Source organism: Vibrio sp. OPT41 (assembly GCF_015163595.1).
Lineage (GTDB): Bacteria > Pseudomonadota > Gammaproteobacteria > Enterobacterales > Vibrionaceae > Vibrio > Vibrio alginolyticus.
Genome location: NZ_JADDYH010000015.1, coordinates 91,875 through 207,217, shown reverse-complemented (window position 1 = coordinate 207,217; position 115,343 = coordinate 91,875). Strand labels below are relative to the sequence as shown.

The following is a 115,343-nucleotide window of genomic DNA, read 5'->3' as shown; positions in this document are numbered from 1 at the left end:
GGAAGAGCTGCACACTATGTCTTTCTCCAGCTACGATGAATACAGTGAATTAACTCGCTATGTTCGCTCTCAACTCGAACTGAACAAAGTTGAACTTGTTCAACCATCATCGACGGTACCCAACCTTCATTTGACGGAAGCGACTATCGATGAGCGTACACTGTCTCTGTATCAAAATAGCCGTGCAGCAGAAAAAGAGCTGACATACGTAGTAAAATACCGTGTGACGATTCCTGGCTATGGCTCTAAAAACTTTACGACAACAGTAAACCGCAACTACCTAGACAACCCGTTGACGGCACTTGCAAAATCTGTTGAACGTGACGTAATTGAAGATGAGATGCGCTTGCAAGCTGCAAAACAGATGATGCGCCAGTTGGGCCGTATTCGTGCCGAATATGAAGCAGGACAAATCTCTGAGCCAGCGAACACAAACTCTTAATCACTATGCGAATTTATGCCGATAAATTAACGGATCATTTAACTAAACACGTTAAACAGGTTTACCTAATCTTTGGTAATGAGCCGTTACTGATTCAAGAGAGCCGCCAAGCAATCCAAAAGGCAGCGTTTCAACAAGGTTTTGAGGAAAAACACCGTTTTGCGGTAGACGCAAGCATCGACTGGAATCAAGTTTACGATTGCTTCCAAGCGATGAGCCTGTTCTCAAACCGTCAATTGATCGAGCTTGAAATTCCAGAGAGTGGCGTGACAACCGCCGTCAGCAAAGAGCTGCAAACACTGTGTGATATGCTGCATGATGACATCATGCTCGTCATTGTTGGTAGCAAACTGACCAAAGCCCAAGAAAATGCGAAATGGTTCAAAGCATTAAGCTCAAAAGGCGACTGGGTAAGCTGTTTGTCGCCAGAGCTACAACGCTTACCTATGTTCATTCAGGCACGTTGCCGCACGTTGGGCCTAAAACCCGATCAACAATCACTGCAAATGTTGGCTCAATGGCATGAAGGTAACCTATTTGCATTGACACAAAGCTTAGAGAAATTGGCCCTACTCTACCCGGATGGTGAGCTGACCATCATACGTTTAGAGGAAGCCCTAAGTCGCCATAACCACTTCACTACCTTTAACTGGATCGACGCCTTACTGGCAGGTAAAGCAAACCGTGCACAACGTATTCTTCGCCAACTTGAGGCGGAAGGGGTTGAGACCGTGATCTTGATTCGAAGTGTACAAAAAGAGTTGAGCCAACTTTTAAATATGCATCAAGACTTAACTCAAATGGGAATGAACCAGGTATTTGAGAAATATCGAGTTTGGCAAAACAAGCGTCCACTCTATAACGCAGCACTGGCCCGCTTATCAGCGAGTCGTATTTGTGCATTGCTCTCCTTGTTGGCTCAAGCCGAGATAAAAGCCAAAACTCAGTATGACGAGTCTGTATGGCCAACTATTCATCAGTTGAGCTTAGAAACCTGCTCTCCTGATATTAAGCTGGCAATTTAAAAATCAAAGCGTGATATAGTGCGCGACCTGTTTTGCAAGCAAGAATGTAAAACACTGTAGAGATAAGAGACAAACCGAGGAAAACCGAGTGCTTCGCGAAGAACTGAAAGACTTTTTAGCTGATAAAGCCGACGACATGAAAGCGGAAGACATTATCGTCCTAAATGTGGAAGATAAATCAAGCGTGACAGATTACATGATCATCTGTACTGGTACATCCAAACGCCACGTTTCATCCATCGCTGACCATGTTGCAACAGAGGTGAAAAAAGCCGGTCTTGAGCCACTAGGAATGGAAGGTGAAAACGAAGGTGAATGGGTAGTCCTTGATATGGGCGACGCCATGCTTCACGTGATGCAAGAAGAGCACCGCGAACTCTACCAGCTAGAAAAACTCTGGGGTTAATCTTTTGAAAATTCAACTAATTGCTGTTGGCACAAAAATGCCAAAATGGGTTGAGGAAGGCTTTCAAGAATATCGTCGCCGTTTCCCGCATGATATGCCGTTGGAGTTGATTGAAATCTCTGCTGGCAAGCGTGGTAAGAATGCCGATATCGCTCGCATCCTGCAAAAAGAAGGGGAAGCGATGCTCGCTGCGGTACCAAAAGGCAACCGTATCGTCACGTTAGATATCCCAGGTAAAAAATGGGACACTCCTCAACTCGCTGAGCAGTTAGAAGCTTGGAAATTAGATGGCCGTGATGTATCAATATTAATCGGCGGTCCTGAAGGACTCGCTCCTGCATGCAAAGCTGCAGCAGACCAAAGCTGGTCATTGTCTGCCTTAACGCTACCCCACCCTCTAGTGCGTATCGTAATGGCAGAAAGCTTGTACCGAGCGTGGAGCATCACCGCTAACCACCCTTATCATCGCGAATAATCGTTGTTTAACTTTAGAGCCAAGCGTTAATGATTCGTAAACGCCGCAGTCAAATCCGAGATTATCAAGCCGAAGCGCGTCTGTTTGCCAGCCGCGCTATTGTTGCTTTTATCGGCATTGTTGTCTTGATGGGAGCTCTGGTTGCCAACATGTACAACATTCAGGTGAACCAGTTTCAAGACTATCAAACCCGCTCGAACGATAACCGCATCAAAGTGGTGCCTATCGCGCCTAACCGAGGTCTAATTTATGACCGAAATGGCGTTTTACTGGCAGAGAACCGTCCCGTCTTTAACTTAGAACTGACCCCAGAAAAAATTAAAGACATTGATGCAACCATCCAAGAATTACAAACTATTCTGGAAATTACACCAGACCAGATTGAACGTTTCCACCACGAGCGTAAACGGACTCGTCGATTTAAATCGGTCCCACTGCTTACCCAACTGAACGAAAAACAAGTAGCGGTATTCTCCGTCAATCAGTACCGCTTTCCAGGTGTGGAAATAAGTGCGACCTTAAAGCGCTACTACCCTTTCAGCGAAGTCTTAACCCACGTGATTGGGTATGTTTCTCGAATTAATGATCGCGACATGCAACGCCTGATCCGAGAAGAAAAAGACGCAAACTATCAAGCCACTCGCGACATTGGTAAGCTGGGTATTGAAAAATACTACGAAGACCTCTTACACGGTACAGCCGGATATCAAGAAGTCGAGGTAAACAGCCGCGGCCGAGTAATTCGTACCTTAAAGTACGTTCCACCTGTACCCGGAAAAGACATCGTTTTAAACCTTGATATCAACTTGCAGTTGTACGTACACCAATTGTTGGACGGCCGCCGAGGCAGTGCTGTAGTAATCGATCCTAGAGACAACGGCGTACTGGCTATGGTTTCAAGCCCTAGCTACGATCCTAACTCGTTCGTGCACGGAATCTCAGGTAAAGATTATCGCGCCCTTTTGAACGATAAAAACCGTCCTTTGGTCAACCGCACTACACTTGGCATTTACCCTCCGGCCTCTACCATCAAACCATTTATGGCGGTAGCCGCGCTGCAAGAAGGTGTCGTCACACCTAACACCACACGAAATGATCCTGGTTATTGGCGCATACCAAACTCTAACACACGTCCGTTCCGGGACTGGTTGCGTTGGGGACACGGACGCGTCGATATCATTAAGTCGATCGAAGAGTCTGTTGATACCTTCTACTATCAAATCGCTTATGACATGGGCATTGACCGTATTTCGAATTGGATGATGATGTTCGGTTTTGGTGATTACACTGGCATTGATATCTACGAAGAAAGTAAGGCGAACATGCCGACTCGTGACTGGAAAATGTCTCGCCATAAAACCCCGTGGTATAAAGGTGATACGATCCCTGTAGGTATCGGCCAAGGATATTGGACAGCAACACCAATGCAAATCGCCAAAGCAACCTCCGTATTAGTAAACGAGGGAGAAGTGATCGCACCTCACTTGCTCAAAGCGACGATAGAAAATGGTAACGACTTCGAAGAGCAGCAAACGACAGAATACGTGACTTACCCACCAATCAAGAATGTGCCTAAAAAGTACTGGGATATGGCGAAAGAAGGCATGCGTCGGGTAAACCATGGCACGCGCGGAACAGCTCGTCGCTCATTCTACAAAATGAATTATGAAACAGCGGGTAAATCAGGTACTGCACAGGTCTTCGGTCTGGGTGAAAACGAAGAGTACAACGCCGATGAGATCGCCGAGCACTTACGTGACCATGCGTTATTTACTGGCTTTGCACCATTTGATGATCCTAAAGTGGTCGTCACTGTAGTACTAGAAAATGCCGGTGGTGGTTCTAGTAACGGTGCCCCAGTAGTAAGGAAAATTTTTGACCGAGTCGTTCTTGGTCCAGAAGAAATTGAGCCTGAAAACAATGCGAAGAAAGAGGTAAAACAGTAATGAAGATGGATCCCTCTACAGGTAAAAATCGCGCCCTGTTTGAACGCTTCCATATCGACTTACCACTCCTACTTGGCATACTGGCCCTGATGGGGTTTGGCCTGGTGATCATGTACAGCGCCAGTGGCCAAAGTTTACTGATGATGGATCGCCAAGCCATGCGAATGGTGCTTTCACTCGTTGTGATGCTCGTCCTTGCACAGCTTTCTCCACGAACTTACGAAAGCTTGGCACCTTTGATGTTCGTTGGTGGCGTTATACTGCTTTTCGGCGTGCTGTTTTTCGGTGAAGCATCGAAAGGCGCGCAGCGTTGGCTTAACCTCGGTTTTGTGCGCTTTCAACCGTCAGAGCTATTGAAGCTCGCGGTGCCATTAATGGTGGCTCGCTATGTTGGTAGACAGCCCCTCCCACCAACGCTAAGAACACTCATTGTTGCACTGATTATGGTCTGCTTACCAACCATTCTCATTGCAAAACAGCCTGACTTAGGTACCTCAATCCTGATCGCGGCTTCCGGTATTTTTGTTATCTTCCTCGCAGGCATTAGCTGGAAAATAATTGCTGGTGCTGCGATTGCATTAGGTGGTTTCATTCCAATTCTGTGGTTTTTCTTGATGCGAGAGTATCAAAAAGTGAGAGTTCGTACTCTATTTAACCCGGAGTCTGATCCGCTAGGAGCGGGCTACCACATTATTCAGAGTAAAATTGCGATTGGCTCCGGCGGTATTTCCGGCAAAGGTTGGTTGCAAGGTACGCAGTCACAACTAGAATTTCTTCCTGAACGACACACTGACTTTATCTTTGCAGTAATTGCTGAAGAATGGGGTATGATTGGCTTCCTTTGCCTTTTAGCCATCTATCTATTTATTATTGGACGAGGTTTATATCTCGCCAGCCAAGCGCAAACCGCATTTGGACGAATGATGGCAGGCAGTATTGTACTCAGCTTCTTCGTGTATATTTTTGTAAATATTGGCATGGTAAGTGGCATCCTACCTGTAGTAGGTGTACCGTTGCCACTCATCAGTTATGGCGGCACATCAATGGTAACCTTGATGGCTGGTTTTGGTATTCTAATGTCGATTCATACGCACCGAAAAGCATTCTCTAAGGCGACCTAGACATGCAAAAACGCGCTTTATATTCCTTGGTTTTCTCTGCTCTTATTTTGGCAGGCTGTTCATCAACTAGCCAAAAAGAACAAGAAGGCCGTTACGAACTCGAATCCGATGTTGCACCGGATACACCGCTTTCAGTCGAACACATCGAGGATGCGCATCCTAAATATGAACCGTACAGCCTAGGTGGGAACAAAGATTACCACTTGCGTGGCAAAGACTACAAAATAGTTCGCAATGCGAAAGGCTTTAAAGAAAAAGGCCGCGCATCTTGGTATGGGAAAAAATTCCAAGGTCATTTGACTTCTAATGGCGAAATCTATGACATGTACTCAATGACGGCAGCGCATAAAACGCTACCGTTACCAAGTTACGTAAAAGTTACCAATACTGACAACGGCAAAACCACCATAGTACGAGTTAATGACCGAGGTCCTTTTCACGATGGCCGTATCATTGATTTAAGCTATGCCGCCGCGCACAAGTTAGATGTCATAAAAACAGGCACCGCGAACGTGGAAATTGAAGTGATCAGTATCAATCAGCCCACGGACAAAAAGTCATTAGAAGCGCACCCTAGGTACGTTATTCAAGTGGCATCATCAAAAAATGAAGAGCGCGCGCGAACTTTAGGTACCGAGCTTGGTCAAAAATTGGATACAGAAACTTTCCTAGAGAGTGCGAAAGAGTCTTATCGCTTGTTGTTAGGGCCATTTACTGACTATTCCCTGACGCAAGCCACACTAGATAAAGTAAAGTTGCTCGGCTATTCGTCTGCATTTATTAAAAAACACAACACTGCCAAATGACCTCGTGTCATGAATTTCTCTTTGATCCCCCTCTTACATAACTAGGGATTCTGATAAGATGTCTGCAGTTAACCCAAAAATTTGAATTACCATGAATAAAAATAAGTTTGTGAAATCTATTCTCGTTTCTTCGGTTGCCCTTTCTGCAACTTTCGCTCAATCTGCTCTTGCATCACCTATCGTTGTTCCAGATGCCCCTCAAATCGCGGCGAAGGGCTACGTGCTGATGGATTACCATTCAGGTAAAGTACTGGCAGAGAAAGAGATGAACACAAAATTGTCTCCAGCTAGTCTGACTAAGATGATGACCAGCTATGTAATCGGCCAAGAGCTAGCGCGTGGTAATATCTCAGAAGATGATGATGTCACCATCAGTAAAAATGCGTGGGCGAAAAACTTCCCTGATTCATCAAAGATGTTCATTGAAGTAGGCACAACAGTTAAAGTACGTGACCTGAACCGAGGTATCATCGTCCAGTCAGGTAACGATGCCTGTGTTGCGATGGCAGAACATATTGCAGGTTCAGAAGATGCATTTGTTGACCTAATGAACGCTTGGGCCAACACATTGGGTATGACTAACTCGCACTTTGCCAACGTTCATGGCTTAGATAACGCAGAATTGTACTCAACACCATACGACATGGCACTGCTAGGTAAAGCACTTATCCGTGACGTACCAAATGAGTACCGAGTGTACTCAGAGAAGAAATTTACTTACAACGGCATCACCCAATACAACCGTAACGGTCTACTTTGGGATAAGAGCATGAACGTTGACGGCATCAAAACGGGTCACACAAGTAATGCGGGTTACAGCCTAGTAAGTTCAGCAACTGAAGGTCAAATGCGCTTGGTTGCGGTCGTTATGGGTACTAAAGATGCCAATGCTCGTAAGTCAGAAAGCAAAAAGCTGCTAAGCTACGGCTTCCGTTTCTTCGAAACAGTGGCACCGCACAAAGCAGGTGAAACGTTCGTAGAAGAAAAAGTGTGGATGGGTAACAAAGACACCGTAGCACTGGGTCTTGACCAAGATACTTACGTAACACTACCGCGTGGTGAAGCGAAAAACCTAAAAGCAAGCTTCGTCCTTGAAAAAGAGCTAGAAGCCCCAATTAATAAAGGTGATGTAGTTGGTAAGCTATACTATCAGATCGATGGTGAAGATATTGCCGAGTACCCACTAATGGCACTAGAAACCGTAGAGCAAGGTAGTCTATTTAGCCGCATGTGGGATTACATCGTATTGTTATTCAAGAGCTTCTTCTAAAAAGAACGTTAGAGTAGCAAACTTATTCGCAAAGCCGCCTGAATGGGCGGCTTTTTAAGTTTGAGCTCCTCGTCTTGAGTTCCCCCTAATTTGACTGTACTATTTCGCACCGCAACGAATATCTACTGGAGTTATCGATATGCTAACCATCAACTCTGATGCAAAATTAAAAGACCTGCTTGAGTTCCCTTGTTCATTTACTTACAAGGTAATGGGTCATGCAAAGCCTGAACTTCCAGAGCTTGTTCTTGAAGTTATTCAGCGCCATGCTCCAGGTGACTACAGCCCGACCGTTAAACCAAGTGCTAAGGGCAACTACCACTCTGTGTCAATCAACATTACTGCAACCTCTATCGAGCAGGTCGAGACACTGTACAAAGAGTTAGGTGAAATTGACATCGTACGCATGGTTCTATAATTTTTTGATAGATTAAATTTTTTTTGAAAGCAGCCTTGGCTGCTTTCTTTTTATTTATCAAATAGATAACGAGGCTTTACATCACTTTCAGTTAAAAATCTGTTACGCAGCGGTAGAGCATCAGGGTTATCCGGTTTATAATCCAAAAACTTTATATATTAGCAACAGGAATTCCCATGCAACACCAACTTGTTGTAAAACGACTTGGCCGCCAAGACTATGAGCCTGTATGGAAGGCGATGCATGAGTTCACCGACCAACGCACAGAAGAAACCCGTGATGAAGTCTGGTTGGTAGAACATAACCCAGTATTTACGCAAGGACAGGCAGGTAAAGCTGAGCACTTGATTAACACTGGCGATATTCCTGTTGTACAAAGTGATCGCGGAGGTCAGGTTACGTATCATGGCCCTGGTCAGTTGGTCGCCTACTTCTTGATCAACCTACGCCGCAAAAAATTAGGTGTACGAGATCTCGTTACCACAATCGAGAACCTCGTGATCAACACGCTAAAAGCATACAATATTGACTCAGCCGCGCGACCTGACGCACCAGGTGTCTACGTTGCCGGTAAGAAAATATGCTCTCTCGGTTTACGCATTCGTAAAGGATGCTCGTTTCATGGTTTAGCCTTGAACGTAAATATGGATTTAACACCGTTTCTGCGTATTAACCCTTGTGGTTATGAAGGTATGGAAATGGTTCAGGTCAGCCAATTTGGCGGCCCAGACAATGTAGAAGCCGTAGAAAAACAATTAATAGAAGAACTCGTTACTTTGCTCGATTATGAGCAAGTAGAATTCAGCACAGAAGCACCTTCTCAAGGTAATAAAGCATGAGCAAACCAATCCAGATGGAAAAAGGCGTTAAATATCGTGACGCCGATAAAATGGCATTGATTCCCGTAAAGAACATGCCTACAGAGCAGAAAGAAGTGCTACGTAAGCCTGATTGGATGAAGATCAAGCTACCAGCCGACAGCCAACGAATTCAAGACATCAAAGCGGCGATGCGTAAGAATAAACTTCACTCCGTATGTGAAGAAGCATCTTGCCCGAACCTAGCGGAATGTTTTAACCACGGTACAGCAACCTTCATGATCTTAGGTGCTATTTGTACTCGTCGTTGTCCTTTCTGTGACGTTGCTCATGGCCGCCCATTACCACCGGAAGCAGAAGAGCCTCAAAAACTGGCGAAAACCATTGCCGATATGAAGCTGAAATACGTAGTAATCACTTCTGTTGACCGTGACGATCTGCGTGACGGCGGTGCACAACACTTTGCCGATTGTAACCGCGAGATCCGTGCGTTAAACCCGCATATTAAGATTGAAACACTGGTTCCTGACTTCCGTGGTCGCATGGATGTAGCGCTTGATCTAATGAAAGACAATCCGCCAGATGTCTTCAACCACAACTTAGAAACAGCGCCACGTCTTTACCGTAAAGCTCGCCCAGGTGCGAACTATAAATGGTCACTTGAGCTTCTTAAGAAGTTCAAAGAGCAGCATCCCGATGTACCGACCAAGTCTGGTTTGATGATGGGCCTTGGTGAAACCAAAGAAGAAATCATCGAAGTACTGAAAGATCTACGCGCACACGGCGTAACGATGCTGACTCTAGGCCAGTACCTAGCGCCAAGCCGTCACCACTTGCCAGTAGAACGTTACGTTCCACCATCAGAGTTTGACGAGCTAAAAGAAGTTGCACTAGAACTTGGCTTCACGCATGCAGCGTGTGGTCCATTTGTGCGCTCTTCTTACCATGCCGATATGCAAGCTCAAGGTATCGAGATTAAATAAGCTCTCGCTTGTTTTGAAAAGCTTGTTTTGAAAAGAAAGGTTGGCTCAGTGCCAACCTTTTTTGTATCTGGAAAATGATGATAAAAAGCCATTCTACCACTGTCATTCTGAACAGCGAGGAACGAGCGTGATTCAGAATCAGTTTTCAGAATACTGATGATTTTTAGGGAAACTCTGAGTAAAAGAGTGTGCCTCAACAAGATTCCTGATCTCGCCTAGGCTCGTCGGAATGACGTGGTTTGGATATATTGAAAAGGGACAGTGTTGGTAGCCATCCCCTTATCACACTCTCTCGCTATATCTCATTCCAAACGCCAGACAAACAAAAAGGCCCTCAAATGAGGACCTTTCATCAATCAAATAATCAAACCGAATCGCAGAAATAGAACGAGTTCGCCTGAGTTATTTTCAAAAAATGTTAGGCGTAAACTGGTAGACGCTTACAAATTTCTAGCACTTTCTGTTTAGTCGCTTCGATAACTTCTTCGTTGCCGATGTTATCTAGAACGTCACACATCCAGTTTGCTAGCTCTTTTGCATCTTCTTCAGTGAAGCCACGGCGAGTGATCGCTGGCGTACCTACACGGATACCAGACGTTACGAATGGGCTGCGTGGGTCATTTGGTACTGAGTTCTTGTTTACAGTGATGTTTGCTGCACCTAGTGCCGCGTCTGCGTCTTTACCAGTGATATCTTTGTCGATTAGGTCAACAAGGAACAAGTGGTTTTCTGTACCGTTAGATACGATTTTGTAGCCACGCTCTTGGAACTGACCAACCATTGCTTTTGCGTTTTTCACTACGCGAGCTTGATAAGCTTTGAACTCTGGCTCCATCGCTTCTTTGAACGCTACTGCTTTACCAGCGATAACGTGCATTAGAGGGCCACCTTGACCACCAGGGAACACTGCTGAGTTCAATTTCTTGTACATATCTTCGCCAGCATTTGACAAGATAAGACCACCGCGAGGACCTGCTAGTGTTTTGTGCGTCGTTGTTGTTACCACGTGAGCATGCGGTACTGGTGTTGGGTATTCACCGGCAGCGATAAGACCAGCTACGTGCGCCATATCAACAAATAAGTAAGCACCTGCTTTGTCAGCGATTTCACGCATGCGTTTCCAATCAACGATTTGCGAGTAAGCAGAGAAACCACCGATGATCATCTTAGGTTTGTGTTCAAGTGCTAGCTGTTCCATCTCGTCGTAGTTGATTTGACCAGCTTCATCGATACCGTAAGGGATAACGTTGTAGTGCTTACCCGAGAAGTTTACTGGTGAACCGTGAGTTAGGTGACCACCGTGTGCTAGGCTCATGCCTAAAACTGTATCGCCAGGGTTAAGAAGCGCCATGTAAACTGCGCTGTTTGCTTGAGAACCTGAGTGAGGCTGTACGTTAGCGTACTCACAACCAAATAGTTGGCATGCACGCTCAATTGCTAGTGCTTCAGCTTTATCTACGTACTCACAACCGCCGTAGTAACGCTTACCTGGGTAGCCTTCAGCGTATTTGTTCGTTAGCTGAGAACCTTGCGCTTCCATTACACGTGGGCTTGTGTAGTTTTCAGAAGCGATAAGTTCAATGTGTTCTTCCTGGCGAAGAGTTTCTTCCTGGATAGCTGCGAACAGTTCCGCATCGTAATCTGCGATGTTCATATCACGCTTAAGCATCTGTATCTCCTGACTCAGATTAGTACTGAAAGTTGCAAAAAAACTGTTGAATGACCCGACGCAAACGTTTTCGTCACCCTAATGGCGCGCATTCTACATAATTTGATTTAGGTCATAAAGAGAAATTTACAATTTTTCTCATGCAGTTTTTTCATGATGACAAGCAATGTTTATCATGCCAGCATTGCAATCGCATAACGACAATCTATTGCCTGTCAAATTTGTGCTTTACACCCTGTAAAACAGCAATTACATAGGTTTACCGTAAATTTTACCCTCTAGCTACCGAAAAGATCATCTTTTTACTACTATGCACGCCTTATTTATCACTAATGACTGCAACATTGATGGAAAAACACTCATTAAAAGAAGACTGGATAGCGATTCTCACGGGTACCTTTTTAGTAGCTCAAGGCGTTTTCTTTCTCCAATCCGCTAACCTTCTAACGGGAGGCACGACTGGATTGGCTCTGCTTATTAGCCAATTTACACCTTTTACCTTTGGTGTGCTGTACTTTTTAGCAAACAGTCCTTTTTACTTACTAGCATGGAAACGCTTCGGCCGTCATTTCGCCATTAATAGTGCCATTTCTGGCGCGTTGGTTTCTATCTTTGCCGATCATCTTTATTTGCTAATCTCGCTCGAATCGGTAAATGAAGTTTATTGCGCCGTCGCAGGCGGGCTTTTAATGGGGCTCGGTATGCTGATCCTATTCCGACATCGCTCCAGCTTGGGTGGCTTTAACGTGCTGTGTTTGTTTATCCAAGACAAATTTGGCATTTCAGTTGGCAAAAGCCAAATGGCAATCGATGCATGTATCCTGTTTGCTTCATTCTTCTTTGTCACACCAGAAGTGATTGGCCTTTCAATTTTGGGGGCGTTTGCACTCAATCTCGTGTTAGCGATGAACCACAAACCGCACCGCTATTCCGTGACCTACGGTTCATAAATTTTTGATAATGATTGAAGTGCGATTTATAAGATTTCGCGCTCCCATCGCTATATAATACTTCGCGATTTCCAAATAGATCGGTACGGTATGCGCGACTTTCTGCAACAAGCTAAACAGACTCACAGTTGTATTGCGATTGGAGAGCTGATCTATAACCCGAAGACACAGACCCTTCATCAAGATGCTATCGCGATTGATCTTGAACCTCGCACCATTGAATTATTAGAACTGCTGCTAACAAGCGTGGGACATCCGCTCTCTGCCGATACCATTATCGAAACCATTTGGCAGAGCAAATTCATCTCTAAGAATGTACTCACTAACCGCATTAGCACCTTACGTGCGCTGCTACAACAGCATCTCCCCGAGTACGATGCGACTAAGCTCTTGGTCACTTATCCTCGCAAAGGTTACTTTCTAAACCCAGCGAATATCCGTTTAGTGCCACCAGAGAAAAACCATCGACGTGCTATTACAGCTCAAGTTGCGAACCGTAAAAACTTCAAGCTAATTTTTGCTTATAGCTTGTGTGCCATACTTGCGGTATGTAGCATGACACTCGCAAGCTTGTTATGGCAACGCCAAGAAATCTCAACACAGCAAACACGTCATCAACTACTGATTCCCAAAGTCGAGCTACTACTCAACCGTGTCGATTCAATCGGCTCTCAGGCGCGAAAATACCGCATACTGGTCAAAGCCATCTTGCTGCAACAACAGGTCGAATATCCATACACCGACATCGCCAACCAAGATGCTCCCAGTTACTTTCTTGATCCTATCGGTCATACGCCATATTTCCCTGGCGCACGAAACATGCAGACCAGCGACTACGAGCTCAATATCGAGTTAAAAGACGGCGCAGAGCAAGGCATCTTGAAAGCGCAGATGAACCTTATTTATCCTGCGACGGGCAAGCTGGCGTTTCGCAATGAGTACACACTGCGTTTATCTGACCTACAATCGGATATTTTCCAAATGCACTCGGATGTCGCGCAATACTTCAATCTGCCTGCACCTTCGGCAAGTACGTGGCAGCTTTCGGGTGTTCACAAAAAAATGTTATTCGAGAATGCCTTTTCTAGCCAACCTCTCCGACAATCTGATGAGTTTGCGGCTATCACAACGGCAAGACATCTCGCCTTATACGAGCACGAACATCAAAAGCTGGAAGCGTATTTAACTCAAGTACAATCGTCGTTTGATGTTTTGCCAGATGAGCTGAGCCTCTGGTTAGGTCTATTGCATTTCAAATTAGGTAACTTAGACAGGGCAAAAGCTCTGTTAACGACACCAGATGGCGACTCACGCATCCAAAACGCACTGATTTATACCTTTGTGTCTCACATTGCTTATAAGCAGAACAAACTTGAACAGTTCCGTCTCAACTACATGGAATCACTGGTGGCGCTGCTGCGCGTTTTACCTTCCGAAACCTTGTTTGAACGTCTTTCTCAATCTGAATCAAAAGAGACTTGCCTCCAACCGTGGAAAACGTTGCATGTTAGTGTGACCGATCAAGAAATCATAAGCCGATGGAAAGCGCTCATTAACGAGTATTGCACTAACGTAGCCAACGAAATAACCCCAAATAAAACAAAGACCTAAATATAAAATTAAGCTTTCATTAACCCCTGTTAGCTTTTGTTTTTTGCCCTTTTTCTCTCACTGAACTTAGCATGCTCGCATTCAAGCAACGGCCCAACATGAAACGGCCTTATCAATCAGGAATGTAAACCATGCTAAACAAAATGACGCTTATCGCAGCAGCAACTCTGGCTCTTTACGGCTGTGGCGGAGGTTCGTCTTCTGGCAGTGCGAATCCAAACAAAGTGCCTCAAGAAAGTTTCGACGTCTCGATTCACAACTCAATCTTCGCTCCCACGCCAAGCACACAGCTAAACTACGCATTTAGCTTGGATGGCCAACCAGAAGGCGACATGAAACTGAGCTTCCAAGCGATGGGTCGCGAGCAAATATTGGCAGCATTGGCACAAATCCCAAACAGCGAGGCAATGGTCCAGTTGGTTAATGACTTGGTGAACTACGGCGCCGAACAGTTCTACTATTCAGACGAGCAGTACAACGACGACGAAGAGAGCAATACGCTTTACTTTGCAGGATCAGATGGTGCACTCCATGAAATCACTGACGCTTATTTCATTGGTCATCAGTTTATTGCCATGCTTATGCACAGCAGTCCGATTTTCCGCCTAAACGGTGACGACGTAAAAGAGAAAAGCCCGAATATTGACATCGGTGAAGAAACTATGTCTCTGCAAACCACTCTTACAGGCTACGCAGTTCACAACCTTCTAGACCGTTTTGAAGATCATGAGTGGGTACAAAACCTTCCTATGACAGCATCTTGCCAAGTGGTTTGGCAACAGCAAATCCGAGAGACTGGTGTGCGTAAAGCGTTCTCGATCTCAGGCAAGAAAATTGAAGCGGCATACCTGATGGAAGAGAACATCTACAACCTAAACTGTGATGATATGGAATCAATGGAGTTCGCCACTTCGGCAGAACGTTGGTTTAATCCGAGCTTAGGTCTGATTGAACAAATTGAACTGCTGAAAGTACAACAAGTACAAATCAATGAAGAGAAAGTGCAGCTAACAGCGATTGAAACAAAATAAGCTAGGATATCTCAATAAAAGAAGGCTTTGGGGAGCACACCAAAGCCTTCATCTCGAACATCAACCTTAGGGGGTGATGACACCCGAGTTTATTCTTCTATCAATAAAATACGAGTTTCGTAAGGTCGTAACACTTGATGGTTTGACGCGACTGTGCTCGCTGAGTTTTGATAGTTAGATAGCAAGTTTTTCGCTTTACTCATATCAAAACGTTCTGGCAGAACGCATTCCACCTCTTCTGCGTAGTAGTTATTGATACACAGCAGCGTTTGCTTATCGTTCTGACGAGCGTAAGCGAAAATACGTTTGTGCTCTGGCAGCAGGTCCTCGTAACGGCCATCGGTGATAACTGGAACCTGTTTACGCAGTTCAATCAGACGCTTGTAAAAGTAGAACACCGAGTTCAAATCGGCAACCGCAGCTTCAGCATTGATTTCAGAGTAATTCTGCGCCACTTCAAGCCACGGCGTGCCCTCAGTAAAGCCCGCGTGTTTTGCACTGTTCCATTGCATTGGTGTACGTGAGTTATCACGCGACTTCTGTGCCAAGATCGCCATCATATCGTCATGAGATACACCATCACGGTTGACCATGATGTCGTACATGTTAGTACTTTCAACATCACGATATTGGCTGATTTCGGTATAACCCGGGTTGGTCATGCCGATCTCTTCCCCCTGGTAAACATAAGGTGTGCCTTGCATCATGTGCACTGATGCCGCAAGCATCTTGGCAGATTCAACACGGTATTGCTCGTCGTTACCTAATCGGCTCACAACGCGTGGCTGGTCGTGGTTACACCAGAACAGCGCCCCCCACCCTTTGCCATTTAAGCCCGTTTGCCAATGATTGAAGATCTGTTTTAACTGAATGAAATCAAACGGCGCTTTGGTCCATTTTTCACCATTTGGATAATCGACTTTCAGATGATGGAAGTTGAACACCATGGATAGCTCTTTGCCGTCTAGCGAAGAATATTGCTGGCAGTGATCTAGTGTGGTGGAAGACATTTCACCCACTGTTACGCTGCCGTATTTTTGAAACACAGATTCGCTAATCTCTTGAAGGTATTCGTGCACACGTGGACCATCCGTGTAGAAACGACGACCATCACCAATATCGTCACTTGGAAAATCTTGCTGCTTGGAAATCAGGTTGATAACGTCGAGACGGAAACCATCGACACCTTTGTCTGCCCAGAAGCTGATGACTTCTTTCACTTCTTCACGCACTACTGGGTTTTCCCAGTTTAAGTCCGCTTGCTCTTTAGCAAAAAGGTGCAAATAGTACTGGCCTGTTTTTTCATCCAGCGCCCAAGCGTTACCACCAAACTTAGATTGCCAGTTGTTTGGTTCTACACCATCTACCGGATCTTTCCAAATGTAGTAATCACGGTATGGGCTGTTTTTATCACCCAGTGCGGATTGGAACCACTTGTGTTCTGTCGACGTGTGGTTCACTACAATGTCCATGATAATACGAATGCCCAACTGATGCGCTTCTGCTAGCAAAGTATCGAAATCTTCCATAGTGCCGAACTCAGGGTTGATCGAGTAGTAATCGGATATGTCATAACCGTTGTCGATCATTGGTGATTGGTAAACCGGCGTCAGCCAAATCGCATCCACACCAAGATGCTTAAGATAATCCAGCTTAGAAATGATCCCTTTGATGTCGCCCGTGCCTTTACTGCCACTGTCACAAAAGCTTTTTGGGTAAATTTGATAGATGGTTGCGGTTTTCCACCAGCTCTCATCATGCTTGGTCATAGCCATTTCTAACACTCACTTACCAGTAATCGGAAACTTAAAATTTGAAAAGAAAAATAGGAGGAGGCAGCCAAGTCACTGCCTCAAATAGAATTACGCGTTTGCAGGCTCAAGCTCACCTTTGGCTTGTGCACGCTTATAAAGAATTAACGTTAATGCAGCAGGTACCAGCATTGCGACTAACATAGCCAAAGCAAAAATGCCCCAGAACTGCGGTTGGATAGATAAGATGCCCGGCAAACCGCCCACACCGATACCGTTCGCCATTACGCCCGCACTACCACAAATAGCAGCAGCACACGCACTACCGATCATCGCGCTCAGCATTGGGAACTTGTATTTCAAGTTGATGCCGTACATCGCCGGCTCGGTCACACCAAGGTAAGCAGAGATAGCCGCAGGTACTGAGATATCACGCTCGCCATGTTTTTTACTGATGATAATGATGCCGACGACCGCAGACGCTTGAGCAATATTTGAAAGCGCAATCAGAGGCCAAATTGGCGTGCCGCCTAGCTCTTGCATTAATTGAAGGTCAACCGCGTTGGTGGTGTGGTGAATACCAGTAATGACCAATGGCGCGTATAGGAAGCCGAAGATGGTTGAGCCAATCATTGCGAAGTCACCCGTCATGGCTGCTTTTGCTGCGAAAGCAACGCCGTCACCCAACATACGACCGAATGGACCAATGATAGAGTGCGCAAGAATCACAGACACAATGATTGAGACAAACGGCACGACCACTAGGTAAAGGTAAGACGGAATGATGCGTTTTAAGTTGGTTTCAATAAACGCCAGAGCCATACCAGCAAGCATTGCTGGAATCACTTGCGCCTGATAGCCCACTTTTTCGATGGCGAATAAGCCAAAATCCCACACTTCGGGTACTTGCTTACCAATCAGGTAGGCGTTCATCAACTGCGGCGAAACCAATGTTACACCAAGCGTGATACCCAGAATCGGAGTACCGCCGAGCTTTTTCACTGTCGACCAACACACGCCAACTGGTAGGAAGAAGAAGATCGCCTCACCAATCAGCCATAAGAAAGAGTGTACCGTTGCCCAAAACTGGCTGATTTCCGTTAGCGTTTGACCATCAAACATCTTGATGTCGCCAATCACGTTACGGAAACCAAGGATCAGACCACCGGTGATGATCGCTGGTAGCAGTGGTACAAAGATTTCTGCAAGGTGGGAAATACCACGCTCAACGATATTCATGTTTTGACGAGCAGCGTTCTTCGCTTCGTCTTTGCTGGCTTCACTTTTACCCGTCAGTCCGATCAGTACCTTGTAAACTTCATCCACTTCAGTACCGATAACCACTTGGAACTGGCCTGCGTTGGTAAAACAGCCCTTCACCATCGGTAATGTTTCTAACTGTTTCGTATCTGCTTTGTCCGTATCATTTAGAACAAAACGCAAGCGAGTTAAACAGTGACTTACACTGGCAATGTTGTCCGGCCCCCCGACCAGCTCAATAAGACGCTCCACGTCTTTACGCGCAATCTTACTCATAACTTTGTCCACCCTGTATTGGATACATTCGATTCATCATTTTGTTTTTATAAATGGGAACATTCCCATTTCTTAATTTTAATATTGCCATTCGAAGACAAAAAACAAAATGGGAACAGTCCCATTAATTGAGAGTGATCACAGTATAATTTTAGAGCAGATCGTTTTAGTGTGGGTCAATAAACGATAGGCTGTTGAGTAAAGTGAACCACTTCCTCATCGCCATTTAATTGATTGATCAGCATGTTAGCGGACTTCTCACCTGCAAGGGTATAACCGGGGTCGACACTAAATACTTTAGGGAAAAGGAAAGAGAGCAATTCATTACCACCAACACCTGTCACAACCACATCTTCACGGCCTAACTCTTGAAGACGCTTAATCACGCCCAACGCGATGGTGTCACTGGCGCACACGATGGCCTGAGTGTCAGATTGAAGGACTTTGTCTACCAACTGATAAGCACTTTCATGGCTCAACTTACCCGTCTGGAAACAAGGTGTAATTTGTTTGCGTTGACACCAAGCTTTATAAGCATTTAGACGAGCTAAGCCAGTGGTTTTGTCTTCAGGGTCAACACCAATATAAGCAATGCGAGATAAAGATTGCTGCTCAAGATGAGACAAAGCCATGTCTATCACACCTTGGTTGTCGTAGTTGATCGAAGAAACCATTTGCGTGTCCATCGCGATCACGACGATACGATTACCCCACTCCGCCAATGCTCGCTCATCACATCCAGTAAAACCAAACACGATCACCCCATCGACGTTGCGACGTCTAAGCACATCCAAATGCTCATTGGTTTTATCGCGATCGAATTGGCTCTCCATGATCACCGCATCATAACCAGCGGAATACAAAGCATTGAGCATGGTACCAACGGCGCGATTTTCTGATGGTGAGTCTAAACGGGAGATGATAACCCCAATGACTTTTTGGCTGCCACCACGCATCGACTGCGCCGACTTTGATGGGACGTAGCCTGATTCACGAATGATTTGCTCTACCTTCTCTCGCGTTTGGGGTTTCACTTTTGGATCGTTAGTAAGCACACGGCTTACTGTCGATTTGCCCACGCCTGCCAATTTTGCGATATCAAGAATGGTGAGTTTTTTGCTCATAAGTGTTCAGATTAAAAGAAGGAATCAAACAAAAGGGAAGCAGTGGCTTCCCTTATCTCAGTCAGTAATGAATATTACTTGTTTAAGTACGCAGGCACATCTGCAATGCTATCCAATACTACCGTTGCAATGGCTTCGCCCTGTTCCGTTACTGGCTTACCAGTGCGAACCAAAATCTTAGTGCCAACGCCTGCCGCTTCTGCTGCCATCATGTCTTCAGCTTTATCGCCGATCATCACAGATTTCTCCATGTCGATCTTCAAGAAGTCACGCGCAGAAATGAACATACCTGGTTTTGGCTTACGGCACTCACAATCTTGCTTGTACTCGCCAATGCCATGTTCTGGATGATGTGGACAGTAATAGATACCATCGAACTCAACACCATTATCAGCAAAGTTCCAATCCATCCATTGAGTCAGAGACAAGAAACGGTCTTCACTGAATTTACCGCGTGCGATGCCCGATTGATTCGTCACTAACACTAGAAGGTAGCCTTTATCTTTTAGCGCTTTCGTCGCTTCAAATACACCATCAATGTACTCAAAATCATGTTCGTCATGAACGTAGCCGTGGTCAACGTTTATCACGCCATCACGATCGATAAAAACAGCAGGTTTTGCCAAAACGTATTTCTCTATTAACTCGGTTTAATCAGATTATTACATACCTTATAAACTTCAACACTATCTAATTCATTCTAGGCCTCGACAAAACGGTTGATTTGTTGGGCAAGAATCGGTAAATCTGAGGGTGCCCTGCCGTCTACCTCCTCCTTTCTATCTATACATCTCCGTTTCGAAACAGAACATCCATACATTTAGACGTCTAGACGTAAAAATATCTATTGACTTCATTCTGCTTAACCCATAGCATCAACTGAAAATTGAGATAAAGCTCAACATTAAGTTCTGTCAAAGGCCGTTTTTGACAGCGAAGTTCCCCGTATCTTTGGGCAGGTTGAAACATGATAGAAATAAAAAACGTCAATAAAGTGTTCTACCAAGGCAGTAAGGAAATCCTTGCCCTGAAAGACATTAACCTACACATCGACAAAGGCACCATCTTTGGTGTTATCGGTTCATCAGGTGCTGGTAAAAGTACGCTGATTCGCTGCGTAAACATGTTAGAAGCGCCGACCTCTGGTTCCATCATCGTTGATGGTGTGGATCTAACCAAACTCAGCAAAAAACAACTAGTCGAAACACGCCGTAACATTGGCATGATCTTCCAGCACTTTAACCTGCTTTCGTCTCGTACTGTGTTTGATAATGTAGCACTGCCACTAGAACTGGCAGGTAAAGACAAATCGCAAATCACAACAAAAGTAACTGAGTTGCTAAAGCTTGTAGGCTTAGCCGACAAACACGAGAGCTACCCATCTAACTTAAGTGGCGGCCAAAAACAGCGTGTGGCAATTGCTCGTGCATTGGCATCCGATCCTAGCGTGCTGCTTTGTGATGAGGCCACTAGTGCGCTAGACCCGGCAACAACTCAATCTATCCTTGAGTTATTGAAAGAGATCAACCGCAAACTCAACATCACGATTTTACTTATCACTCACGAAATGGAAGTCGTAAAAAGTATCTGTCACGAAGTAGCAATCATCGGTGGTGGTGAGCTGGTGGAAAAAGGCACCGTTGGCGATATTTTTGCGCACCCTAAGACAGAGCTAGCGCACCAATTCATTCGCTCAACGCTGGATCTTTCCATTCCTGAAGATTACCAAGCTCGTCTGCAAGCAGAGCGTGTTGATGGCAGCTACCCGTTGGTTCGCTTAGAGTTTACTGGCGCAACCGTCGATGCACCGTTAATGTCGCAAATTTCTCGTAAATACAATATTGATGTGAGTATTTTGAGTTCCGACCTTGATTACGCTGGTGGCGTGAAATTCGGCATGATGGTCGCAGAGCTATTTGGTAACGAAGAAGATGACAACGCAGCTCTTGAATACCTGCGTAAGCACAACGTAAAAGTAGAGGTACTTGGTTATGTCCTTTAATACGATTTCTGAATGGCTGAGCTTAAACAGCAAACTACTTTTAGGTGCAACGTGGGAAACGCTTTACATGGTTGCGGTTGCCGGATTAGTCGGCTTTGCTGTGGGTATTCCATTAGGCGTAATCCTCCATATTACTAAGAAAGGCGGCCTACTTGAAAACACCAAACTAAATAGCGGCTTAGGCGCTATCGTTAACATTGGTCGTTCTGTGCCATTCCTCGTACTGATGGTTGCGATTATTCCAGTGACAAAAATGCTAGTTGGAACCTTTATCGGTACAACCGCAGCAATCGTCCCACTGACTATTGGCGCCATTCCTTTTGTCGCTCGTCTTATTGAAGGTGCTTTATTAGAAGTACCGACAGGCTTGGTGGAAGCAGCGCAGTCAATGGGGGCGACACCAACACAGATCATCACAAAAGTTCTACTACCTGAAGCAATGCCGACTATTGTTAACTCAGTAACGATTACCTTGGTCACTCTCGTTAGCTACTCAGCTATGGCGGGTACGGTAGGCGGCGGCGGCCTAGGTGACGTAGCCATTCGTTACGGTTTCCACCGCTACGATGTAACTATCATGGCCGTGACTGTCGTGATGTTGATTGTTCTAGTACAGATTATTCAGTCTATCGGTGACGCAGTGGTGCGCCGTGTAGACCACAGATAAGTATCAAAAATACAAATTATAAGGAGATAAAGATGAAATTTAGCCTTAAAGGTCTTTTGACTGTAGCAACGGCTGCCTCTGCTCTTGCTCTAGCGGGTTGCGGCGACAAAGAAGTAGACGTAAACAAAGTAAAAGTTGGCGTTATTGCTGGTGCTGAAGCACAAGTAGCCGAAGTTGCCGCTAAAGTAGCAAAAGAGAAATACAACCTAGACGTTGAGCTAGTAACATTTACCGATTACGTAACACCAAACGCCGCTCTGGATGATGGTTCAGTAGACGCGAATGCGTTCCAACACAAACCATACCTAGATCAACAAGTGAAAGACCGCGGCTACAAACTGGCTATCGCGGGTAACTCATTCGTTTACCCTATTGCTGGTTACTCAAAGCAAGTAAAATCAATTGATGAAATTCAAGATGGCGCACGCATCGCAGTACCAAACGACCCAACTAACCTAGGTCGCTCACTACTGCTTCTTGAGCAACAAGGTTTGATTACGCTACGTGATGGCGTTGGTCTACTCGCTACAGTACGTGACATCGTAGGCAACCCTAAAAATATCGAAATCATTGAACTAGAAGCCCCACAGCTTCCGCGTTCATTGGATGACGTAACGCTATCTATCATCAACACCACTTACGCAAGCTCTATCGACCTATCGCCAGAGCGTGACGGCGTGTTCGTTGAAGATAAAGACTCACCATACGTAAACCTAATTGTCGCTCGCGAAGAAAATGTTAATGCGCAAAACGTACAAAACTTCGTAAAAGCTTACCAAACGGAAGAAGTTTACGAAGCGGCAAAAGAACTGTTCAAAGGCGGTGTTGTGAAAGGTTGGTAATCCCACTTTTCAAAACATGACTGAAAACAACGTTCTAAACACAAAAGGGCTGATGTGAAAACATCAGCCCTTTCTATTTGTCTATCTACCCATTTAAGTAGCTTCAATTCGCTACTTAAGATGGTCCCAAGAGATATTCGACACGATTCGGCAGTCATCACACTTAAAATGAAATATGTCATGTAGTGGCTCATCGAGTAGCCACTCGCCATCGCATTTTGGACACTTGCGCGCTTTCTCGCTCTCCAGCGACTGACCACCGACACGATACTGGTAATAGTACGTAGGGATCTTCGTGATGTATTCGATACGGCCACGTAAGTCCCAACCTCGGCGAAACAGCACACTATCCACATCGCAAATTTCGTGCAGCGCCGCATGTTCCGCTCGGCAACCCCCTGCCATTTGGATTTCATCACACGCTTGCCACTCAGTCTGCCACTTAATGACGGCTTTATGGTCTCCATTAAGTGTTGGCTCATTACGATACAAAGGAATTGGCAACAGGGTTTCACCACTTCGCAAAGGCGAACACGTATGAACATAAGTCGTGTACAACACTTGCCAGCTAGGTGTCTCTTTTTCGGCTGCTTGTTCTGAATTCAAATCACGCCCCAGCATACGCATTTTCGGAGCAAGCAAAGACGCATCCGACAAACGGTTCATGCACACTTTGACGAAATCTGAGTGATAACGTGGATGCAAGCTGTCTTGTTCTGGGCAAACAACACGAACGAAAAATTCACCTTCTCCCATCACTATCGGAAATTCACGACCTAATACTTGGCCGTTGTAACGCAGAGCATCCATCAAGCCATTAATGGCTTTGTCTACCGCGCTGACGGTGGTGTTATCAAAACACTCAAACTGCAACTCAACAACATACATACTTAGACGGCAGCCTCTAACTTATTCAAGAACTCAACCAATGAATCTGCCAATACATCACGTTTAGAGGTACCCAAACGCTCTAGAATCACATTGCCAGTGAGGTTACAAATAGAAATCACATCCATTTCCTCATCTGTCGCTGCGATAAATACTGTTGGTTTAAGTTTCAAGCGGCGCTGCGTCACCAAATGACCAAGAATATTTTCTTGTAGACGCACGAAATCGTCATCGCTCCAGACTTGCAGCAGCGTCAACGAATTACCTTGCCAAGTTGCCTCCATATCGGCGCAGTATTGAGAACCATAAAAGGCTTTAACATCATCTTGCAGTGACAACTCAATCGCATTTTCCACATTGGTGAAATCGGCCATTTCATCACGTGCGACCGCTTTCCAAAGCACCTTTCCATCACGCTTCTCTTCGACACAAGGAGAAACAAGCTCTGCAAGCTCTTCACTGCTTGGCAACTCATTATATTTAGCTTGCCAAGCTTGTTGGTAGCGCAGGCTGAACTCTTGTAGCGCCTGAGTAACGTTTTGGGTCATGAAGGTCTCCTCATTCCTTATTTATCAGATAGCCGTGTTTGCCGGATGGCAATTGACCAGCGGATTCAGTAAAATTCTCGCCATTCTAATCGAAAACGACCACAAAGTATGAGCAAATATTCTGACGCTAAAGAGCTTGCTGGCCTAACACTAGGTAAAAAGACCGAGTATGCGAACCAGTATGACCCAAGCTTGCTGCAACCAGTCCCTCGCAGCCTGAACCGAGATGACCTTCAGTTAGGCGATACTCTGCCTTTCATGGGGCACGACATTTGGACGCTGTATGAACTGTCTTGGTTAAATAGTAAAGGTTTACCACAAGTGGCCGTTGGCGAAGTATACATTCCAGCCACCAGCGCAAACTTGATTGAATCGAAGTCTTTCAAACTGTACTTAAACAGCTATAACCAAACCCGCTTTGCAAGCTGGGAAGAAGTGACTGAGCGTTTAACACAAGACCTGTCTGAATGCGCAGGTGAAAAGGTGCTGGTTGAGGTGAATCCAGTGACCCACTATACCAATCAACCTATCGTAACAATGGACGGTGAATGTATTGATGACCAAGACATTAACATCACCAGTTACGATTTCGATGCCGATTTGCTTGAAGGTGCGGCAGGTGAAGTACAAGTTGAAGAGGTGCTACATAGCCACCTATTGAAATCAAACTGTTTGATCACCAACCAGCCAGACTGGGGCAGCGTAGAAATTCGCTACAAAGGCGCAAAAATAGATCGTGAGAAGCTGTTACGTTACTTAGTGTCTTTCCGCGAGCACAATGAGTTCCACGAACAGTGTGTAGAGCGTATTTTTACGGATCTAATGAAATACTGCCAACCAAGCAAACTGACCGTATTTGCCCGCTATACGCGTCGTGGTGGCTTGGATATCAACCCTTACCGCTCAACGGAACAAGATAAGCCAGCTCACAATCACCGTATGGCTCGTCAGTAAGCGCATAGGCAACAGAAATAAGTTCGGCAATCTAAAGGGTTGCCGGACGTTTTTATTGTCCAGGCATGTTACTATATCAAATGGCTTCAACCCGCATTTAAACGGCTAATTGAGGCTTTTCGCCGTTATCGCCATATCTAAAAACAGTTCGAGGGAACGAAAGGATGTTTTGGGACAGTTCGCGTCTATTCAAGTTGATTGGCTTTCTTTGCTTGCTGTTTGTACAGCCACTTCATGCAACCATTTTATCGTCCGCGTTACTCAACGAAGCACAACAATTGGCGGAAATAGAGCCATCACAAGCAAAACAAGCGGCAACCAACTATTTGTCACAGCGTGAACTAACAGAACGCAAAGAAAGTGACAGCCCTTCAGCCATGTCTCGCGACGAAACAGATCGTAGCGTTCGCACACCAAGCAGCACCATCGAAGCGCACAAGATTATCGCTCAGGCAGATTACGCCATGGGTAATGTTCGTTCGGCTATCGAGCACCTAAATAAAGCGGAACGCTTAGCGCAAGAATATCAATTGCCGTACATGGACTTAGATCTCCAGCTGATGCGCAACCAAATGATTTGGATGTACGACGAAAACTACTCAAAAGCGGAAGACACGCTTAACCAAATTGAACAACAGCTCGATGAAGCCGATGCCGTATTACAACGCACCGACAGCGTTCGCTACCGACTAGTGATGCAAAGAGCACTCCTCGCTTCACATAGTGGCGATATCATTAAAGCGGAAAACTTGTACTCTGAAGCAAAGACCATGCTTGACGATAGCCGCTCTGAGTTAGCCTTGATCGACTACTACACTGCCGTCGGCGAGTTTTACCTCAATAGCAAGAAGTACAATTTGGCTTTGTCAGAACTGCTATACGGTTATTGGCAATCTATTGAAAGTAACAGTGGTGCAAGATTAGCAAAAGTGAATCGCCTTTTGGCTAGGCTCTTCCAGGAGCGACGAGTGTACGACAAAGCGATCGAATACTTATCTCAAGCCGCAGATTTTTATGACTCTTACCCTAGCTCTCCGATCCTAGCGGACGTCCTAGAGCAAATGGGCGACATCTACTTTTATCAGGGTAAGTTTAACCTTGCATTAGTGCATTACTTCAACGTGCTTGACCATGAAAGTACCAGTAAGAACATCAATAGAATCATTAAAATTCGCTTAAGCTTGGCGGCTACCTACCTACAACTCTATAACTACGCGCTAGCAGAGCAGTACTTAGACCGCTCTAAAGAGCTTTTAGAATACACCAATATTCCTAAGCTTGAAGCAAAGGCTGCCCTGCTTCAGTCAGGTCTGGCTTATCATCAAAATGACAGTAAAGACGTCATTACTAATGCAAAGCTGGCGTTAGCGCTTGCTGAAAAGTCACCTGAAAATAACAACTTCATTAAGCAGCAGTCATACCGTTTACTTGGGTTGGGTTACGAGCAGGCAGGCGAATACAAACTTTCTCTGCAAGCTTATAAAAAATACACCAACCTCGTTCGTCTAGAACAAAAGCAGCTTAACCAAATCAGTGAAGATGCGTTCCGTCAGCAAAAAGAATTTGCCGAACAAACCATCCATTACATCGGTCAATCAGAACGCTTAGAGCAAGTGGAAAGAGAGCATCGTAAATTCCAGAAAATCTCATTTGCATTGTTTATTACTGTATTGGTCATGTTTTTGTTCATTATGCGCCGCGGTGTCATTATGCAGCGCCAAGCAAGTGAAATCGAAAAACTGCGTAACGACCTCTTCACCCACTCTCGCTCTCGTTTACGTAACTTGCGTATGCTGAACGTTAAGCTGTCTCGCTCATTGAAAAAGTCGAGCGAAACTTTCGAGCAATGGCAAATGGGTGAATTGATCCACGAACCACTTAATGATCGCCTACGCTTTGTTATGATCGATTTACCATTCTTGCGAAGCATGTACGTCCATAATGGTTATAAGGCAGGTCTAGAACTAGAACGTGCATTTGGCGATTTCCTTGCGGAAAAAATAGAAAAACCGTCGCGTCTTTACCATTTCTCAGATGCGAACTTACTCTATATAGAACCGAACGCTGACCGTGATGCTTCTGCCGAAGTCATGTTCGAAAAATTCCAGACTTGGGTGGATGAGTTCGCACAGCAGCACAACGTCAATCGTATTATTCGTATGGGCATCAGCGATTATCCGTTCTTACCCCGAGCCTACACTGCAATTAACGATGAGGAATTACTCGATCTGTTGTTGCTTGCGACTCACATCGCACGAGAAGTCAGCTTGAAGGATAAGCAAAGCCACTGGGTGTTCTTAAAAGCCATCGATAATGCGCCTGCTGCTAGCTTTGCAACAGGTAACATAAGAACTGCCTGTCAACATGCCATTAGCCAAGGCCTGATCAAGATCCATTCGTCCTACAAGAATGAGGACGACATCAAGAAAATATTAAAAAATGGATAATTAAACGCCTGTTGAACGTAATAACTAATGACGCTATAAAGTTTTTTGTTATTATCAGATAATTGTCAGTAGTACATGGACTTAACCGTAGTCACTTCATGGGAATCTTGGAATCCGATATTCAGTCGCAGCTGCATCAGCTGAGTTGTCAACTTGACCAACTCAGACTGACTCATCGTGATACTTCACTCAAATTCAAACGTGAACAACAAGTTCTTAAACGCGTTGTGGCATCATTGTCTTCAGCTTGCCAGGGTTCGAATACTCAGGTATCCAACTACCTATTTGAAATCCAACAAGAGCTGCAACATCAAAAAGATATCAGCACTCTTATCCCGCGTTTAGCGGTATTAGAGAGGATGCTCAAACAGCAGTCGAAGACGATGGATAAACAGAACGGTTACCTTGACGAACAAATCAAGCACAGTGGTGAAACACTGCAACGTGTCACGGGCTTACCTGCGCAGTTAAAACGTGAACTACGGAACCTGATGAGTTTCTCTGAAGTTCACGCCAGCAATAAAGCTGATCAAGCCACTAAGCTACTGAGTATTTACGAACGCGCTCTGAAAATCATCACGTCTAATTCACGTCTACATCTTAGTGAATTTGAAAACAATCCCGACAGATCTCAGCTTGAGTGCTTAGCCAGCGACCTCCAACATACTATTACAGAGCTGGATTTCGAGGGAGAATCAGGCGATAGATTGCTGGATATTCGCGCTAAGTTGCTCCTTGGCGTGAGTGCCGAGTCTCTCATTGAGCTTACGCTCTCAACGCTGAAATTGGTTGTCGAAGCAACAAAGTTCGAGCGCGAGGCGTCTAGCCAATTCCTTGATCAGCTGAACACTTCTCTCGCAAGTAACCTAAAAACCGTTCATCAGAACGTCGACCAGCATCATACCTACTTTGAACACCGCCAAGAGCTCAACACAGAAATGAACAGCTTGGTTGAATTAAGCCAAAAGTCACTTAATCAAGCTCAAGATATCGCGGTTGTGAAAAAAGAAATCACGCCTCTTCTCGAAAAAATGGCGTCGCTGACAGAGCGACTGAAAATGACGGAAGAGCGAGAGCAAGCGCTGCAAGAGCGGTTAAGTTACAGTAAGAACCAACTCGAAGCGGTATTTGAAACTACGCAAGATTATCGTCGACGCTTAGATGACCAAGCTCAGCGTATGTTGCTCGACCCGCTGACTAAAGTTTATAACCGCACTGCATTTAACGATCGACTAGAGCTAGAGTATCGCCGTTGGATTCGCTCTCAGCAAAACCTTCGTGTTGTGCTGTTTGATGTAGACAACTTCAAAGCGGTGAATGATAGCTATGGTTATACGGCTGGCGATAAAGCGCTGAAGATCATCGCTCGTACTATTAACAAGCGCGTATCAGAAACGGAAACAGTAGCTCGCTTTGGTGGCGAGGAGTTTATTCTACTCGTCCCGGAACAATCTGAAGAATACACACTGGATCTGATTAAGCATATCCAGCGTGATATTAGCCAATTACCCTTTAAGTTCCGTGAGCAAAATATCATGATTACCTTAGCTGCTGTATCGACGTCTTTCAAAGAGTCCGATACGCCAGAGTATGTGCTCGATCGTCTTGGCAAGATGCTTGCGGACGCTAAAAAACGTGGAACAAACCAGCTTAACTGGAGCTAATATTCGTACAAAAAGCGAGCAAACAAACCAAATTTGGTGCAATCTACGCTTTATAACCACCCATTTTCAACGAGTTATCACATTTCTTCCCTTTTAGTCTGCTAAGCTGTAAAAACCCAAGTCACTTCAAGATGATGTATTTATAAAAGGCAAATGTATCATCTTGAGGTTGCTTGGGAGTTGATAACCATAAAACCAAATCGGCCAACTACCTTTCATCAAACCATACGTATAACACCAAAAAGGTAAGTTGGTACTTTCCCTCAAATTAATGCAACACAAGGAGGCGTTATGATTACCCATATAAGCCCCGCTGGTAGCATGGACTTGCTATCTCAACTAGAAGTAGAGCGCTTAAAGAACACAGCCTCGAGTGAACTTTATCAGCTGTACCGTAATTGCACATTAGCGGTGTTGAACTCCGGTAGCCATACCGATAACTCGAAAGAACTGCTCGATAAATACCAATCGTTTGATGTCAACGTCGTGCGTCGTGAGCGTGGTATTAAGCTTGAGCTGACTAATCCGCCAGAGCACGCTTTTGTTGACGGCGAAATAATTAAAGGTATCCAAGAGCATCTGTTCTCCGTATTGCGTGATATCGTTTACGTAAACATGCATTTGGCAGACGCCCAGCGGCTCAACCTTACTAACCCAATTCACATTACGAACCTCGTGTTCGGCATTCTTCGTAATGCCAGAGCATTAACTCCAGGTATCGCACCGAATCTTGTCGTATGTTGGGGTGGTCACTCTATCAATGGAGTGGAGTATCAGTACACACGTGAAGTGGGTAACGAACTGGGCCTGCGTGAACTTAACATCTGCACAGGTTGCGGCCCTGGTGCAATGGAAGGGCCGATGAAAGGTGCAGCAATTGGGCACGCAAAGCAACGTTATACTCAGCAACGTTATCTTGGTTTAACCGAACCCTCGATTATTGCGGCCGAGCCACCAAACCCAATAGTAAATGAGCTGGTCATCATGCCCGACATCGAAAAGCGCTTGGAAGCTTTCGTCCGTATGGCTCATGGTATCGTTATTTTCCCAGGTGGCCCGGGCACAGCGGAAGAGCTACTGTACATTCTTGGCATCATGATGCACCCGGATAACGCCGATCAGCCAATGCCTATCGTATTAACAGGACCAAAAGAGAGTGAAGAGTACTTCCGCTCTATTGATGAGTTCATTCGCGACACACTTGGTGAGGAAGGGCAAAAGCACTACGAGATCATCATTGACGACCCGGCAGAAGTCGCTCGTATTATGAAACGCTCCATGGACTCGGTACGCCTTCACCGAAAAGAGAAAGGCGATGCGTACAGCTTTAACTGGTCATTGAAAATTGAGCCAAACTTCCAACTGCCATTTGAACCTACTCATGAGTCGATGGAACAATTGGATTTAAGCCTAGATCAAGAACCGCAAGTTTTAGCGGCCAACTTGCGTCAAGCCTTCTCTGGCATAGTGGCAGGTAACGTAAAGGCTGAAGGTATTCGAGAAATAGAACGTAGAGGGCCTTTCACCATTCATGGCGACGCAGTCCTCATGAAAAAACTCGATAAGTTGCTAAAAGACTTTGTCGAACAGCACCGAATGAAATTACCTGGCGGTTCAGACTACGAACCGTGTTATCGAATCGCTCACCCGGAAATTGGTGGTCGATAGTCAGGCTAGCATTCGTTACACTAGGGGCATTACGCCCCTTTTTTATTGCTAAGTCATTATGTCTATTCATCTTGTTATCATTGATGCCCTAAACCTGATCCGCCGAGTGCACTCAGCACAACCAGATCCAACCGACATAGCAAGAACCATAAGCACAACGCAAAGAACCCTAACTCGCATTATGTCAGAAGCCAACCCGACACACATCATCGCAGTTTTTGATCACCACGAACAAGACAGAGGTTGGCGCGCTGAAATTCTCCCTGACTATAAGCAAAACCGAAAACCAATGCCTCAGCCACTACTGCAAGGGTTAGATGCGATTCAACAAACGTGGTGGGAGCAAGGTATTGATTCATTGCTGTCTGAAGGCGATGAAGCAGATGATTTGGTTGCTACACTCGCAACGAAAGTGGCCAGCCATGGTGAAAAGGTCACCATCGTTTCGACTGACAAAGGTTACTGCCAGCTGCTTTCCCCTACCCTACAAATCCGTGATTATTTCCAACATCGTTGGTTAGATGAACCATTTATCGAAAAAGAGTTCGGCGTAAAACCAAGTCAACTAGCGGATTACTGGGGATTAACAGGGATAAGCTCTAGCCAGGTTCCGGGCGTACCTGGAATTGGCCCGAAAGCAGCGAAAGAGATTCTCACTCAGTTTGAGAGTATTGAAGCTGCCTACGCTAGTGAAGACCTCGTACCGAAATACCGTAAAAAATTGGACGAGCACATTGAGTCTGCTCGTTTATGTAAACGCGTCGCCGCTTTAAAGTGCGATATCGAACTAGGCTTTAACTTGCAAGATATTCGCTTTTTAGGGCCAAACAAAGCGAAGTAGTGCCCGATGGAAGTTTCACACCATGAAATCCGGCAGATATTAAAAAAGCGCCATTTGAAGGCGCTTTTTCTATTCTAATCACTATTCCCAAAAGACTCGGGGAATAAAGTTAGTAAGGTGAAATATTCGACAGACATTGGATATGAATCGTGATCTCTTCACGATCATGATACAAATGTTTAGCTTGTAGCTTGAACTTTACCTTATTATCAATGAGGAACTGCTTCAGATTTTCAAGGTCTTGCAGCACTTCGTCATAACGCCCTTTCATTGGCAGCTTAAGGTTAAAGATGGCCTCTTTTGCCCAACCTTTTAACAGCCACTGTCCCATCAGGTGAGCAACACGAGCTGGCTTTTCCACCATGTCACAAACAATCCATGTTACGTTCTTGCGGTCTGGTTCGAACTTAAAACCATCCACCATATGGTGCTTGATCTGGCCAGTTTCCATCAAACTGTCTGCCATCATGCCGTTATCTACGCAGTGAACGAACATTGAGCGCTTCACTAATTGGTACGTCCAACCGCCTGGACATGCACCTAAATCCACACCCCACATACCTGGTGCCAAACGCTCATCCCACTCTTCACGTGGAATAAAGACATGAAATGCTTCTTCCAGTTTAAGTGTTGAACGACTTGGAGCGTCTGCTGGGAATTTAAGGCGAGGGATACCCATGAAGAACTGTGAGTTGTTGTCAGTGTAAGAGTAACCAACGTAACAGTGGCCAGGCTCAACAAAGCAAATGTGCAGTACTGGTTTTTTCGCGTTATCTTTGTTCAGCATTAAGCCTTTGCCGCGCAACGCTTGACGCATTGGGACGGTAAACTTACGGCAGAATTTCAGTAGCTCTTTCGCTTCATTTGTATCTGGCGTTTCAATTCTCAAATCACCACAACGAGGGAATGCTTCAATGTCTGCTAGTTCATTCAAAATTGGACTAATGCGGTCATCACTTGGCAACGATTGAAACTCAGCTGCTACCGCAAACATTTGTCGAGCAAAAATTAAAGACTTAAAGTCTAAACCTCTCGCAAGTTTGTCGGCATCTCCATCTTGGTAACACTCGAAGACAACATAACCTGAGTTTCTCTTCACACGAGGGAAGCCATACACTTCCAACTGTGTCGCTTTGTCCTGAATTTCACCAGCACACTCTTTCTCAAAGCCAGAACGGCAATAGAGCATTAGTTGTTTCACTTGGAGACCTCTTTGATATTGAACGCAGCAAAAAAGAACAGACACCAACCAATCATGAACAGTAATCCTCCCACAGGAGTAATTGGCCCAAACCACTTAATGCCCGTCAGCGCCAGCGCGTAAAGACTGCCGCTAAAACAAAAGATGCCGATAATAAAGCAAATCGCCGCAATGAAAAAATATTTTTGTGCTTTTTGTCCCAAATTGAGCAGAAGCAGAATGGCACAAAACACAATCGCCAACGTGTGAATAAATTGATACAGAACTCCGGTCTCAAACACACCGAGCAAATAAGGGGCCAGTGTCGCTTTTAGCCCATGAGCAGCAAATGCTCCAAGAGCGACCGAAATCAGCCCAGACAGAGCAGAGAATGAGAGTAACCACTTACTTTTCACTGTACACCTCTTTTATAAACGCCGCTAACTGCTCTATCGCGAGTGCAATGTTACCCACTTCAGTATGACCTGAGATCTTGCGCGGTTTGAAGCTGTGGTCACCATCAGGTAAAAAGCTCACCGTTACTTGTGACGAAAGGACGAAATCATCGAATTCCTCACGCTTACCAAAGGTGTCTCGTTCCCCTTGCAGAATCAGCGTAGGTTTCTCAATGGTTGCTAAGTGTTCGCCTTTGTATTTCTCTGGCTTTCCCGGCGGGTGAAATGGAAACCCTAAACAGGCAATGCCCGCCACCAGCTCATTTTCAGCCAACAAGCTCGACATACGACCGCCCATTGACTTACCACCAATAACCACGGGAGAAGAAGTAAAGTGAGCGATCACTTCGCTGTATGCTTCGAGCAACTTTGGCGCGCGATCGGGCGGACGCTTTTTGCCATCTTCCGAACGTTTCACCATGTAAGGGAAATTAAAACGCACTACACGAATACCTTGCTCCACTAATCCTTTGGCGACAGCTGTCATGAAGTCATGCTCCATCCCCGCACCTGCGCCGTGAGCAAAAATAAACAGCGGTCCGTTTTCAGGTCCCTCAGCTATCCAGTGATTCATCCAATACTTCCTCTTGTTCTTTTCTCGCGGTTGCTAACATCCAGTCTCTAAACGTTGCGATTCGGCCCATATCTGCCTGCTGTTCATGACACACCACATAGAATGCATTCTTAGATATCAACACCTCGTCGAATGGTGCAATGAGTCGTCCGGCTTCCATTTCAGGTTTGGCGAGTACGTTGTTACCGAGCGCGACCCCCTGACCGTGCGCAGCAGCCTGTAGCACCATCGTTGAGTGACTAAAAATAGGACCGTGGTTTACGTTGATGCCTTCAATGTTGTAATGACGAGCAAACTGCTTCCAGTCTTTACGCGAAGTATCGTGTAACAAAGTATGTAATTTGAGGTCACTTAAAGATTCTAATGGTTTGTTACCCAAAAGTAATGAAGGTGAACAAAGTGGGATCAAAAACTCTTGGTACAATTTATCTGCTCGCAAACCTGGCCAGTTCCCACGGCCATAGTAGATCGCCACATCAACATCATCAGTCAGTGAGCCTTCATCCATATCTACGGCTTTAATACGTACATCGATATCGGGCTCTTGAGCATTAAAATCGGCCAAACGAGGTACAAGCCATTGGATAGCAAAACTCGGCGGTAGGCTAATCGTCAATGCCCCTTTTTCGCTACGTTCCAACACCTTATCTGTCGCTTCCGCAATCGAGGTGAAAATATCTTTGATATCGAGAAAGTAACTTTGGCCTTCTTCTGTTAACAACAAAGAACGATTACGTCGACGGAAGAGCTTCAATGATAAGAACTCTTCAAGCGCTTTAATCTGGTGACTGACCGCGGCTTGAGTAACAAATAACTCTTCTGCTGCTCGTGTAAAACTGAGATGACGAGCAGCCGCTTCGAAGACTCGAAGCGAATTTAATGGAGGCAATCTGCGAGACATATGGGACCTCTAATAGGATTAGTTTTTTTAATCTGAAACATTATAAAATGTCCGTTGTCGAACAGCCAGATAAATTCTATATTTCACCCCGCAACACGGGCCTGAACGGCTTGATTTCTTTGGAAATCAATTGGCTTCGTTGTTGCGATGTTGTGTTTGCAAACTCGTATTTCGAGTTAGGTAGATTTCTACCATAATGTTTTGTCCACACTCCCTGTGACAAAACATATACTTCCTGTATTTATTTTTGACCTGTCTGTCAAATTTGTTACACCGCCTAAATTAGGCGGTGTTTTTTTATCTATCAAAAATCTCATCCGCATATCTGGCAGCAATATCACTTTATTACTCTTCTTTCGGATTAATTATCGTTATATCAACACAAAGTGTATGGCTTTGCGATGAGCCTCAACATTATGCTAAGTAATGGTTGTCTGTAACGCGATCAAAAACAAAAAAGGCGCAAATTGATGTCTCAATTTGCGCCTTTTAACGTATTTTAACAGTCAGCTATGGACGGTAAACTTTTACGTTGCTGAAGCCTTGCTCTTGCAAGTAAAGCGCTTGCAGACGGCTCATCACACCGCGGTCACAGTAAAGTAGGTATGTCTTAGACTGGTCTAAGTCACCAAACTGTGTACCCAGCTTGTAGAAAGGGATATGTTTCACATCCACACCTTCGATTTCAAGTGGGTTATCGTCTTCCTCTTCAGGACTACGAATATCTAGCACAACCGCGTGCTCTTCTACCGCTTGAACTTGCTCTACTTCTGGTGCGGCTTGCTCAGACTCTTTCGCGATATCACGAATGTCCATCATGCGAGCTTCTTGAACCACTTGCTCAAGGATACTGAAGTCGAATTTCTCTTCTTCAGCTTCTAGCTTGCCTTTCACCGCTTTCACGGTTGGCTTCTTAGAGATAACACCACAGTATTCTGGCATTGTCTTTGCGAAATCTTCTGTGCCGATTTCACGTGCTAGATTGATGATGTCTTCTTTATCCCAGTTGATAAGCGGACGCAGAATCAGCGTGTCTGTTACGTTATCGATGTGGCGTAGATTGGTTAGCGTTTGGCTCGATACTTGACCTAGCGCTTCACCTGTTACCAATGCTTCGATCTTCATCTTCTGAGCGATCATGCCTGCTGCACGCATGAACATACGCTTCAAGATCACGCCCATTTGGCCGTCATCGACTTTCTCTAGGATTTCCGCAACCACAGGCTCGAAATCAACTGAGATAAAACGTACTTTTGCTGAAGAACCGTATTTGTTCCATAGGTAGTGAGAAACCTGCTTAACGCCGATTTCGTGTGCTGGACCACCCAAGTTAAAGAAGCAGTAATGTACTTTTGAACCACGCTTGATATGAAGATAGCTTGAAACACCAGAATCGAAACCACCCGAGATCAGGCTTAACACGTCTTCTTGCGTACCCAGAGGGAAACCACCTAGGCCTTTATGACGAGACAATACTTGGTTTAGCTTGTCGTTCGAGACTTCTACCTTGATCGTCACGTCTGGGTTTCGTAGCTTAACACTAGCGCTTTCAATCGCTTGATTTAAACCACCGCCTACATAACGCTCTAGTTCAATAGAGGTAAAGTCATGCTTGCCACGACGCTTCGCACGTACAACAAAGGTTTTATTTTCGAGTGCAGCACGGTTGAGTTCTAGCACTTGCTCGAAGATATCGTGCAAGTCTTTAAATTCAGTTTGCTTCACTTCCAGTACGTGGTGAATGCCTGGTGTATGAGTCAAAACCTCAAGAACTTCAGCGTGGAATTCGTTACTCTCAGAGGTCACTTCAATGTGATCACGACGGTTAAATACCGCGACAGACTCCGTGCGGCTCTTAATGATGTTACGAATGTTGCACTCTAAAATCTTTGTGAAGCGCTTACGCACAGATTCACTTTTTACAAAAATTTCTGGATGGGGCTTTACAATAAATTTCATAGTCTAATTCGCAGGTTAGTTTCGCAATCAACAAAGAGTGACACTCAACTTCAATACTTCATACGCAGTAAAACCGCGTTTCAGTCACAAAAAGTAGTCTGAGCTCACTTTTAAGGCGCAAGATTATACACCCAAGCGGATTGGAAAAACAAAAAAAGCGAGCAATCTGCTCGCTTTCTTGTCTCTTTACTGACTTAAAACTAAAGCCTAGTTATTGAATTACCGGCACTTCTTCACTGTAGAGAGGCTCGCCTTGCATAATGCTGATTTCAACCCGTCGGTTAAGTGCGCGATTGTCATCAGAATCATTCGGTAACAAGGGCTCCGTATCCGCCATGCCTCGTACTCTTAAACGTTGATGAGAGAAGCCTCTCACTTTCTCCATCTCTTGCGCGACTGATACTGCGCGCTGAGAAGAGAGATCCCAGTTAGAGCGATAAAGTTCCGAATCTAGCGGTCGATTGTCTGTATGGCCAGATACTCGAACAATGCCTGGCACATCTTTTACTAGCTCTGCAATCTGACGAACTAAAGGGCGAAACTTAGGCTGCAAGAAGGCCGAACCTTCTGGGAATGCACCTTTTTCACGCATACGTATAACAATCTGCTGACCGAGGTTTTCAACTTCAATGGCGCCTTGTTCAATCTCTCGCTCTAAGGCTTTCTTGATGCTTTCCATCAAGGTTTCCATCTCTTGCGACATCTCTTTAGATTGCTGTTGCTGCATGTCCGCTTCGGCAGATTCATTGTTTTGAGTTGACGTTTCTGGCGATTGCCCACCCGTTAACTTGCCTTCATCACGTTTTGTGCCACCAGCTCGATCAGACTCCCCTTCATGAAATTCGAGCGTCTGCTGAGTGATGTCCATGGTTTGCTGCATGATGACATCAATCGGAGTTGGTTCCGGCCGACCCGGTCGAAACTCTTGGGCAATAATGCTAGTACCTTTGGGAATGTCTTTCACTTCAAGCTGATTTTGCACACCGAAGGCAAATTTCATTGATCCTGCAATTTGTTTGAACTTCAGTACATCCATCTCAGAAAACGAGAGTAGAAGAACAAAGAAACACATCAGTAGCGACATTAAGTCCGCGAATGTCCCCATCCATAACGGGAGACCGGGTGGCGGACAATCGCATTTGTTATCTTCATCATCCATCACTACTCTCCAAGTTACTCGTCAATCTCAAGGGCACGTTTACCTTCATTGAGGTAGTTCTTCAAGTAACTATCGATCACTCGCGGGTTTTGGCCATCTTGAATCGCTAATACGCCATCCATGATCAAACGGCGATTTAGCGTTTCTTGGTCACGGCGAAGAGAAAGCTTATCCGCAATAGGGAAAAACACCATATTGGACAGGATCGCGCCATACAATGTGGTCAAGAGTGCAACGGCCATTGCTGGTCCAATCGCTTTAGGGTCATCCATGTTTGAAAGCATCGCAACAAGACCAACCAAGGTGCCAATCATTCCCATCGCAGGAGCAACGTCGCCAAAGGCGCGAAATACGCCAGTACCTTGCGTATGTCGTTCATCCGTAAGCGCGATGTCTTTTTTGAGTGCCGCTCTCACAACGTCGGCATCATGGCCATCAACCAGTAGATCAATGCCTTTCTGCATGAATGTGTTGTTTATTTCCATCTCTTCAAGAGCAAGAAAACCACCTTTACGCGCCGCATCGGCCATTTCCACAATTTTTGCGATCAGGTCTTCGGGTTCATCCGCTTTAAACATGAAGGCTTTGCCAGCAATCTTTGTCGCACCAAAAAACTGTCCCATTGTGAACTTCATCAACACGACGAATATTGAGCCGCCAACGACAATAAGGATCGACGTGACATCGACAAACATGCCGATGCTGCCACCAAGCACCATCGCCATAATGACGAATGCAAAACCACCAATCAAACCTAATAGGGTTGCTAAATCCACAAAGCACTCCTCACGCTATACTCAAATACTGCCATTGGGCGGATTATTACCTGTATCGACAACTCGCGCAGAATTTTTAGAAAAATCTTAGCTAATGGATCACAAATTACACTTAACAACCTCAACCAAAATATGGGGTTTCATCGCTTAGACTCGTTGAACGCTAATTTTGTGACAATTATATAAGGTTAAATTTGACCAAGTTACTAGGCTAAGGTAACTTTCGTGCATCTTACCCGAGGCTTGATTAAGGCAGAAAAAAGATGGCGGTCAAGAAACCAGAAAACATGACCTTTGAAGCAACCATTGAAGAGCTTGATAGCTTGGTTGATCAATTAGAAAATGGCGATCTTGCTCTAGATGATGCCCTGCGTAAGTTTGAACGAGGCATTGCCTTAGCTCGTGCAGGCCAAACTAAATTAAGCGACGCCGAACAGCGCGTGAGCATTCTTCTTAGTGAAGATGATGAAGCACCACTGAGTGACTTCAAACCAGATTCAGAATAACAATCAGTAGTGAGCAATGTGATGCAACAGACATTGACGTCTTTTCAACAAAGAAACAATCAGCAATTGAATTTGTGGCTCGATCAGCTTCCATATCAAGAGCAGCCATTGATTCAAGCAATGAAATACGGCCTTTTGCTAGGTGGGAAACGCGTTCGCCCTTTTCTTGTTTACATCACAGGTCAAATGCTCGGCTGTAAACCTGAAGACTTAGACACCCCCGCCGCTGCTATCGAATGTATACATGCCTACTCACTCATTCATGATGATCTGCCAGCCATGGACGATGATGAACTGCGTCGAGGTCAACCAACTTGTCATATTAAGTTTGATGAAGCAACCGCAATACTGACAGGTGATGCACTACAAACTCTTGCCTTCACTATTATTTCTGATGGTCAATTAAGCTCGGCGGCAGAAGCTCAACGCATCAATATGATCAAAGCCTTAGCGCATTCCTCTGGTGCCAGCGGCATGTGTGTAGGGCAAGCCTTAGATTTAGGCGCGGAAAATCGCCTAGTTTCTCTTGAAGAAATGGAAGAGATACACCGTAAAAAAACCGGAGCTCTGATTGATTGTGCGGTAAAATTAGGTGCATTAGCTGCTGGTGAGAAAGGTATCGAGGTTCTACCTCACTTGGAGCGCTACTCAAAAGCAATTGGTTTGGCGTTTCAGGTTCAAGACGATATTCTTGATATCATCAGTGACACAGAAACACTGGGTAAGCCTCAAGGTTCCGACCAAGGTCTGAATAAGAGCACTTATCCTTCCCTGCTGGGTTTAGAGGGAGCCATAGAGAAAGCTCACACTCTGTTACAGGAAGCACTTCAAGCATTGGAAGCTATCCCATACAATACTCAGTTACTCGAAGAGTTCGCCCGATATGTCATCGAGCGCAAAAATTAACACTATAAGCGCGCATTTATATGACTCTTGATATTTCAAAGTACCCAACACTGGCGTTAGCAAATACACCGGAAGAATTACGTCTTCTTCCGAAAGAAACATTACCAAATCTGTGTGATGAACTGCGAACGTATCTGCTAAATTCAGTGAGCCAATCTAGCGGACACTTAGCGTCTGGCTTAGGCACCGTGGAGCTAACTGTCGCTCTGCATTATGTTTACAACACCCCTATCGACAAATTGATCTGGGATGTTGGTCATCAGGCTTACCCGCATAAAATCCTCACCGGACGTCGCGATAAAATGCCAACAATTCGCCAAAAGGATGGTCTACACCCTTTCCCTTGGCGTGAAGAAAGTGAATATGACACCTTATCTGTCGGCCACTCTTCGACATCGATTAGTGCAGGTCTTGGCATGGCCATCAGCGCACAAAAAGAAGGTAAAGGTCGCAAAATCGTCAGTGTGATTGGTGATGGCGCAATTACAGCAGGCATGGCATTCGAAGCCATGAACCACGCTGGCGACGTTCATCCTGATATGTTGGTGATTTTGAACGACAACGAAATGTCGATTTCAGAAAACGTCGGCGCCCTGAATAACCACCTTGCGAAAGTACTTTCTGGCAGCTTGTACACTTCTATCCGTGAAGGCGGCAAGAAAGTGCTGTCTGGTGTCCCACCTATTAAAGAGTTGGTTCGCCGTACGGAAGAGCACCTAAAAGGCATGGTAGTGCCTGGTACTCTGTTCGAAGAGTTCGGCTTTAATTACATTGGCCCGATTGATGGACACGACGTCAATGAACTCGTCAAAACGCTGAAAAATATGCGTGAGCTCAAAGGTCCTCAGTTCCTACACATCATGACCAAGAAAGGCAAAGGTTATGAGCCTGCCGAGAAAGATCCTATCGGCTACCATGGTGTTCCTAAATTCGATCCAACGCATAATTGTCTGCCGAAGAGCAGTGGCGGTAAGCCAACTTACTCAAAGATCTTCGGTGACTTTTTATGTGACATGGCGGCCCAAGATCCTAAGCTAATGGCAATTACGCCAGCGATGCGCGAAGGCTCGGGTATGGTGCGTTTCTCAAAAGAGTACCCAGACCAATACTTTGATGTGGCGATTGCTGAGCAGCACGCTGTAACACTGGCAACAGGCATGGCAATTGCGGGCGATCATCCAATCGTTGCTATCTATTCGACTTTCTTGCAACGTGGTTATGACCAATTGATCCACGACATCGCGATCATGGACTTACCAGTGATGTTTGCGATCGACCGCGCAGGTCTCGTTGGCGCAGATGGTCAAACTCACCAAGGTGCGTTCGATTTGAGCTTTATGCGCTGTATTCCGAACATGGTGATCATGGCGCCAAGCGACGAAAACGAGTGCCGACAAATGCTTTACACTGGCCATAAGCATTCTGGCCCGAGTGCGGTTCGATACCCTCGTGGTAGCGGCATGGGCGTAGAAATCGAAACTGAGTTTACGGCGTTAGAAATCGGTAAAGGGCGCATGGTTCGCCAAGGTGAAAAAGTTGCTATTCTGAACTTTGGTACTTTCTTGGGCAACGCGCTAGAAGCGGCAGAATACCTTAACGCCACTGTTGCTGATATGCGCTTTGTGAAGCCGCTCGATGAGGCATTGATTCGTCAACTAGCCGCAGATCATGACGTGCTCGTGACGTTAGAAGAAAATGTTATCGCGGGTGGTGCTGGCGCTGGTGTCGTTGAGTTCATGATGAAAGATAAAATCATTAAACCTGTGTTGAACCTAGGTTTACCAGATGAGTTTATTCATCAGGGAACACAAGATGAACTGCATGAAGAGCTTGGTCTCGATGCAAAAGGAATTGAAAAATCCATCTTGGATTATTTAGCAAAATAGAATGTAAAAAGGGATGTTCATAGCATCCCTTTTTTACGTTCAGTGTTTAGTTCATCCAGCCCGCATATTTTGCGACTAGAAACAGGGCAACACCGGCCATAACTCCCGCCACGATATCATCAACCATAATACCCAGCCCACCGTGAACTCGCTTATCTAGCCACCCAATTGGCCAAGGTTTTACCATATCGAAAAAACGAAATAAGATGAAGCCAGTGATCAACCACTTCCATTCAGTGAGTGGAATATTCAGTGCAGGTACAATGCTCATCGTAATCCAAAAGCCTGCAAACTCATCCCATACGATTGAACCATGATCATGCACCTTCATGTCTGCAGACGTCACTTGGCATATTTGAATGCCGATCACACACGAAATCAGAACAACAATGACATACGCCGTAAATGGTAATTGTGCCAACAACAAAAAGAAAGGCACGGCCGCCAGTGTGCCCATTGTTCCAGGGATAAACGGGGATAATCCACTGCCAAAACCCGTCGCCAATAGATGCCACGGGTTCTTTAATGAAATCAGAGAAAGAGGGTTGGTCATATCCTTAAACCTATACTGCTAGTTTGGTTTCAATCGTCATGCCTGTGAGTTGCTCAATAGTAACAGGCTCTTGGCTAGAGCTTAGCTCAGATCATTTAAAGTGGTCGAAGCCACTTAAGTCCCAATCAAGTGGTTGATTGTTATCATGCAGCTCGAAGGTTCCATTTGGTCGGATTTGACCAATACATGTGACCTTACAGCCAGTATGAGATAAAGCGCTTTGTAACGAGCCTCGATTTTGCTCCGGCACGGTAAAACACAACTCGTATTCTTCGCCACTTGCTAAAGCATACTGCTGCGCGCTGATCTTATCATCTAAAAACTGGACTAATTCTGAAGAGATCGGTAGCTGAGAGACATCAATACTCACTCCAACCTGAGATCGCTGTAAAATGTGCTTAATATCAGAGATTAAACCATCTGAAATATCTATCGCCGAAGAGGCTAAGCCAACAAGAGCTTGTCCAGCAAGCACACGCGGAGAACTAAGGTAATGAGCTCGCTCTAGTGCTTCCGCGCCGGCTCTACTGCGCAGAGAGTCATCTAGAATCACATCCAAGCCAGCTTTTGCATCGCCAAGGTTTCCCGTTACGTATACCCAATCCCCAGGCTTGGCGCCGGATCGCGTGAGCGCTTTGTCTTCAGGTACAAAACCTTGCACCGTCAGTGTCAGACACAATGGGCCTTTGGTGGTATCACCGCCTATTAACTGAATACCATAGTAATCAGCCAGTTCGAAAAATGCATCACAGAAAGGTGCAAGCCATTCTTCATCTGGCTCAGGCATCGTTAATGCAAAGCTCACCCACGCAGGCGTTGCGCCCATCGCCGCCAAATCACTGATGTTAGAAGCCAATGCTTTGTGTGCGACCCATGCTGGGTTCGCGTCGGCTAAGAAATGCGTTCCAGCTACCAATGTATCCGTGCTAATCGCAATCTGAACATTAGCTGGCGCTTTGACCAAAGCGCAATCATCACCAGCGGCTAGATGGACATCTTTACGTTGGCTCTGACGACCGACGAAGTATTTGTCTATCAGATTAAATTCACCAGACATAATTCACTTACTTTTTGATGTAAAAGCTTTTGATACAAAAAAGGTCAGCATGTGCTGACCTTTTCATTGAAGAAATCGTTATTTCTTACGAATGTGAGGTGCTGCTTTATCAAGTACACCATTCACAAACTTGTGGCTATCTTCTGCTGCGAAAACTTTTGCAAGTTCAATCGCTTCATTGATAACAACTTTGTAAGGAACATCTTCGCGACGAGTCATCTCGTACATAGCAAGGCGAAGAAGAGCAAGTTCCATCATATCTAAATCCTGCATAGGACGAGAGATGTATGGACGAATTTTGCTATCTAGCTCAGCGTGGCTAAGTACAACACCGCTTAATAGTTCACGGAAGTAAGCTACGTCTGTCTCTGGAGCAGCAAGCGCTGGCTCAGATGCATGAAGTTCTTCTTCATCGTATTTGTCGCCAGACAAAAACTGTTCTTCAATCTTGGCAACATTCTCTTTAGTAATTTGCCATGAGTAGATCGCCTGTAGAGCGAATTGACGTGCGTTACGACGTGCGGCTGGTTTCACACTGGCCCCCATTAGGAATCAATTTCAGATAGTACATTAATCATTTCAAGTGCGCTTAGTGCAGCCTCTGCACCTTTATTACCAGCCTTGGTTCCTGCGCGTTCAATCGCTTGATCGATCGTATCAACAGTCAAAACACCAAATGCTACTGGAATGCTGAATTCCATAGACACTTGTGCTAGACCTTTGTTCATTTCACTACAAACATAGTCAAAGTGAGGCGTTCCACCGCGAATAACAGACCCTAGAGAAACAATAGCGTCGAATTTGCCAGTTTTAGCAACACGCTGAGCTACTAGAGGTAGTTCTACGGCACCTGGACAACGCACAACCGTGATGTTGTCTTCGCTTACTTGTCCGTGACGCTTTAGTGTATCGATCGCACCAGAAAGTAGGCTTTCGTTAATAAAACTGTTGAAACGAGAAATAACGATAGCAATTTTTGCATTTGGCGCTGGGAAGCCACCCTCGATCACTTTCATAAGCTTTCCTTTAACTCTATTTATAAGTGAAATATGTTCATCAAGTGAGAATCGCCGGATTCTAGCACAAATTTGTGAGCAATATCTAATGGAAATTGGAGGCAAATCACTGGCTCCTAGCCATTGACGAGTTAAGCACGTCAAAGACTAGGAACTTATTGTTCGGTTGTTACTCGCAGACGTACTCAACAACGTTCAGACCAAAACCACCTAACGCGTGGTACTTTTTGTTGGTCGATGACAGAAGACGCATATCATGTACACCGAGATCCGCAAGAATCTGTGAACCAACGCCAACACGGCGAGACGTGCCTTGTTTTTTAGCAAGCGTTGGTGCTTCACCTTTGTCTTGCGCTTCGAACATCTTCACGCGATGAATAAGTAGATCGGTCGATTCTTCATGGCCAAGAACAACCAGTACACCGCCCTCTTCACCAATGCGTTTCATTGCCTTATCTAGTGTCCAGCTGCGTTCTGCATTACGATCGCTACGTAGTAAGTCGGTAAAAACGTCTTGAAGATGAACGCGAACCAGTGGCGCTTTTTCTTTCAAATCGCCCTTGCACATTGCGTAGTGCACTTGGTTATCAATGGTGTCTTTGTACGTGACTAACGTGAACTCGCCAAACTCTGTCGGTAACTTGCACTCTGCCACACGTTCAATCGTTGTCTCAGTGTTATTGCGGTACTCAATTAGGTCGGCAATAGTGCCCAATTTAATACCGTGCTTCTCTGCAAAGATCTCTAGATCTGGGCGACGAGCCATCGTGCCGTCGTCATTTAAGATCTCAACAATCACCGATGCTGGCTCTAAACCAGCAAGACGAGCCAAATCACAGCCAGCTTCAGTGTGACCTGCGCGAGTCAGTACACCGCCGTCTTGAGCTGCGAGAGGGAAGATGTGACCAGGCTGCACCAAATCCGCAGCTTTAGCGTTTGGCGCGACTGCTGCTTGAACGGTACGTGCGCGATCTGCGGCTGAAATACCAGTCGTTACCCCTTCTGCTGCCTCAATCGAAACAGTAAAGTTGGTGGTGTATTGCGCATTATTGTCTTGCACCATTGGTGGCAGACCTAGACTTTCGCAACGATCTTTGGTCATGGTTAAACAAATCAGGCCACGGCCATAGGTTGCCATAAAGTTGATGGCTTCCGGCGTAATATGCTCGGCAGCCATGATCAAGTCACCTTCATTCTCGCGGTCTTCATCATCCATTAGGATGACCATTTTGCCTGCGCGAATATCATCAATAATTTCTTGTGGCGTACTGATTGGCATAGTCTGTTATCCCGTTATTCTAAATTTGTTATTGCGACAGCAATGAAAAATTACGTTGCAGTGAATGCTAGTTAGGTCAATAGTTTGAGCTTTGCATTAAGCAAGTCAATGAATCTCGCGGTGTTCTGTGAGTCTGCTCTTTATCGCATGCCTCACGCAGCCACTCCCAAGACTTATGCAAAACCGTTTTGCTGTAAAAAGTCCATCGTGATACGAGACTCGGCCTTATCTTCTTGTTGTCCTTGCAGTAAACGCTCCATATAACGCGCAAGTACATCAACTTCTAAGTTGACTTTGCGCCCCACTTGAAACTGGTCAATCGTAGTTTCTTCACTCGTATGAGGAACGATCGTCAGCTTAAAAGCATTTTTACGTAAGTCGTTGACGGTTAGGCTAATACCATCAACAGTAATCGAGCCTTTCTCTGCAACGTACTTGCTAATTTCCGCAGGCATTGCAACCCAAAACTCTATCGCACGGCCAACTGAATTGCGTTCGACAATTTCACCAACCCCATCGACATGGCCAGAAACGATATGTCCACCCAATCGCGTTGTTGGCAACATGGCTTTTTCTAGATTCACCTTATCGCCTACTTGGTAATCAGCAAACCCAGTTTTCTTCAAGGTTTCTAATGACAGATCAGCACTGTAATAGTGGCTTCCGAAGTCAACTACCGTTAAGCAAACACCATTGGTCGCAATGCTATCGCCTAACTTAACGTCTGACATATCAAGCGTACCCGTTTCAACCGTGACGGTGATGTCTTCGCCCTTCGGCGTAATCGCAGCTAACTTGCCCACTGCTTCTACTATTCCTGTAAACATACTATTTCTTATCTAATTTCATTACGTTTTATGGTGGCGGTGATGCGAATGTCTACCCCAACCATACGAACGTCTGTAATGTTTAAATCTATGACGTCAGCCATAGCGCTTAACCCTAAAGCACCGATAAGCCCCCGACCATCGCTGCCCATGAGTTTTGGCGCAAGGTAAACAATGAGCTCATCTACAAGATTAGCCTTTATCATCGCACTCACTAGCGTAGCTCCAGCTTCAACCCATAAGTGATTGATATGGTGCTCATCAGAGATACGTTTTAATGTCGTTGATAAGTCAATTTGGTCAGCGCTGTCCAATAGAGGGATACAGTCTCCATCAGAGCGAACAATAACTCGTTCTCCATCGGTATGGAACAGCTTGAGCGCATCAGTTAAATGGTTCTGACGGTCTAAGATTACACGTACTGGTTGACGAAGCTCTTCTTGTAAATACTGCGCTTGAACACTATTAGGTAAGTCATCCCAGCGCACATTGAGTGATGCATTATCATCAATCACCGTTTTGCTAGTAGAAAGAATGCCACCACTCATTGCTCGATAACGCTGCACATCTTGGCGGGCCGCTGGGGAGGTGATCCATTGGCTCTGACCATTATTGAGTGCGCTTTGCCCATCCAAACTGGCTGCCATTTTTAATTGAACAAACGGCATGCCTGTGCGCATGTACTTTATAAAACCAGGGTTAAGGGCAAGGGCATCTTGCTCTAACAAGCCGATTTGTACTTCAACTCCGGCATCACGCAACATCTGGATGCCGCGACCTGCAACTTTCGGGTTTGGGTCTACCATGGCGCAAACCACACGTGCCACTTTGGCTTTAATCAGCCCTTCGGCACATGGCGGTGTACGGCCGTAATGAGAGCAAGGTTCTAGCGTCACATAAGCGGTTGCACCAACCGCTTTTTCACCCGCCATGCGCATCGCGTGCACTTCGGCATGCGGCTCACCAGCACGATGGTGATAGCCTTCACCGACAATTTCTTCATCACGAACGATGACACACCCTACATTTGGATTAGGGGCGGTGGTATAAATGCCACGTTTCGCTAACTTAATAGCTCGTGACATCATGGCGAAATCTAAATCAGAAAACGCTCTTTCAGGAGTGTGTTGAGTCATGAGCTACTCAGTCTTCTAGGCGGGCAATCTCTTCGCCAAACTCGCGAATATCTTCAAAGCTTCGGTAAACGGAAGCGAAACGAATGTAAGCCACCTTATCGAGCTCTTTGAGCTGGTCCATGACTAAATTACCAATCATTTCACTCGGAACCTCTCGCTCACCCGTCGCACGCAGTTGTGATTTGATCATACTGATCGCTAACTCTATAGAATCGGCACTCACTGGGCGTTTCTCTAAAGCGCGTTGAATACCGCCAACCATTTTATCTTCATCAAATGGTTCACGGTTGCCATTCGATTTGATCACTTTAGGCATCACTAACTCTGCGCTTTCAAACGTAGTGAAACGCTCGCTACACGCCAAGCACTGACGGCGACGTCGAACTTGATGGCCATCAGCCACTAAGCGGGAATCAATAACTTTGGTATCGTTCTCGGAACAAAAAGGACAATGCATATCACCTCCATATCTATACCAAAATAACCTCATGAGCAATCACGGATAACCACGCGTTCATGGTTATACGGACTCTATTAAAGCTATTTGGGTATAACGCTTTCAAACCGAAATAAAAGCTCATGTAGTGTAGCGGAATTGGTATGTTAGACAAAACAAAAAGGGGCGCAAAGGCCCCTTTTTCACTCAAGATCTCGTCGAATGTGTTAACTGCGTGCTAAGTAGTTCGCTTTACCAACCCACTTGTAACTAGTTAGCTCTTCTAAGCCCATCGGACCGCGTGCATGTAGCTTTTGCGTAGATACTGCGACTTCTGCGCCAAGGCCAAATTGCGCACCGTCTGTAAAGCGCGTTGAAGCATTCACATAAACCGCCGCCGAACCGACAGAATTGATGAACAGTTCTGAGTTTTCCAAACTATTGGTCATGATCGCATCTGAGTGGCTCGCGTTATGGACACGCATATGATCAATGGCATCTTTCACATCAGACACAACTTTTACACCAAGAGTGTAGCTCAACCATTCCGTATCAAAGTCACCTTCAACAGCATCGCGAATTTGTGTTGCTTGAGCCATCAGTGCTTTTGCCTTAGGCTCTGTCACGAAGGTCACTTTATCGTTCATGCGCTCTACGATCATTGGTAGGAATTGCGCTGCAATTTTTTCATGCACGAGCAGCGTATCTAATGAGTTACACGCAGATGGACGTTGAACTTTAGAGTTCTCAACCACATTCAGGGATTTCTCTAGATCAGCGGATTCGTCGACAAAGATATGGCTGATACCAAAGCCACCAATAATCACCGGAATCGTGCTGTTTTCTTTACACATTTTGTGTAGGCCAGCACCACCGCGTGGAATGATCATGTCGACGTAATCGTCCAACTTAAGCAATTGAGAAACAAGCTCACGATCTGGTTTTTCAATGTACTGCACAGAAGCGGCTGGAAGGTTCGCCTTTGCGAGCGCAGACTGAATAACCTTCACTAATTCCATATTCGAGAAAAATGTCTCTTTGCCACCACGTAAAATGCTTGCGTTGCCGGTTTTCAAGCACAACGCTGCAATATCAATGGTTACGTTTGGACGCGCTTCATAAATTACGCCTACGACACCAAGCGGCACACGACGACGAGACAGTGACATCCCATTTTCCAGTACCTTACTGTCTATTTCGCTGCCTACAGGATCGTTCAAGCTAATGACGTTGCGAACATCATTCGCAATTGCAGTCAATCGTTCTTCATTAAGCAAAAGGCGATCGAGCAGCGCATCGGTTAAACCCGCTTCACGGCCAAGTTCGATGTCTTTAGCGTTTGCCGCCAAAATAGCAGCGGAGTTTGCTTCTAGCTCATCAGCGATGATGGCTAATGCTTGGTTCTTTTGCGCAGTTGACGCTGTCGCTAATTCGAAAGCTGCATCTTTAGCAGCTTTACCCATATTCGTTAAATCCACTTTGCTTCCCTCTAATTCTATTCCTGAATGACGACCAAATCATCGCGGTGAATCACCTCAGAGCCATAATCATGCCCCAAAATAGAGATGATATCTTTACTGTGTTTGCCCGTAATTTTAGTTAGGTCATCACTTGAGTAGGCGCTGATGCCACGAGCCACCAACTTACCGTGAGCGTTTGTTACACGCGCCACTTCGCCTCGTGCGAAGTCACCACTAACTTTGATGACCCCTTTAGCAAGTAGGCTACTCCCCTTGCCGACCACAGCATTGACTGCACCATCATCAATAACGATGTCGCCCGATGCCGCAGGTCCCGCTAGAATCCAGCGTTTACGGTTCTCTAAGGCTTCAGCGCAAGGTAGGAAGCGCGTGCCCTGAGGTTCAGCACTTAGAGAGTCAAAGATAACATTCGGCGCACTACCAGCAGCAATAATAACCTCGATACCTGCGCGGCGAGCGATGTCTGCGGCTTGCAGCTTCGTTGCCATACCACCAGTACCCAATGTTGTACCGCTTCCACCTGCGATTTTACGCAGCGTGTCGTCGATGGTTTTTACTTCCTTGATAAGCTCTGCGTTCGGATCTTTACGAGGGTCAGCAGTAAACAGACCTTTTTGGTCCGTTAAAAGCAAGAGCTTATCTGCACCACATAAAATGCCTACCAAAGCGGAAAGGTTGTCGTTATCGCCAACTTTAATCTCGCTAGTCGCAACGGCATCATTTTCGTTTACGATAGGAACAATATCGTTCGCGACGAGCGCATTAATAGTGTCACGCGCGTTAAGGAATCGCTCACGATCTTCTAAATCGGCACGGGTTAGTAACATTTGGCCGATCTTGATACCATAAATACCAAACAAAGACTCCCATGTTTGAATCAAGCGGCTCTGCCCCACCGCGGCAAGTAACTGCTTACTCGCCATCTCGTTGGGCAATGCGGGGTAACCAAGATGCTCACGGCCTGCTGCAATCGCACCAGACGAAACCATTACGATTGAATGGCCTTGTTTTTTAAGCTCAGCACACTGGCGTGCTAACTCAACCATGTGTGCACGGTCGAGTGCCAGAGTGCCGCCTGTCAGCACACTTGTACCCAGTTTCACAACGACAGTTTGTGGTTGTGAAACAACTGCATTTTGTTGATTCGTTGTCATGATGTCTTCTGAAGTGAAAAACAAATAAAGAGAGGATGTTTTAACAATCAAATAGGGAATTAACAAGAGAAAAGGTGCGTTTTCGCACCTTTTTGTTTGGTATTAAATGAAAACAACCAAATTAAGCGAAATCGAAAGACTCCGTGTGATATTCGACTTCTAATTTGAAGTGTTCTTCTAAAGTATCAACCAGCTTTTGATGGAATGTGCTCTGCGTGAGATACACTTCCTCTACCACTTTTTTGGGAAGGGCTTCAGATACCCATTGCCCTTCTTTGTTGTACTTGCCAATATGATATTTAGCAGTAAAGCCTCCCTCGATGGATTCCAAATCCATCCACCAGCCCCAAAATTCACGCTTCTCAGGCGATTTTTTGTCGTCTACACATACAGATAAACAATCAAAATAATAGCGCCCTTCTTGCGATTGTGGTTCGCGCAGGTAAGGCCCTATCGCCTTCAACTTTGACATCAAGCGAAAGTGAGTCGGGCCCTGAGTCGTCTCTGACATATGAATCTCCGTTTTCATAGTTAAAAGTAAACACCCAAGAATGATTATTATTTTTAATTATCATGAGCTTATTTTTTGCTCAGATATATCACTCTTAACTAATTTAGGAGAATTGTCACCCTAATAATTCATCTTCTAGCCACTTTATGGCTAAATCGAGGGATTGCTCATATCCTTTTGTAATTGTTTTGGAACTGATTTTTTTCGCTCTACCATACTGGCTAAATAGAGCAACAAGTTGATTATCACTGTGTGGCGACACTGGATCGCCTTCAAGACTCAAAGCCAAAATAGGCACTTTGGTTTTTCGACTGCTCAGGAAGCCCTGAACCTTCAATGACCACGCCATCATCTGACCTGCCATGCTATTAATATCAACCGCATTTTTCCCCAAACGGGAAGCCAAAAGATCTAAGTACATCTTCGGCATTTTTTGTAACTTCTGAGGGGAAGTAAAAATATCATGTACGGGTGCGCCTAGAGCGACACAAGCTTTGATCTTTTCCTGCTCGACAAAAGAGAGTCTGATCATGGCATTACCACCAAAACGAAACCCAACTAACCCCACTTTGTGATGATCAACCCAAGGTAGCGAGTAAAGCTCATTCAATACCGCTTGGTGTAGGCAACTTGAATTCTCGGTCAAGGGCCAATGAGAGCTATGCCCTACCGAAGGCATATCCACGGTTAACATTGCAATATCTCGCGGTGCAAGACGATTACGGAACAAACGCCACATGTCGGTTTGTAGAGTATCCAAACCAGCGCTCACCATGACCACAGGCAACTGTTTATCCGTTCTTGGTAAATGGAGGTTCGCGATGATTTTGCGATTTTGGTAAGGCACTTCAATTTGCTTGATGGTGTACTTAGTTTTTTCTGCGCCGTCAGAATACGCTTTGTTTGCCAGTACTTGAGCCTGCGATGCCAAGTTATCATTTTTTAAATGTGGGTAGCCTGCAATACTAAAACACAAAGAAGCAGTGAAGAGTTCATCCGCTGCCTCTTCTCCTTGCATTTCATTTGCTCGCTTCTGATGATCCATACCAAGCTTGATCCACTCAAATGTCCAGTTACCACTGTGATAACCCATTACAGTGTCTAACCAATCATCATTGGTTCGCGAGTGAGAAGATGAAGCAATTTTGGACAGTACGCCTTCCATTTCGATCGGAGACAATCCTTGCCAAGCCCATTGCAAGCGACGCAAATGACGATACCAAGCACGATCACCCTGCGCTTCTCGTTCATCAAGTATTTTTTTACTGGTCGGCATGTACTGGGTAAGCGCGGAGGTTTCTTTTGCTTGCTTATGTTTCACGAACAAAGTTTCGGAAAGATTTTTACTGACGTCTTCAGACATAGGAAGAACCCTAGGCTATTAGCATGATTTAATATCATAATAAAAAAAATGCCCCTATAAAGGGGCATTTCTCAATATTCTTTAACCGCGCTTATTTTTGCTTGCGGTTTACTGGCTCAGCATACTGGATTGACATATCCCAAGGCTGCTCGATCCAAGTGTCTTGAGCAATATCTACAACGTAATCATCCAGCAGCTCTTTGCCTGATGGTTTCGCACACACAGCGATCATTTTCGCTTTTGGATACATCTCACGTAGTTTGCGCGCTGTATCACCACTGTCTACTAGGTCTTCAACGATTAGGTAACCTTCGCCATCACCTTCAGGTGCTTTTAGTACCGTCATATCGCGCTGATGATCATGGTCGTAGCTTGAAATACAGATTGTATCAACATAACGAATACCAAGTTCACGAGCCAAAATAGCGCCAGGAACCAAACCGCCGCGGCTTACCGCCCAAATTCCTTTCCATTGCTCAGCTGGCATTTGTTTTTCAGCCAGTTCACGGCAGTAAGTCTGCATTGCATCCCAAGTGATAATGAATTTTTTACTCATTGTAATAACCTAATAATTTGAAAATATGCATCCTCAAAATCTAGCGAAGTCACTCAAAAGCGGAATGCTCACTAACTTCTCCAAAATGTTTGGAGACGAGGATTTCAAGCTGCGCAAACGATTATTCTACCGAAACACACCGCTAATACCAACGGTGATATCAAAATTCTCTGCCTATTCCGCAGAAAAACCGTCTTCTGTGAACAACGTAAAAAAGAAAAAGCCAGCGTGAATAAATCCACACTGGCTTTTTGCTCGAGAAATTAACCGACGAGGTATTTAACGATGAAGATGGCTGACATCACCCATACACTCATCGACACTTCACGGCCCTTGCCGCTAAATAATTTGATCGCCGCGTATGCGATAAAGCCTAACGTGATACCTTCTGCAATCGAGAATGTTAGCGGCATCACCAAACAAGTCACAACAACTGGCGACGCTTCAGTTAAGTCACGCCAATCAATGCTTACTAGCCCAGACAGCATCAAGATCGCCACATAGAATAGCGCACCTGACGTTGCATAAGCAGGGATCATACCCGCAAGTGGTGAGAACAATAGAGCAAGTAGGAAGAGTACACCAACAACCACGGCTGTTAGACCAGTACGCCCACCCGCAGCTACACCAGAAACGCTTTCAATATAAGATGTCGTGTTAGAGGTACCAAGTAATGCACCTACTGACGTTGCTGTTGAGTCTGCAAGTAACGCTTTGTTTAAACGAGGGATGTTGCCATTCTCATCAGTTAGACCAGCTTTTTGAGAAACGCCAACGAGCGTACCTGCGGTGTCAAATAAATCGACAAATAGGAAAGCAAATACGACGGAAATCATGCCTACTTCAAACAAACCAGAGAAATCCAGTTGCATGAAAGTTGGCGCAATGCTTGGTGGCGTTGACATAATACCGCCCCACTGCACATCACCAAATAGAAGACCAAGCGCTGTAACGCCAAGAATGGCGATCATCACCGCACCTTTCACACCACGGTGAACCAGTGCAATCGTAAGAAAGAAGCCAATCGCGGCCAATACAGATGGCAATGATGTGATCTCTCCCATAGAAACTAATGTCGCTGGGTTATCAACGACGATACCTGCATTTTTTAATGCGATAAACGCTAAGAAAAGACCAATACCAGCTGAAATACCTGTTCGTAGAGAATGCGGGATCGAGTTAATAATCCACTCACGGATCTTAAATACGCTTAAAAGAATGAACAGAAGGCCAGAAACAAATACAGCCGCCAACGCAACTTGCCACGTATAACCCATTCCCAATACAACAGAGTAAGTAAAAAATGCGTTCAGGCCCATTCCTGGTGCCTGTGCGATTGGGTAATTGGCAACAAATCCCATGATAAAACAGCCGATTGCGGCAGCAAGACAAGTCGCGACAAAAATGGCGCCACGGTCCATACCGGTATCCGACAGGATCGCTGGGTTTACAAAAATAATGTAAGCCATAGTTAGGAAGGTCGTAACACCTGCAATGATCTCAGTGCGCACATTTGTGCCATTTTCACTGAGTTTAAAAAGCCTCTCGAGCATGATCGAATCCTGTAAAGGTAAAAAAGTAAACGGTTGCGTAATCGATTGGCGGGAATTATAAAGTTATCAAATAGCAAATTCTAGATAGAATCTTCACTCTAATGCGTTTTTTTTCTTTGGATATGAAACACATTCTCTAACCTATCAAAGTAGGCAAAGGAATATATTCTTACAAAACAATAGGTAACCTAGATAACACAGTTCCCTAAAAGAGAATAAAAACTGAGCAATGTACTAAACTTTCAGATGAAAAAGGCCCATTTTTAACATGGTATCTAACAGATTTGGTGGAAAAGTCGATAAAACCGAAGAATGGGGAATAGAAGAAGGCTTTGATGACAATAAGTGAGTCAGGAAGAGAAAATAGAGATAAAAAAACGCCACCCAATTTGGGTGGCGGTGAATCATGTCAGCACTATCACTGAAAAAAAATTCCAATTTATAGGGGTGAACAAACTGTTCGAGTCACATGCGTTGACTTCACTTAGTAGCCAAAGCTTGTTGGGTATACAAAGTTACCGGTGTAAACAGACTTGCTATTCCAGAACATTGTACTTGGTAAACCTTTCATAACTATCACCTTTTAAATCAATTAAACATTCGTTGATTTCTCGGTTCCTTGGAGGCGATAAAACGGACTCATCCTTTGAGCATTTCATTCTTCTCTCAGAAGCTGGTTACAAATATACCACCAAGAAATTTAATTACAAGCATTTTAGTGATTGGAATCACAAAAAATACATAAATTGACCTTTATCAAAGTTTATATGTAATTAAATTACAATTTTATGAATTAAAAAATAAAGCCACTTTCAGAATGTATGATAGAGAACACATAGTGCTTGTTATTGTATTCACAAACTGTGACAGTTCTGAGAGAAATCCTTGTGATCGCGACTACTCGTACTCCTTATCTGGTGGTATGCTAACGGCAATTTGAAGGCCAAATCGTCTAGCATTTAATGCTACCTTGACAATATTTTTACGGTATATATTTGGCAAAGCACATCAAAAGGAGTCCTCCGTGTCTGAGTTCCATTCTGAGATCAGTACCTTATCACCTGCTCCACTTTGGCAGTTTTTCGATAAGATTTGTTCTATCCCTCATCCATCGAAACATGAAGAAGCATTAGCACAGTACATTATCAACTGGGCAACAGAGCAAGGCTTTGACGTTCGCCGTGATCCAACCGGTAACGTGTTCATCAAAAAGCCCGCGACACCAGGAATGGAAAATAAGAAGGCTGTTGTACTTCAAGCACACATCGACATGGTGCCGCAGAAAAACGAAGACACTGAACACGACTTCACCAAAGATCCAATCCAACCTTACATAGATGGCGAATGGGTAACTGCGAAAGGCACAACGCTTGGTGCAGATAACGGTATTGGTATGGCTTCTTGCCTTGCTGTATTGGCATCTAAAGATATTAAGCACGGTCCACTCGAAGTTCTGCTGACGATTGATGAAGAAGCAGGCATGACTGGCGCATTTGGCCTTGAAGCTGGTTGGTTAGAGGGTGAGATTCTTCTAAATACAGACTCTGAGCAAGAAGGCGAAGTCTACATGGGTTGTGCAGGTGGCGTTGATGGCACCATGACTTTCGATATTTCTCGAGAATCAACGCCTGCAGGTTTTGTAACACGCCAACTGACGCTGAAAGGCCTAAAAGGTGGTCACTCAGGTTGTGACATTCACACAGGTCGCGGTAATGCCAACAAATTACTTGGTCGTTTCCTTGCCGGTCATGCTCAAGAGCTTGATTTACGTTTAGTCGAATTCCGTGGCGGTAGCTTACGTAATGCAATCCCTCGCGAAGCGTTTGTTACTGTCGCGCTTCCTGTCGAAAACCAAGACAAGCTTGCTGAGCTGTTCAACCACTACACTGAGCTGCTTAAAACTGAATTGGGTAAAATCGAAACAGGTATCGTAACCTTTAATGAAGCGATCACGACTGACGCGCAAGTATTTTCAATCGCCGATCAGCAACGATTCATTGCGGCACTTAACGCTTGTCCAAACGGCGTAATCCGTATGAGTGATGAGGTGGAAGGCGTTGTTGAAACTTCTCTAAACGTTGGTGTGATCAGCACAGAAGAAAATAAAGTCACCGTGCTTTGCTTGATTCGTTCTCTCATTGACTCTGGCCGTAGCCAAGTGGAAAGCATGCTGCGCTCGATTACTGAGCTAGCAGGCGCACAAATTCAGTTCTCAGGCGCTTACCCTGGCTGGAAGCCAGATGCAGATTCCGAGATCATGGCAATTTTCCGTGATATGTATGAAGGCATTTACGGTCATAAGCCGAACATCATGGTCATCCATGCTGGTCTTGAGTGTGGCCTATTTAAAGAACCATACCCACACATGGATATGGTTTCTTTCGGTCCAACAATAAAATTCCCTCACTCTCCAGATGAGAAAGTGAAGATTGATACTGTTCAGTTGTACTGGGAACAGATGGTCGCGCTTTTAGAAGCGATTCCAGAGAAAGCATAATTCAATCACGAAAAATGACAAAGGGTGCCATACGGCACCCTTTTTTTGGTTTAGTTGAACCCAACTACACACGGTTTTGCGCGTAAGCGGCTAATTCATCCATTGAGGTTTGTGCAGCAACTTCACCATCAATGTAGTAAGTAACAAACTCACCATCGCGTACACCCATGAGTGTCGCCTTTTCACCGTTACTGTAAGTAATATCCATTTGAACAGTGTTCTCATCGATTTGCTGCATTCGCCCCTGCTCAATGACACGGTTATCCGCTAATGGTGCGATTGGTGCCGTCGTTAACGACTTATCTAACTGGTGATTGACATCAATGTAAGTATCTACCTTTGTATCGAAGATATGTGGCTTACCATTTAACGGGTTCTTACCCGTCCAAAATTCTAGAGAGTTAAACACGATATAATCCGCTGCGATCGCGACACCATAAACAGGCGCTAAAAGCATATTTAGGCCACCTCGAGCGTAACGGTTGTCAACAGCTTTCAAGTTAAACCCCATGACATAACCTGTCACGGCATTACTACCTACGCAACCTGAAAGTGAAACTGCTACCGCAGTCAATGCACCAATTTTAGCAATTGCCTTTTTCATCAAAACCTCTAGTTAGAAAGTGTGAAACCTCAAATTCGGCGCGGATATTATCGGATAAAAAGTAGGGTTAAAAGTCCGTTTTTTTGTCCTCCATGAACAGTATTATTTTTAATACAGTCACATTTTTTAAGGCTATTATTGCGCTCTCTTCTCTATGGCTTGTTATGTATTAAACTGATAGAAAAGATCATATTGAAAACAAAAACTTCACACATACCAAAATTTCACGCATGACGATTAAAGTAATTTGTCGTGTCCTTAATGAGAATGATTAGTGCGATTTTGCAGCAATTGTTACATTGCTGATGACGCATTTGACAGAGATGGTTTATGGCCAGAAGTAAAAAAAGCAAAGTGTTTGAGCTCTTAGGACATCAAATACAACCAGGACAACGATTAGAGATCGAATTTGAAGCAGCGAAGCTATATACACATTCGCCTTTATCTATTCCTGTGGAAATCATCCATGGGAAACAAGAAGGACCAGTGTTAATGGTGAATGCCGCTATCCATGGTGATGAGCTTAATGGCGTAGAAATCGTTCGTCAGATCATTAACCAACTGGATCCACAAAAACTGAAAGGCACTGTCATTGCAGTACCTATCGTTAACGTTTTTGGTTTCATCCATAAATCTCGTTACTTGCCCGACCGACGAGATCTCAACCGTTGCTTTCCTGGCAGTGAAAAAGGCGCACTTGCATCTCGTATGGCACACGGGTTCTTTAACAACATTGCCAAGCGTTGTGACTACATTTTGGATCTACACACAGGGGCCATTCATCGCACGAACTTGCCACAGATCCGCGCAAACTTAAGCAACCCAGAAACTCTGCGTATTGCTCAAGCATTTGCAACGCCAGTGATTGTTGATTCAGCATTGCGTGATGGCTCTTTACGCAGTGAAGCAGAAAAATGTGATATTCCAGTGCTCACCTACGAGGCTGGCGAAGCATTGCGCTTTGATCCACTTTCGATCAGCGCTGGTGTGTTCGGGGTTCGGCGCGTAATGCAAGCCATTGGTATGTTGCGTGCGAGCAGGAAAAAGCTGCCTGAGCCTATCATAGCGAAGTCCACCAGCTGGGTTCGCGCGTCAGGTAACGGCATTTTGCGTACTGTCGTTAATCTGGGAGACAAAGTAGAACAGGGGGAAACGCTCGCTTATATTAGCTCTCCTCTTGGTCATGATGAGATAGAACTAAAAGCCCCGAAGCGTGGTTTGGTTATCGGTCAACAAACATTACCATTGGTGAACGAAGGCGATGCAATTTTCCACCTTGCCTATTTTAACCAAGGTGATAATGCTTTAGAGCAAGCAGTCGAAAGCTATATTGAAGGCCTCACTGAATTCGATGCCGAGCCGCTGACAACCGGACAGATACCGTTAGAAACTCAGTAATTCCTATCAAGTAGGCGCCTGATTAGCTCAAAAGGAGCAACAGTGTTCGCACTATCTTGTTTAAAGCCAATAAGCTCAGCGTCCATGATGCTGGGCTTTTTGTTTTATGTAAGCTAACGATACTCATCGCAGTTTCCACGAATGGATAAAAAACTTTACAATCCGTCGCAAAAACACATTTGATAATTAATCTCATTATCATTTATTAATCGCAATAATGTTCTTATAATCCGAGCTTCATAAAAACACTATAAATCATCAATATGAAACGATTAAAAAGTCATCCATTCAAAGTAAATCTCATTTCACTGGCTTTGCTCTTCCCTCTTTATTCATATGCCGAGACAGCGCCAAATGAAGAGCTTGAAGTCATAGGCGTTCGTTATGCCAAACCTATTACCATTGCTGAGCCTGCGCAAACCACCATTAATTGGTCAGAGATTGAAGAGCAACAGTACTCTAATTTTGCCTCAATGATCGATGCCGTTCCCGGTGCATCAATAGATGGTGGCGGTCGTTCTGGTGGCGAACGTATTAACATTCGTGGTTTTGATGATCCAAGCGATATCGCCGTCTTTGTCGATGGCGCTCCAATTGGCTTTCAACAATACCGCTACGGTACCTTCTTTTTTGATCCGTTCTTAATTGGCGAAGCAGAAATTATCAAGGGCGCGCACGACTATCGAGCACTCAACGGGAAGTTTGGTGGCTCCATTCGCATTAAAACCAAAAGTGTCGATGATCTCCTTTACGGCGACAGAAACTTTGGTGCTCGCATCTCAAGTGCATACAACACTAACGGTGATGAGAACGCCTACACGCTAACACTCTATGGTAAAAACGATACTGGTTTTTATTTTCTAGCGAATGGCTCGGTAAAAGATTCTGATGACATTAAAGTCGGAGGTGGTGAAACGTTGGATTACTCAGGTTATGAGCAAGAAAACATGCTCGTAAAGGTCGGTTATGAAAACAACGATCACGAGTTTGAAATTAGCCACACTCGCTACAAAGATGAAGGTCGTAAACCTTGGGCTAACCGCCGCGGAAAAATGCCTAACATCACCGAATACAATATCAAGAAATACGGCTCATTAGAAAAAGCCCAATACGCTTACACCGTCGATAACAAATACACGGACAACACCACAACCATCTCTTACCACTACATGCCGACTAACCCGTATATTGATTTCAATATCAAAATGGCACGTTCCGAAAACGATCGTCATTGGGTTCGCCCTGACGTAGCATTCGAGAAAATGTTCGTTTCTGTTGGCAGTTACGGTCATGAGTCATGGCTGAGTTACGAGCGTGACTACGTTGATGTGTTTAACCAAGCACAATTCGGAGACCACACTCTAGTCACTGGGCTTCAATATCAAAAAACCGATAGAGACTCGTTAGTATTCAACGCATCATACGACAGTAATGAAGCGAAAAACTACGGTTGGTACACCCCTTACTACGAACCATCTGGCACGCAGTCAATTTATGCCGCTTACATTGCTGATCACTATCAAGCAACAGACCGCCTAACAATCACACCTTCTCTGCGTTACGAATACATCAAGAGTGAAGGAAAAGGGAACGCAGCGCCGGATTATAATGATCCAGCTGCCGGACATGACTATGGTGAAACGACGCATAAAGGCTTTAGCCCACGTTTGGATATCGACTTTGATGCGAGCAATAATACGCGTTTAAACGCCTCCTACGCCTACGCTTTAAAAGCACCAACCGTTGATAACATCTACTCAGTGCAATATGCGCGAGCTACCGCTACGGCTACTGCTTTGAATCTGGACGTGTCTCGTATCCATGCTTATCAAGCAAGCGTTATCAACTTAACGGAAGGGCTGGTGAACTCTCGCGATAACCTCGCAACAGAGTTAACTATGTTCTATAACGATGTTAGCGACACAGTTGATATACGAACGGGCGAAAACCTCGACAAAAATACTACTGAGTTACAAAGCTGGAATACAAACCTAGATGGCTTTAAAAACTATGGCTTTGAGCTAATTTCACAATACCGGATTGAAGATTTCTACAGTAATTTCTCAGCAAGTTACATTCGCGGCAAAAACAAAGGTAGCCTATCTGACTCTACAGGTTCAGATGATGATCATCCTGATGTACCGCCATTAAACATTAATCTGGGTTTAGGTTACGAATGGATTCCTGGTTTACGTACGGGCTGGGAAGTCCGCTGGTATGATGCGCAAACCAAAACCAAGGCAAGCGGTAATAATTTAAAAGTGAAATCGCCAAGTGAGCAATACACGCTACAAAACGCTTACGTGGTTTGGGAAATACAACAAGTCGAAGGCTTGAGCGTTGGCGCGGTTGTGAAAAACTTAACCGATCGTTACTACGAAGCATACCTATCTAATGGCGTGCCTTCGCCTGGTCGCGAAGTCAAACTGCACCTCACTTATCAATACTAACCATACCTAAAAGATGCAGGGCAGACATTAACTGCCCTGTTATATCGTATCCAATGGCCATAATTGCACGCCGTTTTATTTATCAGTATTATCATTTCCTTTTGCTTGCATACACATTATGAACAATCTAAAAACACGGCTTCTTCTGATTTGCTTCTTCCCTGTAGGTAGCCTAGCGCAAGCTTCTGAGAACATTGCAGACTACTTACAAGAACAAAGCAAGCACCAAGTTTCAGAAGATTTTTACGCACAGCCAACAGCAAATAACCTGAATCTAGATGCAAAAACTAACTCTTTAACTTGGCACGAAGATGGTAAGCCGGATCACTGTCGTTACGCCAAGCAGCCCAAAGACGTCGCAACACATTTCGACTACGGTGAAGCAAACGATCTATCTGACGGCTTACAACACTTTGATTTACCGGAAAGACATTCTGCAAAGGTCAAATCGACACATCGCACTTATGCTAATAACCCTCACCTTCTTCCTGGCAATAAACAATTTGCAGCCCCTGAAGACGGCACGTTTAGCTTGTCCGTATCGTCGGATTGTTTTTAGCCGATATAAATAAAAAATGCCCTGAGACAAAACTCAGGGCATTTTCACTATTTGTTTGATGGGTAACGTCACCATCTCACCGATTTAAACTTATTCTTCGTCAGTGTCTACTTCGATTTCACGTGCTTTGCGGGCTTCTTCTTTACGAACTTTTGCCGCTAGTTGTTCTGCTTCACGCTCTTGACGTTGCGCGGCTTTACGCTCGTTACGAACCACTTGGTTTTGGATAAATCCAGCCAGTTCTTGTTCAGCCCAAGCTTGTGCTTTCTCTTCGCTGTCAAAGCCTGTTTCACGCTTTGATACTACAGTCTTACGAGATGTCACTTGGCGAGTGATTTCTGCGCTCCAGCCGTTACGTTTTTCAGTGACGCGGATAGCAAATTTTGGATTCTTAGACATTTCTTTCATTTCCTAAGGGATTTAGGGATCAATCAGGGATTCGGTCAACTTGATAACTCCATCTAAGCTGAGCTGTTTAACACCATCCCTCGGTAAGCGCGGTATTAGAGCATAAAAGTAATCTAAACGCTGCAAGTTTTTTACGCTAGATAATAGATGACAAAGAAGAGGCAGAACAAAGCAACGTTTCGCCAAGTCACTAGAAAGAGCGACGAAGAAAAAAGAGTGATAAGAAAAAAGAAAGCGCTGGTCTCTCAACCAACGCTTTACTTAAGCTAGATTAACCTTTGGTTAATTAACCGATATTCTTACGGGCATTTTGGAACATACGCATCCAAGCGCCATTTTCACCCCAACCTTCCGGAGCCCAAGAATTTGCAACTGTGCGGAATACGCGCTCTGGGTGAGGCATCATGATAGTTACGCGACCGTCTGTTGTTGTTAAACCGGTAATCGCGTTTGGCGAACCATTCGGGTTGTTCGGGTATTGTTGTGTTGGGTTACCGAGGTTATCCACGTAACGAACCGCAACCGTACCTGATGCTTCAATCGCTGCTAGGTGCTCTGCATCACGTACTTCTACACGCCCTTCACCGTGGGAAACCGCGATTGGCATGCGCGAACCAGCCATTCCGTCGAAGAATACAGAATCAGATTTCTGAACTTCAACTAGACTAAAGCGCGCTTCAAAACGCTCAGATTCGTTGCGCACAAAACGTGGCCACAAGTCTGCACCTGGGATCAGCTCTTTCAGGTTTGATAGCATCTGACAACCGTTACATACACCTAAAGAGAACGTCTCTTCACGGTTGAAGAAGGCTTGGAACTGTTCACGAGCTTGTGCGTTAAACAGGATAGACTTAGCCCAACCTTCACCCGCACCTAGTACGTCGCCGTAAGAGAAGCCACCACAAGCTACTAGGCCATGGTATTCATCCAGTACCGCTTGGCCCGTTAGGATATCGCTCATATGGATGTCGGTTGCTTCAAAACCAGCTCTGTCAAACGCTGCTGCCATTTCGACGTGGGAGTTAACGCCCTGCTCACGTAGAATTGCCATCTTAGGTTTAGCACCTTTCGCAATGTACGGTGCTGCAACGTCTTCATTTACGTCGAAGCTGAGCTTAACGTTTAGACCAGGGTCAGAGTTGTCTTTCTTAGCTTCGTGCTCTTGGTCTGCACACGCTGGGTTATCACGTAGACCTTGCATCTTATGCGTTGTTTCAGCCCAGATAACGCGTAGTTCGGTACGTGAACGTTCAAGTACAACTGCATCACCAGAAGTGATAACAAAGTCGTCTGAAGCTTCAACAGAACCAATCACATGTGAGCATGCCTCTAAGCCGTTTGCCGCCAGAGTAGATAGAACTGAATCTAGATCATCATTCTTAACTTGAACAACCGCACCTAGCTCTTCGTTAAATAGAACGGCTAGCGCATCATCACCCAGCTCTGCGATGTTCGCTTTTACGCCACAGTGGCCCGCGAATGCCATCTCAGCCAGTGTAACAAAAAGACCGCCGTCGCCTTTATCGTGGTAAGCCACTAGCTTGTCATCACGTACTAACGCTTGCATTGCATCAAAGAAGCCTTTTAGCTGCTCTGCATTATCTACGTCAGCAGGTTTGTCACCCAGCTGTTTGTATACTTGTGCCAATGCTGTCGCACCTAAGCGGTTTTTGCCGTTACCCAAGTCAACAAGAACTAGAGAAGTCTTTCCGTTGTCAGTGCGTAGTTGTGGAGTCACGGTCTTACGTACGTCTTCCACACGACCAAATGCCGTGATAACTAACGACAGTGGAGAAGTGACTTCTTTGCTCTCGCCGTTTTCTTCCCACTTGGTTTTCATCGACATGGAGTCTTTACCTACTGGGATAGTCAAACCTAACGCAGGACACAATTCTTCACCAACTGCTTTCACTGCTTCGTAAAGACCCGCATCTTCACCTGGGTGACCCGCTGGAGACATCCAGTTCGCAGACAGTTTAATGTGTTTAATATCACCGATGTCTGTTGCCGCAATGTTCGTTAGTGACTCACCAACGGCTAGGCGAGCCGATGCTCCAAAGTCTAGTAATGCCACTGGCGTGCGCTCACCCATCGACATTGCTTCGCCATGGTAAGTGTCGTAGCTTGCCGCTGTTACTGCGCAGTTTGCTACTGGTACCTGCCAAGGACCAACCATTTGATCACGAGCAACCAGACCCGTTACTGTTCGGTCACCGATAGTAATTAGGAATGTTTTTTCTGCAACAGCAGGAAGACGAAGTACGCGATCCACCGCTTCATTAAGCTCAATACCATCACGAACAATGGCAGGGCTTTCCACTTTTAGTGTGGTTGCGTCGCGGTGCATCTTCGGTGGCTTACCAAGCAGGATATCCATTGGCATATCGATTGGCGTATTGTCGAAGTGAGAATCTTCTAGCGTTAGATGACGCTCTTCTGTCGCCACACCCACCACTGCATACGGTGCGCGTTCACGCTTACAGATGGCGTCGAATGCTTCCATGTTTTCTGGCGCTACCGCTAGAACGTAACGTTCCTGTGATTCGTTACACCAGATTTCCAGTGGGCTCATGCCCGGCTCATCGTTTGGTACATCGCGTAATTGGAACTTACCGCCACGCTCACCGTCGTCGACAAGTTCAGGCAATGCGTTAGAGATACCGCCTGCACCCACATCATGGATAAATGCGATTGGGTTGTCGTCGCCTAACTGCCAACAACGGTCGATCACTTCCTGACAGCGACGTTCCATCTCTGGGTTTTCACGCTGTACTGAAGCGAAGTCCAGATCTTCTGCTGACTGACCAGATGCCATGGAAGATGCCGCACCACCACCAAGACCGATGTTCATTGCCGGACCACCAAGTACGATTAGGCTCGCACCCACTGGAATCTCTTTCTTCTGTACGTGTTCATCGCGGATGTTACCCATACCACCAGCAATCATGATTGGTTTGTGGTAACCACGAATTTCTTCACCCGCATGAGAAGTGACTTTTTCTTCGTAAGTACGGAAGTAACCCAATAGATTTGGACGACCAAATTCGTTGTTGAATGCCGCGCCGCCAAGAGGGCCTTCAAGCATGATGTCTAACGCATTCACAATACGACCCGGCTTGCCGAAGTCGGTTTCCCATGGCTGTTCAAAACCAGGAATACGTAAGTTAGAGGTTGTAAAACCAACCAGACCCGCTTTTGGCTTACCGCCGATACCCGTCGCGCCTTCGTCACGGATTTCACCGCCTGAGCCAGTCGATGCGCCCGGCCATGGAGAGATTGCCGTTGGGTGGTTGTGCGTTTCTACCTTCATCAAGATGTGCGTATCTTCATGGTGGTACGTGTATTGACGAGATTTAGGGTCAGGGAAGAAACGCCCCGCTTTAGAACCTGTCATAACGGCTGCGTTGTCTTTGTATGCAGACAGCACATAGTCAGGTGTCGTTTCAAAAGTGTTTTTGATCATTTTGAACAAAGACTTAGGTTGATCTACCCCGTCGATAGTCCAATCTGCGTTAAAAATTTTGTGGCGACAATGCTCTGAGTTCGCCTGAGCAAACATCATCAATTCAATGTCGTTTGGGTTACGCCCAAGCTTAGTAAAGTTCTCTACCAAGTAATCAATTTCATCTTCTGCGAGTGCCAAGCCAAGGGAAACGTTTGCCTCTTCAAGCGCAAGACGACCGCCAGCTAAGATATCAACATGTGCGACAGGCTTAGGCTCTGCAACAGTAAATAATGCTGATGCGGCTTCAAATTCTGTGAATACTGTTTCCATCATGCGGTCGTGAATTAACGCTTTAACAGCGTCAGCTTGAGCTTCTGAGAGAACAACTGAAGATTCGACATAATAAGCCGTACCACGCTCTAGACGTTTCACTTTCTCCAGACCACAGTTAACAGCGATATCGGTAGATTTAGAAGACCAAGGCGAGATAGTGCCAGGACGAGGCGTGACAAGAAGTAGAAGACCTTCAGGCTCATGCTCTTCGATGGTTGGGCCGTAAGTTAGTAACTTTTCAAGTTTTTCTAACTCTTGGTCATCAAGGTCTGACTTTAGATCGGCAAAGTGCATAAACTCGGCATAAATGCCAGTTACAGGCAGATCTTGTTCACGACAAAGTTCCAGTAGTTTATTAACACGAAACTCAGAAAGAGCTGGGGAGCCACGCAAAATTCTCATGTGCTTAGGTCTCTTATGCAATTGATTAAGGTGATATTGGAATAAATTCAGACACTTAAAATAAGCCCTGTCGAACCTATGCCGATTCCACCTCGTCATTGCGAGCGCATTATATAGTAATTGTTTTTGTGATGTAACACCAAAAGCAACCGTTTGCGTCATTTTTTTTGTCAAATTTGAATTACAACTAAAATGTCGATAAAACACACAATGTCACGTTATAAGTGTGTGATTCACTTTGCCCCATGAGCTCGCTTTGATATAAAGGCAAATAGAAATTTTCCAAGATGTACCTATCAATGCAAATAAGTCACTTCAACCGGCTCAAGCGCAGTGCTCTAATTTTAGTTTCTGTTCTTTTACTCTCTGCTTGCCAGATTGAGTCGGAGCCCAAAAGTGAATTTGAAAAAATTCAAGAACGTGGTGTGCTTCGTGTTGGCACGCTAAACAATCAGCTTTCCTACTACATAGGTCCCGATGGTCCCGCAGGGTTGGATTACGAATTGGCGCGTCAGTTTGCGGAGCAGCTCGGCGTCAAACTCGAGATTAAACCAGCCTTTCGCCAAGCTGAGCTTTTTCCTGCTCTTAAGAAAGGAGATATCGATATCATCGCTACGGGTTTAAATCAAACGTCACAAGCAGTCAAACGATTTAGACCAGGCCCTGCCTATTATTATGTAAGCCAACAAGTGGTATATAAAAAAGGGCAACTTCGACCACGTGATATCGAACAACTCATTGAATACCAAGCCTCGAAAGACGACGAGTCCGACGAAGATACAAATGCAGGCGCTCAAACATTAAAGATCGTTGAACAATCGCAATATGTTCCGACCCTAACAGCGTTAAAGAAGCAGTATCCAGAACTTCAGTTTGAAATTGTTGGTGATGCTGACACGAGAGACTTACTCAAATACGTATCGAAGGGTGAGTTACGTTTTACTGTGACTGATTCGGTGGAACTTTCCCTAGCTCAACGCCTTTACCCCGATCTTGCGCTCGCGTTCGAACTTACAGAAGATCAACCTGTGTCTTGGTTTACTCGACGTTCTGAAGACGAAAGCTTGTATGCAATGCTGATAGAGTTTTTCGGTAACATCAAACAATCAGGAGAACTGTCCACCCTCGAAGAAAAGTACATTGGTCATATTGAAGCATTTGACTACGTTGATACTCGCGCATTCATTCGAGCTCTGGATGACAAATTGCCTAAATGGGCACCTTTATTCCAAAAATACAGCGAAGAGTTCGACTGGCGATTAATTGCAGCATTGGCTTATCAAGAGTCACATTGGAAACCAACAGCAAAATCGCCAACGGGTGTTAGGGGGATGATGATGCTTACTCTGCCAACAGCGAAAAGCGTCGGGGTAACAAACCGTTTAGACCCTGAGCAATCTGTTCGTGGTGGTGTCGAGTACTTACGTCGCATTGTAGGTCGCGTGCCTGATAGCATCAACGAGCATGAAAAAATATGGTTTGCGTTAGCTTCATACAATATTGGTTACGGCCACATGATGGACGCACGACGACTCACCAAAGCACAAGGTGGCGATCCGAACGCTTGGGCCGATGTAAAAGATAGGCTGCCTTTACTGCGTCAGAAGCGCTATTACAGCCAAACTCGCTATGGGTACGCCAGAGGCGATGAAGCGCGTAATTACGTAGAAAATATTCGACGTTACTACCAATCCATCATTGGTCATGTCAGCCAACAGCCAGCGATTGATGAGAATAGCGATGACTTGCAAGTGATTCCGCCGCTCAACCCCGACATTTTGATATCGGGCGCAGTAGAGACCGTCGTAGAACAAGTCTCTGGCGCTTCTGACGTCACGGTTGAAGAAGACACCGAACAAGAAAGCATTGAAGAATAAACCCGCGGTAAACTAGAAAATGACGAGCCTATGAAGCTCGTCATTTTTGTTGAGTCCTAACGAAAACTTATCTAGACTCCAATATTCTGAGTGACACCAACCACACTCAACCATTCCTTTGGTTGGTCGCCTTTTCTTCATCGTTAGTAAAACTGATTGCTTTGTAACAGATTACTTTACAACCACATGGTTTAGCTCACTTGATGAAGCGGCGCTTTCGGCTACACTCTGCCGAAATAACGTCACTCCTATTATTAAGCATCGTATTGAAATTGTTTGCTGGCTCTGTGCAATGCAGAAGTCAAATGAAGAACGTTTAAACCATACAATGTTTAGTGCGATTATCGAGCCTATTGCCAAGCATCGATGAGCCGCGCTTTACTGGTATAAGTCTTGTCTGCAGGAGGTTTTGAATATGAGAAGACGTAGAGTGCAGTCAAAGCGTTTAAATAACACAGTAGCTGCTATCCGACGTAAACGTAAACTGACATGTATGAAAAAGAAAGTAAGTTCACGTAATCGTGTTTTTGTACATTTAGTCAATCACTAGTGCGTCCAAACAAACATCTACCACGTTGTAGGTGTTTGCTAGCCCTCACTACTCCCACTACCTTGCTCGCTCTCTCGATTTTCTAATGCTTTTTGTGCTTGCTTCTTCGCTTTAATTTCCTTTCGGCGACGCTTAAAAAACGCTTGTAGCTGAGTGCGGCACTCATCTTCTAGCAGCCCCTTTTCAACTAAGGCGTAATGGTAAGCGGCTTGGCTTTCAAACAAATTAAGCACTGTTCCTGCAGCTCCAGCTTTTAAATCTGGCGCTCCAAAAACAACCCGCTTAACGCGGCTATGCAATAAGGCTCCGGCACACATTGGGCATGGCTCAAGTGTTACATATAACGTCGTATCCAGAAGGCGGTAATTTTCTAGCTTTTGGCCTGCTTTACGCAGCGTTTGGATCTCAGCATGTGCGGTAGCGTCATTAGTACCAATAGAGCGATTCCACCCCTCAGCGATAATTTCACCATCTTTGACAAGCACTGCGCCAACAGGTACTTCCCCCTCAGCTTCTGCTTGCTCAGCAAGCTCCATCGCTCTGCGCATAAACAATTCATCTTGAGGGGTAAACGGATGGTTAGACAAAGGAGGCTCCAAAGAAACAAAAATGATTGAAGTCGGGAATTTTATCACCAACTTCGGCTTCACTACAGCGACACATCACGGGACAAAGTCTGCAACTCCAAAAAACTAGTTACAAGACCTATCGATGTTCGTTTTACGAGAACAAAAAAGCGCAGATCGAAGACCTGCGCTTTTTGGCTGCCAATTAGCGGCTTTCACACCCTAAACGTTTTTACATTGTGTAAGTGTAAGGAGCTTGAATGCCTAGCGGGATACCTACCATCCAATAAGCAACTAGGAAGATAGACCAACCGATCAGCATTGCGATCGAGAATGGCATCATTAGTGACGCAAGCGTACCGATACCAGCCGACTTCACATAACGCTGACAGTAAACCACTACAAGAGGGAAAAATACCATTAGAGGCGAAATGATGTTCGATACAGAGTCACCCACACGGTAAGCCGCTTGAGACAGCTCAGGCGAGATACCAACCGCCATTAGCATTGGCACTAAGATTGGACCAATTAAAGCCCATTTTGCCGATGCCGAACCAATAAGTAGGTTTACAGACGCGGTTAGAAGGATCATACCGATGATGGTCACTTCACCTGGTAGGTTCATCGCTTTTAAGCCTTCTGCGCCATACAACGCTAGCATCGTACCGATGTTTGACTGAGCAAATGCAGATAGGAACTGAGCACAGAAGAACGACATAACAATGTATGCGCCCATGGTTGACATAGTATCAGCCATCGCTTTGATAATGTCGTTGCTGGTCTTGAACGTTCCAGACACTTTACCGTAAACGTAACCAGGAATGATAAACAGAATAAAGATCAACGGCACGATAGACTTCATTATCGGTGCTGAGAAGGCAGTAATTTCACCTTCAGGCGAGCGAAGTGCTGATGTTTCTGGAATTAACGCTGCAACAAGTAAAGCAATACCCGCCATCATTGCCCAACCTGCATAACGGAATGCTTTTGATTCCAGTTCAGTAAATGAACCTAGGTTTGGCGCGGTTTCCGCATCATCATCAATTGGCATTTTTGATAAACGAGGCTCGATGATTTTCTCTGTCACGTACCAACCAATCCCCACAATAATGATAGAGGATAGGCCAGTGAAGAAGATGTTCGCTAATGGGTTAACCACATATTCAGGATCAAGAACCTGCGCCGCAGTTTGCGTAAAGCCAGCCAATAGCGGATCGATACCTGAAGGGATAAAGTTTGCAGAGAAGCCACCAGATACACCTGCAAATGCTGCCGCAATACCTGCTAAAGGGTGACGACCTGCCGCATGGAAGATAATACCGCCAAGAGGAATAACCAGAACATAGCCTGCATCTGCCGCAGTATGCGACACAATAGCAACCAAAATCAGCATTGGAGTAAGAAGCTTAGCTGGCGTGAAGTTCAGCATCTTCTTAAGACCCGTCGTAATAAAACCCGAAGAATCTGCAACACCCACACCTAGCATTGCGACAAGTACGATACCCAGTGGCGCAAAGCCAGTAAACGTCGTCACCATGTTAGCAAGGAAACTTGCTAGCGCTTCGCCCGTAAGTAAGTTGGTGATAGTAAGAGCTTCGCCCGTTCGAGGGTTTGGAAGATCGAATGATACATTCGACAAAAGTGCTGACGCCGCCCAAGTAATGATCAATGCCCAGAAGAACAAAATCGCAGGATCAGGGATTTTGTTACCTGTCCTCTCGATAAAGTTTAAAAAGCGCTCCATCCCGCTCGGCTTCGATGATGGTGCTTTATTTACAGCTTGGTTACTCATGGTAACTCCATAGTGAATGATGTTGGTGCCAAGGCCTATTTGAATAATTATAACGGCCTACTATCCAACGAGTATTCTAGTAAACACTAATGGAGAAAGCACAAGGTTCTAGATTTTTTTTCATAATTGGAGACATATTTTGCAAAAAAACAAAACCAAAGATACAAGCCTGAAACATTATGGAAAAATCAACATATACATTTAGTAAACGAGCTGGCAAAAACAGAGGTTGCATAGAGCGATGAATAGATAGTTTTAAGAAAAGAAACTATACGTGATGAGAAGCAAGAAATAATTCTCTTCAATATAAAAAGGGCAACGCGGACAGTGAACACCTTATCCAGAACTCCAATCGGTTTTGATTGAATCGGCGTAAAACAGGAACCTAGACTATTTAATCAAATTCGCTATGTTTAGAGATCATGGTTTTCAGCTCTACCGATTGTATTTTACCGTGGCGATCTTGCCATAGAGCTTCCATATGTATCGTTTTAAGTGCGCCCGACAGAGTTGCCGTTGGCACAGACCAAGATAAAGTATACAAGGGGTGCGTAGTATCTTCCCCAGAGACAATATTTGTATCAAAATTAGCGGCGGGCATCGAGGGGACTGCAGAAATAGCCCCACGCGTACGAAACCACTCTAATTTCTGCTCAGCAAGATTTAGCGCTTCAATGCTATGCATCGCGTAATCTGCCCGCAGCTCAATGTAAGCTTGCAACTTAACCAATCCAAGAGCACCGACACCAATTAAAATAAAAGAAATCATTATTTCAATTAAACTAAAACCATGTTGTTTACTTGGCATTCCAACTTCCCTCTTGCCAACGAACATCATTTCTCCTTGTTGTAGGTCTTTTGCTGGAATCAAATAGTAACTCCATTGAGCCCGCAATTGAGGTTTTTAACCCATCAGTATCAAAACCATAACCACCCGTTGCGTGAAATGCCCCTGCATCAACATAAACAGTTTGTGTAAGATCAGTATATTGTTTACCAATGGTAAAATTAGTCGGTGAGCCATCAGCATTCGAGAACAAACTTTCCCAATAGCTTTTTAACTCATCAGGAGCAAACTGTGGTTTAGTTTTATCGACTAAATGAAAAAGCGAACCCTGAAATGTTGTTGAACCAGTATTGATAAAAATACCATCTTGAATAACTAACGTATATTTCTCATGGTTGCCTTGAAGTGCTAAATTCCCGTGAATGGCGCAGTCACCAGTAATCCAAACCTTATCTACTTCCTTAAAAGCATTTTCGATAGCTGATTTACACTGTGTCGCATTTGACAAATTGATTTTCCCAGCTTTCGGAAATGAAGCTTTGACTTTATCAATGTTTTCCGGTGTTTTTTTGTAATCAAAAAAGGTTTGGAATGGATCGACTTCAGAGTCATAAACAAAATCGCCTTTTAGCTGCGGATCAGAAGTTTCAGGTTTATTAGTTTTCGTAATTGCATTCCCAGCTTTTACTGTAACATTGGTTGTCGTTGCAGCGGTACACCCTCCAGCAGGAGAACCATCATATAAGCTATTCGCTCTTATTGATGCAGTGTTATATTTTGATCCTGTGCTTCCGCCTTCCATGGTATAACTATACCGATAAGTCAGTGATATGCATTCATACAGATTGTCAGAATTAAGATCACCTTTCGCATCTGGATGAACCTTTAAATCACCATAAGTAGTTAACTTGGATGTGGTTTGTATCGCTCCTTTTCCACGATTACTTAGTGTACTGAAAGTTTTATTGAGCTGGGCCCAACCATTGTGAGATATAGAATTAATACGATAGACTCCTGCCCCTATATCAGTAACGTTCAGCTGGCTAAGGTTTAATTCCCTCTTACATAAGGTATTTAAATTATTGTGATTAATTGGGATGAGCTCGTTCACTATGGATACATCATCTGTGACATAAGCAAATAGACACTCAAGCCCCCCTTCCGCTTCCCAGTGCTGTTGCCGAGAACTAACTTCATTCTGCGCACGCTTAATTTGATAAAATAGATTCTTATATGACCCTAACGTCACAACCAAAGCGACAGAGAGCAGTATGGAAGTAATAAGTAACGTGGCCACTCCTTGTTGATGCTTACGTATCATTGCCAATTCCTTTGCTGAACTTGTAATAAAATGGCGTGAGAAATTGCCGGATCATTTTTTAATTCAGCGGCCATTGAAATAGAAATAAACGCACTCTCTATTGACGAACCTGATAGTAATGTTCGACTAACACCAAATTGAGTTACTTTAATTTGCTTAGGATCAAAAAGATCAAAACATCCACTAGCAGCAGACACGACACTTAAAGGTGATGGTGAATCATCCTGGCAATATTCCAACATATTATCCTTTAACCGATATATCGTATTACTCACAGAGCTTGCTGTGTTTCGATAAACATAACCGATTTTTTCGGATTGTTGATATAGAACGCTAGGAGAACCGGAAAGCATCATTGATTTTGTCGTAATACCATCAAACCCTGCTCGCTGAATATCCTCTTTCACTTGTTGAATTACACTACTCATCTGCTGAAGTAGCATTATTTCCTTGCTTCGCTGCACAGCTGTTTTTTGGTTAGAAAGAAACACTGCGCCAACAATGCCCAAAGCGACAAGTCCTAACAACGCAGCAATCATAAACTCAACAAGTGTACTACCCTGCTGTTTAGCATTGTTCAAAGCCATATTTTGCCTTATTCATAGCGCACACTTTTACTCGCCCTGCTCCGTTATGAACAGTTACTTTTATCGGACTGGTATCCGCTTGAGATTTCTTCAGGTGAATACTTCCCGCATTTTTGGGATTCCCCATAACACGATCAAACTTGACGCTAGTTATATTACTCGACACCACCAGACCCCGATATAGATGACCTTGCAGCTCAGCAACAGTATTCATTGAAGTAATGTCAGTGACATTCGATACACTCGAGAGTGTGAGCTTCCAGCTTCCGGTGGATGAAGGCAAGCCTTGAATATGAACCCAAAAATCTTGATTTCTCATCACCGATTCCGATTTCGCTTGGATCAAAAAACCCTGTAATTCGTTGGCTAAATTCACTATTTTCATGTGTTGGCTAACTTTTGAAAAACTTGGGGCGACAAAAAGTAGTAGTACTGACAAGACAGCAACAGTAATAAGAAGCTCCAACAACGTAAACCCGCGAGGCATTTCCCAAATTCCTATGTAAACGGCAAAAGGGCCGTAATTCATCTTGCACAGATGCTATCACCTGCCAAAAATAGGCGGAAAAGTGAAAAGGAAACTACTCGTGATGATTCGAATTTCTCGTTGTAACGGCTACAAAAAAGGATTGAGAGGGATGACATTGATCGAATTACTGGTAGCTGTAGTGATTGTCGGGATCATTGCGGCTGTCGCCTACCCTTCTTACACCAATCATGTGCTCAAGTCTCATAGGACGGTTGCCTTGAGCGATCTTAGTCGAATTCAGCTAGAGCTAGAGACATCTTATGATGGTGGGTACGACTGGAGTCATATTATCTCTGGAGGCACATGCACTCTATGTGACTCAGACAAAAATAGATTTTCTTTCAATATTGCGAGCTCTGCAAGTACGGCCTATACCATTACAGCAACAGCAAAATCGGCTCTGGGACAAGACGACGACGAGTGTTTGACTGGCGCTAAAACGATTACTTTAACGTCAACAAATGTCGAAGAACCAAGTGATTGCTGGAATTAGAAGAACACCGAGATGCAAAAAGGCCTGCATTTTAGCAGGCCTTTGTATTTGTGCTTTTCACTAAAGTCTTAGCTGGTTAAATCATCAAAGAACTTTTTCACACCGTTGAAAAAGCCTTCTGATTTAGGCTTGTGCTTTGTCGCCGCTTCACCACCACAAGATTCTTCAAACTCTTTGAGCAGTTCTTTTTGGCGTGAGCTTAGATTTACTGGTGTTTCGACAACCAACTTAACAATCAAGTCACCGATACCGCCACCGCGAACGCCTTTCACACCTTTACCACGCATGCGGAACATACGACCTGTTTGCGTTTCTGAAGGTACTTTTAGGCTTACGCGACCATCTAGAGTTGGTACTTCAACTTCACCACCTAGAGCTGCCATCGCAAAGCTTACTGGCACTTCACAGTATAGGTTGTTGCCATCACGCTCGAAGATATGGTGCTCTTTCACGTGCACTTGTACATACAAGTCGCCAGCAGGCGCCCCCATTTCTCCCGCTTCACCTTCGCCAGATAGGCGAATACGATCGCCAGTATCAACACCTGCCGGGATCTTAACGTTAAGTGTTTTTGTTTTCTGCTTACGACCTTGACCATGACACTCATTACAAGGGTCTTTAATGATTTTACCTTTGCCGTGACAGGTAGGACAGGTTTGTTGCACTGCGAAGAAGCCCTGGCGCATCTGTACTTGACCATGACCATGACAGGTACCACATGTTTCAGCAGATGAACCTTTCTTCGCGCCACTACCATCACAGGTATCACAGTGTACTAGTGTCGGTACTTCGATCTCTTTCGTTACACCACGAACCGCTTCTTCTAGCGTCAATTCCATGTTGTAACGTAGGTCAGCACCTCGCTGGGCACGGTGGCCACCACCGCCACGACGACCACCACCAAAGATGTCACCGAATACATCGCCAAAGATGTCGCCGAAATCAGCACCGCCGCCGCCAAAGCCGCCGCCACCGAAACCACCGCCGCCTTGTTCAAAAGCTGCATGACCGTATTGGTCGTACGCCGCTTTCTTTTGAGGGTCGGTCAGAACTTCGTACGCTTCTTTTACTTCTTTAAACTTGTCCGCCGCAGAATCATCACCCTGGTTTCGGTCTGGGTGGAATTTCATCGCTAGACGCTTATACGCCTTTTTGATATCGCGCTCTGAGGCATCACGGCTTACGCCTAATACTTCGTAAAAATCACGTTTTGACATGTTCTTCGTCACCAGTTAATTACTACAAACGGCATCGATTCACCGCTTGGTGTTTGTATCGTTCTAGGTAAGTGCACTTGTCTGCAACATACTTAACTAGAAAGACAGCGTTTACAAACAGACGGGCGTAAGAGTTGCCCCAAACGCCCGCACACGAAGTCTTATCGACCCCAGATGGCTATGCAGCCATCTGGTTAAGAAATATTATTTCTTGTCGTCTTTAACTTCTTCGAACTCAGCATCTACAACGTCGTCTTCTTTAGACTGTGCACCTGCGTCAGCACCTTGTGCTTGCTGCGCTTGAGCTTGTTGTTGAGCGATTTCCATCAGCTTTTGAGAAGCGGTCATTAGTGCTTGAACTTTAGCATCGATAGCTTCTTTGTCTTCGCCTTTACGTGCTGTTTCTAGCTCAGAAATTGCTGCTTCAATCTTCTCTTTCTCTTCTGCAGGTAGCGCTTCACCAGCTTCTTCTACTTGCTTACGAGTACCGTGAATCATTTGGTCAGCTTGGTTACGTGCAGTCGCTAGCTCTTCGAACTTCTTGTCCGCTTCTTTGTTAGCTTCTGCTTCTTGAACCATTTTCTCGATGTCTTCATCGCTTAGACCGCCAGAAGCTTGGATAGTGATCTTCTGCTCTTTACCAGTCTGCTTGTCTTTCGCAGACACGTGTAGGATACCATCCGCATCAAGGTCAAACGTAACCTCGATTTGTGGCATACCACGTGGTGCAGGCTGGATGCCTTCTAGGTTAAATTGGCCTAGAGACTTGTTGTACATCGCTTGCTTACGCTCACCTTGTAGAACGTGGATAGTTACCGCGCTCTGGTTGTCTTCCGCTGTAGAGAAAACTTGGTTCGCTTTAGTTGGGATAGTTGTGTTCTTCTCAACTAACTTAGTCATCACGCCACCCATTGTCTCGATACCTAGAGACAGTGGAGTTACGTCTAGTAGTAGTACGTCTTTAACGTCACCAGCAAGTACACCACCTTGAACTGCAGCACCCATTGCTACTGCTTCGTCAGGGTTTACGTCACGGCGCGCTTCTTTACCAAAGAACTCAGCAACTTTCGCTTGAACCATTGGCATACGAGTCTGACCACCAACTAGGATTACGTCAGTGATGTCGTTTACTGATAGGTCAGCATCAGCTAAAGCTACTTTTAATGGCTCAAGAGAGCGTTGTACTAGGTCTTCAACTAGAGATTCTAGTTTTGCACGAGTCACTTTAATGTTCATGTGCTTAGGACCAGTTGCATCTGCAGTAACGTAAGGTAGGTTTACGTCTGTTTGAGAAGTAGAAGAAAGCTCGATTTTCGCTTTCTCTGCTGCTTCTTTAACACGCTGCATTGCTAGTGGGTCGTTCTTAAGGTTGATGCCTTGCTCTTTGTTGAACTCATCAACCAAGTAGTTGATTAGACGGTTATCAAAGTCTTCACCACCTAGGTGAGTATCACCGTTAGTTGCTAAAACTTCGAATGTTTTCTCGCCTTCAACTTCATCAATTTCGATGATTGAAATATCGAATGTACCACCACCAAGGTCGTATACCGCGATAGTGCGATCGCCGCCTTTCTTATCTAGACCGTAAGCTAGTGCAGCTGCCGTTGGTTCGTTGATGATACGTTTAACTTCTAGACCTGCGATACGGCCAGCATCTTTTGTCGCTTGACGCTGAGCATCGTTAAAGTAAGCAGGTACTGTGATAACTGCGCCAGTTACTTCCTCACCAAGGAAGTCTTCAGCAGTTTTCTTCATTTTCTTAAGAACTTCAGCAGAAACCTGAGGAGCTGCCATTTTTTGGCCTTTCGCTTCTACCCAAGCATCACCGTTGTCAGCCTTAACGATTTTGTAAGGCATGATTTCGATGTCACGCTGAACTTCTTCGTCTTCAAAACGACGACCGATTAGACGCTTAATTGCAAATAGCGTGTTTTCTGGGTTAGTTACTGCTTGACGTTTCGCTGGTTGACCTACTAGCGTCTCACCGTCAGTGTAAGCAATAACCGATGCAGTAGTACGTTCGCCCTCTGCGTTTTCAATTACACGTGGTTTGTCGCCGTCTAATACAGCAACACATGAGTTAGTAGTACCTAAGTCAATACCAATGATTTTACCCATCTGGCTATCTCCGAATAAATTCTATTTTCGTTTGGTTATAACCCCAATGTGGGGGGAGGAGAATCGGGTTTCAACCCTTGCTCACAAACAAAAATAATCAATGTTTGCTTCTCTATGCCACATAGATAAGGGCGGCAAAATGCTTTTCAAGGGCAGAATTAAAAAAAAGCGTCTTTTTTCGAAATTTATGTGTTTCTTTCTGATTAGTTGGGAACTCGTCACACTGCTGTAGCGCAACAAAACGTCATTTCCCAGATAAATTTATTTATGTCCGACTCTTCCTAAATAAAAAACGAGCTCATAAGAGCTCGCTTCAATATTAGGGTTAAAATAAATTATTCAAGGTATTAGGCGTTCGCTTGAGCAGGCTCAGCATCAACACCTTCTTCTTTACCTATCTCACCTTCTGTTTTTGCAACAATGGTGTTCACTGCCGTGTCGCCGACAACGTTAGATGATGTACAGAACATATCATTTATACGGTCGACCGCTGCAATGATTGCTAAACCTTCAGGTGGTAAACCTAGTTGGTGAAGCAAAACGCCTACCATTACCACGCCGCCCCCAGGAACGCCGCCAGCACCAATAGATAACAGAAGAATAGTTAAGCCAAGTGTGAAGATGTCTGCGGTGTTAATTGGCTGGCCAAAAGCGTTCGCAACAAACATCGTTGCTAGAGCAATATAGATAGACACACCAGACATATTCATCGTTGCGCCCAGTGGTACACCGAAGCCAGCAACCGATTTAGAGACCTGAAGCTTTTCTGTCAGTGTGCGCATCGTTACCGGGATAGTCGCGTTTGAGCTCGCGGTAGATAGAGAGAAAAGAATCTGCTCACGAGTTGCACGTAGGAAAGTCTTTGGAGAAGTTCCTGTCGCAATACTCACTGCCATTGGGTAGAAGAAGAAGATCCAGAACACCAACATCGCAACCACCAAAGCCACGTAACCGGCAACGGACATTAATGTATTGGCGTTTAGCGTTGCACCTAGTTGAATCATTAGTGCGAACACACCATATGGTGCAAGACTCATCACTAATCCAACCAATTTCATCATGATTTCATTTGCCATTTTGAATGTGCGAATAGCTGGGCCACCACGAGAATCCAAAGCTTGAATTGCAAGCCCCGTCAAAATTGCCATAAAGATGATTTGCAGCATGTCGCCGCTAGCAAACGCTTGTACAGGATTGCTAGGAACAATGTTAACAACTAAAGAGAAAATGTCCGGCGTCTCTGTCGTTGTCAGCTGTACAGCCTCAGATACCGTTCCTGCTAGATTAGCGCCCGCTCCTGGCTGGAAGATCAAGCCGACAGTCAAAGCCGCCGTAATCGCAATTATGGTGTTAAGAATGTAAAGGGTAAAAGTTTTTCCACCAAGACGACCAAATGCACTGATGTCTTTCAAGTCAACAATGCCGCATACGATTGAAACGTAAACTAAAGGAACAACAAGCAATTTGATCAGTGAGACGAACATGCCGCCAACACCTTCTGCTGCTCCAAGTAGGTATGTATCAAAAATCGCAATACCGCTAAATAAGTACTGAATTGCTGTCCCCAGCACAAGGCCGGCAAACAAGCCTATAAAAATCTTACTAGAAAGCGATTTATCCATTATAAATCTCCGATATGTTGTGTTTACTATTTACATTTTTGTAGTTATATATGCTTACTTTTAAAGCATTAGTCGCAAATCATACACACCGAAGTTACAAAATAAAGTGATAATTTACATTTTTGTTAACGACATTGTTTTAGAAAAAATGACTATATTTACATTCCTATGCAGAACAAATATTCACACAACGAATGATTACAATCACTTATAGCCCTTTCCGTTAATAAACACGCAGCGAGATGAGAGAAAATCTCCTATAGGAAAATAATTAACCAATAGGAAAAAATATGAAGGGGATCAAATTTTCATTTATCGATATACAACGAAGTTCGATGCAGTCATTTATGTTTAAAACAAAAAAGCGCCCATCAAAAATGATGGGCGCTTTTATATTTAAAAAACAGGTAGTTAAAGTTACTTAGCAACCATTACCATTGCCGGACGAATCACACGGCCGTTTAGTTCGTAACCTTTTTGCATAACAAACATAACAGTGTTTGATTCATGATCAGGGCTCTCCTGAATCGACATCGCTTGATGGAACTCTGGATTGAATGCTTCACCTTCAGGGTTGATTGCTTTCAAGCCAAATTTCGCTACAACGTCTACAAACGTTTTATGTGTTAGTTCAACGCCTTCTAGGAACGGCTTCACAGTTTCATTCTCTGTATCTGCCGCTTGAATTGCACGCTCTAGGTTATCAATAACAGGAAGCAGCTCTTCTGCAAACTTGTTCAACGCAAACTTACGTGCTTTATCGATCTCTTGCTCAGTGCGACGACGCATGTTTTCTACTTCAGCTTTAGAACGCAACACCGCATCTTGTTGCTCTTTTACTTTTGCCTCGCTAGACAATAGTGCCGCTTCTAGTTGAGCAATCTTAGCGTCTGTCTCATCACCAAGCTCTTCAAGCTCAGCTTCAACTTCTTGTGCTTCAGCTTCTACTTTTTCAGCCTCTTCGATGATTTGATCAAGCTCTTCTTCTGTAACTTTGTTTTCTTCGTTGCTCATGATATCTCCAGAATTCAACATAATGCCCTTAAAGCCATGCGCGTTTTTGCGGGCTTTAACCACATAAAAATTCGCATATTTAGGTGACTTGCCATTATTATGGGGATGAAGATTCCTGATTCAAGCCTCTTTAATGCGGAAATGCTATGAAAAATCCATGTAACGTGATCGCGATTATCGGAAAACCAAGAGATCAACAAGCAATTCAAACTCATAAAGAGTTGTACCAATGGTTGACCTCTGAGGGCTATAAAGTATTCATTGACGATCGCCTTGCCGCAATACTGGATGATATCCCACAGAGTCAGTTTGCTAGCTTAGTTGAACTAGGAAAAAATGCCGATCTAGCCATTGTGGTTGGTGGCGATGGCAACATGCTAGGTGCAGCAAGAATTTTATCCCGATTTGATGTACCAGTTATAGGCGTGAACCGTGGAAATCTGGGCTTCTTAACTGACTTGAACCCAGACGACTTCCAAGCGTCTCTGCAAGCGGTACTCGACGGTGAGTATATTGAAGAGGAGCGTTTTCTTTTAGAGGCGGAAGTACACCGCCACGGACAAATAAAGAGTCATAACGCTGCGCTAAACGAAGCCGTACTTCACCCAGGGCAAATTGCCCATATGATTGAATTTGAAGTGTACATAGATGAAAGCTTCGCCTTCTCTTTACGGGCCGACGGTTTGATTGTCTCCACTCCGACTGGCTCGACGGCATATTCACTTTCTGGCGGCGGCCCAATTCTTTCTCCTAGCTTGAATGCCATTTCACTCGTGCCAATGTTCCCGCATACATTGTCGAGTCGACCTTTGGTGGTTGATGGAAAACGTCGAATTAAATTGGTGGTATCACCAGAAAACCGTGGAACACAAGAAGTTAGCTGTGATGGACAAGTCTCACTTCCAGTTACCCCTGGCGACGAAATTCACATCTATCAAAGTCCAAATGTACTAAAGCTCATCCATCCAAAAGACTACAGCTACTATCACGTCTTACGGAATAAGCTTGGCTGGTCTAGTAAATTGTTCTAACACTTGTTACTCAGGGTAATAACTTCAATAAAAAAGCCAGCAGCTCAATTGCTACTGGCTTTTGGCTTTCTTAGACAAGAAATAGACACAAAGTAGTGAGGCGACACGATATTTGTCATCATTAAAGAGAAGCTTATAAATTTTGATCCTGTGGGCAAACTTTACACAAAAGATAGAAAAGCAAATTCAATGATCTATGTCCGGTGATATTCTCACCATGAATAGAGTATTAACTCTATTTCATACAATCAATAAAGGACATATTATGAAGAAAACCATCATTCTGTCTGTTCTCAGTACATTAGCACTTATTGGCTGCCAATCAGAGGAAACGCAAGTCAACAGTGTGTCCAATGCAAAAGCGGAAGATATCACTAAGACGAAACGGGCCCTAGCTCAACAATTGAGTGAGAATTATGCTGCCATTGAACCCATGCTGAGAAGAGATATTACTCCGCAACAGACTAACGTGTCTGTATCAGCATTTGTTAAGCAAAACCCTAACTCAGAGTTCAGCCGCCAGCTTGTACAAGCTGACACTCAAATTCGTAGCTGGAAAGGTATTTCTGAATACTCTGATCAGTTGTTAGAAGTTCGCTTGGCAAATGAAGCCATGATAACAGCATGGCAAAGTGGCGAGGTCGAGCCATTATTTGCATTTGAACCAAGTGGTGATGATGAGAATTGGCAATACATCGAAGCATTTGATGTTTATGGCAACATCCATCAACTCGATGTTTACCAGCTCCCTGAGGTACCTGTACTTGTCGTTGATAACAATAGCTCTGCAGAGCTAAAAGCAGGCTTGCAAGCTATGCAAGCTGAGATGAAAAAACTCGGTCAACCAGCTTTAGTTCAACCATATATTGCTGATGAACAACGCCAAAATACACCGCTATTGTCAAGTAGCGCAGTGGGCGAAGCGGCTCCAATTCAAACCACGCAGTTGAAAAAGATCCGTCTAGCCGATGACAAAGAACCTTGGATCTCTGGCAAGGCAGAAATCTACGCTATCGTAACGGGCGTCAATCCAAGTCGTGATGAACCTACTCTCGATTTGGTGGAGCTTCCATACTTAGACTACGATAACCAAGATTACTATCCAAATCAGATCATTATTCACTGGTCTCGTTACCGCTGGGGTGCGGCAGACATTGTGCTCATGGAGCAAGATGACGGCACAGACTATAAACAATTGGCAAAACTCCTTGTTCAAGTTGCCGAAGAAGTATTGAAAGCGATTCCAGATCCAGAAGTTCAGGCTTACGCGATTATTCCGCAAATCACGAACAAGATCATCGACACTATCCCCGATGGTGTACTCACGAATGATGATGACTTCGTCGACGTTTACTACACTCTAATGCAAGATACTTCATACGTAGATCACCCAGGTGCAGGTGTGAATGCAGTCGTCACACTAGAACCACTAACGATTAACCCAACTCGTCCGTAACCTGTTCAATTTTAATGAGTCGTTGTAATCACATCGGCTCATTTTTCCCACTTCATCACAAAAAAACAGCCTACAAAGAAAATTTTCCCTACCTGACTTTACTGTATAAAGAAACAGTATATACTGTTCCCTTATACAGTATTGTTCAGTTATACAGGTAAATAAAATGCTGGCTCATCTAAGTGTTAATAATTTTGCGATTGTTAAGTCTTTACAACTCGAGCTTTCTAAGGGCATGACCACCATTACAGGTGAAACAGGCGCGGGTAAATCCATTGCTATCGATGCTTTAGGGCTCTGCTTAGGCGGACGAGCCGATGCCGGCATGGTGCGACAAGGTGAAGAGAAAACCGAAGTTAGCGCCGCTTTTTTATTGGACAACAACTTACATGCAACACGTTGGTTAGAAGATAACGATCTGCTAGATGGCAGTGAGTGTATTTTGCGTCGTATTATCACAAAAGAAGGCCGCTCAAGAGCCTTCATTAATGGCAGCCCTGTTCCACTATCACAACTCAAATCTCTAGGGCAGCTACTTATCAATATCCATGGGCAGCACGCTCATCATCAATTGATGAAAAGTGAGCACCAAATGGCCATGCTCGACCAATATGCTGGGCATTTAAACCTACTAAAAAGCACACGAAGTGCTTACCAGCATTGGCGTCAGGCGGATAATAACCTCAAGCAGCTAAAAGAAAATAGCCAGCAAAACCAGGCGCAAAAACAGTTGCTTGAATACCAAATCAAAGAACTGAATGAGTTATCGCTAGGTGAAGAAGAATTTGCAGAGCTCGAGCAAGAGCATAAACGACTATCCAACAGTGGTGAACTCGCCACTACCTGTCAGCAAGCCATCGAACTTATTTACGAAGGTGAAGAAGTCAATGCGCTTGGTATTTTGCAATCGGCCAATCACTCCCTAATTCAATTAGCCGAATTAGATGAAAAGCTATCTGAGCTACCTAACATGCTGTCAGAAGCGATGATTCAACTTGAAGAAACGAAGAATGAATTACGCAGCTACTTAGATGGCATCGATGTTGATCCAGCTCGTATGGCTTATGTAGAAGAACGTTTTTCTAAAGTGATGTCTGTAGCTCGTAAACACCACGTAATGCCAGAAGAACTCTACCAGCATCATCAAGATCTTCTGGCCCAAGTAGAAGCGTTAGATTGCTCCGATGAACGTTTAGATGAACTTGCTCAAGAAGTAGAACACAAGTACCAAAGCTTTCTAACACAAGCAGAAAAACTGCACAAATCACGCAGCCGTTACGCAAAAGAACTGAACAAACTGATCACACAAAGCATGCACGAATTGAGCATGGAGAAAGCAGTATTCAGTATCGAAGTTAGCAATGACAACACGCACCCATCGCCGCTTGGCATGGACAGCGTGTGCTTCTTAGTATCGACCAACCCGGGACAACCATTGCAACCTATAGCAAAAGTTGCGTCAGGCGGTGAGCTATCACGTATCTCTCTAGCTATCCAAGTGATCACCGCTCAGAAAGTAGATACACCAAGTTTAATCTTCGATGAAGTGGACGTAGGTATTAGTGGCCCAACAGCTGCCGTAGTGGGCAAAATGCTACGCAAGCTTGGCGAATCTACTCAAGTATTGTGTGTCACTCACCTCCCTCAAGTTGCCGGATGCGGCCATCAACAAATGTTTGTTGCTAAGCAAACCAAAGCAGGCCAAACCGAAACCCAAATGCACGCATTAGATGAACAACAACGTGTGGCAGAATTAGCTCGCTTACTTGGTGGTAGTCAAATAACCGACTCAACGTTGGCAAACGCAAAAGAACTGCTTATCGCCGCTTAATAAATCGACAAGGGATGAGATATGGATATCAGAGCAATACACAAAACCAACTGCTTAGATCTCATCCCTATTTTTATTGAGTTAGAACATTACTACTTCAAAGAAAAAGCTTCATCAAAACACGATCTGGTCCATTATCTAAAGAGCCAAGTCTTCTCTGAACATTCTGGTGTTAATATCATTGCGGTTTACGATAATGATGACGTCGTAGGCTTTGCATCTTATACCGTCATGTTCCCTGCCCCAAAACTCTCAGGGCAGATGTACTTAAAAGATCTGTTCGTATCTTCGAAGGTTCGAGGAAAAGGGGTTGGTCTCAAGTTAATGAAGTATCTGGCATCTTTGGCGATCAAGTGTGGATGCCAAAGGTTGGACTGGACAGCTGAAAGTAGTAACCCTACCGCAGGTCAGTTTTACCGCTCAATTGGTGCAACACTAATTCATGAAAAAGAGTATTATCGTTTTTCAGGTGATGCATTACGCGAATTCGCCAAAACCGACTAACGAGTCACTAGGCTTTGCTCACCGCTGAAAGCGTCCATCACCCTACTTCCGATTGAAATTTGCTCTTCGTCACCTAACTAATACGTCATGTGGTGACATTTACCGCCTAATATCGGTGAATAAATGCAACTCAACTCAAAATTCGTTGTCAGATTGTCTACCATACGACGCATAGCTTTTTACATCTGCGTCGAGCTTGTTTATTATCAGCGCAGTATTTTAAAGGTTACTAAGAAATTATTATGCAATTAAAGAAGTGGTTAGTTGCCGTACCATTAGCAATGACATTGCTGACAGGATGTTCGGTATTGGAAAGACTGGTTTATCGTATTGATATCAACCAAGGCAACTATGTAGAACAAAGTGCGGTTGATAAATTAAAGTTTGGGATGACTAAAGCACAGGTTCGCTTCGTATTAGGGTCGCCAATGCTTATTGAAAACGGCTATCCAAACACTTGGTATTACATCTATCATCATACTCCTGGCCATGGCGAACCAGTACAGAAAGATCTGATTGTAAACTTTAATGACCAAGGCACACTCGCAGACATCAGTGGTGACTTTCCAAAAAGTGACGCATTTTACGAGCAAATTCAGTAAACTGACTTTTGCAAAAAAACCTCCCGTTTGGGAGGTTTTTTATTATATAGAAATCACGTTAGTCAAACTTTGAGTAACTCACATGAGCTATTGGGTTTATATTAATCCTGCTTATTTTTACGTACAGAACTAGGCTTGCCACCGGTGACTGGGTCTGCACTCCCCTCGGCTTTAGCCTGCTCCGCCCGTTTACGGCGAATCTCTTTCGGATCGGCGAGTAACGGACGATAAATCTCTATTCGATCTCGATCTCGAACGGTCGCATCTAACTTCACGTTACGACTAAACACACCCACTTTGTTCTTGGACAAATCAATTTCAGGGTACAACTCCAATACACCGGATTGTCGAATGATCTCTTCTACCGTTGCGTGATTATTTACCACTAAGTTAAATACACGCTGTTCATGAGGAAGAGCATAGACAACCTCAACGTGAATCATATCTGACTCAATACTCATAACACTCGTAGACCTGTTTTGCGCGTTTAGTAAATGCATTTACCATATTACTAGTAAGCTCGTTAAAAATCTTACCGAAGGCCATCTCAATCATTTTACTTGAGAATTCAAACTCAAGCTTTAGTTCAACCTTGCAAGCTTGTTCATCTAGCGCGGTAAAAATCCAACCACCACGCAACGTCTTAAACGGGCCATCCACCAAGTTCATCATAATTGCCTGACCGGGGATCAACTCATTTGAAGTCGTAAACGTTTTGCTGATTCCAGCCTTCGCCACATCGACAGAAGCCACCATACCATTCCCCGAAGACTCAATGATTCTAGAGCCCGAGCAACCAGGCAGAAATTCAGGGTATTTAGCAACATCATTAACCAGATTGAACATCTGTTCGGCGCTAAAAGACACAAGCGCAGAACGGCTGACTTGCTTCATACATACTCCTATCGATACATGTACAGATTTAAAGCTACTCGCCAATTTTACTTTTATTCCACGATTGCGCAAATAAAAGGATTTCCTATCCGATATCCAACCCGTATAATGACGCTATTATGGCAAAGAAAAAAACGAAACAAAAAGCGGGTAGCAATACTATCGCGCTGAATAAAAAAGCTCGCCACGAGTATTTCATCGATGATGAAATCGAAGCTGGCTTGGAGCTCCAAGGTTGGGAAGTGAAAGCCCTTCGCCAAGGTAAAGCCAATATTTCTGAAAGTTACGTATTTATGCGTGACGGTGAAGCCTTTGTGAGTGGCATGACAATCACTCCTTTAAATCAGGCATCGACACACGTTGTGGCGAACCCTACACGTGTGCGTAAACTACTAATGAGTCGTCGTGAGCTGGATAACCTATTCGGACGTGTAAACCGTGAAGGTATGACATTAACGGCCCTCTCACTGTACTGGTCTCGCTCTTGGGTGAAACTAAAAATTGGCGTAGCAAAAGGTAAAAAGCTGCACGATAAACGTACGGATCTAAAAGAAAAAGACTGGGCAAGAGAAAAAGCACGCGTAATGAAGAGCGCGCTGCGTTAATCTTGACCACTTAAACGCATAGTACTGGACAGCCAATGCTTTTCTGTTACTATGCGAATATTACCTGGGGCTGATTTAGGATTCGACGGGAATTCAGAAGTCTGAGGTGCATGCCGAGGTGCGGTAGGCCTCGTTAACAAACCGCAAAAAAATAGTCGCAAACGACGAAAACTACGCACTAGCAGCTTAATAACCTGCTAAGAGCTCTCTCGCCCTAGCTTCCGCACGTAAGACGGGGATCAACGAGGGATCAAACCCAAACGCGCTAGCCCGGATTCTCCCGCCTGAGAGATGAACGGCGAATTTTAATTCAGGCTAGTCATTCATTAGCGTGTCGGTTCGCAGGTGGGTGGCGAAATTAAAGATCGACTAAGCATGTAGTACCAATGATGAACGGTTTTCGGACGCGGGTTCAACTCCCGCCAGCTCCACCAATTATCATATTAAAGACGTCCTAGGGCGTCTTTTTTATTACCTGTCATAAATAAAAATCAATAACTTAGCATCTTTTGGTGTCTAATGACGTTCTACTACTTCTTTGCTTTATGGGTACACAGAAAGGTACACTAGATTCGGTTCCTTAATTTGATGTACCTATAATGGCAAAAACAACAACACGTCTATCCGATAAAGAAATCAAAGCCGCGAAGCCTAGCGAAAAAGAATACAACCTTTTCGATGGTGATGGACTCCGTTTAAGAATTAAGCCTAATGGCTCAAAACTATGGGTAGTGAATTACTACAGACCGATCACTCGAAAACGAGCTAATCTAAGTTTGGGCAAGTATCCCGATCTTTCTCTGTCAAACGCTCGAAAAGCAACTCTAGAAGCCAAAGAGTTACTCGCACAAGGTATTGACCCTCACGAGGCTAGAAAACGCCAGCAAAAAGAGCATCAGGCTGTCCACCAGCATACTTTTATTAATGTATCTAAAGAATGGTTCGAAATTAAAAAAGATGACGTTACACCAGACTACGCAGTTGATATCTGGCGCTCACTTGAACTACACATCTTTCCTAGTTTATCCAAAATACCAGTTAAGCAAATTACCGCCCCTCAGGTAATAGAACTACTAAAACCTATCGAAGCTAAAGGCAGTTTAGAAACCGTCAAGCGCTTATCTCAACGGCTCAATGAGATTATGAACTTCGCCACTAACTGTGGATTAGTCCCAGCCAATCCCCTTACAGGCATTCGAGCTGCATTTAAGAAGCCAAAGAAAGAAAACATGGCGGCACTCAAGCCAGCAGAGCTGCCTGAGCTAATGGGTGCAATTGCTAACGCAAGTATTAAGCGTACAACTCGCTGTCTAATTGAATGGCAATTACATACCATGACACGCCCTAGCGAAGCCTCTGGCGCAAGGTGGGAGGAGATCGACTTAGACGATAAGATATGGACAATCCCAGCAGAAAGGATGAAGAAGCGTAGAGAGCACCGTATTCCACTAACTGAACAGATGATTGAATTACTCGAAGTTATAAAACCAATTAGCGGACACCGTGAGTACGTATTCCCTTCTGACAGAGACCCTAAAAAACCATGTAATAGTCAAACAGCAAATATGGCGCTCAAACGTATGGGATTTGCGGGTAGATTGGTTAGTCATGGTCTTCGCTCATTGGCGAGTACTACGTTAAACGAGCAAGGTTTTGATAGGGATCTAATTGAAGCAGCTCTAGCTCATGTCGATGATAACCAAGTAAGAAGTGCTTACAACCGAACTGACTACCTAGAACGTCGACGTCCAATGATGTGCTGGTGGAGTGATTATATAGAAGAAGCCGCCAAAGGCAGCCTTTCGGTTACAGGAACTAAGCAATTGAAAGTCATCTAAACGTCAGCACCTTAGGCTCTATTTATGCCTGAGGTGCTTCATTGAATATCGACCAGCTAAATAATTAGCCCAAACAAGTCTACAGGACTTCCATCAAAGATAAGCACATCACCCTTTCCCAGTGATTCACGAACGGCGATGCATCAATCGTACGTTGAAATATGATGCTTTTACTCGTCGCGGCATCTATTGGAACGTCCAACAAAGCTTGATATTGCGCCAGCAAGGTAACAAGTCTTGGCCCTGCTTCCTTTGAAAACCTCAAGGATAAATCGAAATCCTTAAAATGTTTTTCAACTCGTTGCTTCTGTGCATCCTCCCAATGTTCAGGAGGAGAAACAAAGTATTCAATAACGCCTGGCTCATCATCGTTACCTGGTAGGTATCGAGCAAACAACCATTGCTCATTGAAGTAGCGAACATCATCTAAATAAGGCTGTATCACCTGCTCAGCTTCAGTTGCTGCAAAATCCTCGCCTTTACCATCCATATTGCAATCTCGACACGAAGGTACCAAGTTTACAGGTACTATCGAAAACTGAGGAAAGTGTGCCTTAGGCAAGTAATGATCTAGATTTCGAGGGCGACCAATTCCACCACAAAATGGGCACTTCTCATCAGCGGCGATCATCAAAGAGTCATAAACTGCTCGAGCTGGCTTCTTTTTCCCAACTACGTAATTTCCGTACAACTTGATCAAGTCGGATTTCTTTAACTGCCCTAAGACTATAGGGTCATCACCTTCTTGGTTTTGTAGCGGCTGGATAGTATATAGTTCGCCTGTTGCTCCTGAAGCCTCATAAGCTTGTGCTTGTATTTGCAATTCAGTAGTTGCATTATTGACGTTCTGGAGCAAGCCTTTATTCCCTGTGATCCCATCACGACAAAGGGCTAACGCGTCTGGATACGAGTAGACAGGTAATTTAAGTTTCAACATCAACCTTCCCCCCGATCTCGATGTACAACAAGAGCCTTCAATAGCGCTCTCGCTTCAACGCCAAGTTGATCACGATAGCCACCCACTATTTCCTCATAGGTATCGCCGGAAGCAACGGATTTAGCTAACAAATCGTGGAAGCCAGATTTAACAACCTCAAGGCCAAAAACTTCTCTTGTCAAAATACCCACGTTCTCCCCAAATGTCTCAATGGCGGGCCTACGAGGTTCTGTCACCAATCGACAACGATTTATTTTCCAGACACAGCATCGAGGAACCTCTTGAAGCACTACTGGTGAATGTGTAGCGATAATAGAAACACCATTTCTATCAAGAAGTAAGTCAGACAACGCTCGAATAAAAGCAGACAATAATGGTGGATGAAGATGGCTTTCAGGCTCATCAATTAGTACTAGAGTTTTTTCTTCCACCGTAGCAACCAATCGCGTGATGGTTAACAACACCACTGCATGCCCAGAACTCATTTTCTTAATGCGTTTCCGAGCCTTGCTTGTGAGCACTTCACCCGAGTATTCAACTAGTTCTTTTAGCCCCATACCCGCAAAGTTTTCATCAGACTCCAACGTATCAATCGCTTTCAACCACCTGTCTCGCTTTGGTGTTTGGCTTAAACAGGACTTCAGTGCCTGAAGAAAGTCTTCGTGTATATCGTTTAACCCTTTAAGAGAATCATCTCCTTTTTTTAAACCGATGTAGAAATAACATGTCCCTTTAGAGGGATCAGGTTGCTCAGTTGGAGGGGAGAAGGGGTCGAAAGCACTAAACGACACCGACACTAAGCTACTAAAATAGTCCTTACTGATAGGAGCTTCTCTCCAACCTTCTATGTCATAGAACATTACGCCCGGCTGCCCCTTTCCTGTGACAGCTTCAATCATTCCATTGAGCAGCGTAGTTTTTCCAACACCGTTACGGCCGATAATCGCATGAATATTACTGCTCGGTTTATCTTCTACTTTCACTTTAAATGTCAATTCAATACCAGACATTTTAGCTTGATCAGGTCTAACAAACTTAAACTCAAAATTGGTTAGCGGTTTTTTTCCCTCAAGTACTCTAGTGAACTGCCCTTTAATAACAGACAAGCTAACATCTCTAAGTAAAGACGTTCGAAAAACATCCTCATCCTGAGCAATTTCTATAAGCGCTGGCGCATGAGCTATATCCTTGAGAGCCTTAAGTAACGAGACTTTAACTGGTTCTGATAAATTCGAAATTTTTTGATAGTAGTCGACATCCTGACCAACTGAAAAGTATCCCTCTGGTAGGAAATCAAACACACCTCCTAAAGTGGAGTAGGTCGATTTTTCAATTGATTGTCCCTGAAAGCCAATCTTAACGTTTCCAATTTCGTGAAGTTCGCCCTTTTGATCATACAGTGACAAGTAAAACATCGTGACGAATGAAAAGTCATTCCAATGGTCGACAATTAGATAAGCAGTATTAACCCCAGATGAAGGAATGCGCTGATTTCTAGATAAAATAACAATTTTCATATTATTCTCCGACACTAGCTCTGATACTCAATACAAAGTTGTGTCAAAAGTAAGGTCAGTATAAGTTGATAAAGTGGATGGACTAAAGAGTATGGAAAAGTCAATCAGTGAGCAATACAATGCATACAAATCTAAAGCTACTACCGAACTTACTACTGATGGGTTATTGATTATTAGATAAGAACTCTGCTCTGGATACCAGTTTTCTCCAAGTTAGTAGCAGTCGCTATTCACATACTTTTTTGTTTTTTCCCCACAACTACCTTCATTTTCTATTGGTACTTCTCAATATTGGCTTCTTATCACGAAGTAATGATTCAATTCGTGATATACAACTATATTATATTCAACCAATCTAACCCATAAGAATGTCCATAGTCTTCACTGAGCTTCCCTTAGCACCATGGCCTGTTTTACAGGAAGGCATCCACAAACTAAGCCTTGAAGAGTTTCGAGAAGTGTTTGTGTTTAATCCACATAGAAGAAAGCAGTTTGATGGCTTAATTGATGCGATGAAAGCGCTTAAGCAAGCAGGTTGCTCTAAAATCTATATTGATGGTAGCTACGTAACTAAGAAGCCAACTCCAGGAGATTACGATGCATGTTGGGATGCTGGAAATGTAGATCCAAGTAAACTTGATGCAGTCTTTTTGGATTTCTCTGACGGAAGGGCATCACAGAAGGCTAAATATGAAGGTGAGTTTTTCCCAGCTCACTGCTTTGCCGACAATAAACAAACCCCCTATACGGAATTTTTTCAACAAGAAAAGCATTCTGGTTGCCGCAAGGGAATTGTCCTTCTTGAACTAAGCGATGAATTAGATAGTTAGGATATATGCGATGATACTTAACGACTCAGAATTGAAGTTTACTGAAGAGTCTCTTTCAAAACTTAAAGAGGCACTAGGGTTCCTAAATAACGATTCATCATGGCTAGCTGAAGTCCAGAAGGACTCTATTCACAGTCAAATACTAGAACTAGAAGAAGAAATTAGAAGTTATCAGCGCCTAAAAGGTGGTCTTCTAGATGAATTATCTACTTTAAATGTTAACGCTTTAGCTAATTACCTTATTAGTGCTCGTATTGCTAAAGGAATCAGCCAAGAGCAATTAGCGAAGTATTTAAACATTCCTGAAGTTAGATTTAAAGCATTAGAGTCAAGTAATTACTCTGGCGTGAGCTTATCGAGAGCTTTAAAAGTAGCAGAATACATTGGGCTGGATATTCAAAAAATTGTTGATGATTGTGGAGATACGATCTTTGAATCTGATGAAGGCACTGACTTTCAGTGGGATACCCTCCCAATCAAAGAAATGCTAAAGCGCGGATGGATTTCAGCAGGAAGCAATATAGTTGAAGAGGCTAAAAGCTTTATCCAAGGCGCATTTGGCTATGGGCTACAACCTGCACTACATCGAAAAACTAGCTATGCAGGAAAGCCTGCCCATAAGACATCATTGATAGCATGGCAAGCTAAGGTCTTATCAAGTGCAGAACATTTGATTAAATCAAAGGAAATACCTACTTTCGAACTTAATGACTCTTGGCTCCCTGAACTTGTTACTCTTAGTAAAGAAGACAGTGGACCTCTAATCGCTCGTTCTTTTCTTGAAAGCAAAGGCATTATTTTGGTTTTTGAACCACACCTAGAGGGGACGTTTTTAGATGGGGCGGCAATGTTATCCGAGGAAGGGAACCCCATTGTTGGTATGACGTTACGTTACGATAGGGTCGATAATTTTTGGTTTGTGTTGATGCATGAACTTGGGCATGTCTTTTTACATCTGTCCAAGTTTGGACACGAGTTTGTTGATGAAAATGTTGGTGAAATCGTTGATGGTCTAGAAGGGCAAGCTGATAAATTTGCTTTAGATAACTTGATTCCTCCAAACACATGGAAAACAGCTGTATCGAGAGTTATACCAACTAATGCAGCAATAATTGGTGACGCAAAGAGAATCGGTGTTCATCCAGCGATAATCGCCGGGAGGTTACGCCGGGAGAAAAATGACTACACAAAATTTAATGACTTGGTCGGTTATGGAAAAGTGAGAGGACTGTTTGAATGATTGATGAGTTAGGTTCCTATAAAAAGTACCTTCCAATACTGAAATGGAGACAAGGTGAATACCAAGCTTTACTTCGGTTAGATCAAACAGTGAAAAAGAACTTATACCCGCTCTTTGTCATACCTCCAGTAGAGTTTGACTTTGAAGAACAGAAACCCAAAAAAACAGCAGAGCAACATGTAGAAAAATTAGCGAAACGTTACAAAGAAAAGTGGGGAGAGCTACCATCATTAGTTGATATAGACTCTAGTCTACATTTAGATAATGTAAAAGATGGACGCACAATCCCCGAGTTCATCTTTGATGAACTAAAGTCAGTAAATGGTCACTTTTCACCAGTAATTCAATTGGGCTACGACGGTAGTTATGTTAATGCAGTAAAAAAAAGTTGGTTTGAATGCTCTCACGGGGTTGGTTTTAGAGTGTCCTTAGATGAACTAGCTGACCCGACTAGTCATACTCAAATACAACAATTGCTGTTAAAGATTGATTGCACACCGCCAAACACAGATCTGATTGTTGATTTTAGAAAAGGTGCGGAATACCAACCTACAGAAGATGCTGTTTTCATGCTTTCTGTTTTACTTGGACAACTACCCGATATATCGGAATTCCGGTCAATATACGTGGTCGGAACTTCACTCGAACTAGATCTTGTGAAAAAACCTGGAGCAGAACAAAAGCGAAGTGATTGGATATTTTATAAATCACTACACACAGCAATAAAAGCGGATTTTCCTAATTTGGGTTTTGGTGATTACACCATTGAAACTCCAGAATTTAGCTCTATCGACATGCGAATGATGAAACCTGCCGCTAAACTCGTGTATTCCTATGAAGATAAATGGATTATCTACAAAGGAGGGGCCTTTAGAGATGCCCCCTCACAAATGAAAGATCTTTGTGCTCAATTGGTTAAAGATCCACAGGGATATTTCTACGGTGAGAATTATTCTAAAGGGGATAAAAAAATCTATGATTGCTCGCAGGGTAAATGCGGCACTGGCAACTTGAGTACTTGGAAAGAGGCTGCAGTTAGCCATCACCTTACGCTAGCTGTGTATCAGAGCGCCAATTTGAACGGTTTTCAAACGTTAACTTAATATTCTTAACCAATTCATCTATGTTAATTTGGTTAACAAGAACCTTATATAGATCGAGCCTTGTTCCTCTTCGAATGTTAGATGGAACTCCTAGCTTTTCTAGTAGAGCTTGAGTTTCATCTTTCCAAAGAAGATGGGCTACATTTATAGCTTCTACATTAGGGTTCTTCTTTGTTTTTCTTATAGTTTTGAAGTGTATCGCGCCTTTGCTTCCTTTTTCCGCAACGATAACCCCAACCCACTCCGGAGCCATATCAAAGATTTCATTCAAATGATTTGGCGCAACAACTACGGTCAGTTTTTGCAAGGTTTTTAAGTAAGTATCTAACTGATCACTAAAACGAATAAGAGTGTCTTTTGAGCTTTTTATTTCATAACCATGAATACATCCGTTAACAACAGCTATATCGACTCTGTTTGAACCATGCATAAGGCCTAATTCGTCGATTACGAGAGTCTGCTTGTCTGCATGCTGGTGCTTTAGCTTTTTCTTATGAAAAGCTTTTCTTATCTCCAAATCGTTAGTGGCAAACATCTTTCTTTATCTCAACTGAGTATTACAACTTATAATCGCTTCTAATATCTATTCTACATTAATTTCATTGAATCTAGCAGTCTGATACTGTTACGTCAGCTCTAAGCTCCAACATTTACCATCCAAGTACACGGTAAACTTGCTAGGGGTGAAATATAGCATGTTACAACAATACTCAAATGCATTAACAACCAGATTTAGTAGAGTTAGTTATCTATAACTTCTTTGTTCCAATGCCTTTTTACTGTAGCTATTCCCAATTCCAACTCATGAGATGTTTTAGATTGTGATAAACCTTCAGCTTTTTTTGCTTGAACCAAGCGAGTAGTACTATAGGCCTTTGGTCTACCTAGTTTTTTTCCTTGGGCTTTTGCTCGTTCTATCCCTTCCTTTGTACGCTCTCGAATCCGATTGCGCTCAAACTCTGCAAACGCGGAAAACATCTGTAGCATCAACTTCCCTTCAGCACTTGATAAATCCGCAACTGGCAGGTCTAAGCAAACAACCGTTACACCTTTTTCAGTGAGCAGGTTAATAGTGTTTTGGACGTCAATATTATCTCGCCCCAAACGGTCTAGCTTTAAGACCACCAGCATATCTCCGTTTTCCATTTGATGGTTGATTAACAGCTTAAACTTCTCTCGTTTCATCGCCTCGACCGAACCGGAAACCGTTTCGCTAATAACACGTGAATCACTCACTTCATACCCTTTCTGACGAATAGCAATGATTTGGTTTTCTGTAGATTGTTCGGTTGTAGAAACACGACAATAAGCAAATATACGCATTGGTTACTCATTCTTAGTTTTGGTATCAAATACTGGGGCATCATATACCTTTGGTATCATAAATCAACAACCCTATTTTAATGATACCTACAAAGTAAAATAAAAGCTGGTATCAACATACGAATGTTTTTTGATACCAGCTTGGTCAGAACAATTTGATGGGTATTACTTGTTTCCCATCATTTGTTGAAACTGCATAAATTGCTTGAACTGCTCTTCCATATCTGGAGCAGTGTTTTCAGCTGGCTTAGCTAGCTTTCGCAATAACTCTGCTTGCTTGTAATCAGGCACATCACCATAGCTGTAAAAACTAGTCAGCACACTTTCATGCCCTAAGTTTTGGCTCCATGCCTTGAACTCTTCAGGTGTTCGGCAAAGCCGCTCGCCCAATCGCACCAAAGTGTTCCGGAAACTGTGAGGATTAAAGTAAGGCAACCCAGCAGCTTCAAAGGCTTGTGCAAAAGATTTGCGGATTGGGTTCGCGTTGCTCCAATGCTCTTCAAGTAAACCAATAACCTCAAACTGCTGGTTAGCGTTATGTGCCAACTTAGTTTTAGGAAACAACGGCGAGTTTTGCTTGAAACCTAGCTCCTGAACCAAATAATCAATCCATTCACTCAAAATCTTTAGTGGCAGCTCGCCGACAGGAAAAAAGTATGTTGTGAATGTTTTGCTGAACTTTGTATTCACATCCCTTGCGTCCTGATAAAAGCTTTGTTCAACAAGGTCAATATGTTTTATCTTTGCTGAAGCAACCGCTCCGTCCCTTGCTCCTGTTAAGATAACGAATGCCATTAAAGCTCTATCACGCATTTCAATGACCGTCGAGCAAGGCATAAGCTCCAAGGTTTGCTTGATCTGTTCTATCGTGGCCACATTTCTCTTACGCTTTGCGTTAGCGATACGCGTATCTTTTTCCGATAAGTTGAAATATTCAATATCACTGTAATTGATTTTTGATCTATACCCTTTTTGCGTAACCAGATATTGGAAGAACGACTTCAAGTGACGAGTTGCTGTCAGCACAGTTGCTTTACTTAATGTCTCACCTGTAGAAATGGACTTTTTGCTGAGAAGGTGCTTCTTAAACCCAATAGCGTGCTTCGCCCTAAACTTCTTAAAATCAACATAACCAGTATATTCCTCAAAGCGATTAACTGACTTAAGAACGCCATCAATAGTTGAGTCATCTAAGCGCTTAGCTTCCTTTAAATACTTGGTAAATTCATAGATAATTCGTGCATTATTTGTACTATTACTTTTCATCACTAAAAACTCCATTGAAAGGACAATTTAAGAGGTTTTGTCCTCTTAGGATTAAGTGTTTTTCAGCTATCGGTAATTTACCCTCAAGTTCGAGCCAAATATCATTCACTTTTCGCCACGAAACATACTTGTTCATTCGACATCCACACTCTTCACACAAGCCTGTCATGTGAGCCATTCCTGCGGGTTTAGCAATGAAAAACACTGACTCAATGCTTGGTTTCATTGGTTGTTTACATCGAAAACAGCACATCTCATGCTCTTCGCAGTCGAACATAATTGCTTTGCGCTTTTGTTTAAAGTGAACCTTCAAATCGGCACCATTTATTAATAGTGGGCGTTTTTTATCGACTACAGGTAAACCAACACGAATCCAATTACGCACTGTTTTAGGGTGAACCCCTAACGTTTCACTGATATCAATAACGGTATAGTTGCGATTGCTTTTTATGCAATTAGGTGAATTTCGTTTAGTCATTATCAACCGCCTTAGATGCAGAAACGCAAGCATCGAGCCATTTTTCAATATCGACTTTTAGCCATCCAACTGCACGTTCTCCTAGTGAAATAGATAGCGGAAAACTTCCCTGAGACATGCGCAAATAGATAGTACTGCGAGATAGACCTGTCATATCGATAACTTCAGGTAAACGAATGATTTTATGAGACATAAAAAAACCTCTTGGTTGTTCATAGGACAGCCGAGAGGTTATTGAAATGAAGCTTGGTAAATCCGAATTCGGAAAACAAAATTCCTAATTAGAGTATGCTCATTAGGTCATTTTTGTCTTTTTTCTATCGCTTCATCTACTTGGTTCAATATGTTACGAATAGAGTCATCAGAAACAGGGGCACCTATCTGTTCTGTCATAAGTTTCACAGACGAAGTAACTCCTCGAGCTCCGGGATCAATTTTCAACTGCTTACAAAGTGCCCCGATGAGAACAAGCAATGTATTACGCTCTCTCGAGTGAAGTGTTTTTTCCACTTTAGGCTTCTTTGACTTGTCTTCTGTTTGTTTCCCTAAACCCTCTTCACTTTGTGATTCAACAAACCTCAAAAGCTCAGTTTTTTTGATAACCAGTTGATGCTCATACTCACCAAGCTCATGGCTATCCTCAAAAACATAATCAAGACTTGGCTGACTTTTAAACCTTTCCAGTGCTGCCGCTGACTCAGCTTTCTCAGCCTTAAAAATCATTTCTTTTATCTCATGATCTCTACTAAAGATTAGATCCATGAGAGTAATACCTTCGTAGCACAAGGGCGGAAATATCATAGCTAAGAAAGAATGTTTCTTCTTATCGCCGGGAAGTGGTTTTAACACTGTTTGAAGCTTATATACTTGATCACCTTGAGCTAAAAAGACCCCATTGGTGTCCCCTCCGTCAAATGCAGGTTGACTTGAGGAGTTTTGGAATTGCTTCAAAACAGATGATGACTCCATGCCTATCATGGGCAAATCCCAAACACCACCAATGACCTGAACCTTCTCATCAAAAGCTATCCATTTACTTGTATCAGTTTTAAATGAGATATCAGAACTTCGCTCATTGCCCATAAGAGTACATCGCCCCGCGAGGGCATAAGCTTGGTTTATCAATCGAACCGATATAGTTAAATGCCCATCTAGAGCTAACTGACATATATCCGTCAAGACAACAGACTCCCCTAGCAAATCTGTTACGAATTTTGCTGACTCTTCTAGTGTGAAGAGTTCTCTTAGATTTAATAACTTGCTCATTTGACGCTTGTTTCGACCTTGCATAGCCCCTACATAAAGGGATGGATGATACAACATTGTCTTATGCTAAGTAGAACTAACGTAAATAGGAGGAAATATACGGAAATTGAAACAATTTTTAGGGGATGGTCAAGAAATGGGTACACCACAAGGTACACCAACAAAAATCAAACCAACCAATACCATTAAAAATCATATACTAAAGATGCAGATTCAAATTACGCCAGCCCACCAAACGTTTGGAAAAGGCCACCTTCGGGTGGCCTTTTTTGTATCAACTAAAATAGTCTCTTTTTTCAAACATTCATGCTTTCTGAAATCTTACTACATAGATTACCGCATACCTTTGGCCCATGTAGGTTTACAAACTCGTTGAGTATTAATCAGTAAACAAGAAGTTCATAAGTACTAATCAAAAAGGCAGAGAGCATGGTACTAAAAGCCCTGCAACTTAAAAGTCTTCTGCTTACCTATCCTTTCTAAGAGATAACTAGATCTAAGTCTAAAGTCTATACTCATCTCCCTCGATGAATTGATTGATGTATTCATTGTTAGTCCCTACTCGCTTGTTTCATTACAACTCTATAGATGTAATGACTACAAACAGTAGTTACAAAAAATAATGTAACTCTAATCACAAAGTTAACCTTAGATATTGAACAGAAACACAACATATATAGATTTTTAAATTTCAAAATGAAAATATTGTTGTGAAAAATTAAGTTGCTGGAATTATTACAGTCATATTAGTGAGCATTGTAATGAATTTTGAAGAAAGTAAATTGAATGACGAACACGTTAATCAATACACACCGCAAATCAATGGTGTGTTAACAAAGAAAGGAAAACCACTTAGTAGCCTAAAGGTTAGCCTTAGTATTGGTTTAAGCATGTCAGGGAAATCAATAGACTTATCAACATTCACAGACAGTACTGGTCGCTTTGAGTTTTCTCCAGTCTATGAAAATAAAGACGTCATAAGCACTCCTCTCATTGATCGCTATGTAACTATTGTTTTAGTCGCAGAACTCAGCAATGATGAAAGTACTATTATTTGGGAAGGAAGCTTTGATGGTTATAAAATAGAGGATTACGTAAAAAATAACATGGCTAACCTTGCTTGTGACACTGAGAACCCTCTTAAGTACTTTGCTTTTTCAATTGATGATGAAGAAAACGATGACTACTACGTGAACAGCCAATGTAACTTATTTGGTTATATAGACTCTGACTTGTATGGAAATTAAATAATGCACTCATGATGCAACTCCAGTTCCTATGCCTCCTCTTTGGCCATTCATTCACGGGGGCATTGAGTATCGGTTAGAAGGAGGTTCTGGTATCGACTTCCACGCTCATGGACTAGGAAAAAATCTGTTCCGGGTTATGTCAATAACGCTACAAGTAATGAGTGATCGGCACTACAATCTAAGCCTTAAACTTATCTAGAACGCAACGTATTTCTTGACTTCAACAAGAGATATAACGCTCGGATGACTGATGGTTGGGTAAGTAAAATAGTCTCTTCAACTTTGACTTTACTAAGAATTTCAGGTCTGGGTCATATAATACAACAGATGCGACCGTAGGCCTTGCTACTTGGGTTCAATTAGCTAATTTCAGAGCTAAAAAATGAACGTAACGAACACGTACGCGGTATTATAGGCCACATAAATGTAATGTCAGGCAATGCGGAAATTAACCTATCTAATATTACTTGTAGAGCAATAAAGCTTTGTTTTTCAAGGTTAGTAAAAAGGCTAGACAGTCATGCTAGTAACGTATTAAATACCCTGGAGTAACAATAAAATAAATTAGCCATCGTTTTATATATACGCTTCATCGGTCTTAAATTATTTGAATGATAAATAATAAAAGTGCGAAGCTATTTTGCTTCGCACTTTTATTGAGTCCAGCACGGCTAACTATATTAGAAGCGATACTCTACACCTAGTGATGCTTGGTTAAAGTCTGTTTCCGTGTTTGCACCGTTCGCGACATTCTCCGCATTGAGTTCTACGTCGTACCACATATATTCTGCGTTAACTAAGAAGTTATCAGTAACTTTAAAACCCACACCGGCACCAGCGAATACACCTTCATCATCTTTGTTGCCTTGGAAGCCCGCAACGTTGTAATCCGTCGAGTACCACATTTGACCGCCTTTTGCGTAAAGGTCGACACGATCAGCAATGGGAGCGGTAACTTTTAGAGCCGCTGTATAGCCGTCCGTTTCGGCATTTGCTAGGTTATTACCATAGCTACCGAAATCAATGTAACCACCTTCCAACGCTAAGTAAGGATTAAAACGGTAACCAACTAAACCTTGAATAACATCGCTGTCATCATCAAAGTCATCTTGTCCATCAACTTTTAAGTAACCGTAGTTGGCGCCAACATATACACCATGATCGTTGGAGTCCGCAGCATGTGATAAAGTACTAAACGTTGCTAAAGAAAAAAGGCTAATCAAAGTAACAACATTGCTTTTCATTTCGTTCTCCTAATATAAGTTCCATTGAAGGTTCGAATAGTAAAGAGCAAATGCAATGCCAACTTTAAATTAATGAAAAATATATTTAATTTTATAGAATACTGACAATCCTCTAAAGAACGCCGAACAAAAACAGAAAAAAAGATCTGTCTGTTTACTTTATATAAACAATACTAAATTGAGGTTAATCGATGATGTGAAAAAGATTCTTGTCAATTTGTAGATTTTTCAAAGAAATTAAATAAACATCTAAAATACTCTTGTAGATTAATCAGTCAAAAAACGCTTAGCTAGTTTTTATAAGAAAGGAAGCTAATCACACATACGTTGCATCTTACTTTGCTTCAAGCCGTGAATACTCTACTCTTTGCCTAAGCAGAGTTTAATGGAACTGAAGTATGTTAAAAGGCAGTGAATACCCTTCTATTCGAGCATTAAGGACGTTTGTCGCGGTCTCTAATTACCTCAGTTTCTCTAAAGCAGCGGATGCCCTATGTATTACGCAAAGCGCAGTAAGCAAACAAATCGCATCGCTGGAGCAATTGGTGGGTTTACCTTTAATACAAAGAAGGGCGAGTGGTATTGAGTTAACCGAAGAAGGCAAGCGTTATCTGCCGCAAGTCACAGAAGCTTTGGAGCTTATTCAGCATGCAACTGCCAACTTAATCCAGTCAGATTCAAAGCAAGAATTACTCACCGTGGACGTAACCCCTTCTTTTGCCAGTCTTTGGTTGATACCTAATATTGATGACTTCCACCAGCAACATCCTAACATCCGAGTAAGAGTCTGTACTGGGGATGGGAACGTCAAAGATTCGAGCAACGAAAGTGACTTACATATTCGCTGCCTTCCATTATCCACGCATTATGAATACAGCCACTTACTATGCGAAGAAATACTACTATTGGTCGGTACTAACGCTCCTGCACTCAAGAATGTGCACGCTGTTAGCGACTATCCGCTGATACCTCAAATCACTCGTCCTCAGTTGTGGGAGCAATTTAAGGCGGCACATGCAGTAGAATCAACCGTTACCTATCACTCTGTAGGCTTTGAACATTTTTACCTAGCTTACGAAGCCGTCAAAATGGGAAAAGGACTCGCCTTACTTCCTGATTTTATGGCGCAGAATTCTATTTTAAGAGGGGATATCCAACATATTCTCAACCTAACTTTACAGAGCGGTTATGGTTATTACGTGATGATCCCAAATTATCGCCTTTCGGCTAAAAAAGTAGCGGTGTTTCACGAATGGCTGAAGAGCAAGCTAAGTTAATGTTGTTTCTTTAAGCTCGTTTAGGTAAACCAAAACAACTCAAAGACTTCGGTATCTGTCTGCTCAAATTTATGGCATTCTCATCCATACTATTTAAAAAGGATAAATGGATAGTAGGATATGGACAGCAACACGCCAAGACTCTCTTTACGCACCATTGAGCCGACCGATTACCCAGAGCTCGCGGAATTAATGGACCTTGTTTTTCCTGATGTTGGTGGCTCATGGCCACGCCTGACCATCATGGATCTCATTCATCAGTTTCCTGATGGACAAATCTGTATTGAGGATAACGGAAAAATTGTCGGCGCAGCGCTAACAATCAAAGTGGACTACAACCGATTTTCACTTCCTCACCTATACACCGACATCATCACCGAGAACAACGTCATCCAAAACCAAGTGACCGGTGACGCCATGTATGGTCTCGATGTATTTGTTCACCCGGACTACCGTGGACTGCGTTTAGGTCGCCGTCTGTATGATGCGCGTAAAGAACTTTGCCGGAGTAAGAACTTCAAAGCAATTTTGGCCGGTGGCCGCATCCCGAATTACCACAAATATGCTGACGAATTGAGCGTGGCTGAATACATCGACAAGATAAAACGCCGTGAGCTTCACGATCCTATTTTGTCTTTTCAGCTTGCAAATGACTTCGATGTAAAGCGTATTATGCGTGGTTACTTGCCAGAGGATAGTGCTTCTAAAGGCTACGCAACTCTACTGGAGTGGGATAACTTCTTCTACGAAGAGGATATTCAATCCGTCCATGATGTAGAAAAAACGCTGATTCGTATTGGTGTTGTGCAGTGGCAAATGCGCGCCATGAATGACTTAGAGGACTTGCTCGATCAGGCTGAGTTCTTCATCTCTTCTCTTGCGAACTACAAAGCCGATTTCGCCCTATTCCCTGAATTCTTTAACGCGCCGCTGATGGGATTGCAAAACGACCAAAATTCCGTCGAAGCAATTCGCTTTTTGGCTAGCTTTACAGAAGAGATCAAAAACCGCTTCTCGCAGATGGCCGTCACCTACAACATCAACATTATTGCAGGCAGTATGCCCGTCATCGAGGATGGCAAGTTGTATAATGTGGCCTACTTGCTGCAACGAGATGGTGAAATAAACGCTCAATATAAAATCCACATCACGCCTCATGAACAAAGAGACTGGGTGATCGACGGTGGTGACAATGTTCAAGTGTTCGAAACCGATGCAGGCAAAGTCGGCATACTGATTTGTTATGACAGCGAGTTCCCAGAGTTGGGAAGAATGCTCGCCGAGCAAGGCGCACAAATTGTGTTCGTTCCTTTCTGGACAGACACAAAAAATGGCTACCAACGAGTACGAATCTGTTCCCAATCACGAGCCATCGAAAACGAATGCTACGTTGCAATTGGGGGCAGTGTCGGCAACTTACCTCGTGTTGATAATGTCGATATCCAGTACGCACAATCTGCCGTATTTTCACCGTCGGATATCTACTTCCCGCACGATGCGACCTTGACAGAAGCAAGCGCCAACACCGAAATGATAATCTTCGCCGATGTTGATTTGACTAAGTTGAAGCAACTTAATACCGAGGGTTCAGTAACCAACTTACGTCACCGACGCCTTGATTTGTATGGCGCATTTACTAAAGCTAAAGAGTCATAAGGATCTCCCTAATTCGCCGCTACCAAAGAGCGTGGCGGCGAATAAAGCCTGCTGCTGGTTGATTCTGCGCAATTATTAGAGGCATGTCAGTTTTTCTCAATGGTGAGAAACAAGAATTGACCCAATAGGACATTCGGAGTATCACTCCAACTTCGTTCCGCTTTTATTAGGGGAAAGCTTTTGGAACATATTAACGAACTTCTCATGTCAATGAAGCCTTTGCTTGAGCAATACGGCTACGTTGCTCTGATTGTCAGTATATTTCTAGAAGGGATAGGTATCCCGATGCCTGGTCAATCACTGATGATCGCGGCATCTTTGCTCTCGTCAGAGCAAGTCATGAACCTAAGTATGGTAATGATGGTATCGTGGCTGAGCTGCTTTTTTGGTAATACCTGTGGCTACTTAATCGGTTATTACTTTGAGGGGTGGTTAGATAAAAAAGGCTACATTTCCGGCCCGAAGATGCAAACGCTTCAATTGACTATCCAGAAATACGGCCCTACGTGCTTGGTCGTCAGCCGCTTTATTGAAGGAATGAAGCAATTTATGCCTCTTGCATGCGGTATCGCGAAAATGCCACGTAGAGAGTTTTTGCTCGGTAACGCCCTCGCGGCGACGGTTTGGGTATTGGTATTCAGCTTGTTAACTCACTTTGCATTTGAGCATTTAAGCGTGCTGAGCAACCTGTACACCGAATACAAATATCTGGTATGGGCATTTGCTGCTGTCTTATTTACGTGGATGGTTTTAGGTATTGTTAAACGCAAAAAAGCCAAATCAATGCAATAACGACAGTCTCTTCATTAGCGCATAACTAAAGCTCGTGGTATCAGTGAGATACGCAACACGAGCTTTTATCTTTTTCTTTACGTGTAAAACCTAAGCAGCCATTTAGACGTCTAGACGTTGACAATGTAGAAATGTGATATTAGTCTGCTCTTCTCTCTTATCATTAACATTGTCGTTTACATGTCCGGTTCCCAACAAACTACTAAAACAGTTGCACCGTCTGCGGTCGCACTGATCCCATTAATTGTATTCCTTGCGCTATTTATTGGCGTAGGCACTTACTTATCTTTGCAAGGCGTGGAATTTGCCTTCTACCAGCTGCCTGCACCCATCGCGGTATTACCAGCCATCATCATTGCGTTTCTTTTAAGTAAAGAGAGGCTTAACCGCTCAATCGAACACTTCATGCGTGGTGTTGGCCACCCAGACATCATCGCAATGTGTATGATCTATCTGCTTGCAGGTGCCTTTGCTGCGGTAGCAAAAGCCTCTGGCGGTGTTGATGCAACAGTAAACCTTGGTTTATCCGCTATTCCAACCAGCATGATTTTACCGGGCATTTTTCTGATTTCTGCTTTTATCGCAACAGCAATGGGGACTTCGATGGGTACCATCGCAGCCGTTGCCCCCGTAGCGTTGGGTATTGCTGAATCAGCAGGAATGAGCTTACCGTTAACCGCAAGCGTTGTACTGAGCGGCGCTATGTTTGGTGATAACCTTTCTATCATCTCTGACACCACCATCGCGGCGACACGCTCTCAAGGTTGTGAGATGAAAGACAAGTTTAAAGAGAACATTCGTATTGCTTTACCTGCGGCGTTGATCGCGATTGCAGTGTTCGCTTTCAACAGTACCGCGACTCAAGTGCCTGAAACTGGCGATATTGAGTGGCTAAAAGTCTTGCCGTACATCACTATTTTGATCCTAGCGGTATCTGGTGTGAATGTGTTTGTGGTTCTGTCGATTGGCATTCTTTTGGCTGGCGGCGTGAGCTTGGCATCGATTGACAATTACGGACTGACTAATCTAGCCCAAGACGTTTACAAAGGCTTTGGTAACATGCAAGAGATCTTCTTGTTATCCATGTTGATTGGTGGTTTGAGTGAACTGATGCGCCGCCAAGGTGGCCTTGCTTTTCTAACAAATTTCGTTAGTAGCCTTATCCACGCGTTTGGCTCTAGTCACTCTAAGCATGCGAACAGTCGTGCAAGCGAGCTAGGTATTGCAGGTTTGGTATCAATGGTCAATGGCTGTACGGCAAACAACACCGTAGCCATCATTGTATCGGGCAGCGTTGCTCGCCAACTGGCGGAAGAGAATAATGTCTCTCCTCGCCGCTCAGCAAGCTTGTTAGACATTTTCTCATGCGTGGTGCAAGGCGTGTTGCCTTACGGTGCTCAAGTATTGCTGCTAGGTTCCGTGTTCAACCTCTCGCCACTTGAAGTAGTTGCCAATTCTTACTACTGTTTTGCATTAGCGATAGCGGCTATTGTCGCGGTGTTTATCAAACATCCCGCTCGTCAACCTGTAGCGCAAACTGAGAACTAACGACAAATACCGAAAAGGCTCCGATGGAGCCTTTTTACTTTCCTTTCTTCTTTTTTTCTTTTCCGCGAGCAGATTTACTTCAAAGCTGAACGCAAACTTTGCGCACTGTGTAAAGGAATCGCAAAGCGATGCGCCACATCGCGTAGAGCTTCCACCTGAGCCGCGTTACTGATTGCTAATTCGCCTGCCACATCGACGTGGTTATTCTCAAACCCCACTCTCACATCGAATCCAAGTAACATCGCACTCGCTAAACAGTCTTGCTCTCGCGCGCCAAAAGCACAAATGGCACATCGAATTTCTTCCTCGACAAAATGCGCCAAATTCAAACCTCGTAAATCCCATGGCGAAGACTGTTGAGCTTGGTGATAACGCCCTAACACCACTAATGCATGCTGATACGTTTTAGGTAACACGCCCGCATCACGCAGTTGGAAATAACGTTCAATGTCGGTTGCATCGTAGAGAATAATTTGGCTCACGATGTTGTTTTCTGCCACCCAATGGAAAAAGGCATACCCTTCTTTCTCACTTGCTCGATCAGGGATTAACTCCCTCAATGCGAAAGAAGCCGCTTCTGGTTTCACAGCTTTAACTAACGCCATCTGTTGTGGCGGAGAATACAAGCCCACCGCCTCTGTGGTGAGCTGTACCATCATGTTTTGTCCCACCGCTTCTTTCACGGCATAGTAAATTGCCATGTTGTCGTCGATGTCTAATGAATGACGTCCGTTGGCGTCTCTAGCATGTAAATGGATCATGGCAGCCCCTGCCGTTTGACAAGCGATAGCCTCTGCAACCAGTTCGTCTTTTGTCATGGGTAAGCTGGCGTGATCGTGCTTAGTTTTTCTTGCACCGTTTGGGGCCACGATAATAGCGATAGGCTCTCGTATACATCGATTTTCTAATTCCATTCCTTCGCTACCTCTTTTAGCGTTAATGAGAGTTTGCCAACTAGCTCATCAATATGGTGAGGCTGAATAATGAATGGCGGTGCAAGCAAGATATGGTGCCCATTAACGCCATCAATCGTTCCGCCCATTGGGTAGCACATTAAGCCATTTTCCATTGCTTGCTGTTTGATGCGTTTGTCTGCCAATGTGGCTTTACTCAGAGGCGCCTTGCTTTCTTTATCCGCCACCAGCTCAATGCCAAAAAATAAGCCTTTACCACGAATGTCGCCAATGTACGGTAAATGGGCCAATTCAGAAGTAAGCTCATTACGCAGCAAAGCACTTTGCTGATTCACCGCCGTTAATAAATCATCTTGGAAGATGGTTTGAATGGTTGCCACGGCAGCAGCGCACGCCACAGGGTGCGCCATAAAGGTATGGCCATGTTGGAAAAAACCGCTTCCACCGGCAATAGCTTGGTAGACTCGATCATTCGCAACCACCGCGCCAATAGGTTGATAACCCGCACCAAGCCCTTTAGCCATACACACCAGATCGGGTTCTGCCTCTTCTTGCTCAAATGCAAAAAAACTACCACTGCGTCCAACGCCACACATGACTTCATCCAAGATCAATAACACATCGTATTGGTCGCATATTTCGCGAATACGTTTGAAGTAACCTTGAGTCGCAGGCACAGCTCCAGCGGTGGCTCCCACAATGGGCTCAGCGACAAAAGCCATGACATTCTCAGCCCCCAACTCAAGAATTTTTGCCTCTAGTTCATTCGCCGCTCGCAATGAGTAATCCAATTCCGACTCATGACTCTGCTGACAACGATAAGCATAGCAAGGGGCAATGTGATGACTCGGATGCAAGATAGGTTTGAACGGTTCACGTCGCCATTCATTACCACCGACCGCCAGAGCTCCCAACGTATTGCCGTGATAACTTTGCTGACGCGCAATGAATTGCTTCTTCTCTGGCTTACCTGATTCCACAAAATACTGCCGCGCCATTTTTAGTGCCGACTCCACCGCTTCTGATCCGCCACTGACTAAATACACATGGTTGAACTGCTCAGGCATATGCTGACAAATCAATTCCGCTAGTCGCTCACTGCTGTCACTAGTAAAAAATCCAGTATGAGCAAACGGCACTCGCTCGAGCTGTTCCAACATAGCTTTTTTAACGGCTTGATGACTGTGGCCAAGGTTTGATACCGCAGCGCCGCCACAAGCATCGAGATACTGTTTCCCTTGTTTATCGAATAGATAAACACCTTCACCTTTATCGATGATTGGCAACGTGGCATGGCAATGACGGTGAAATACGTAAGACATTTGAGTCCCTTCCAATGTGTAAGATTTGCACACATCATCAGGAACAACCCCAAATGCGACAAGGGAATAAATTTCATCCACCATGAGCTTTTGGAATACCACAATCCAAAAACACTAAAACCCTTGATATTTAAACAATAAAATAAAAATAGGCTAGCTTTTTTAAAGGCTGGCCTATGGGTAACCCAAAGCTAAAAACAGAATCGTTTTACGCGTTTAGTGCCTGTTCTAAATCGGCTAGAATATCGTCAATATGTTCAATACCCACCGATAAACGAATCATCTCTGGAGACACACCAGCTTGTTTTTGTTCTGCTTCGCTCAATTGACGATGAGTCGTCGATGCAGGATGGCAAGCCAATGATTTTGCATCGCCAATGTTCACCAAACGCTTAAAGATTTTCAAAGCATCATAAAAACGCACACCAGCGTCATAACCATCTTTTAAACCAAACGACAAAATCGCAGAAGGCTTACCTTTCATGTATTTTTCGGCGAGATGGAAGTGTTCAGAACTTGGCAATCCGGCATAACTTACCCAACTGACTTTGTCATTCTGTTCCAAGAATTTAGCCACTTTGAGTGTGTTCTCGGTATGGCGCTCCATACGCAGCGGTAACGTTTCTAGCCCTTGCATAAGCATAAATGCATTCATCGGTGATAATGCGGCTCCGGTATTACGCAGTGGTACGGTACGCGCACGCCCGATAAATGCCGCCTCACCAAACGCTTCGGTATACACCACGCCGTGGTAAGAAGGTTCTGGTTGGTTGAAAACAGGAAAGCGGTCTTTGTGCTGCGCCCAAGGGAATTTACCTGAATCCACAATCACGCCACCCAATGTGGTGCCATGCCCACCAACGTATTTAGTGAGAGAGTGAACTACGATATCCGCACCGAACTCGATGGGTTTGCACAGCACTGGCGTCGCGACGGTGTTATCCACAATCACAGGCACGCCTTGTGCGTGAGCAAGCTCCGCCACACGTTCTAAATCGATGATATTACCTGCAGGGTTACCAATGCTCTCGCAGTACACCGCTTTGGTATTTTCATCAATTAACTCGGCCAAACTTTCTGGCTTGTCATCTTTAGCAAACTTCACCTGAATACCCTGATTTGGCAGCATGTGCGCAAACAAGGTATAAGTACCGCCATAAAGTTGCGGCGTAGAAACGATGTTATCGCCCGCTTGCGCTAAGGTCAGAATCGCATAGTTAATCGCTGCACTCCCCGCACTCACGACCAATCCAGCAATGCCGCCTTCTAACGCCGCCATGCGTTTTTCCAGAACATCGTTAGTCGGATTCATGATGCGAGTGTAGATATTCCCCGGCACTTCCAAGTTAAACAGATCAGCGCCGTGCTGCGCGTTGTCAAACTCGTACGCGACTGTTTGATAAATCGGTGTCGCGACAGATTTGGTGGTCGGGTCAGTTTCGTAACCAAAATGGATGGATAGCGTTTCGTCTTTCATGTTCTTCCCTGTCTTTCATCACTCAAATAGCGGCAAGCAAAGCACTTACCTTGCTTATAAAACTTATATTGCCCAATTTTTCAACAAATAACGTAGGGATAAATCACAGAGATAAAACGCTAATTCAACTGTCCAAGTAACCAGTGACGAAACGTTTCTGTCGCATTCGTACGTGTGTTCATGATCAAGTAATACCCTGCATTGGCAGGAATCGGTTTGAATGGAGAAACCAAACGCTCTGTCGTCAATTCATCCTCAATCAATGCCATTCGAGCCATCGCAATCCCAACGCCAGCTTCGGCTGCAGACATCGCCATATCCGTTCGATTAAAAAAGTGTCCGACATCGGTTTTAAAATCCAACCCCATCGCTGACGCCCAATATAGCCACTCATAGTCACGCGTCGCTTTTTCCCATGGCATCGCATCGTGTAGTAGCGTCGCCTCTTGCCATTGCTTCACTGGCATTGAGTTTTTTTGCTCACCAAACAACGTTTTTAGCCAGCCATGATCCTCAAGGTATTTTGGACTCATCACCGGTAGCAGATGCTCATCCAAAATCAGCTCCGCGTTAGCATTTCTATAAGGATGAAGACCATAGTCAATTGCGACGTCATAGTCTTTTATCTCACTATTTACCAGCGCACCTTCCGCAAAGATTTGTACTTGGATATCCGGATTATCATGATGGAAGCTTTCGAGCTTTGGGACTAACCATTTGAAAGCAAAAGAAGGCGTCAACTTCAAACGAATTTCATTGGTTTGCTTTTCTACTTTGAGCTCATCAAGCAATTTGCTCAGTTCCGAAAAGTGAAACTGCGTCGCTTGGTGTAACTGAGTGCCTTTTACGGTTAAACGAATACCGCGAGAGTGGCGTTCAAATAAAGTAAAACCTAATAACGCTTCCAAATGAATAATTTGTTGGCTTATGGCACCAGTGGTGAGGTGTAAATGTCTTGCGGCACCAGTAAAGCTACTGTACTCCGCGACTTGGCTAAATAGGCACAAACCACTTATCAGATTACTTTTCATCCTTGAGCCTATAGTTTTTCTAAACACTGTGTGTAATTTATATCGATTGTTAATAAAAGGTAAAGAAAAGAAACTGAGCACTCTGATAAATGTGTGGAGTGCATCAATGGAAGTCATCGTATTAGGCAGCGGCGTTATCGGCTTAACCTCTGCTTGGTATTTATCTCAAGCAGGCTATCAAGTTACCGTCATTGACCGCCAACCAAGCAGTGCCATGGAAACGAGCTTCGCCAATGCCGGGCAGATCTCGTATGGCTATTCTTCGCCTTGGGCTGCGCCTGGTGTTCCTGTTAAAGCCATTAAGTGGTTAATGGAAGAGCATGCTCCACTTAAAATCAAACCCACTCTGAATGCCGACATGATCCGCTGGGCGAGTAAAATGGTCGCGAACTGCACCCTACCTCGCTATCAAGTTAACAAGGCTCGCATGCTTTCGATCGCTAACCACAGCCGTATTTGCTTAGAACAGTTACGCCAAGAACACGCCATTGAGTATCAAGGACGTCAGTTTGGGACCTTGCAAGTATTCCGAACACATCAACAGCTGCAAGCTATTGAAAAGGACATGCAGCTCCTTGAACAAAGCGGAACCCGATTTAAGCTAATGGACGTCGAACAATGTATTGAACAAGAGCCAGGGCTTGCACTTGTGAAAGACAAACTGGTTGGTGGCTTGCATCTACCTGATGACGAAACGGGCGATTGCCATCAATTTTGCCAACAACTAACGGAGCTTGCTAAGGCACACGGTGTCCGATTTGAGTTCGATACTGAAGTAAGCAATTGGGTTACAGTAGGCAAAAAGATCATAGGTGTCCAAACGAACCGAGGACAATTTAAAGCAGACCAATATGTAGTGGCCTCTGGCAGCTACTCTACAGCGCTACTCAAGCAACTCGATATTGATATTCCGGTCTACCCTGTCAAAGGCTATTCACTCACCATCCCGATGGAAGATGAACACTTCTCTCCTCGATCTACTGTGATGGATGAAACCTATAAAGTCGCTATGACTCGATTTGATGACAGAATTCGCGTAGCTGGCACCGCAGAATTAGCAGGGTTTGATACTTCCCTTCCACAAAAGCGCAAAAACACTATCGAAATGGTCATCCGTGATCTTTTTCCTCGTTGTGGTGACTTCAGCCAAGCTGAGTTTTGGAGCGGCTTTAGGCCAATGACGCCTGATGGCACACCAATTATCGGCGCGACTAAATACGATAACCTTTTTACTAACACCGGACACGGAACTCTGGGTTGGACGATGGCTTGTGGTTCAGGTCAATTGCTAGCAAGCGTAATGAAAGGTGAAAAAACAAAAGTGATGGATAATGCGGAGCTTAACCTTTGTCGTTACGCCTGAGGACATGACTGAACAAAAAACAGGCAGACACTTACTCCACAAAATGCATAACCACTGGCATTTTTAACTCATCAAAATCGCAGCACATTTAAATGACAATGTGCTGCATAATTAATCATCAGGCAAATCTTCTACCTAAAAGGAGCAAATAAGCAACAAGAACCAAATTTTAACAACTACTCTCCATTCTGTGTTCATCATCACGCTACAAAGGATTTGTAGCTAAAAAAGTTAACAATTGCATTACATAAAGGGTAATGTATTGTGTGAAAAACAACCACAAACACAACTAACAGGGAAAATACTCATGCAGTCATTAGTTGATTTTCTGAATGGAATTATTTGGAGCCCGGTACTGATCTATTTGTGCCTTGGCGCAGGTTTGTTCTATTCAATCATGACGCGTTTTGTACAAATTCGTCACTTCTTTGAGATGTGGCGCTTATTACTTTCAGGGAAGAGTTCAACAAAAGGGATATCATCATTTCAGGCACTTGCCGTTTCACTGTCTGGCCGTGTAGGTACAGGTAACATTGCTGGTGTTGCTGCTGCTATCGGTTTCGGTGGCCCAGGCGCCGTATTCTGGATGTGGGTCGTAGCCTTCTTTGGCGCTGCAACCGCATACGCAGAATCAACACTTGCACAAATTTATAAAGAAGAAGACGAAGGCGAGTTCCGTGGTGGCCCTGCTTACTATATTGAGAAAGCAATGGGACAAAAATGGTACGCTTGGATCTTTGCTATCGCGACCATCTTTGCTTGTGGTGTTCTACTTCCTGGCGTTCAATCGAACAGTATCGGTAACGCAGTAGAAGCCGCATTTGGCTCAGGTGACATGATTGAAACCGCTATTGGTACCTTCAGTTTTGCTAAAATTTTCACTGGTACGGTTGTTTGTGTCATTTTGGCTTTCATCATTTTTGGTGGCGTAAAGCGTATCGCGAACTTTACCCAAGTCGTTGTGCCATTTATGGCGTTAGCTTACATCATTACTGCGTTTGTCATCATCCTTCTAAACATTGGTGAGGTTCCACGCATTTTCGGCATGATCA

At 44.2% G+C, this 115,343-nt stretch carries 105 protein-coding genes and 1 other RNA gene (1 of these 106 only partly in view); 50 read left to right on the top strand and 56 right to left on the bottom strand.

Annotated features, from left to right (window positions below):
• The 11 genes from lptE to lipA all read left to right on the top strand — a co-directional run.
• Positions 1-442, top strand: the 3' portion of a protein-coding gene (gene lptE, locus IQP38_RS08685) for an LPS assembly lipoprotein LptE (protein ID WP_005373019.1). The gene continues 98 nt to the left of window position 1, outside the view; 442 of the gene's 540 nt are visible here — the last part of the coding sequence; its start codon lies beyond the left edge, outside the window; its stop codon occupies positions 440-442.
• Between the two features lie 5 nt (positions 443-447).
• On the top strand, positions 448-1,467 hold the full coding sequence (gene holA, locus IQP38_RS08680; RefSeq protein ID WP_193837502.1) for a DNA polymerase III subunit delta: 1,020 nt from the start codon (positions 448-450) through the stop codon (positions 1,465-1,467).
• Between the two features lie 88 nt (positions 1,468-1,555).
• The gene (rsfS, locus tag IQP38_RS08675) at positions 1,556-1,873 is read left to right on the top strand and encodes a ribosome silencing factor (protein WP_005373015.1); all 318 of its coding nucleotides are present in this window, start codon (positions 1,556-1,558) and stop codon (positions 1,871-1,873) included.
• A 4-nt stretch (positions 1,874-1,877) separates the two neighbouring features.
• Positions 1,878-2,348 (top strand): 23S rRNA (pseudouridine(1915)-N(3))-methyltransferase RlmH, encoded by a 471-nt coding sequence (gene rlmH / locus IQP38_RS08670; RefSeq protein ID WP_017821762.1) that lies wholly within the window; start codon positions 1,878-1,880, stop codon positions 2,346-2,348.
• Between the two features lie 29 nt (positions 2,349-2,377).
• Positions 2,378-4,294, top strand: a complete 1,917-nt coding sequence (mrdA, locus tag IQP38_RS08665; RefSeq protein WP_005384126.1) for a penicillin-binding protein 2 — start codon at positions 2,378-2,380, stop codon at positions 4,292-4,294.
• Positions 4,294-5,415, top strand: a complete 1,122-nt coding sequence (gene rodA, locus IQP38_RS08660) for a rod shape-determining protein RodA (protein WP_005384128.1) — start codon at positions 4,294-4,296, stop codon at positions 5,413-5,415. Before mrdA ends, rodA begins: the two co-directional genes overlap by 1 nt.
• Positions 5,416-5,417: 2 nt before the next feature.
• A complete protein-coding gene (locus tag IQP38_RS08655; RefSeq protein ID WP_017635670.1) occupies positions 5,418-6,221 on the top strand; it encodes a septal ring lytic transglycosylase RlpA family protein in 804 nt (267 codons plus the stop codon).
• A gap of 91 nt (positions 6,222-6,312) precedes the next feature.
• Positions 6,313-7,491 (top strand): serine hydrolase, encoded by a 1,179-nt coding sequence (locus tag IQP38_RS08650; protein ID WP_005384132.1) that lies wholly within the window; start codon positions 6,313-6,315, stop codon positions 7,489-7,491.
• A gap of 139 nt (positions 7,492-7,630) precedes the next feature.
• Positions 7,631-7,909, top strand: coding sequence for a DUF493 family protein YbeD (gene ybeD, locus IQP38_RS08645; RefSeq protein WP_005384135.1), 279 nt, complete (start codon positions 7,631-7,633; stop codon positions 7,907-7,909).
• A gap of 176 nt (positions 7,910-8,085) precedes the next feature.
• Entirely contained in the window at positions 8,086-8,748 is a 663-nt protein-coding gene (gene lipB, locus IQP38_RS08640) for a lipoyl(octanoyl) transferase LipB (RefSeq protein WP_005384137.1), read from the top strand.
• On the top strand, positions 8,745-9,710 hold the full coding sequence (gene lipA / locus IQP38_RS08635) for a lipoyl synthase (protein WP_005391329.1): 966 nt from the start codon (positions 8,745-8,747) through the stop codon (positions 9,708-9,710). The genes lipB and lipA overlap by 4 nt, the downstream gene beginning before the upstream one ends.
• Positions 9,711-10,128: 418 nt before the next feature.
• On the opposite strand, the gene glyA is transcribed toward lipA, so the two are convergent.
• Entirely contained in the window at positions 10,129-11,379 is a 1,251-nt protein-coding gene (gene glyA / locus IQP38_RS08630) for a serine hydroxymethyltransferase (RefSeq protein ID WP_005381985.1), read from the bottom strand.
• Positions 11,380-11,726: 347 nt separating this feature from the next.
• Between glyA and IQP38_RS08625 the strand changes: the two genes are divergently transcribed.
• From IQP38_RS08625 to IQP38_RS08615, 3 genes are all read left to right on the top strand, one after another.
• The gene (locus IQP38_RS08625) at positions 11,727-12,329 is read left to right on the top strand and encodes a YitT family protein (protein ID WP_017635671.1); all 603 of its coding nucleotides are present in this window, start codon (positions 11,727-11,729) and stop codon (positions 12,327-12,329) included.
• A gap of 90 nt (positions 12,330-12,419) precedes the next feature.
• Positions 12,420-13,940 carry a winged helix-turn-helix domain-containing protein gene (locus IQP38_RS08620; protein ID WP_005381956.1) on the top strand — a complete coding sequence of 507 codons (1,521 nt, stop codon included), beginning with the start codon at positions 12,420-12,422 and terminating at the stop codon, positions 13,938-13,940.
• Positions 13,941-14,071: 131 nt separating this feature from the next.
• Positions 14,072-14,971, top strand: a complete 900-nt coding sequence (locus tag IQP38_RS08615) for a hypothetical protein (protein WP_054576932.1) — start codon at positions 14,072-14,074, stop codon at positions 14,969-14,971.
• A gap of 89 nt (positions 14,972-15,060) precedes the next feature.
• Here IQP38_RS08615 and treC read toward each other — a convergent pair whose 3' ends face one another.
• The 4 genes from treC to gmhB form a co-directional block, all read right to left on the bottom strand.
• Complete coding sequence (gene treC, locus IQP38_RS08610; protein WP_085569902.1) at positions 15,061-16,746, bottom strand: alpha,alpha-phosphotrehalase; 1,686 nt, start codon at positions 16,744-16,746, stop codon at positions 15,061-15,063.
• 87 nt (positions 16,747-16,833) lie between these two features.
• Complete coding sequence (gene treB, locus IQP38_RS08605; RefSeq protein WP_005383602.1) at positions 16,834-18,258, bottom strand: PTS trehalose transporter subunit IIBC; 1,425 nt, start codon at positions 18,256-18,258, stop codon at positions 16,834-16,836.
• 176 nt (positions 18,259-18,434) lie between these two features.
• Complete coding sequence (gene treR / locus IQP38_RS08600) at positions 18,435-19,382, bottom strand: trehalose operon repressor TreR (protein ID WP_085569903.1); 948 nt, start codon at positions 19,380-19,382, stop codon at positions 18,435-18,437.
• A 74-nt stretch (positions 19,383-19,456) separates the two neighbouring features.
• Positions 19,457-20,008, bottom strand: coding sequence for a D-glycero-beta-D-manno-heptose 1,7-bisphosphate 7-phosphatase (gene gmhB, locus IQP38_RS08595; protein ID WP_005381961.1), 552 nt, complete (start codon positions 20,006-20,008; stop codon positions 19,457-19,459).
• A gap of 341 nt (positions 20,009-20,349) precedes the next feature.
• On the opposite strand from gmhB, the gene metN reads away from it, so the two are divergent.
• From metN to IQP38_RS08580, 3 genes are read left to right on the top strand one after another with little or no spacing between them, the layout of a single operon-like run.
• On the top strand, positions 20,350-21,384 hold the full coding sequence (gene metN / locus IQP38_RS08590) for a methionine ABC transporter ATP-binding protein MetN (protein WP_005381962.1): 1,035 nt from the start codon (positions 20,350-20,352) through the stop codon (positions 21,382-21,384).
• Entirely contained in the window at positions 21,374-22,051 is a 678-nt protein-coding gene (locus tag IQP38_RS08585) for a methionine ABC transporter permease (RefSeq protein ID WP_005383604.1), read from the top strand. Before metN ends, IQP38_RS08585 begins: the two co-directional genes overlap by 11 nt.
• Positions 22,052-22,083: 32 nt before the next feature.
• The gene (locus IQP38_RS08580) at positions 22,084-22,893 is read left to right on the top strand and encodes a MetQ/NlpA family lipoprotein (protein WP_005381966.1); all 810 of its coding nucleotides are present in this window, start codon (positions 22,084-22,086) and stop codon (positions 22,891-22,893) included.
• Between the two features lie 111 nt (positions 22,894-23,004).
• Here the strand turns inward: IQP38_RS08580 and IQP38_RS08575 are convergent, their stop codons facing one another.
• Both IQP38_RS08575 and syd read right to left on the bottom strand, forming a co-directional pair.
• On the bottom strand, positions 23,005-23,781 hold the full coding sequence (locus tag IQP38_RS08575; protein ID WP_158157279.1) for a Zn-ribbon-containing protein: 777 nt from the start codon (positions 23,779-23,781) through the stop codon (positions 23,005-23,007).
• Between the two features lie 2 nt (positions 23,782-23,783).
• Positions 23,784-24,329, bottom strand: coding sequence for a SecY-interacting protein (gene syd / locus IQP38_RS08570; protein ID WP_193837501.1), 546 nt, complete (start codon positions 24,327-24,329; stop codon positions 23,784-23,786).
• Between the two features lie 108 nt (positions 24,330-24,437).
• On the opposite strand from syd, the gene queF reads away from it, so the two are divergent.
• From queF to xni, 5 genes are all read left to right on the top strand, one after another.
• Positions 24,438-25,283: an NADPH-dependent 7-cyano-7-deazaguanine reductase QueF gene (gene queF, locus IQP38_RS08565; protein ID WP_193837500.1), complete on the top strand. Its 846-nt coding sequence runs from the start codon at positions 24,438-24,440 to the stop codon at positions 25,281-25,283.
• Between the two features lie 164 nt (positions 25,284-25,447).
• A complete protein-coding gene (locus IQP38_RS08560) occupies positions 25,448-27,730 on the top strand; it encodes a tetratricopeptide repeat protein (protein ID WP_017635678.1) in 2,283 nt (760 codons plus the stop codon).
• Positions 27,731-27,828: 98 nt separating this feature from the next.
• Entirely contained in the window at positions 27,829-29,394 is a 1,566-nt protein-coding gene (locus tag IQP38_RS08555; protein ID WP_005381978.1) for a sensor domain-containing diguanylate cyclase, read from the top strand.
• Between the two features lie 291 nt (positions 29,395-29,685).
• Positions 29,686-31,062 carry a nucleotide 5'-monophosphate nucleosidase PpnN gene (gene ppnN / locus IQP38_RS08550; protein ID WP_005383611.1) on the top strand — a complete coding sequence of 459 codons (1,377 nt, stop codon included), beginning with the start codon at positions 29,686-29,688 and terminating at the stop codon, positions 31,060-31,062.
• Between the two features lie 58 nt (positions 31,063-31,120).
• A complete protein-coding gene (xni, locus tag IQP38_RS08545) occupies positions 31,121-31,903 on the top strand; it encodes a flap endonuclease Xni (protein ID WP_193837499.1) in 783 nt (260 codons plus the stop codon).
• Positions 31,904-32,012: 109 nt separating this feature from the next.
• Here xni and rlmM read toward each other — a convergent pair whose 3' ends face one another.
• From rlmM to pomA, 7 genes are all read right to left on the bottom strand, one after another.
• Positions 32,013-33,104, bottom strand: coding sequence for a 23S rRNA (cytidine(2498)-2'-O)-methyltransferase RlmM (rlmM, locus tag IQP38_RS08540; protein WP_017820611.1), 1,092 nt, complete (start codon positions 33,102-33,104; stop codon positions 32,013-32,015).
• Positions 33,101-33,499 carry a DUF423 domain-containing protein gene (locus tag IQP38_RS08535; RefSeq protein ID WP_042521214.1) on the bottom strand — a complete coding sequence of 133 codons (399 nt, stop codon included), beginning with the start codon at positions 33,497-33,499 and terminating at the stop codon, positions 33,101-33,103. Before IQP38_RS08535 ends, rlmM begins: the two co-directional genes overlap by 4 nt.
• Positions 33,489-34,112, bottom strand: coding sequence for an alpha/beta fold hydrolase (locus IQP38_RS08530; protein ID WP_005383614.1), 624 nt, complete (start codon positions 34,110-34,112; stop codon positions 33,489-33,491). Before IQP38_RS08530 ends, IQP38_RS08535 begins: the two co-directional genes overlap by 11 nt.
• Positions 34,093-35,013 (bottom strand): transcriptional regulator GcvA, encoded by a 921-nt coding sequence (locus IQP38_RS08525; RefSeq protein WP_005383616.1) that lies wholly within the window; start codon positions 35,011-35,013, stop codon positions 34,093-34,095. Before IQP38_RS08525 ends, IQP38_RS08530 begins: the two co-directional genes overlap by 20 nt.
• A 510-nt stretch (positions 35,014-35,523) precedes the next feature.
• Complete coding sequence (gene thiI / locus IQP38_RS08520; protein ID WP_005383617.1) at positions 35,524-36,972, bottom strand: tRNA uracil 4-sulfurtransferase ThiI; 1,449 nt, start codon at positions 36,970-36,972, stop codon at positions 35,524-35,526.
• 211 nt (positions 36,973-37,183) lie between these two features.
• On the bottom strand, positions 37,184-38,131 hold the full coding sequence (locus IQP38_RS08515; protein WP_005383619.1) for a flagellar motor protein MotB: 948 nt from the start codon (positions 38,129-38,131) through the stop codon (positions 37,184-37,186).
• A gap of 14 nt (positions 38,132-38,145) precedes the next feature.
• Positions 38,146-38,907 carry a flagellar motor protein PomA gene (pomA, locus tag IQP38_RS08510; protein WP_005381564.1) on the bottom strand — a complete coding sequence of 254 codons (762 nt, stop codon included), beginning with the start codon at positions 38,905-38,907 and terminating at the stop codon, positions 38,146-38,148.
• Positions 38,908-39,170: 263 nt separating this feature from the next.
• Here pomA and xseB point away from each other — a divergent pair, with 263 nt between their 5' ends.
• From xseB to dxs, 3 genes are read left to right on the top strand one after another with little or no spacing between them, the layout of a single operon-like run.
• The gene (xseB, locus tag IQP38_RS08505) at positions 39,171-39,413 is read left to right on the top strand and encodes an exodeoxyribonuclease VII small subunit (protein WP_005381566.1); all 243 of its coding nucleotides are present in this window, start codon (positions 39,171-39,173) and stop codon (positions 39,411-39,413) included.
• A gap of 21 nt (positions 39,414-39,434) precedes the next feature.
• Complete coding sequence (gene ispA, locus IQP38_RS08500; protein WP_042521208.1) at positions 39,435-40,319, top strand: (2E,6E)-farnesyl diphosphate synthase; 885 nt, start codon at positions 39,435-39,437, stop codon at positions 40,317-40,319.
• Between the two features lie 20 nt (positions 40,320-40,339).
• Positions 40,340-42,205 carry a 1-deoxy-D-xylulose-5-phosphate synthase gene (gene dxs, locus IQP38_RS08495; protein WP_005383623.1) on the top strand — a complete coding sequence of 622 codons (1,866 nt, stop codon included), beginning with the start codon at positions 40,340-40,342 and terminating at the stop codon, positions 42,203-42,205.
• Between the two features lie 46 nt (positions 42,206-42,251).
• On the opposite strand, the gene pgpA is transcribed toward dxs, so the two are convergent.
• The 14 genes from pgpA to IQP38_RS08425 all read right to left on the bottom strand — a co-directional run bounded on the left by pgpA (position 42,252) and on the right by IQP38_RS08425 (position 55,127).
• Positions 42,252-42,758, bottom strand: a complete 507-nt coding sequence (gene pgpA / locus IQP38_RS08490; protein ID WP_031780838.1) for a phosphatidylglycerophosphatase A — start codon at positions 42,756-42,758, stop codon at positions 42,252-42,254.
• A gap of 91 nt (positions 42,759-42,849) precedes the next feature.
• Positions 42,850-43,815 carry a thiamine-phosphate kinase gene (gene thiL / locus IQP38_RS08485; RefSeq protein WP_005381570.1) on the bottom strand — a complete coding sequence of 322 codons (966 nt, stop codon included), beginning with the start codon at positions 43,813-43,815 and terminating at the stop codon, positions 42,850-42,852.
• 78 nt (positions 43,816-43,893) lie between these two features.
• Positions 43,894-44,361: a transcription antitermination factor NusB gene (gene nusB / locus IQP38_RS08480; protein WP_005381571.1), complete on the bottom strand. Its 468-nt coding sequence runs from the start codon at positions 44,359-44,361 to the stop codon at positions 43,894-43,896.
• Positions 44,361-44,831, bottom strand: a complete 471-nt coding sequence (ribE, locus tag IQP38_RS08475; protein ID WP_005381572.1) for a 6,7-dimethyl-8-ribityllumazine synthase — start codon at positions 44,829-44,831, stop codon at positions 44,361-44,363. The genes nusB and ribE overlap by 1 nt, the downstream gene beginning before the upstream one ends.
• Before the next feature lie 169 nt (positions 44,832-45,000).
• Positions 45,001-46,110, bottom strand: coding sequence for a bifunctional 3,4-dihydroxy-2-butanone-4-phosphate synthase/GTP cyclohydrolase II (gene ribBA, locus IQP38_RS08470; protein ID WP_005381573.1), 1,110 nt, complete (start codon positions 46,108-46,110; stop codon positions 45,001-45,003).
• Between the two features lie 173 nt (positions 46,111-46,283).
• The gene (locus IQP38_RS08465; protein WP_005383626.1) at positions 46,284-46,937 is read right to left on the bottom strand and encodes a riboflavin synthase; all 654 of its coding nucleotides are present in this window, start codon (positions 46,935-46,937) and stop codon (positions 46,284-46,286) included.
• 8 nt (positions 46,938-46,945) lie between these two features.
• A complete protein-coding gene (gene ribD, locus IQP38_RS08460) occupies positions 46,946-48,073 on the bottom strand; it encodes a bifunctional diaminohydroxyphosphoribosylaminopyrimidine deaminase/5-amino-6-(5-phosphoribosylamino)uracil reductase RibD (protein WP_193837498.1) in 1,128 nt (375 codons plus the stop codon).
• Between the two features lie 7 nt (positions 48,074-48,080).
• A complete protein-coding gene (gene nrdR / locus IQP38_RS08455; protein ID WP_005381578.1) occupies positions 48,081-48,530 on the bottom strand; it encodes a transcriptional regulator NrdR in 450 nt (149 codons plus the stop codon).
• A gap of 206 nt (positions 48,531-48,736) precedes the next feature.
• The gene (locus IQP38_RS08450) at positions 48,737-49,987 is read right to left on the bottom strand and encodes a glutamate-5-semialdehyde dehydrogenase (protein ID WP_104978847.1); all 1,251 of its coding nucleotides are present in this window, start codon (positions 49,985-49,987) and stop codon (positions 48,737-48,739) included.
• Positions 49,988-50,004: 17 nt separating this feature from the next.
• A complete protein-coding gene (gene proB, locus IQP38_RS08445; protein WP_005383771.1) occupies positions 50,005-51,144 on the bottom strand; it encodes a glutamate 5-kinase in 1,140 nt (379 codons plus the stop codon).
• A 121-nt stretch (positions 51,145-51,265) separates the two neighbouring features.
• Positions 51,266-51,655, bottom strand: a complete 390-nt coding sequence (gene crl, locus IQP38_RS08440; RefSeq protein WP_005381584.1) for a sigma factor-binding protein Crl — start codon at positions 51,653-51,655, stop codon at positions 51,266-51,268.
• A gap of 115 nt (positions 51,656-51,770) precedes the next feature.
• Positions 51,771-53,018 carry an esterase FrsA gene (gene frsA, locus IQP38_RS08435; protein WP_005381586.1) on the bottom strand — a complete coding sequence of 416 codons (1,248 nt, stop codon included), beginning with the start codon at positions 53,016-53,018 and terminating at the stop codon, positions 51,771-51,773.
• Between the two features lie 91 nt (positions 53,019-53,109).
• Complete coding sequence (tet(34), locus tag IQP38_RS08430; RefSeq protein WP_005381590.1) at positions 53,110-53,574, bottom strand: oxytetracycline resistance phosphoribosyltransferase domain-containing protein Tet(34); 465 nt, start codon at positions 53,572-53,574, stop codon at positions 53,110-53,112.
• A 263-nt stretch (positions 53,575-53,837) separates the two neighbouring features.
• Positions 53,838-55,127 (bottom strand): NCS2 family permease, encoded by a 1,290-nt coding sequence (locus tag IQP38_RS08425; RefSeq protein WP_005381592.1) that lies wholly within the window; start codon positions 55,125-55,127, stop codon positions 53,838-53,840.
• Between the two features lie 1,024 nt (positions 55,128-56,151).
• Here IQP38_RS08425 and IQP38_RS08420 point away from each other — a divergent pair.
• A complete protein-coding gene (locus tag IQP38_RS08420) occupies positions 56,152-57,624 on the top strand; it encodes an aminoacyl-histidine dipeptidase (RefSeq protein WP_115385776.1) in 1,473 nt (490 codons plus the stop codon).
• A 64-nt stretch (positions 57,625-57,688) separates the two neighbouring features.
• On the opposite strand, the gene IQP38_RS08415 is transcribed toward IQP38_RS08420, so the two are convergent.
• Positions 57,689-58,228, bottom strand: a complete 540-nt coding sequence (locus IQP38_RS08415) for a DUF3332 domain-containing protein (protein WP_005381596.1) — start codon at positions 58,226-58,228, stop codon at positions 57,689-57,691.
• Positions 58,229-58,558: 330 nt separating this feature from the next.
• On the opposite strand from IQP38_RS08415, the gene IQP38_RS08410 reads away from it, so the two are divergent.
• From IQP38_RS08410 to IQP38_RS08400, 3 genes are all read left to right on the top strand, one after another.
• Positions 58,559-59,626: a succinylglutamate desuccinylase/aspartoacylase family protein gene (locus IQP38_RS08410; protein ID WP_054576939.1), complete on the top strand. Its 1,068-nt coding sequence runs from the start codon at positions 58,559-58,561 to the stop codon at positions 59,624-59,626.
• A 263-nt stretch (positions 59,627-59,889) separates the two neighbouring features.
• Positions 59,890-62,076, top strand: coding sequence for a TonB-dependent receptor domain-containing protein (locus IQP38_RS08405; RefSeq protein ID WP_171346003.1), 2,187 nt, complete (start codon positions 59,890-59,892; stop codon positions 62,074-62,076).
• A 118-nt stretch (positions 62,077-62,194) separates the two neighbouring features.
• Positions 62,195-62,635: a hypothetical protein gene (locus IQP38_RS08400; protein WP_005381599.1), complete on the top strand. Its 441-nt coding sequence runs from the start codon at positions 62,195-62,197 to the stop codon at positions 62,633-62,635.
• Between the two features lie 90 nt (positions 62,636-62,725).
• Here the strand turns inward: IQP38_RS08400 and IQP38_RS08395 are convergent, their stop codons facing one another.
• Together IQP38_RS08395 and purL are read right to left on the bottom strand one after the other, a co-directional pair.
• Positions 62,726-63,034 carry a DUF3622 domain-containing protein gene (locus IQP38_RS08395; protein ID WP_005381600.1) on the bottom strand — a complete coding sequence of 103 codons (309 nt, stop codon included), beginning with the start codon at positions 63,032-63,034 and terminating at the stop codon, positions 62,726-62,728.
• A 295-nt stretch (positions 63,035-63,329) separates the two neighbouring features.
• On the bottom strand, positions 63,330-67,223 hold the full coding sequence (gene purL / locus IQP38_RS08390) for a phosphoribosylformylglycinamidine synthase (RefSeq protein WP_193837497.1): 3,894 nt from the start codon (positions 67,221-67,223) through the stop codon (positions 63,330-63,332).
• A gap of 299 nt (positions 67,224-67,522) precedes the next feature.
• Between purL and mltF the strand changes: the two genes are divergently transcribed.
• Positions 67,523-69,100: a membrane-bound lytic murein transglycosylase MltF gene (gene mltF, locus IQP38_RS08385; RefSeq protein WP_025998701.1), complete on the top strand. Its 1,578-nt coding sequence runs from the start codon at positions 67,523-67,525 to the stop codon at positions 69,098-69,100.
• Between the two features lie 588 nt (positions 69,101-69,688).
• Here the strand turns inward: mltF and tadA are convergent.
• From tadA to IQP38_RS08355, 6 genes are all read right to left on the bottom strand, one after another.
• On the bottom strand, positions 69,689-70,237 hold the full coding sequence (tadA, locus tag IQP38_RS08380) for a tRNA adenosine(34) deaminase TadA (RefSeq protein ID WP_025998702.1): 549 nt from the start codon (positions 70,235-70,237) through the stop codon (positions 69,689-69,691).
• A 211-nt stretch (positions 70,238-70,448) separates the two neighbouring features.
• Positions 70,449-72,008 (bottom strand): AbgT family transporter, encoded by a 1,560-nt coding sequence (locus IQP38_RS08375; RefSeq protein WP_017635695.1) that lies wholly within the window; start codon positions 72,006-72,008, stop codon positions 70,449-70,451.
• A gap of 394 nt (positions 72,009-72,402) precedes the next feature.
• Positions 72,403-72,816: a type IV pilus modification PilV family protein gene (locus IQP38_RS08370; protein WP_017635696.1), complete on the bottom strand. Its 414-nt coding sequence runs from the start codon at positions 72,814-72,816 to the stop codon at positions 72,403-72,405.
• Positions 72,806-74,116: a hypothetical protein gene (locus tag IQP38_RS08365; RefSeq protein WP_006741845.1), complete on the bottom strand. Its 1,311-nt coding sequence runs from the start codon at positions 74,114-74,116 to the stop codon at positions 72,806-72,808. The genes IQP38_RS08370 and IQP38_RS08365 overlap by 11 nt, the downstream gene beginning before the upstream one ends.
• Complete coding sequence (locus IQP38_RS08360) at positions 74,113-74,703, bottom strand: PilW family protein (protein ID WP_017635697.1); 591 nt, start codon at positions 74,701-74,703, stop codon at positions 74,113-74,115. The genes IQP38_RS08365 and IQP38_RS08360 overlap by 4 nt, the downstream gene beginning before the upstream one ends.
• On the bottom strand, positions 74,684-75,190 hold the full coding sequence (locus tag IQP38_RS08355) for a GspH/FimT family pseudopilin (RefSeq protein ID WP_017635698.1): 507 nt from the start codon (positions 75,188-75,190) through the stop codon (positions 74,684-74,686). The genes IQP38_RS08360 and IQP38_RS08355 overlap by 20 nt, the downstream gene beginning before the upstream one ends.
• Before the next feature lie 103 nt (positions 75,191-75,293).
• Here IQP38_RS08355 and IQP38_RS08350 point away from each other — a divergent pair, with 103 nt between their 5' ends.
• Positions 75,294-75,725, top strand: a complete 432-nt coding sequence (locus IQP38_RS08350) for a type IV pilin protein (protein ID WP_017635699.1) — start codon at positions 75,294-75,296, stop codon at positions 75,723-75,725.
• A gap of 68 nt (positions 75,726-75,793) precedes the next feature.
• Here the strand turns inward: IQP38_RS08350 and dnaJ are convergent, their stop codons facing one another.
• From dnaJ to grpE, 4 genes are all read right to left on the bottom strand, one after another.
• A complete protein-coding gene (gene dnaJ, locus IQP38_RS08345) occupies positions 75,794-76,942 on the bottom strand; it encodes a molecular chaperone DnaJ (RefSeq protein WP_017635700.1) in 1,149 nt (382 codons plus the stop codon).
• Between the two features lie 204 nt (positions 76,943-77,146).
• Positions 77,147-79,060 carry a molecular chaperone DnaK gene (dnaK, locus tag IQP38_RS08340; RefSeq protein WP_005381623.1) on the bottom strand — a complete coding sequence of 638 codons (1,914 nt, stop codon included), beginning with the start codon at positions 79,058-79,060 and terminating at the stop codon, positions 77,147-77,149.
• 347 nt (positions 79,061-79,407) lie between these two features.
• Entirely contained in the window at positions 79,408-80,682 is a 1,275-nt protein-coding gene (locus IQP38_RS08335; RefSeq protein ID WP_005381625.1) for a dicarboxylate/amino acid:cation symporter, read from the bottom strand.
• A 417-nt stretch (positions 80,683-81,099) separates the two neighbouring features.
• Complete coding sequence (gene grpE / locus IQP38_RS08330; protein ID WP_021034134.1) at positions 81,100-81,696, bottom strand: nucleotide exchange factor GrpE; 597 nt, start codon at positions 81,694-81,696, stop codon at positions 81,100-81,102.
• A gap of 146 nt (positions 81,697-81,842) precedes the next feature.
• Between grpE and nadK the strand changes: the two genes are divergently transcribed.
• The 5 genes from nadK to bamE all read left to right on the top strand — a co-directional run bounded on the left by nadK (position 81,843) and on the right by bamE (position 87,120).
• Entirely contained in the window at positions 81,843-82,727 is an 885-nt protein-coding gene (gene nadK / locus IQP38_RS08325; RefSeq protein ID WP_005381631.1) for an NAD(+) kinase, read from the top strand.
• Positions 82,728-82,992: 265 nt separating this feature from the next.
• Positions 82,993-84,183: a DUF3103 domain-containing protein gene (locus IQP38_RS08320; RefSeq protein WP_005383752.1), complete on the top strand. Its 1,191-nt coding sequence runs from the start codon at positions 82,993-82,995 to the stop codon at positions 84,181-84,183.
• A 166-nt stretch (positions 84,184-84,349) separates the two neighbouring features.
• Positions 84,350-86,014: a DNA repair protein RecN gene (gene recN / locus IQP38_RS08315; protein WP_005383750.1), complete on the top strand. Its 1,665-nt coding sequence runs from the start codon at positions 84,350-84,352 to the stop codon at positions 86,012-86,014.
• A 21-nt stretch (positions 86,015-86,035) separates the two neighbouring features.
• Positions 86,036-86,518, top strand: coding sequence for a GNAT family N-acetyltransferase (locus tag IQP38_RS08310; RefSeq protein WP_005381636.1), 483 nt, complete (start codon positions 86,036-86,038; stop codon positions 86,516-86,518).
• A gap of 242 nt (positions 86,519-86,760) precedes the next feature.
• On the top strand, positions 86,761-87,120 hold the full coding sequence (gene bamE / locus IQP38_RS08305; protein ID WP_017820585.1) for an outer membrane protein assembly factor BamE: 360 nt from the start codon (positions 86,761-86,763) through the stop codon (positions 87,118-87,120).
• Between the two features lie 101 nt (positions 87,121-87,221).
• Here bamE and IQP38_RS08300 read toward each other — a convergent pair whose 3' ends face one another.
• Together IQP38_RS08300 and IQP38_RS08295 are read right to left on the bottom strand one after the other, a co-directional pair.
• A complete protein-coding gene (locus IQP38_RS08300) occupies positions 87,222-87,581 on the bottom strand; it encodes an RnfH family protein (protein ID WP_005381640.1) in 360 nt (119 codons plus the stop codon).
• Positions 87,571-88,014, bottom strand: coding sequence for an SRPBCC family protein (locus tag IQP38_RS08295; RefSeq protein ID WP_005381641.1), 444 nt, complete (start codon positions 88,012-88,014; stop codon positions 87,571-87,573). The genes IQP38_RS08300 and IQP38_RS08295 overlap by 11 nt, the downstream gene beginning before the upstream one ends.
• 119 nt (positions 88,015-88,133) lie before the next feature.
• Between IQP38_RS08295 and smpB the strand changes: the two genes are divergently transcribed.
• The 3 genes from smpB (at position 88,134) to IQP38_RS08280 (ending at position 90,457) form a co-directional block, all read left to right on the top strand.
• Positions 88,134-88,619 (top strand): SsrA-binding protein SmpB, encoded by a 486-nt coding sequence (gene smpB / locus IQP38_RS08290; protein WP_005381642.1) that lies wholly within the window; start codon positions 88,134-88,136, stop codon positions 88,617-88,619.
• 66 nt (positions 88,620-88,685) lie between these two features.
• Positions 88,686-89,053: a transfer-messenger RNA gene (ssrA, locus tag IQP38_RS08285) on the top strand.
• A gap of 165 nt (positions 89,054-89,218) precedes the next feature.
• Positions 89,219-90,457: an integrase domain-containing protein gene (locus IQP38_RS08280; protein WP_193837496.1), complete on the top strand. Its 1,239-nt coding sequence runs from the start codon at positions 89,219-89,221 to the stop codon at positions 90,455-90,457.
• A gap of 79 nt (positions 90,458-90,536) precedes the next feature.
• On the opposite strand, the gene IQP38_RS08275 is transcribed toward IQP38_RS08280, so the two are convergent.
• Positions 90,537-91,394 carry an HNH endonuclease gene (locus IQP38_RS08275; RefSeq protein WP_193837495.1) on the bottom strand — a complete coding sequence of 286 codons (858 nt, stop codon included), beginning with the start codon at positions 91,392-91,394 and terminating at the stop codon, positions 90,537-90,539.
• Positions 91,394-92,911, bottom strand: a complete 1,518-nt coding sequence (locus tag IQP38_RS08270; RefSeq protein WP_193837494.1) for an AAA family ATPase — start codon at positions 92,909-92,911, stop codon at positions 91,394-91,396. The genes IQP38_RS08275 and IQP38_RS08270 overlap by 1 nt, the downstream gene beginning before the upstream one ends.
• Before the next feature lie 368 nt (positions 92,912-93,279).
• Between IQP38_RS08270 and IQP38_RS08265 the strand changes: the two genes are divergently transcribed.
• Genes IQP38_RS08265 through IQP38_RS08255 form a run of 3 tightly spaced genes read left to right on the top strand, consistent with a single transcriptional unit; the run spans position 93,280 to position 96,084 of the window.
• Complete coding sequence (locus IQP38_RS08265) at positions 93,280-93,741, top strand: DUF6932 family protein (protein ID WP_193837493.1); 462 nt, start codon at positions 93,280-93,282, stop codon at positions 93,739-93,741.
• Positions 93,742-93,751: 10 nt separating this feature from the next.
• Positions 93,752-94,981: an XRE family transcriptional regulator gene (locus tag IQP38_RS08260; protein ID WP_193837492.1), complete on the top strand. Its 1,230-nt coding sequence runs from the start codon at positions 93,752-93,754 to the stop codon at positions 94,979-94,981.
• Positions 94,978-96,084 carry a beta family protein gene (locus IQP38_RS08255; protein WP_193837491.1) on the top strand — a complete coding sequence of 369 codons (1,107 nt, stop codon included), beginning with the start codon at positions 94,978-94,980 and terminating at the stop codon, positions 96,082-96,084. Before IQP38_RS08260 ends, IQP38_RS08255 begins: the two co-directional genes overlap by 4 nt.
• Here IQP38_RS08255 and IQP38_RS08250 read toward each other — a convergent pair.
• From IQP38_RS08250 to IQP38_RS08225, 6 genes are all read right to left on the bottom strand, one after another.
• A complete protein-coding gene (locus IQP38_RS08250; protein WP_193837490.1) occupies positions 96,029-96,619 on the bottom strand; it encodes a sce7726 family protein in 591 nt (196 codons plus the stop codon). The genes IQP38_RS08255 and IQP38_RS08250 overlap by 56 nt on opposite strands.
• A gap of 206 nt (positions 96,620-96,825) precedes the next feature.
• Positions 96,826-97,407: a recombinase family protein gene (locus IQP38_RS08245; protein ID WP_193837489.1), complete on the bottom strand. Its 582-nt coding sequence runs from the start codon at positions 97,405-97,407 to the stop codon at positions 96,826-96,828.
• Positions 97,408-97,572: 165 nt separating this feature from the next.
• Positions 97,573-98,688, bottom strand: a complete 1,116-nt coding sequence (locus IQP38_RS08240; RefSeq protein WP_228010029.1) for a tyrosine-type recombinase/integrase — start codon at positions 98,686-98,688, stop codon at positions 97,573-97,575.
• Positions 98,663-99,151 (bottom strand): helix-turn-helix domain-containing protein, encoded by a 489-nt coding sequence (locus tag IQP38_RS08235; protein WP_012842096.1) that lies wholly within the window; start codon positions 99,149-99,151, stop codon positions 98,663-98,665. The genes IQP38_RS08240 and IQP38_RS08235 overlap by 26 nt, the downstream gene beginning before the upstream one ends.
• Complete coding sequence (locus tag IQP38_RS08230; protein WP_012842097.1) at positions 99,144-99,344, bottom strand: helix-turn-helix transcriptional regulator; 201 nt, start codon at positions 99,342-99,344, stop codon at positions 99,144-99,146. The genes IQP38_RS08235 and IQP38_RS08230 overlap by 8 nt, the downstream gene beginning before the upstream one ends.
• 107 nt (positions 99,345-99,451) lie before the next feature.
• Positions 99,452-100,417 carry a hypothetical protein gene (locus tag IQP38_RS08225; RefSeq protein WP_228010028.1) on the bottom strand — a complete coding sequence of 322 codons (966 nt, stop codon included), beginning with the start codon at positions 100,415-100,417 and terminating at the stop codon, positions 99,452-99,454.
• A 106-nt stretch (positions 100,418-100,523) separates the two neighbouring features.
• Here IQP38_RS08225 and IQP38_RS08220 point away from each other — a divergent pair, with 106 nt between their 5' ends.
• Both IQP38_RS08220 and IQP38_RS08215 read left to right on the top strand, forming a co-directional pair.
• On the top strand, positions 100,524-100,793 hold the full coding sequence (locus IQP38_RS08220; RefSeq protein ID WP_193837487.1) for a hypothetical protein: 270 nt from the start codon (positions 100,524-100,526) through the stop codon (positions 100,791-100,793).
• Between the two features lie 385 nt (positions 100,794-101,178).
• A complete protein-coding gene (locus IQP38_RS08215) occupies positions 101,179-101,664 on the top strand; it encodes a DUF6795 domain-containing protein (RefSeq protein ID WP_053302978.1) in 486 nt (161 codons plus the stop codon).
• 683 nt (positions 101,665-102,347) lie between these two features.
• Here IQP38_RS08215 and IQP38_RS08210 read toward each other — a convergent pair.
• A complete protein-coding gene (locus tag IQP38_RS08210; RefSeq protein ID WP_005381668.1) occupies positions 102,348-102,911 on the bottom strand; it encodes a porin family protein in 564 nt (187 codons plus the stop codon).
• 398 nt (positions 102,912-103,309) lie between these two features.
• Between IQP38_RS08210 and IQP38_RS08205 the strand changes: the two genes are divergently transcribed.
• From IQP38_RS08205 to IQP38_RS08190, 4 genes are all read left to right on the top strand, one after another.
• On the top strand, positions 103,310-104,188 hold the full coding sequence (locus tag IQP38_RS08205; RefSeq protein ID WP_193837486.1) for a LysR family transcriptional regulator: 879 nt from the start codon (positions 103,310-103,312) through the stop codon (positions 104,186-104,188).
• Positions 104,189-104,308: 120 nt separating this feature from the next.
• Positions 104,309-105,844, top strand: coding sequence for a bifunctional GNAT family N-acetyltransferase/carbon-nitrogen hydrolase family protein (locus tag IQP38_RS08200; protein WP_161440932.1), 1,536 nt, complete (start codon positions 104,309-104,311; stop codon positions 105,842-105,844).
• 204 nt (positions 105,845-106,048) lie between these two features.
• Entirely contained in the window at positions 106,049-106,636 is a 588-nt protein-coding gene (locus tag IQP38_RS08195) for a DedA family protein (protein WP_005383738.1), read from the top strand.
• Positions 106,637-106,816: 180 nt separating this feature from the next.
• Positions 106,817-108,184: a Na+/H+ antiporter NhaC family protein gene (locus IQP38_RS08190; RefSeq protein WP_193837485.1), complete on the top strand. Its 1,368-nt coding sequence runs from the start codon at positions 106,817-106,819 to the stop codon at positions 108,182-108,184.
• A gap of 74 nt (positions 108,185-108,258) precedes the next feature.
• Here the strand turns inward: IQP38_RS08190 and IQP38_RS08185 are convergent, their stop codons facing one another.
• From IQP38_RS08185 to IQP38_RS08170, 4 genes are all read right to left on the bottom strand, one after another.
• Positions 108,259-109,098, bottom strand: coding sequence for a 3-keto-5-aminohexanoate cleavage protein (locus tag IQP38_RS08185; protein WP_053302975.1), 840 nt, complete (start codon positions 109,096-109,098; stop codon positions 108,259-108,261).
• Positions 109,089-110,420 carry an aspartate aminotransferase family protein gene (locus tag IQP38_RS08180; RefSeq protein WP_042521241.1) on the bottom strand — a complete coding sequence of 444 codons (1,332 nt, stop codon included), beginning with the start codon at positions 110,418-110,420 and terminating at the stop codon, positions 109,089-109,091. Before IQP38_RS08180 ends, IQP38_RS08185 begins: the two co-directional genes overlap by 10 nt.
• A gap of 208 nt (positions 110,421-110,628) precedes the next feature.
• Positions 110,629-111,897, bottom strand: a complete 1,269-nt coding sequence (locus tag IQP38_RS08175; RefSeq protein ID WP_193837484.1) for an O-acetylhomoserine aminocarboxypropyltransferase/cysteine synthase family protein — start codon at positions 111,895-111,897, stop codon at positions 110,629-110,631.
• Positions 111,898-112,016: 119 nt separating this feature from the next.
• Entirely contained in the window at positions 112,017-112,928 is a 912-nt protein-coding gene (locus IQP38_RS08170; protein WP_042521185.1) for a LysR substrate-binding domain-containing protein, read from the bottom strand.
• 106 nt (positions 112,929-113,034) lie between these two features.
• Here IQP38_RS08170 and IQP38_RS08165 point away from each other — a divergent pair, with 106 nt between their 5' ends.
• Positions 113,035-114,291 (top strand): D-amino acid dehydrogenase, encoded by a 1,257-nt coding sequence (locus tag IQP38_RS08165; RefSeq protein ID WP_042521183.1) that lies wholly within the window; start codon positions 113,035-113,037, stop codon positions 114,289-114,291.
• A gap of 307 nt (positions 114,292-114,598) precedes the next feature.
• Positions 114,599-115,343: alanine/glycine:cation symporter family protein (locus tag IQP38_RS26350; RefSeq protein ID WP_228010027.1), on the top strand; the 745-nt coding region annotated here is incomplete at its 3' end.

Bases quoted from the DNA above. Each gene is read 5' to 3' on its own strand.
- holA (WP_193837502.1), top strand. From the start codon at position 448: ATGCGAATTTATGCCGATAAATTAACGGATCATTTAACTAAACACGTT.
- mrdA (WP_005384126.1), top strand. From the start codon at position 2,378: ATGATTCGTAAACGCCGCAGTCAAATCCGAGATTATCAAGCCGAAGCG.
- rodA (WP_005384128.1), top strand. From the start codon at position 4,294: ATGAAGATGGATCCCTCTACAGGTAAAAATCGCGCCCTGTTTGAACGC.
- IQP38_RS08655 (WP_017635670.1), top strand. From the start codon at position 5,418: ATGCAAAAACGCGCTTTATATTCCTTGGTTTTCTCTGCTCTTATTTTG.
- IQP38_RS08650 (WP_005384132.1), top strand. From the start codon at position 6,313: ATGAATAAAAATAAGTTTGTGAAATCTATTCTCGTTTCTTCGGTTGCC.
- ybeD (WP_005384135.1), top strand. From the start codon at position 7,631: ATGCTAACCATCAACTCTGATGCAAAATTAAAAGACCTGCTTGAGTTC.
- lipB (WP_005384137.1), top strand. From the start codon at position 8,086: ATGCAACACCAACTTGTTGTAAAACGACTTGGCCGCCAAGACTATGAG.
- lipA (WP_005391329.1), top strand. From the start codon at position 8,745: ATGAGCAAACCAATCCAGATGGAAAAAGGCGTTAAATATCGTGACGCC.
- glyA (WP_005381985.1), bottom strand. From the start codon at position 11,379: ATGCTTAAGCGTGATATGAACATCGCAGATTACGATGCGGAACTGTTC.
- IQP38_RS08625 (WP_017635671.1), top strand. From the start codon at position 11,727: ATGGAAAAACACTCATTAAAAGAAGACTGGATAGCGATTCTCACGGGT.
- IQP38_RS08620 (WP_005381956.1), top strand. From the start codon at position 12,420: ATGCGCGACTTTCTGCAACAAGCTAAACAGACTCACAGTTGTATTGCG.
- IQP38_RS08615 (WP_054576932.1), top strand. From the start codon at position 14,072: ATGCTAAACAAAATGACGCTTATCGCAGCAGCAACTCTGGCTCTTTAC.
- treC (WP_085569902.1), bottom strand. From the start codon at position 16,746: ATGGCTATGACCAAGCATGATGAGAGCTGGTGGAAAACCGCAACCATC.
- treB (WP_005383602.1), bottom strand. From the start codon at position 18,258: ATGAGTAAGATTGCGCGTAAAGACGTGGAGCGTCTTATTGAGCTGGTC.
- treR (WP_085569903.1), bottom strand. From the start codon at position 19,382: ATGAGCAAAAAACTCACCATTCTTGATATCGCAAAATTGGCAGGCGTG.
- metN (WP_005381962.1), top strand. From the start codon at position 20,350: ATGATAGAAATAAAAAACGTCAATAAAGTGTTCTACCAAGGCAGTAAG.
- IQP38_RS08585 (WP_005383604.1), top strand. From the start codon at position 21,374: ATGTCCTTTAATACGATTTCTGAATGGCTGAGCTTAAACAGCAAACTA.
- IQP38_RS08580 (WP_005381966.1), top strand. From the start codon at position 22,084: ATGAAATTTAGCCTTAAAGGTCTTTTGACTGTAGCAACGGCTGCCTCT.
- IQP38_RS08575 (WP_158157279.1), bottom strand. From the start codon at position 23,781: ATGTATGTTGTTGAGTTGCAGTTTGAGTGTTTTGATAACACCACCGTC.
- syd (WP_193837501.1), bottom strand. From the start codon at position 24,329: ATGACCCAAAACGTTACTCAGGCGCTACAAGAGTTCAGCCTGCGCTAC.
- queF (WP_193837500.1), top strand. From the start codon at position 24,438: ATGAGCAAATATTCTGACGCTAAAGAGCTTGCTGGCCTAACACTAGGT.
- IQP38_RS08560 (WP_017635678.1), top strand. From the start codon at position 25,448: ATGTTTTGGGACAGTTCGCGTCTATTCAAGTTGATTGGCTTTCTTTGC.
- IQP38_RS08555 (WP_005381978.1), top strand. From the start codon at position 27,829: ATGGGAATCTTGGAATCCGATATTCAGTCGCAGCTGCATCAGCTGAGT.
- ppnN (WP_005383611.1), top strand. From the start codon at position 29,686: ATGATTACCCATATAAGCCCCGCTGGTAGCATGGACTTGCTATCTCAA.
- xni (WP_193837499.1), top strand. From the start codon at position 31,121: ATGTCTATTCATCTTGTTATCATTGATGCCCTAAACCTGATCCGCCGA.
- IQP38_RS08530 (WP_005383614.1), bottom strand. From the start codon at position 34,112: ATGAATCACTGGATAGCTGAGGGACCTGAAAACGGACCGCTGTTTATT.
- IQP38_RS08525 (WP_005383616.1), bottom strand. From the start codon at position 35,013: ATGTCTCGCAGATTGCCTCCATTAAATTCGCTTCGAGTCTTCGAAGCG.
- thiI (WP_005383617.1), bottom strand. From the start codon at position 36,972: ATGAAATTTATTGTAAAGCCCCATCCAGAAATTTTTGTAAAAAGTGAA.
- IQP38_RS08515 (WP_005383619.1), bottom strand. From the start codon at position 38,131: ATGGATGATGAAGATAACAAATGCGATTGTCCGCCACCCGGTCTCCCG.
- xseB (WP_005381566.1), top strand. From the start codon at position 39,171: ATGGCGGTCAAGAAACCAGAAAACATGACCTTTGAAGCAACCATTGAA.
- ispA (WP_042521208.1), top strand. From the start codon at position 39,435: ATGCAACAGACATTGACGTCTTTTCAACAAAGAAACAATCAGCAATTG.
- dxs (WP_005383623.1), top strand. From the start codon at position 40,340: ATGACTCTTGATATTTCAAAGTACCCAACACTGGCGTTAGCAAATACA.
- pgpA (WP_031780838.1), bottom strand. From the start codon at position 42,758: ATGACCAACCCTCTTTCTCTGATTTCATTAAAGAACCCGTGGCATCTA.
- thiL (WP_005381570.1), bottom strand. From the start codon at position 43,815: ATGTCTGGTGAATTTAATCTGATAGACAAATACTTCGTCGGTCGTCAG.
- nusB (WP_005381571.1), bottom strand. From the start codon at position 44,361: ATGGGGGCCAGTGTGAAACCAGCCGCACGTCGTAACGCACGTCAATTC.
- ribE (WP_005381572.1), bottom strand. From the start codon at position 44,831: ATGAAAGTGATCGAGGGTGGCTTCCCAGCGCCAAATGCAAAAATTGCT.
- ribBA (WP_005381573.1), bottom strand. From the start codon at position 46,110: ATGCCAATCAGTACGCCACAAGAAATTATTGATGATATTCGCGCAGGC.
- IQP38_RS08465 (WP_005383626.1), bottom strand. From the start codon at position 46,937: ATGTTTACAGGAATAGTAGAAGCAGTGGGCAAGTTAGCTGCGATTACG.
- ribD (WP_193837498.1), bottom strand. From the start codon at position 48,073: ATGACTCAACACACTCCTGAAAGAGCGTTTTCTGATTTAGATTTCGCC.
- nrdR (WP_005381578.1), bottom strand. From the start codon at position 48,530: ATGCATTGTCCTTTTTGTTCCGAGAACGATACCAAAGTTATTGATTCC.
- proB (WP_005383771.1), bottom strand. From the start codon at position 51,144: ATGACAACGAATCAACAAAATGCAGTTGTTTCACAACCACAAACTGTC.
- crl (WP_005381584.1), bottom strand. From the start codon at position 51,655: ATGTCAGAGACGACTCAGGGCCCGACTCACTTTCGCTTGATGTCAAAG.
- frsA (WP_005381586.1), bottom strand. From the start codon at position 53,018: ATGTCTGAAGACGTCAGTAAAAATCTTTCCGAAACTTTGTTCGTGAAA.
- IQP38_RS08425 (WP_005381592.1), bottom strand. From the start codon at position 55,127: ATGCTCGAGAGGCTTTTTAAACTCAGTGAAAATGGCACAAATGTGCGC.
- IQP38_RS08415 (WP_005381596.1), bottom strand. From the start codon at position 58,228: ATGAAAAAGGCAATTGCTAAAATTGGTGCATTGACTGCGGTAGCAGTT.
- IQP38_RS08410 (WP_054576939.1), top strand. From the start codon at position 58,559: ATGGCCAGAAGTAAAAAAAGCAAAGTGTTTGAGCTCTTAGGACATCAA.
- IQP38_RS08405 (WP_171346003.1), top strand. From the start codon at position 59,890: ATGAAACGATTAAAAAGTCATCCATTCAAAGTAAATCTCATTTCACTG.
- IQP38_RS08400 (WP_005381599.1), top strand. From the start codon at position 62,195: ATGAACAATCTAAAAACACGGCTTCTTCTGATTTGCTTCTTCCCTGTA.
- IQP38_RS08395 (WP_005381600.1), bottom strand. From the start codon at position 63,034: ATGTCTAAGAATCCAAAATTTGCTATCCGCGTCACTGAAAAACGTAAC.
- purL (WP_193837497.1), bottom strand. From the start codon at position 67,223: ATGAGAATTTTGCGTGGCTCCCCAGCTCTTTCTGAGTTTCGTGTTAAT.
- mltF (WP_025998701.1), top strand. From the start codon at position 67,523: ATGCAAATAAGTCACTTCAACCGGCTCAAGCGCAGTGCTCTAATTTTA.
- IQP38_RS08375 (WP_017635695.1), bottom strand. From the start codon at position 72,008: ATGAGTAACCAAGCTGTAAATAAAGCACCATCATCGAAGCCGAGCGGG.
- IQP38_RS08370 (WP_017635696.1), bottom strand. From the start codon at position 72,816: ATGCCAAGTAAACAACATGGTTTTAGTTTAATTGAAATAATGATTTCT.
- IQP38_RS08365 (WP_006741845.1), bottom strand. From the start codon at position 74,116: ATGATACGTAAGCATCAACAAGGAGTGGCCACGTTACTTATTACTTCC.
- IQP38_RS08360 (WP_017635697.1), bottom strand. From the start codon at position 74,703: ATGGCTTTGAACAATGCTAAACAGCAGGGTAGTACACTTGTTGAGTTT.
- IQP38_RS08355 (WP_017635698.1), bottom strand. From the start codon at position 75,190: ATGCCTCGCGGGTTTACGTTGTTGGAGCTTCTTATTACTGTTGCTGTC.
- IQP38_RS08350 (WP_017635699.1), top strand. From the start codon at position 75,294: ATGATTCGAATTTCTCGTTGTAACGGCTACAAAAAAGGATTGAGAGGG.
- dnaJ (WP_017635700.1), bottom strand. From the start codon at position 76,942: ATGTCAAAACGTGATTTTTACGAAGTATTAGGCGTAAGCCGTGATGCC.
- dnaK (WP_005381623.1), bottom strand. From the start codon at position 79,060: ATGGGTAAAATCATTGGTATTGACTTAGGTACTACTAACTCATGTGTT.
- IQP38_RS08335 (WP_005381625.1), bottom strand. From the start codon at position 80,682: ATGGATAAATCGCTTTCTAGTAAGATTTTTATAGGCTTGTTTGCCGGC.
- grpE (WP_021034134.1), bottom strand. From the start codon at position 81,696: ATGAGCAACGAAGAAAACAAAGTTACAGAAGAAGAGCTTGATCAAATC.
- nadK (WP_005381631.1), top strand. From the start codon at position 81,843: ATGAAAAATCCATGTAACGTGATCGCGATTATCGGAAAACCAAGAGAT.
- IQP38_RS08320 (WP_005383752.1), top strand. From the start codon at position 82,993: ATGAAGAAAACCATCATTCTGTCTGTTCTCAGTACATTAGCACTTATT.
- recN (WP_005383750.1), top strand. From the start codon at position 84,350: ATGCTGGCTCATCTAAGTGTTAATAATTTTGCGATTGTTAAGTCTTTA.
- IQP38_RS08310 (WP_005381636.1), top strand. From the start codon at position 86,036: ATGGATATCAGAGCAATACACAAAACCAACTGCTTAGATCTCATCCCT.
- bamE (WP_017820585.1), top strand. From the start codon at position 86,761: ATGCAATTAAAGAAGTGGTTAGTTGCCGTACCATTAGCAATGACATTG.
- IQP38_RS08300 (WP_005381640.1), bottom strand. From the start codon at position 87,581: ATGAGTATTGAGTCAGATATGATTCACGTTGAGGTTGTCTATGCTCTT.
- IQP38_RS08295 (WP_005381641.1), bottom strand. From the start codon at position 88,014: ATGAAGCAAGTCAGCCGTTCTGCGCTTGTGTCTTTTAGCGCCGAACAG.
- smpB (WP_005381642.1), top strand. From the start codon at position 88,134: ATGGCAAAGAAAAAAACGAAACAAAAAGCGGGTAGCAATACTATCGCG.
- IQP38_RS08280 (WP_193837496.1), top strand. From the start codon at position 89,219: ATGGCAAAAACAACAACACGTCTATCCGATAAAGAAATCAAAGCCGCG.
- IQP38_RS08275 (WP_193837495.1), bottom strand. From the start codon at position 91,394: ATGTTGAAACTTAAATTACCTGTCTACTCGTATCCAGACGCGTTAGCC.
- IQP38_RS08270 (WP_193837494.1), bottom strand. From the start codon at position 92,911: ATGAAAATTGTTATTTTATCTAGAAATCAGCGCATTCCTTCATCTGGG.
- IQP38_RS08265 (WP_193837493.1), top strand. From the start codon at position 93,280: ATGTCCATAGTCTTCACTGAGCTTCCCTTAGCACCATGGCCTGTTTTA.
- IQP38_RS08260 (WP_193837492.1), top strand. From the start codon at position 93,752: ATGATACTTAACGACTCAGAATTGAAGTTTACTGAAGAGTCTCTTTCA.
- IQP38_RS08255 (WP_193837491.1), top strand. From the start codon at position 94,978: ATGATTGATGAGTTAGGTTCCTATAAAAAGTACCTTCCAATACTGAAA.
- IQP38_RS08250 (WP_193837490.1), bottom strand. From the start codon at position 96,619: ATGTTTGCCACTAACGATTTGGAGATAAGAAAAGCTTTTCATAAGAAA.
- IQP38_RS08245 (WP_193837489.1), bottom strand. From the start codon at position 97,407: ATGCGTATATTTGCTTATTGTCGTGTTTCTACAACCGAACAATCTACA.
- IQP38_RS08240 (WP_228010029.1), bottom strand. From the start codon at position 98,688: ATGGAGTTTTTAGTGATGAAAAGTAATAGTACAAATAATGCACGAATT.
- IQP38_RS08235 (WP_012842096.1), bottom strand. From the start codon at position 99,151: ATGACTAAACGAAATTCACCTAATTGCATAAAAAGCAATCGCAACTAT.
- IQP38_RS08230 (WP_012842097.1), bottom strand. From the start codon at position 99,344: ATGTCTCATAAAATCATTCGTTTACCTGAAGTTATCGATATGACAGGT.
- IQP38_RS08225 (WP_228010028.1), bottom strand. From the start codon at position 100,417: ATGAGCAAGTTATTAAATCTAAGAGAACTCTTCACACTAGAAGAGTCA.
- IQP38_RS08215 (WP_053302978.1), top strand. From the start codon at position 101,179: ATGAATTTTGAAGAAAGTAAATTGAATGACGAACACGTTAATCAATAC.
- IQP38_RS08210 (WP_005381668.1), bottom strand. From the start codon at position 102,911: ATGAAAAGCAATGTTGTTACTTTGATTAGCCTTTTTTCTTTAGCAACG.
- IQP38_RS08205 (WP_193837486.1), top strand. From the start codon at position 103,310: ATGTTAAAAGGCAGTGAATACCCTTCTATTCGAGCATTAAGGACGTTT.
- IQP38_RS08200 (WP_161440932.1), top strand. From the start codon at position 104,309: ATGGACAGCAACACGCCAAGACTCTCTTTACGCACCATTGAGCCGACC.
- IQP38_RS08195 (WP_005383738.1), top strand. From the start codon at position 106,049: ATGTCAATGAAGCCTTTGCTTGAGCAATACGGCTACGTTGCTCTGATT.
- IQP38_RS08190 (WP_193837485.1), top strand. From the start codon at position 106,817: ATGTCCGGTTCCCAACAAACTACTAAAACAGTTGCACCGTCTGCGGTC.
- IQP38_RS08185 (WP_053302975.1), bottom strand. From the start codon at position 109,098: ATGGAATTAGAAAATCGATGTATACGAGAGCCTATCGCTATTATCGTG.
- IQP38_RS08180 (WP_042521241.1), bottom strand. From the start codon at position 110,420: ATGTCTTACGTATTTCACCGTCATTGCCATGCCACGTTGCCAATCATC.
- IQP38_RS08175 (WP_193837484.1), bottom strand. From the start codon at position 111,897: ATGAAAGACGAAACGCTATCCATCCATTTTGGTTACGAAACTGACCCG.
- IQP38_RS08170 (WP_042521185.1), bottom strand. From the start codon at position 112,928: ATGAAAAGTAATCTGATAAGTGGTTTGTGCCTATTTAGCCAAGTCGCG.
- IQP38_RS08165 (WP_042521183.1), top strand. From the start codon at position 113,035: ATGGAAGTCATCGTATTAGGCAGCGGCGTTATCGGCTTAACCTCTGCT.